Genomic DNA, 112,451 nt, shown 5'->3' with positions numbered 1-112,451 from the left:
CTTTGAGCGATGGCAAAGGCATGCGCGTTCTCCTCAGTGCGAATCCCATCATAGGGCCATCGGGCACCTGGAATAAACCGTCGGCGGCCGAGTCCTGTACACTGCACGGCCAAGACGCTCCCTGTCATCCGAGCCTGGATTACCCAGCAATGCACAAAGAAACCGAAATCAAACTGCGGGTCAGCCGCGAGACCCTCGCCGCCCTGCGCGAACACCCATTGCTGAAGAAGCGCAACAAGTCTGGCTGGCAGCAGCGCGAACTGCTGAACCAGTACTTCGACACCCCGGAGCGTGACCTGGCCGCCGCCAAAGTCGCGCTGCGCCTGCGCCGCGACGGTGAAGTGGTCATCCAGACTCTCAAGACCCGCGGTCAGAGCGTCGCCGGCCTGTCCCAGCGCAACGAACATGAGTGGCAACTGCCCAAGGCCAAGCTGGACCTGAAAAAGCTCGACGAACAATGCTGGCCAGCTGAGCTCGCTGAAGTCGACAAGAAGGCCATCAAAGCCCTGTTCACCACCGATTTTACTCGCGAATACGCGGAAATCGCCTGGGGCCGTGGCAAGGCAAAAGTTGTAATTGAGGCCGCCCTGGACCTGGGCACTGTGGTCGCTGGCAAGCACAAGGAAGAGATCTGCGAGCTGGAACTGGAACTGCGCGAAGGCGAGCCAGAAGCGTTGCTGGAGCTGGCCGCCGAGCTGGCTGCGAGCCTGCCACTGTTCCCCTGCGACATCAGTAAGGCCGAGCGCGGTTACCGCCTGCTCGACTCGGCCAGCTACGCGCTGAGCCTGCCAGTTGCCGAACTGAGCGCTGAAATGTCGCTGGACGACGCTTTCGCCGCCCTGGCCTGGCAATTGCTCGGTGCCAGCCAGCGTCTGGCCGAACAGTACCGTTTCAATGGCCACTGGCGCCTGCTGCAAGACTGGGTTCAGGCCCTGGCCGAACTGCGCGCCCTGGCCAGCAGCCTGGGCCAGGCTGCGCCGCGTACGACCACCGCTGCGTTGCGCAGCAGCCTCGATGCCCTGCTGGAAGATTGGCGCCCGCTAGTACTGGCCGGTAACGATGACGAAGACGTCCGCCGCGCCGCGCCCGAGCAATTCGCTGAAGAGCTGCTGGACACCCGCTGGGGCCAGTTCTCCCTGGACACCTCGCGCTGGCTGTTGGCTCGTGGCTGGACCGTAGAGCGCAACAAGCGCGGCGACCGTCAGGGTGCTGCACAACTGGCCAACTGGCTGAACGTGCTACTGGCCGACGAAGCCAAGGCCTTGAATCTGCCGCTGTACCATCGCCAACCGGAAGACCTGGCCGAACAACTGCCACGTATCGAACGCCTGCTGGCCTGGCTGCACCATGCCCGTCAGGTGCTGGAAAGCCCGGATCTGGACCGCCTGTTCGGTGAACTGAACAAGCTGCACGATCTGGCCAACCTGCCGATCAGCGACGAAGTGGAAGCAGAGGTTCGCACCGAGGTCCTTGAAGCCCGTGCCGATCAGGCCATGGCCGTATTCCAGAGCCGAGGCTGGAAGCACCTGCTGCGCAAGTAAGCTCTAACGCAGCACCGGCAGACTCGTCGTGGACTTGATTTCGGACAAGGCCACGATCGAGTTGACCTCCTGGATCCCCGGCACCATCGACAGCTTTTCGAAGAAGAAACGCTCGTACGCTTCGATGTCCGGGGTGACAATGCGCAGCAGAAAGTCCACCGCGCCCATCAGCACATAACACTCAAGCACTTCCGGGAAACCGCGAATCGCTTCAGTGAACTCGGTGAAGTTGGAGCGCCCGTGGGCATTGAGTTTGACCTCGGCGAAAATCTGCGTGTTCAGGCCAATCTTCTTGCGGTCGAGCAAAGTCACCTGGCCGCGAATCACCCCCTCTTCCTTCAAGCGCTGAATCCGTCGCCAGCACGGTGACTGGGAAAGCCCTACGCGCTCGGCAATCTGTGCACTGGACAGAGACGAATCTTCCTGTAACAGAGCCAGGATGCGACGGTCGTAGGCGTCCAATTCGCTTTGCATAGTAATTCCCCAATTGTACATTTGTGCGAATTGATCAATTCAAAAATTCGCCATATCAGCTGATCATAGAGAAAAAATACCCGCCTGCGCATGTGAAAATTTCTCGCACTGACCCCGGAGAATTCCATGAGCGCACTCGAACGCTTTGACAGCCCTTTTACCCCTCTGCGCGACGACGTCTGGGCTGCTGTCAGCGCCCATAGCTGCGTGTATTACCAACTGTCGGTCGAGGCCGAACCCGACAGCCTGTGTCGGCTGCTGAACCTGTTCGCCTTGCAGTTCCTCACCCCGCACAAAGTGCTCATGAACCAACACGGCGATATGCTCAACGTCGAGATCGAGATTGCCGGCCTGAGCTGGCATCGCGCCGAGCTCATTGCGCAAAAAATGCGCAATTTGATCTGTGTCAATGAGGTCAGCCTGCAGCTTGCCGAGCGCGCTGACTGAATTTGGCAACGCCTGGAAACGCATATCGGCCTTGCAATTGCCCACAGTCAACTACGCTTGTGATTGCCACCCCTTCAGGCAGCAAGGCAAGGACGCCATATGTCTGTCAGCACACAGGATCGCAGGCTGAGCCTGGACGGTCTCCTGACTGATTTACACAACGCGCGACTCATCACCCCGGACACAGCTCAGTCCCTAAAGGCCCAAGGTCTAAGCGCCGAAGTCCACCCTCTCGAACATATCGCCCGCCAACGCCTGCCTGACCCACGCCAACCCGGCCAGCACCTGAACCTGGAAATCCTGTGCCAATGGTTGGCTCAACATGCCGACCTGCCTTATCGGTACATCGATCCACTGCAGCTCGATCTTGCCGTCACCACCGAGCTGATGTCCGCAGCCTTTGCTCAACGTCACGGCATTCTGGCGATTGCGATCGATAGCCAAAGCGTCACCGTGGCCAGCGCCGAACCCTATGTCAGAGCATGGGAAAGCGATCTGGCCCAGGTGCTGCGTCGCCCGATCAAGCATGTGCTGGCCAGCCCCGTGCAGATTCGCCAGTTCAGCCAGACATTCTTTCACCTGGCCCGCTCGGTCAACGGTGCCAGTCGTCAGCCGTCAACCTCATCGTCACCTGGCAATTTCGAACATCTGCTCGAACTCGGCGGCAACAGCCAGCAACGGGGTGACGATGATGCTCATATCGTCACCATCGTCGATTGGCTGCTGCAATACGCTTTCGATCAACGCGCCAGCGATATCCATCTGGAGCCTCGACGAGACCAGGGCCATATGCGCTTTCGTATCGACGGCGTGCTGCACCCGGTGTATGAATTTCCGGCGCAGGTAACCCTGGCGATCATCAGTCGCCTGAAAACCCTCGGTGGCATGAACGTCGCGGAGAAACGTCGTCCCCAGGATGGCCGGATCAAGACCCGTCTGGAGGATGACAACGAGGTTGAGCTGCGCTTGTCGACCCTGCCCATCACCTTTGGCGAGAAACTGGTACTACGTATCTTCGACCCGCTCCTTGTGCAGCAGGACTTCACCCAACTTGGCCTTGATGGCGACGACCTCAGCCGTTGGCAGGCGCTGGTTGGCCAGCGTCACGGCCTGATCCTGGTCACCGGCCCCACCGGTTCCGGCAAGACCAGCACTCTGTACGCCACGCTCAAGTACCTGGCCACCCCGCAGGTCAACCTGTGCACCGTCGAAGACCCGATTGAGATGATCGAGCCCAGCTTCAATCAGCTGCAAGTGCACCCGGCGATAGACCTGGGCTTTGCCGAAGGCGCCCGCGCCCTGCTACGCCAGGACCCGGACATCATCATGATCGGTGAGATTCGCGACCTGGAAACCGCTCAGGTGGCCTTCCAGGCGGCGCTGACCGGCCACCTGGTGTTGTCCACCCTGCACAGCAACGATGCCTGCAGCGCCATCAACCGACTGCTTGAACTGGGTGTTGCAGCTCACTTGATCAAGGCTGGACTGATCGGGATCATGGCCCAGCGCCTGGTACGCACACTCTGCAATGCCTGCAAAGCTCCAGCCGTTATGGGTACAGCGGGCTATCAAGCCACAGGCTGTAATGAATGTCGGCACACCGGCTATCACGGGCGCACCGGTATCCATGAATTGCTGTGTCTGAACGAACGGCTGATCAGCCTGGTCCACAACGACACCGACCCGGCATTACTTCGTCGGAAAGCCATCGAGGAAGGCCTGCAAAGCTTGCAGCAGAGCGGTGCGCAAAAGGTAGCGAGAGGGCTGACCACAAACGCGGAAGTACTGAGGGTCGCAGCAGGGAACTAGACGCAGGCAAACCACTCCAAGCTGCCAGTTAATCAGTTGGAGTCCCCCCTCGATGCGTCTCAAATTTGCAGCTGCGACCCTTGCACTGCTCTCCCTGCCAATCGGTTCAGCCATGGCCGATACATTCTGGCGCAATGTCATCTCCTCCGGCGCGACCACCGCTTCGAGCTATCTGACGTCCAAGGATCACAAGCTGGTTGTCGCCACCCAGGACGATGCCAGCAGCTTTGTTGCCAGCCAAGGCGCTATCCGCGGGCCTTACCTGGAAGCCGCAATGCACAAAGTCCGGGCTGATAACCCCGGGCTTGAAGTGAGCGACATGGATCTGGCCAACGCGATTCTTGCCAAGAATGCCGTAGCGAGCCAGTAACGGTCGAACACTGTAGGAGCTGGCCTTGCCAGCGATGCAAACACCGCGCAACAGCTGACACTGCGCAGCTCCCATCGCCAGCAACGCTGGCTCCTACAGTCACCATTTACCGATAATCCTCCACCGGTACACAGGCACAGAACAGATTCCGGTCACCAAACACATTGTCCACGCGATTCACCGCCGGCCAATACTTGTGCAGGCGCGCATGCTCACTCGGTGCAACGCCCTGGGCAATGCTGTAGGGACGCTCCCAGATTCCCAAGACATCCGCCAAGGTATGCGGTGCATGTTTGAGCGGGTTGTCTTCCGCCGACCAGTTGCCATCCTGCACTTCACGAATCTCCGCACGAATACTCAGCATTGCCTCGACAAAGCGATCCAGCTCGGCTTTTGACTCACTCTCGGTCGGCTCGACCATCAACGTCCCCGGCACCGGAAACGACATGGTCGGCGCATGGAAACCATAATCCATCAGACGCTTGGCGACATCCTCCTCGGTTATCCCGGTTAGTGCTTTCAACGGCCGTAGATCAAGAATGCACTCATGGGCCACGCGCTCGTTACGCCCGCGGTACAACACCGGGAAGGCTGCGCCCAGTTGCTCGGCCAAGTAGTTGGCCGAAAGAATCGCCACTTCACTGGCATCGGCCAGTTGCGGGCCCATCATGGCGATATACATCCAACTGATCGGCAGAATGCTCGCACTTCCCCACGGCGCGGCGCTGACTGCGCTGTTCTGTGGATCTGGCCCGGGCACCGGGATCACCGGGTGGCTGGCCACGAAAGGCGCCAAGTGGGCCCGCACGCCAATCGGGCCCATTCCTGGCCCGCCACCGCCGTGCGGGATGCAGAACGTCTTGTGCAAGTTCATGTGCGAAACATCGGCGCCGATATCGGCGGGTCGGGTCAGGCCAACCTGGGCATTGAGATTGGCGCCGTCCATGTACACCTGGCCACCCTGTTTGTGGATAACCTCGCAGATCTCGCTGATGCCTTCTTCATACACCCCATGAGTCGAGGGGTAGGTCGCCATCAAACATGACAAGCGTTCTCCGGCGGCCTGGGCCTTGGCTTTGAGGTCGGCCAGATCAACGTTGCCCGCCTCATCACAATCTACGATCACCACCTGCATACCAGCCATCTGCGCCGACGCGGGGTTGGTGCCATGTGCCGACGATGGAATCAGACAAATATCGCGCTGACTCTGATGACGGCTGCGGTGATATTTGGCAATCGCCATCAACCCCGCGTACTCACCCTGGGCACCTGAGTTGGGCTGCATGCAGATAGCATCAAAGCCGGTGATCGCGCACAGCCAGGCTTCCAGCTCATCGATCATCGCCTTGTAGCCCTGCACTTGCGCAACAGGGGCAAAGGGGTGCAACAAGGCGAACCCTGGCCAGGTAATCGGGATCATCTCGCTTGTGGCATTGAGCTTCATGGTGCAGGAGCCCAACGGAATCATCGACTGGTTAAGCGCCAGGTCCTTGTGTTCCAGCTGCTTGAGGTAGCGCAGCATCTCGGTTTCGCTGTGGTGCAGGTTGAACACCGGATGGGTGAGAAAGGCCGAACGCCGCACCAGGGCTGCCGGAATGCCTTCGGGCAAGGCCTGGGCATCGAGGCTGGTGATGTCCAGGCCATGATCGGCACCGAGGAAAATATCGAACAAGCGCAGTACCGTGCTTTCGTCACAGGTTTCGTCGAGGCTGACACCCAACTGGCCCCGGCCGAGTATGCGTAAGTTGATTTGCGCAGCTTCAGCGCTTTCGATGATCGCCGTCTGGCTGCCACCCACTTCCAGCGTCAGGGTGTCGAAGAAGTGCTGGTTGAGGCGCTTGATACCTTTGCTCTCAAGGCCAGCGGCGAGAATGAAGGTCAGTGCATGCACCCGCTGGGCGATCCGCTGCAAGCCATGTGGCCCATGGTAAACCGCATAGAGCGCGGCGATGTTGGCCAGCAGTACCTGTGCAGTGCAGATGTTGGAGTTGGCTTTCTCGCGGCGGATATGTTGCTCGCGCGTTTGCAGGGCCATGCGCAGCGCCACGTTGCCGCGAGCATCTTTGGACACACCGATGATGCGTCCTGGCATCGCCCGCTTGAACGCATCACGACAGGCAAAGAAAGCCGCATGCGGGCCGCCGTAGCCCATCGGCACGCCAAAGCGCTGCGACGAACCCAAGGCCACATCGGCTCCCAACTCACCTGGCGGGGTTAGCATCAGCAGACTGAGCAGGTCGGCGGCCACACAGGCCAGGGCATGTTGCTTATGCAACTGCTCAACCATGGGCCGCAAGTCGCGAATCTCGCCATGGGTGTCGGGGTATTGCAGCAACGCGCCGAAGACCTGGTAGTTGGCCAAGTTATCCACCGCATCTACCACCAACTCGAAGCCAAAGCCCTCGGCGCGAGTCTGCAACACCGACAGGGTTTGTGGATGGCAGTGCTCATCGGCAAAGAACACATTGCTTTTCGACTTGGCCATACGCTTGGCCAAGGCCATGGCTTCGGCCGCTGCGGTGGCTTCATCGAGCAATGAAGCGTTGGCCAGGTCCAGCCCGGTGAGGTCGATGATCATTTGCTGGAAGTTGAGCAAGGCTTCCAGACGCCCCTGGGCAATTTCCGGCTGATACGGCGTGTAAGCGGTATACCAGCCTGGGTTTTCCAGGACGTTACGCAGGATGACGGTCGGCGTGATCGTGCCGTGGTAGCCCATGCCGATCAGGCTGGTCCACACCTGGTTTTGCTCGGCATAACCTCTGAGCTTGCTCAGGGCGGCCTGTTCGTCCAAGGCGGCAGGTAAGTCCAGCGGCCGGTTCAGGCGGATGCCCGGGGGGACGGTCTGTTCGATCAACTCACCACGACTGCCTAAACCCAGGGACTGCAGCATGGCCTGCTGCTCCGAGGCATCGGGGCCCAAGTGACGACGCAGGAACGGATTGGGGTCGTGCAGTTGGCTCAGGGACGGCGACTGGGACATAGCGGCTCTCTCTTCCTAGACCAAGCCCCGACCAACCGAGGCATATTGAGTCTAGGAAGAGATTGCCGCTTTGTGTGAAAACTATTCGCCGATGGCGGCTTTGTAGCCAGCGGCGTCCAGCAGCTTGTCCAGCTCAGCCTTGTCGCTTGGCTTAAGCTTGAAGATCCAGCTGCCATACGGATCGCTGTTCAGCGACTCAGGGCTGTCAGCCAGTGCTTCATTGACCGCGATCACTTCACCGCTGACCGGTGCATAGATGTCTGAAGCGGCCTTGACCGACTCAACCACACCGGCAGCATCGCCTGCGGCGAAGACTTTACCTACTTCCGCCAGCTCGACGAACACCACGTCACCCAGGGCTTCTTGGGCGTGGTCGCTGATACCGACAGTGATCGTGCCGTCGGTTTCCAACTTGGCCCACTCGTGGCTTTCAGCAAAACGCAGGTCGGCGGGGATATTGCTCATCTTGTTTTCCTCGATAGGGTAAGCGGTCAGCCCGCCAAAATTAGGTTCAGATCAGAATCTTGCCATGGCGCACGAAGGTCGGCTTGACCACCCGCACCGGGTACCACTTGCCGCGGATCTCCACCTCGGCACGATCGGCGGTTGCCATCGGCACCCGCGCCAGCGCAATGGATTTGCTCAGCGTAGGAGAGAAGCTACCACTGGTGATCTCCCCTTCGCCAATACCAGCGACGCGCACCACCTGGTGAGCACGCAAAACACCACGCTCTTCAAGTACTAAACCGACCAGTTTCTGCTCGACGCCCTGCTCGATTTCCGCCAGCAATCCGTTACGACCGATGAACTCCCGCTCAGCCGGCTCCCAGGCGACGCTCCAGCCCAAGTTCGAGGTCAGCGGGGTGTGATCCTCGTCGATATCCTGGCCATACAGGTTCATACCGGCCTCAAGGCGCAGCGTATCGCGTGCACCGAGGCCGCTTGGGGCGATCCCGGCACCGACCAGATCGTTGAAGAAGGCGGGCGCCTGCAGGGCGGGTAAAATGATTTCCAAGCCGTCTTCGCCGGTATAGCCGGTACGGGCAACAAACCAATCGCCTTCGGCTCGGCCTTCGAAGGGTTTGAGTTCGCGGATCAGGGTTGCTCGCGGAGCGCTTACCAACTCGGCGACCTTACTGCGCGCCTCAGGACCCTGGATAGCCAGGATGGCCAGCTCCGGACGCTCACTGAGTTCGATCTGGAACGCGCCTTTGTGGTCGTTCAGCCACTTCAGGTCCTTGTCACGGGTCGAAGCGTTAACCACCAGACGATAACCCTCATCGCAGCGGTAGACGATCATGTCGTCAACGACCCGGCCCTGCTCGTCCAGCATGGTGCTGTACAAGGCTTTGCCGGACTCAGCCAGACGATTGACGTCATTGGCCAGCAAACGCTGCAGCCAGGCACTGGCCTGGTCGCCATGAACATCGATTACGGTCATATGGGAAACATCGAACACCCCGCAGTCACGGCGCACCTGATGGTGCTCCTCGACCTGCGAGCCATAATGCAGGGGCATGTCCCAACCGCCAAAATCGACCATCTTGGCGCCTAGCGCCAGGTGCAGGTCATACAGAGGCGTACGCTGTCCCATGGGTTTCTCCTTCCGGGCGTGGCGAAGCTAACGGCTGTAGGTAACGTTGTAGCTACCCGGTCTGTAGGACCGGCCGCAGCGAATGCCGCGCATTGTAGCTGCAAGCTTGAAGGCTGGCACCCTCAGCGCGTTTGACCTACGTGCCGGGCTGAACGTCGAATCAGGCCGATGACTGGCAACAAGCCCACCAGAATCAGCGTCAAGGCAGGCAACGAAGCCCGTGCCCACTCCCCTTCGCTGGTCATCTCAAATACCCTGACGGCCAGGGTGTCCCAACCGAACGGGCGCATCAGCAAGGTCGCTGGCATCTCTTTGAGGACGTCGACAAACACCAGCAAGGCAGCGCTCAAGGCACCCGGCACCAGTAGCGGTAGATACACCTTGAAAAACAATCTTGGCCCACTGACGCCGAGGCTGCGCGAGGCTTCAGGTAGTGACGGGCGAATCCGCCCCAGACTATTTTCCAGCGGCCCATAGGCCACAGCAATGAAGCGCACCAGATAAGCCAGCAATAAGGCAAACAAACTGCCCAACAACAGCGGCCTACCGGCACCGCCGAGCCAAGTGGACAGTGGCACCACTAGCTGATTGTCGAGGTAACTGAAGGCCAGCATGATCGACACCGCCAATACCGAGCCAGGCAAGGCATAGCCCAAGTTGGCCAAGCCGACGCCAGCACGAATACCAGGGGTGGGAGCCTGCCTGCGGGCAAACGCCAAGACCATCGCAACACAGACAGTGATCAGCGCAGCCATGGCTCCCAGATAGAGCGTATGCAGGATCAGGCTGGTATAGCGCTCATCCAGATCGAAGCGCCCACGCGTCCAGAACCACACCAGCAATTGCAGCACCGGGATGACAAAGGCGCAGGCAAACACCAGCAAGCACCAACTGCTGGCCGCCAGCGCCTTGATGCCCCGTAGGTGGTACAACGCCTTGCCTCGTGGACGCTCATTGCTGCTACGCACCGCGCCACGGGCCCGGCGCTCACCGTACAGCACCAGCATCACCGCAAGTAGCAGCAAGCTGGCCAGTTGGGCAGCGCTCGATAGGCTGAAGAAGCCATACCAGGTCTTGTAGATCGCCGTGGTGAAGGTGTCGAAATTGAACACCGACACCGCGCCAAAATCGGCCAGAGTCTCCATCAGGGCCAACGCGATACCGGCACCGATGGCCGGGCGCGCCATCGGTAGCGCCACCCGCCAGAAGGCTTGCAGTGGCGAAAGGCCGAGCACCCTCGCCGCCTCCATAAGGCCTTTCCCCTGGGCCAGGAACGCGGTACGGGCAAGCAGGTAGACATAGGGGTAGAACACCAGCACCAGCACGATGATCACCCCACCGGTGGAGCGAACGCGCGGCAAACGCATGGGCCCGAATGCCTCACGCAGCAATGTTTGCACAGGGCCGGCAAAGTCCAGCAAGCCAACAAAGACAAACGCCAGCACATAGGCGGGGATGGCAAATGGCAGCATCAGTGCCCAGTCCAGCCAGCGTCGTCCGGGAAATTCACACAGGCTGGTGAGCCAGGCCAGGCTCACGCCCAGCACCGTAACGCCCACTCCAACCCCGACAATCAGGGTCAAGGTGTTGCCCAACAGGCGGCTCATCTGGGTATCGAGCAGGTGCGACCAGATCTGCATGTCGACCGACTGCCAGGACAACAGCAACACACTCAGCGGCAGCAGCACCAGAGCGGCGATGGTGAAAACCAGGGGATACCAGCGGCGTTGGGCGGGGTGAGCCAAAAGGAAATCTCTGTGGGAAAGATTGCGACCGCGTTGCGGTCGATCACGGGCATTGCCAGCCCCCACCGACAGGATGACGTCAATGTGGGCGCTGGCAATGCCCGCGATTGGAGCCCGCTAGGGCCCCACAAGGATAAAGCCTGGCGCTTAGTTCCAGCCAGCCCGATCCATCAGGCGAATTGCCTCAGCCTGACGCTTACCGGCAATTTCAACCGGGATGCTGTCAGCCTTGAACGAACCCCAGGCCGCCACTTCTTCCGATGGCGCCACTTTCGGGTTGGCCGGGAACTCCTGGTTTACGTCAGCGAACATTTTCTGTGCCTCTGGACCGGTCATCCACTCGACCAGCTTCTTCGCTGCTACAGGATGTGGCGCATATTTGGTCAGGCCAATACCCGACAGGTTGACGTGCACACCGCGATCGGCCTGGTTTGGCCAGAACAGCTTGACCGCCAGCTTCGGGTCTTCCTTGTGCAGGCGACCGTAGTAGTAGGTGTTGACGATACCGACGTCGCACTGACCCGCGTTGATTGCTTGCAGCAAAGCGGTGTCATCGGAGAACACGTCGGTGGACAGGTTATTGACCCAGCCCTTGATGATTTCCTCGGTTTTCTTCTCGCCGTGGGTTTCGATCAGGGTCGCGGTCAGCGATTGGTTGTAGACCTTTTTCGCCGTGCGCAGGCACAGACGGCCTTCCCAGTTTTTGTCAGCCAGGGCTTCGTAGGTACTCAACTCTTCAGGTTTGACCCGTTCGGTGGAGTAGGCGATGGTCCGCGCGCGCAGGCTGAGACCGGTCCAGTCATGGGACGAAGCGCGGTACTGAGCAGGAATGTTCTTGTCGATCACCTCAGACTTGATCGGCTGAAGGATGCCCATCTGCTCAGCCTGCCAAAGGTTACCGGCATCGACAGTAAGCAGCAGGTCGGCGGTGGCGTTCTGCCCTTCGGCCTTGATCCGCTGCATCAGCGGCGCTTCCTTGTCGGTGATGAACTTGATCTTCACCCCGGTCTCTTTAGTGTAAGCGTCGAACACCGGCTTGATCAGCTCGTCGATGCGCGAGGAATACACCACCACCTCGTCCGCCGCCTGGGCGGTGCCGCCCAACAGGGTCAGAGCCAGGGCGGCCAATACGTGCTTGCGTGGCAACATGGTGCAGTCCTCGGAGTTCAAATAGAGGCGCAAATGGTAGTTAATCCCATTTGCCTTCTCAACCGAACTCACTGGGGAGGCGTTACCAGATGTTACGGCGGCGTCAGGCCCGCGCCAATTCCGGCAAATCGCCGCTCAAGCCCAAGGCTTGACGGACGAACACCGCCTTGGCTTCAGGCAATTGCTCAACCCATTTCAGACCACTGTTGCGCAACCAGCGCAGCGGCAGCGGATCGGCCTGGAACAAGCGCTCGAAACCTTCCATAGCCGCCATCAGCGCCAGGTTGTGCGGCATGCGCCGCCGCTCAAAGCGGCTCAACACGCGCACATCTGCCTGCCGCTCACCGCGCTCGTAGGCATGCAGCAGTTCTTCGGCCAGTACTGCCGCGTCGAGAAAGCCGAGGTTCACCCCTTGCCCAGCCAACGGGTGAATGGTGTGCGCAGCGTCACCAATCAGCGCCAGGCCTTCGGCCACATAGCGCTTGGCATGGCGCTGGCGCAGCGGCACACAAAGTCGTGGGTCGGTCTCAAGCACGGCCCCTAAGCGGCCTTCAAAGGCGCGCTCGAGTTGTGCACAGAAATCCGCGTCGTCCAGCTTCATCAGGCGCTCGGACTGTTCAGGTGTTGTCGACCAGACGATCGAGCACCAATCTTGCTGGCCATCGCGCAGTAATGGCAGGAACGCCAGCGGCCCATCATCGGTAAAGCGTTGCCAGGCGGTCGCCTGATGCGGCTGAGCACAACGTACGCTGGTGACAATGGCGTGGTGAAGGTAATCCCACTCACGCGTCTCACACCCCGTCAGGCGCCGCACAGCAGAGTTCGCGCCGTCAGCGGCAATGACCAGTGGCGCACGCAAGGTGCGGCCATCGGCAAGGGTCAGCAACCACTCGTTACCGGAGCGACGCATCTGCTCCAGACGGGCGTTGGCCAACAGGCCGATCTCGCTGTCATGCAGGCGTTCCAGCAGGCCATCCTGCACCACCCGGTTCTCGACGATGTGTCCCAACACCTCGGCATGCACGCTGGCCGCCGAGAAATGGATCTGACCGGTGCCGCTACCGTCCCAGACACGCATGTCCGAGTAAGGGCTGATACGTCGCTGTTCAATCCCCGGCCAGGCACCCAGGCGTTCGAGAATGCGCTGGCTGGCCATCGACAGGGCACTGACCCGTGGCTCGAAGGCAGATTGCTCATCAAAGGGTTTGACCGACAGTGAACTGCCGTCGAGCAGGAGAATCTCCAGGCCACTGTGCTGCAAAGCCAGGGCCAGGGCGCTGCCGACCATACCGGCACCGACAATCAACAGATCTGCGCGCATTTCCATGCCTTAAGCCTGTCTCGCTTGCGGCTTGAGCCGCACGTAAAGGGTTTTGTCGACCTGCGCCACCAGCTCACCGGCAGCGTCACGGATATCGACCTGAAGTCGTGGCAGGTACTTCTTGCCGCCTGCGGTGTGCTCGCGAATCTCGGCAAGCAGCGCGTCATCAATACGCAGGTCGGCAAACACCGGGCCTTTGCCCGGTGCAATAAAATCGATACTGGCAGCCTTGTCCCAGACGATGTACTCGCGGCCCAGCAGCTCCATTAGCATCAGCATGTAGAACGGATCGACCATCGAATACAGGCTGCCGCCGAACTGGGTCTGGACATAGTTGCGATTGAACCAGTGCAGGCCCATGCGCACTTTCACCTGACGCAGGTCGGGGCTAATGCTTTGTACCCGAATGCCCGCGCCGATATACGGCGGATAGAGGTTCAGCATCCAGCGCAGCATGCGCGCACGCCGAGCCAGTTTGCGCGGGTCGCTCATACTCAGCTCCGTGGATCCGGACGGGTTCCCAGGCCCATGGCCTGGCGGGCGAACCAACGTTTGGCCGGGGGCACCAGGTCGAGCCCTAGCAACCCCAGGTTGCGCCCGGTGGCAATCAGCGGTTGCGCGCTGCCGAACAAGCGCGTGACGCGGTCGGAGAAGCCCACAGTCAGCTCCTGATCCAAGCGCTGGCGCTCGCGATAAGCCTGCAGCGTGGCAAAGTCACCAGGAACGGCAGGACCTGCCAGCAAGCCTTCGGCCAGTGCCTGCACGTCGCGCAGGGACAGGTTGAAGCCCTGGCCGGCAATCGGGTGCAGGCTATGAGCGGCATTGCCCAGAACCACCAGGTGCGCACGCACCTGCTCCTGAGCCTCGATCAGCGACAAAGGATACAAGTGCCGCGCGCCGACCTGGCGCAAGGCGCCCAAGCGGTAGCCAAACACACTCTGCAGCTCGCTGAGGAAGCTGCGCTCGTCCATTTCGGCCAAGCGTTTGGCGTCCATGCCGGCGCGGGTCCAGACTAACGCACAGCGGTTTTCCGGCAACGGCAGCAGCGCCATTGGCCCTTCGTCGGTGAAGCGCTCAAACGCTTGACCACAATGGGCTTCGCTCGGGGTGATATTGGCAATCAGCGCGCTCTGGTGGTACGGCCGCGAGCTGACATGGATACCCAGTTGCTCGCGCAGACCGGATCGACCACCATCGGCCAACACAGCCAGGTCGCATTCGACCTCGGTGTCGTCATTGAGCGTCAGCCGATAGCCGTCTTCCAGCGCCTGCATGGCTGTCACTTCTGCCGGGCAGCGCCAGCTCACCACCTCGGCATCCAGGCCTTGCCACAGACACTGGCCGAGCCAGGCGTTCTCCACCACGTACCCCAGGGCAGGTACGCCCTCTTCCAGTGCATCCAGACGCGTCGCACCAAAGCGGCCACGGTCGGACACCTGAATCTGGCGGATCGGTTCGGCGCGGCGGCTGATCGGTTGCCACAGACCCAGACGCTCATAAATCTGTCGGGTACCGAAGGACAAGGCCGAAGAGCGGGCGTCATAGCTCGGTTGATAGGTATCGCCCGGCGCAAACGGCTCAATCAGCAGAATTTTCCAGCCACGCGCCTTGGCACCGGCTTGCAGGGCAAGCGCCAGACTCGCGCCGACCAAGCCCCCGCCAATGATTGCCAGGTTGACCCGATTCATGCCGCAGCACTGCGCGCGGCAGCCATTAAGGCTTCAATTTCGGCCACCGTCTTGGGTACACCTGAGGTCAGGATTTCACAGCCCTGCTTAGTTACCACTACGTCATCCTCGATACGTATACCAATGCCGCGCCATTTTTTCGCGACGCTCTGGTTATCGGCACCGATGTAGATGCCAGGCTCCACTGTCAGGGCCATGCCCGGTTCCAGCTCGCGCCACTGACCACCGACCTTGTATTCACCGACATCATGCACATCCATGCCCAGCCAGTGTCCGGCACGGTGCATGTAGAAGGCCCGGTAGGCCTCGCTTTCGATCAATTCCTGCACATCACCTTTAAGCAGACCCAGCACGACCAGGCCTTCAGTGATCACCTGCACCGTCGCCTCATGGGCGTGGTTCCAGTGCTTGCCCGGGGCAATGACCGCAAATGCCGCCTCCTGCGCCTTGAGCACCAATTCGTAGATCGCCTTTTGCTCCGGCGAGAACCGCCCGCTGACCGGAAAGGTCCGGGTGATGTCGCTGGCGTAGCAGTCGATTTCGCAACCGGCGTCGATCAACACCAGGTCACCGTCCTTGAGCAGCGCGTCATTTTCCTGGTAATGCAGGATGCAGCCATTACGGCCGGCGGCGACGATCGAGCCATAGGCCGGCATCTTCGCCCCGCCCTTGCGGAACTCATAATCGAGCTCAGCCTCCAGGCTGTACTCGCGCAACCCCGCACGACAGGCTTGCATAGCCCTGACGTGCGCCCGGGCAGAAATCGCTGCGGCCTCGCGCATTACTTTCACTTCTGCCGCCGACTTATACAGGCGCATGTCGTGCAGCAGATGATCCAGGGCAACGAATTCGTTCGGTGGCTGGGCGCCAAGACGGGCCTTGGAGCGGATCACATTGATCCAGTCCATCAGGTGACGGTCGAATTCCGGGTTGCTGCCCATGGCCGAGTAGACCCGGTCACGGCCTTCGATCAGACCGGGCAGGATGTCGTCGATGTCCGTGATGGGAAAGGCATCATCCGCGCCAAAGTCGCGGATCGCGCCTTCCTGACCGGCGCGCAGACCATCCCAGAGCTCACGCTCGGGATTGCGCTCACGGCAGAACAGCACGTATTCGCCGTGCTCGCGACCGGGGATCAGGGCGATCACTGCTTCTGGCTCAGGGAAGCCACTCAGGTACTGGAAGTCACTGTCCTGGCGGTACACGTGCTCGACGTCACGGTTGCGAATGGCAACTGCGGCGGCGGGCAGGATGGCAATACTGTTGGGCTCCATCTGCGCCATAAGCGCCTTGCGTCGACGGGCGTATTCCGACTTGGGGATTTGGCTCATGGGCAGTGGGTCCCTGTGCAATCAGTGCAGCGAAGGTTTGGCTGCCGGCTCGACCGCCTTGGCCAGCTCGGTGTACAGCAGCAGCGGTGCGACGCGCAGGTACTCCATGACTTCCATATAGTCGCTTTCGCCGTCTTCGGATTCTTCCAGAGCGTCCTGAACCTGGGAAATGGCATCCAGATCCTGCAGGACTTCCTTGGCCTCGATGCTCAAGGTCAAGCCACCGGCGTTCAGACCAAAGCCATAGAGGAAGCCCTTGCACCACTCACCCAGGGCCGCGGCGCGTTCAGTCAGCGCGACGTCATCGCCCGGCAGCAACAGTACGACAGTGATATCGTCACCGGTGAGCTCACCCTTGACCATCTCTTGTAGACCGATCAAAGCGTTACGAACGTTGTCTGCCGGATCATTTTCCAGCAGGTGCGCGGCATCGGCCAACCAGGCTTCGGCATCAAAGCCGGCACCGGTGCAACTGCGTCCGAGCAACAGCCCGTGCAGTTCGGCAGGAGATACAGGATGCCCGTTGCTGCTGAGCAAGGTGGCGAAGGCGGTGTACGGCGAATTGGTATTGGGCATGGGCAACTAGGCGCCAGACGGCGCAATGACTAGAATGAAGACCTTGTATCCTAGCACCGGCAGGCGCGCCAAGACCATCGACGCGGCCAACTCGGAGCAGGCCGGAGCATAAATCGGGCAACCACCCGCCAGACCGAATCGAGTGGCAACCAATGCAAGAGAACGATCTGCAATCGCTGATGGGCCGATTCGAACTGCTGATTGAGCGAGTCGAGCAACTAAAACGGCAAAACGCACTCCTAATAGCTCAGGAAAAGTCCTGGCGCGAGGAGCGCGCCCACCTCATCGAAAAAAACGAAATCGCCCGGCGTAAGGTCGAATCGATGATTTTGCGACTCAAGGCCCTGGAGCAAGACTCATGAGTTCAAGCAATAGCGTCACCGTTCAGATCCTCGACAAAGAATATTCGATCATCTGTCCGCCTGAAGAGCGCAGCAACCTGGTCAGCGCGGCGCGCTACCTGGATGGCAAGATGCGCGAAATCCGCAGCAGCGGCAAAGTCATCGGTGCCGACCGGATCGCGGTGATGGCGGCGCTGAACATCACTCACGACTTGTTGCACAATCAGGAGCGCCCTGAAGCGCCAACCGGTGGCGCCAGCCGTGAACAGGTGCGTGACCTGCTGGAACGTGTCGATCAGGCCCTGGCCGACGATGCGGATACAAAAACCAGTTGAGTTTCAGTATACTGGCGCCACTCCCTGGAGTGCTTGCCAGTCGGTCATGTCCCTGAGCCGATACGCACAACCACGGGGGTTGCACGTTGGGGCCGGTGTGCATGTCCGCTTGACGGAAAGCCTGAACGCCTCCTGCAATCTCCACCTTGAACTTTCGGGTTCAAGGGCTACACCGACAGCGGTTCGTCGGGGAGCCTGAATTACCTTTGTTCGCCTCACACGCGAGCAATCGAGCTGTCGCCCTCGGCGCCAGCCCTCTCTGGGAACGCCCGTGCCATGACCGACACCGCGCCGCTCACCCGCCCCCAACTTCGCCGCCTGTTACGCGATGCCCGTCGCGCCCTGAGCCCGGCCGAGCAACGGCAGGCAGCGCGTGGTCTGTACCGGCAACTGGCCCAACATCCACTGTTTCGCCGCGCCAGGCACATCGCCCTCTATTTGCCCAATGATTGCGAGATCGACCCAGGCTTGTTGCTGCGCGAAGCTCAGCGACGTGGCAAGCGTACCTACTTACCGGTGCTGCAAGCATGGCCAAGAAGCAAAATGGTCTTTCAACGCATCGAGCACGGCGAAAAACTGCGCCCTAACCGCTTTCGCATCCCCGAGCCGCACATCAGCCTGGCGCGGCAACGGCCGATCTGGGCGCTGGACCTGATCTTGTTGCCATTGGTGGGATTCGACGAGGTAGGTGGCCGTCTGGGCATGGGCGGTGGATTTTACGATCGAAGCCTGGCCTATCAGGCCCGCCGCAAGGCGTGGAAAAAGCCTTTGCTGCTGGGGCTGGCACATGAATGTCAGAAAGTCGAGCGACTGGCCCAAGCCAGCTGGGACGTGCCGCTACAAGGAACGGTCTCGGACCGTAGCTGGTACCTGGCGCCTGACTAAGCGGCGCCAGCATAGCGATCAACGTTGTTGCGGATTGACCGGTATCTCGTAAGGAGCGTCGAGTTTGCGCTCCCACAGGCTTTGCGCATAACCGGTAGTGACAACACCCAAACCGAACAGAAATACCAGAATCCAGAGCAAGTCCGGTTTGCGATTCATCGATTGCCCCCCTCAGGCAAACTGATCACGTGTCAGCAACGTTTTTTATGGGTTGCAGCAGCGTCAAGCTTAAAATGGGCGCATTCTCCGACAACCTGCGTCGACACGCAAACCTTGACGCCAACCGACCGTCGGTTTCATGCAACAGGTTATTTCAAATTTCGCCAGGAGCAGCACCCATGGCCTATTGGCTGATGAAATCCGAACCCGATGAACTTTCGATCAAGGATCTGGCACGCTTGAAACAAGCACGCTGGGACGGTGTTCGTAACTACCAGGCACGTAATTTCCTGCGCACAATGGCAGTCGGTGACCAGTTTTTCTTCTATCACTCCAGCTGTCCCGAGCCCGGCATTGCCGGTATCGCCAAGATCAGCGCCGCCGCCTATCCCGACCCGACGGCCCTGGACCCGCAAAGCCATTACTTCGATGCCAAGGCCAATGCCGACAAGAACCCTTGGAGCGCCGTCGATGTTGCTCACGTAGAAACCTTCAGCAAGGTCTTGGGCCTGGGTTACCTCAAGCAACAGAGCGCCCTGGCCGAGCTGCCGCTGGTCCAGAAAGGCAGTCGTCTGTCGGTGATGCCGGTTACTGCCGAACAATGGGCGGCGGTACTCGCCTTACGCTGAACAGCGCAGGATTGCGGCCTGATTGACCAATGTCAACGCACCAGGATCAGTGCCACGTCACACTCTGACGTGAATGCAGCAGGAAGCAGACTGATGAGCCAAACTACCCCGAAACTGTTCGCTGGCGCCTTGATCGCCCTGCTTCTGGCTGCGGGCGGTCTGGGCTACTGGAAGTCCCTGCACGACCGCCTGCCCGACGGCCTGAGCATGGGCAACGGTCGTCTCGAAGCCACTGAAGTGCAGATCGCCAGCAAAATCCCCGGACGCCTGGCCGAAGTGTTGGTCGATGAAGGCGACAAGGTTACTCAGGGCCAACTTTTAGCCCGTATCGACACCCGCACCCTCGAAGCCCAGCGCAACCAGGCTGAGGCGGAAGTACTACGCGCCCAGGGAAACTACTCGGCCGCCCAGGCCAACGTGCAATTGCGCCAAAGCGAGCTGCTGCTGGCCAGCCAGGAGCTCAAGCGTGTGCGGGAAATTTTCCTGCGCCAATACGCCAGCCAACAATTGCTCGACCAACAGCAGGCACGTTATGACACGGCCAACTCTGCAGTCGTCGCCGCACGCGCTCAGCTGGCAGCCATCAAGGCCGCCATCGGCGCCGCTGAGGCTCAAGTCGCCCAACTCACCAGTGAAATCGACGACAGCAGCCTGCGGGCACCGATCAACGGCATCATTCAGCTACGCCTGGCCGAACCCGGTGAAGTGCTGGGCGCTGGCGGCCGGGTATTGATGCTGATCGACCCCAATGACCAGTACATGAACCTCTACCTGCCTGCGTCGACCAGCGGTCGTCTGACGGTCGGCGATCAGGCCCGGGTTGTACTCGACGCCCTGCCGGAAAAGGCTCTGTCGGCGAAAATTGCCTTCGTTGCCGCCAAGGCCCAGTTCACCCCGAAACAGGTGGAAACCCGTGACGAACGGCAAAAGCTGGTGTTCCGGGTCAAACTGCGCCTGACCGAGCCCAGCGCCGTGCCGCAAGCCAAGCCTGGCATGCCGGGCGCAGGCTATGTGCGCACCGCTGAAGTGGACTGGCCGGCCAACCTGCAATGAACGCGCTGGCGCTGCAGGCCGAGGGCATCAGCCACCGATATGGCAAGCTGGATGCGCTGCAGGACATCACCTTCAATCTGCCTGCAGGCACCCGCTGCGGCCTGATCGGCCCGGATGGTGCTGGCAAATCCAGCCTGCTCGGTCTGATTGCCGGAGTCAAAAAGCTGCAAAACGGTGAGCTCTCAGTGCTCGGCGGCTCGATCCGCAAGCGCCGCCACCGCAACAGCCTGTACCCGCGAATCGCCTTTATGCCTCAGGGGCTGGGCAATAACCTCTACCCCGAGTTGTCGATCCGCGAAAACATCCGTTTCTTCGCCACCCTGTTCGGCCTCAGCGCGGTGGAGTGTGAGCAGCGCATGCACAACCTGCTGCTGGCCACCGACCTCGCACGCTTTGCCGAGCGCCCTGCCGGCAAGTTGTCCGGCGGCATGAAGCAAAAACTCGGGTTGTGCTGCGCCCTGATCCACGAACCGGACTTGTTGATCCTCGACGAGCCGACCACGGGGGTAGACCCGCTGTCTCGCCGACGTTTCTGGGAACTCGTCGAGCAAGTCCGCCAAGAGCGACCGCAGCTGACCCTGTTGGTGGCCACAGCGTACATGGAAGAGGCCGAGCAGTTTGAGCACTGCCTGATGCTCGACCGTGGCAAGTTGATCGCCTGCGGGCTCAGCCAAGAGCTGGCCAGCGTTACCACCAGCGGCAAACTGGACGACGCCTTCACACACTATCAAGGCGACAGTGCACACGACACGCAGCCCCTGAAAATTCCTCCGCGCCCTGCCGGCGACACGACGATTGCCATCGAAGCCCATGAACTGACCCTGCGCTTCGGAGATTTCACCGCGGTGAACAAGGTCAGCTTTGCCATCGGTCGTGGTGAGATTTTCGGCTTTCTAGGCTCCAACGGCTGCGGCAAAACCACCACAATGAAAGTACTCACCGGCTTGATGCCGGCCAGCGAAGGCAGCGCCACCCTGCTGGGTCGGCCGGTGGACGCCAAAGACCTGGCCACGCGCAAGCGGGTCGGCTTCATGTCGCAGAGTTTTTCGTTGTATGGCGAGCTGAGCGTGCGCCAGAATCTGGAGCTACATGCCCGGCTGTTCGACTTGCCCAAGGCTGACAGCACACCGCGCATCGCCGAACTGATCGAACGCTTTGACCTCGGCGCGATCGCCGACCAGCAATCCGGCGCCCTGCCGCTGGGCCTGCGCCAACGCCTGTCATTGGCAGTGGCCGTACTGCACCGACCCGAAGTACTAATCCTCGACGAACCTACGTCAGGGGTCGACCCGGCTGCCCGCGATGACTTTTGGCGCTTGCTGATCGAACTGTCGCGGGATCAAGGGGTGACGATCTTCCTCTCTACCCACTTCATGAACGAGGCGCTGCGTTGCGACCGCATCTCCTTGATGCATGCGGGTAAGGTGCTGGCTTGCGACACACCCGCTGCGCTCCAGCAGCAGTTTGCCGGTGCCACCCTGGAAGACGCGTTCGTCACCTGCCTTGAGCAAGCCCAAGGCACGAGCGAAACGCCTGTCACTACAACGCAACTGGATGCGCCTGCCTCGACCGCGCCACTGGCGATGTCTCAGGGTTTCAGCATCCGGCGCCTGTTCGCCGTGGCTACCCGCGAAGGCAAAGAGTTGCTGCGCGACAAAGTTCGCCTGGCCTTTGCCTTGCTCGGCGCGGTGTTCATGATGGTGATCTTCGGCTACGGCATTTCGCTGGATGTGGAAAACCTCGCGTTCGCCGTCTACGACCAGGACCAGAGCCCACAAAGCAGGGCTTACCTTGAAGCCTTTCGCGGCTCACGCTATTTCGCCGAACAACCACCCATTCGCGACTCGACACAGTTGCATAAGCGCCTGCAGCGTTCAGAAATCAAATTGGCCCTGGAGATCCCGCCCGGGTTCGCTCGCGACCTGCACGCTGGACGCCAGCCAGTGGTGGCCGCCTGGCTCGACGGTGGCATGCCGTTTCGCGCCGAGACCAGCCGCAACTACGTCGAAGCCGTACACCAGGCCAACCTTGAGCAGTTTGCGGCGCTGAGCAGCCAGGCCCTTCCCGGACAAACACCGGTACGCCTGGAAACTCGCTTTCGCTACAACCAGGATGTGGTCAGCGTCAACGCCATCGGCCCGGGAGTCATGGCGCTGATCCTCGCTTTCATTCCCGCCATGCTCACCGCCCTGGGCATCGTCCGTGAGAAAGAGCTGGGTTCGATCACCAACTTTTATGCTACACCGCTGACCCGTCTGGAGTTCCTGCTCGGGAAACAGGCGCCATACCTGGCCATCAGCCTGGTCAACCTGGCACTGCTGGTGGCGATGAACCGCTGGCTATTCGGCGTACCCTTCAAGGGTAGCGCCCTGGCCTTGGCTTGTGGCGGTCTCCTGTACCTGCTCGCAACCACCAGCCTGGGCCTGCTGATCTCCGCCTTCACCCGGACCCAGATTGCCGCGATCCTCGGCACCATGATTATCACCAGCCTGCCGACCATCCAGTTCTCGGGGCTGATCGTGCCGCGCTCTTCACTCGATGGCTCGGCTGCGCTGATGGGGCAACTGTTCCCGGCGGGCTACTTTCTTGATATCGCCGTCGGCACCTTCACCAAGGCGCTGAGCCTGCGTGAGCTATGGCCGCAATGCCTGGCGCTGCTGGGATTTTTCCTCGGTTTCACAGGCCTGAGCCTGGCCATGCTGAAAAAGCAGGAGGTCTGATGCATCGCTTGGCACACACCCTGCGCCTGGGCCTGAAAGAACTGACCAGCCTGCGTCACGACAGCGTATTGCTGCTGTTTCTGCTGTATGCCTTCAGTGTGGCGATCTACATGCCGGCGGCCGGATCAATCATCGGCGTACACAACGCCAGTGTGGCGGTCATCGACGAAGACCACAGCATGGTTTCACGCAAGCTGGCCGAAGCCCTGCAGCCACCCGAGTTCCAGCCTGCCGTGCCACTCACCTACGATCAACTGGACCAGGCCATGGACAGTGGCCTGTATACGTTCGTGATCAATGTGCCGGTGAACTTTCAAAGCGACTTGCTGGCCGGACGTTCGCCGCAGCTGCAGGTCAATGTCGATGCCACGGCCATGAGTCAGGCGTTCATGGGCGCCGGCTACATTGGACGAATCTTCGAACGCGAGTTGCTCGACTATGCCAACCAGGGCTCTGCCGCAGCTAGCAGCCCGGCGCTGATCAGTCCACGGGCACTGTTCAACCCGAACCTGGAAGGCGGCTGGTTTCTGGCGGTGATCCAGATCGTCAACAATATTACCATCCTGGCCATTGTCCTCACCGGCACCGCGCTGCTGCGCGAGCGTGAACATGGCACTCTCGATCACCTGCTGGTGCTGCCACTGACAGCGCTGGAGATCATGCTGGCAAAAATCGGCAGCAATGCCCTGGTGGTGGTGCTGTGCACTTGGATATCGCTGGAGGTGGTGGTCAAAGGTGCCCTGGGCGTGCCACTGGCAGGCTCGCTGAGCCTGTTCCTGGCGGTTACTGCGCTTTACCTGTTTGCCAGTACTGCGCTGGGGATCTTTCTCGCCACATTGGCGCGCTCGACTCCGCAATTCGGCCTGCTGGCGATTCCGGTGATCATCCCCATGCTCTTGCTGTCCGGCGGCAGTACACCGCTAGACAGCATGCCGCAATGGCTGCAGTGGGTCATGCAGCTATCGCCTTCGACACACTTTGTCAGCCTCAGCGCTGCGATCCTGTTCCGCGACGCCGGCCTGACGGTAGTCTGGCCGGATCTTCTGGCGCTGGCCACCATTGGCCTGGCGTTCTTTACTATTGCCTTGCGACGCTTTCGCAGCAGCCTGACATCCTGATTACTGCACAATCAGGTTGTTGAACAACAGGTCATCAACCAGCGGCTTGCCTTCTTCGTTCTCCAACACCTGTTGGACCTGCTTCAGGGCTTCCTGACGCAGCTTTTCCTTGGCCTCGACGTTACTCATGCTCTCCAGGTTCTGCTGGGTAAACAGCGCCACCAGTTGATTGCGGATCAGCGGTTCGTGGTGCTTTACCGCCGTCGCCGCCGCATCGCTGTTGACCCGCAGAGCTACGTCGGCCTTGTACACACGCAACTTCGGGCCGCTATCCAGAGCATAGTTACCCACGAATGGCGGGGTCAGGGAAATGTAGGAGACCTTCGGTTCCCCTTCCTTGGCTTCTTCGGCCATGGCCGCCATCGGCAGCATCAGCGCCAGTACCATCAAGATCCACGCTTTCACGAATTCGCTCCTCAAACAATTGGCGCCAGCATACCCAGCGCACCGGTCAAACCCAAGCCCGGGCTTATGCCGGCCTATCAGGACGGGCCATGCTCGTTGACCCGGCACCTGACCCACCTACACTTATCGGCCACTACGCGCAAAGGAATAGTCCCGATGAAAGCAGTGTTGTGCAAAACCCTGGGCCCGGCTCAGGGCCTGGTCCTCGAAGAGGTCGCCAGCCCCGTAGCAAAGAAGAACGAGATTCTCCTGGATGTACATGCGGCCGGGGTCAACTTTCCCGATACGCTGATCATCGAGGGCAAATATCAGTTCCAGCCACCACTGCCCTTCTCTCCTGGTGGCGAAGCCGCCGGCATCGTCAGCGCGGTGGGTGAGAAGGTTACCCATCTCAAAGTCGGTGATCGGGTCATGGCCTTGACCGGCTGGGGGAGTTTCGCCGAACAGGTGGCGGTGCCGGCCTACAACGTGCTGCCGATTCCTGAGCACATGGACTTCACCCTTGCAGCCGCCTTTGGCATGACTTACGGCACCTCGATGCACGCCTTGCTGCAACGCGGCCAGCTCAAGGCCGGCGAAACCCTGCTGGTGCTGGGTGCGTCGGGCGGTGTCGGGTTGGCGGCGGTGGAAATCGGCAAGGCCATGGGCGCACGGGTGATTGCCGCTGCCAGCAGCGCCGAAAAACTCGCGGTGGCCGAGGCAGCTGGCGCCGATGAATTGATCAACTACAGCGAACATAGCCTCAAGGACGAGATCAAGCGTTTGACTGGCGGCACCGGTGCCGACGTAATTTACGACCCGGTTGGCGGCGACCTGTTCGACCAAGCGGTGCGTGGTATCGCCTGGAACGGCCGCCTGCTGGTGGTGGGTTTTGCCAGCGGACGCATCCCGGAGCTACCCGTAAACCTTGCGCTACTCAAAGGTGCTGCTGTGCTCGGTGTGTTCTGGGGCGCCTTTGCCCAGCGCCAGCCGGCTGACAACGCGGCGAACTTTCAGCAGCTGTTTGCCTGGTTCGCTGAAGGCAAGCTCAAGCCGCTGGTATCACAGACCTTTGCGCTGGCTGAAGCGGGTGCGGCCATTGATATGCTCGGTCAGCGCAAGGCCGTGGGCAAACTGGTGATCACCACCCGCTAAGATGCCTTCTGGTCCTGTAGCGTCTCAGCGCTGCTGGACCAGACGTTCACGTAAATACGCTGGCCAAACATCGACGAAGTCGACACCCGGGTAAGTTTTGCACTGTTTGATGATACGCGGCAGCGCCTTCTCAAAAGACTCGGTAGTCGCACGCGACTCCTTGTAGCTGATGGCCTCGTCGCCAGAAAAATTCGACATCATGCGAACGGACAACAGTGTAGTGTCCATATGCTCGAGCGACCTGCCCGGATCATTTTTGCGGTATTGCGCCACTTCTTCGTTGAACTGCTTGCAGCTCATCACAACCAGCCTGGCGCGGTCGTAGAGTGCCCACCACTCTTTTTTGTCATTGAGACGAAAATGCAAATCCGTACGCACTTCGAGCGTTGCGGGGTTCTCCTTTGATACGGTCCACGGCTGGAAACGCCATTGTTTGACCGCCTTAAGCGCGGCATTGGCAAATGCCGGATCACTGCTGTTCACAATCTTCACATCAGTGACGGTGCCATCGGCCTGGGCCTGAAAGCTGACTTTGACCGAACCGGTGATGGCCGCCTTACTCAACTCAGCCGGATAGATCGGAATGGTTTTCTCGACAAACTCCAGTTTGATATCGGCATGGGCAATACCTGCCACCATCACCAACAGCGCTGCAAACCACTTCATCCTTGATCCTTGCCTGTCCAATGAGTCTTGGGACGCGATAGTAGCGCGCCAGAGCCGTTCCGCACAGGGTAACAATTCTCATTACTGCCGTGAGAACATTCCTAGTCAGGAAAATGGCAGCGTCGCAAGCGAGCCTCAAGGTTGCGATCAGGCATGGCATGAGTACGCAAAGCATTGAGGGTTTGCTCGACATAATCACGGGTGCTGCCATAGCGTCCTTTGGCATTGGCGAAGATCTTACTGAGCAGATCATCCGACAGGTTACCCGCATAGCACGGCAAGTGCCGTTCCAGCACAAATCCCAAGGCCTGGACCTTGCTGCCATCATCAAGGCGACAGGTAAGCCAGTGGGGCCGATAAGCCGGGTAAGGCATCTCACGTTGCCACAGGGCCAACAGCGAGTCTTCCAGGCACTCCTGCGGCAAGCGATAGGCAAAGCCGCTGCAAGAGCCGCCACGGTCCAGACCAAAGACCAGCCCCGGACACTCTGGGGTACCCCGATGTTCGTGGGACCACAGGTACAGGCCGCGGTGGTAACCATGCACCCGGGCCCGCCGACGCTCTTCGGCATTGCACTCCGGCCGCCAGATCAGCGAGCCGTAGGCAAACAGCCAGACCGGGCCACCCTGGTGAAGGGACAGGGTGTGGTGAACCGAAAGTTGAAGTTGCTCGCGAGACAGTTGTTGTCCGAAGTCGAGCAACGGAGGATAGGCCACATTCAAAGATGCAGATTCAATTGCCGACATAGCTGCCGCCAGGATTCCTCGTGAACTACTGAAGTGAGTCACTGTAAACGAATACGCTACCCGCGTACTTACCGTACGGCAGTTCGCCTATTGAATATAAGCCTCAGCACACACCGGAGACCCCTAGGCTGGGGCTTTGCACCAACAACCGGGTGTTGTTTCAAGTGTAGCGAAAGTTATTTACGTTGCAGGCAATAATAATCGACTTATGCCGCGCAAGCACAACCTGGATTATTAAAGCGGGCACGCTATTGCAGCGTGCCTTATTCCGTCATTCAACCGCGCGGCGCATAAGCAAATACATCGGCGCGCATCTGGTGTGCGTCCATTCCCGCGTCAACCAGTGCATCGAGGGTGGCATAAATCATATTCGGCGAACCACTGGCATAAACGTGCACACCCGCCAGATCGTTCAAGTCCTCGCAGACCGCCTCATGCAGCATCCCGCAACGCCCTTCCCAACCACACAGGTCGCTGACCACCTTGTGCAGGTACAGGTTCGGCAATTGCTCCCACTCGGCCCAATGCTCGATCTGGTAGAAGTCTTCGGGAAGGCGCACGCCCCAATACAGGTGGACCGGATGCTTGAAGCCCTGGGCCCGGCAATGTTCGAGCAGGCTGTGCATTTGCGCCATGCCGGTGCCTGCGGCAATCAGCACCAGCGGACCGTCGGGCAACTCGGACAGATGCGTATCGCCGAAGGGCATCTCCAGCCGCGCCATACCGTTGCGCTGCAACTGCGCGATCAACTCCACTGCACTGTTCTCGCGAGCCAACACGTGCAGCTCAAGGTCGCGCCCGCTATGGGGAGCCGAAGCCAGGGAAAAAGCTGCCTTGTCGCCACTTTCGCGCTCGACCATCAGGTATTGCCCCGCATGGTAGCGCGGCGGTTTACCGGCTGGCGCACGCAGGCGTACGCGCCAGACGTCGCCACCGACCTCAACGCACTCGCTCAGCTGACAGGCCAGTGTCCGTACCGGCAACTCGCCCAAGGCGAGCACGCCATCCCACAACAATACACAGTCCTCCAGCGGCTCGGCGATGCAGGTGAACAGTTCGCCGTGATTACGCTCCTGTCCTTCCTGACGCACCCGTCCTTCAACCAGCAACGCAGCGCAGACATGGCAATTGCCATTGCGGCAGCTCTGTGGACAGTCGTAGCCCAAGCGCCGCGCCCCATCGAGAATCCGTTCCCCGGGGTTGAGCACCAACACCGCCCCGGACGGCTGCAAGGTTACCTGCATTTAGTCTATTCCCAACTGATTCCACAGCTCATCGATCCGCCGGGTGACAGCTTCATCCTTGACGATGACCCGTCCCCATTCGCGGGTGGTTTCCCCTGGCCACTTGTTCGTCGCATCCAGGCCCATCTTCGAACCCAGACCGGAAATGGGTGAGGCAAAGTCCAGGTAGTCGATCGGGGTGTTCTCAATCATCACCGTGTCGCGCTTGGGGTCCATGCGCGTGGTAATCGCCCAGATCACATCATTCCAGTCGCGGGCATTGATGTCGTCGTCTGTGACAATAACGAACTTGGTGTACATGAACTGTCGCAAAAACGACCAGACCCCGAGCATGACGCGCTTGGCGTGCCCCGGGTACTGCTTCTTCATGGTCACCACCGCCATGCGGTAGGAACAGCCTTCCGGCGGCAGGTAAAAGTCGGTGATCTCCGGGAACTGCTTTTGCAGGATCGGGACGAACACTTCGTTGAGCGCCACACCTAGAATCGCCGGCTCATCAGGTGGTCGGCCGGTGTAGGTACTGTGGTAGATCGGCTTTTGTCGGTGAGTGATGCGTTCTACGGTAAACACCGGGAAGCTGTCCACTTCATTGTAGTAGCCGGTATGGTCGCCATACGGGCCTTCTGGGGCCATCTCGCCGGGATGAATCACCCCTTCGAGGATGATTTCAGCAGTGGCTGGCACCTGCAGATCATTGCCGCGGCATTTGACCAGCTCGGTTCGATTGCCGCGCAACAGGCCAGCGAAAGCATACTCGGACAGCGTGTCCGGCACTGGGGTGACGGCGCCGAGAATGGTCGCCGGATCCGCACCCAAGGCCACCGAGACCGGGAATGGCTGCCCCGGGTGTTTCTCGCACCATTCACGATAGTCCAGGGCGCCGCCACGGTGGCTGAGCCAGCGCATGATGACCTTATTGCGGCCGATCACCTGCTGGCGATAGATCCCCAGGTTCTGGCGCTCCTTGTTCGGCCCGCGTGTCACCGTCAGGCCCCAGGTAATCAGCGGCGCAACGTCGCCCGGCCAGCAGTGCTGCACCGGCAGCATGCCCAGATCGACGTCGTCACCTTCGATGATCACTTCGTGGCAGGCCGCATCCTTGACCACTTTCGGCGCCATCGACACGACCTTCTTGAAGATCGGCAGCTTCGACCAGGCATCCTTGAGGCCCTTGGGCGGCTCAGGCTCCTTGAGGAACGCCAGCAGTTTGCCGATCTCACGCAGTTCGCTGACCGACTCGGCGCCCATGCCCATGGCCACCCGCTCCGGGGTCCCAAATAGGTTACCGAGCACTGGAATGTCGAAGCCGGTTGGCTTTTCGAACAGGAGCGCTGGGCCTTTGGCGCGCAGAGTGCGGTCGCAGACTTCAGTCATTTCCAGAACTGGAGAGATCGGAACCTGGATGCGCTTGAGTTCGCCGCGCTGTTCCAGGCCACGGATAAAGTCGCGCAAATCGCGATACTGCATGCAAAAGCCTCGTATTCGCCGAGCCGGTCGGGGGGAGCAAAGTGTAGCGCCTAACCCGGCCAGCCAGAATAGCCAAAGTACAGATAGCAAAAAGCCGGGTTGCCCCGGCTTTTGCACAGCGCAACCGCTTACTTGCGCTTCATCGACAAGAAGAACTCGTCGTTGGTCTTGGTCTGCTTGAGCTTGTCGATCAGGAACTCAATGGCCGCGACTTCATCCATCGGGTGCAGCAGCTTACGCAGGATCCACATGCGCTGCAGCTCGTCGTCGGCGGTCAACAGCTCTTCGCGACGGGTACCCGAACGGTTGATGTTGATGGCCGGGAACACACGCTTCTCGGCGATCTTGCGGTCCAGCGGCAGCTCCATGTTACCGGTACCCTTGAACTCTTCGTAGATCACTTCGTCCATCTTCGAGCCGGTTTCTACCAGCGCGGTGGCGATAATGGTCAGCGAGCCGCCTTCTTCGATGTTACGCGCAGCACCGAAGAAACGCTTTGGCTTCTCCAGGGCGTGAGCATCGACACCACCAGTGAGGACCTTGCCGGAGCTCGGGATCACGGTGTTGTAGGCACGGGCCAGACGGGTGATCGAGTCGAGCAGGATCACCACGTCTTTCTTGTGTTCAACCAGGCGCTTGGCCTTCTCGATAACCATTTCAGCAACCTGCACGTGGCGGGTTGGTGGCTCGTCGAAGGTCGAAGCAACCACTTCGCCGCGCACGGTGCGCTGCATTTCGGTCACTTCTTCCGGGCGCTCGTCGATCAGCAGGACGATCAGGTGGCACTCGGGGTTGTTACGGGTGATGTTGGCCGCGATGTTCTGCAGCATGATGGTCTTGCCCGCTTTTGGCGGAGCGACGATGAGGCCACGCTGGCCCTTGCCGATCGGGGCACACAGATCGATAACCCGGCCGGTGAGGTCTTCGGTGGAGCCGTTACCGGCTTCCATCTTCAGGCGCACATTAGGGAACAGCGGCGTCAGGTTTTCGAACAGAATTTTGTTCTTCGCGTTTTCCGGCCGGTCGAAGTTGATGGTGTCGACTTTCAGCAGGGCGAAGTATCGCTCGCCTTCTTTTGGCGGGCGGATCTTACCGACGATGGTATCGCCGGTACGCAGGTTGAAGCGACGGATCTGGCTAGGCGAGACATAGATGTCGTCAGGGCCGGCCAGGTAGGAGGCATCAGCCGAGCGCAGGAAGCCGAAGCCGTCCTGGAGAATCTCCAGCACACCGTCACCGGAGATTTCCTCGCCGCTTTTCGCATGCTTTTTCAACAGGGAGAAAATCACATCTTGCTTGCGCGAACGGGCCATATTTTCTATGCCCATCTGTTCGGCCATTTCGAGCAGATCGGTAATCGGCTTTTGCTTGAGTTCAGTCAGGTTCATAAGGGGAGTGACGTAATCATGTAAGAAGGGAGAATTAAGCTTCTGGCTTAATGAAGCCGCGCCGCAAAGAAGGCGACAGGATCGCGTACTGATTCGAATTAGGGATGCGTCGGCGACGGCGTGCAGAGGGCACCGAAAAATCAGTGCGAGGCCGAATGTAACACCTGCTTTTTCTGGCGTCTAGTCACCCGATAAAGAAAAGCCCCGGCGAATGCGGGGCTTTTTTCACTCAGATATTGGCGTCCAGGAAGGCTGCCAGCTGAGACTTGGACAGTGCGCCGACCTTGGTGGCCTCGACGTTGCCGTTCTTGAACAGCATCAGCGTCGGGATACCACGCACGCCGTGCTTGGCCGGAGTCTCCTGGTTATCGTCGATGTTCAGCTTGGCGACGGTCAGCTTGCCCTGGTAGGTGGTAGCGATGTCGTCCAGCACCGGAGCGATCATTTTGCAAGGGCCGCACCATTCAGCCCAGTAGTCAACCAGCACCGGGCCTTCAGCCTTCAGGACTTCGGCTTCGAAGGTGGCGTCAGTGACGTGTTTGATAAGATCGCTGCTCATGGAAGTCTCCAAGGTCGTAAGCAAAAAAAACGTGGCCCATCATAGCCGCACCGGCGAGTTACAGGAAGCCGCCGACGATTGAGTGTAACTATAGTTGTGCATGACCGCGCATATCACCGCTGTCACAGGAAAGTCATATTTCCTCAATCAACCTGCCCTATATCAAGCCTTGCTAAGCTGCGCGTTGGCGTCAGCCTTGGATCGTGGCAGGATTGCCGGGTTATCGACCGAGAAGCCATGATCATGCCGCAAACCACAGCCAAGAATCTGTCCTTGATTGCTGCCATCGACCTGGGCTCCAACAGCTTCCATATGGTTGTGGCCAAGGCCCACCATACCGAGATCCGCATTCTTGAGCGGCTTGGGGAAAAGGTGCAGCTAGCCGCCGGCATCAACGAAGAGCGCCAACTCAACGAAGAGTCGATGCAGCGCGGCCTGGACTGCCTCAAGCGCTTCGCCCAGCTGATCAGCGGCATGCCCGACGGCGCGGTGCGCATCGTTGGCACCAACGCCCTGCGTGAGGCACGTAACCGCGGCGAATTCATCCGCCGCGCCGAAGAAATTCTCGGCCATCCGGTGGAAGTCATTTCCGGTCGTGAGGAAGCCCGCCTGATTTACCTCGGCGTCTCCCACACCCTGGCCGACAACCCCGGCAAACGCCTGGTGGCGGATATCGGCGGCGGCAGCACCGAGTTCATCATCGGACAGCGCTTCGAGCCGCTGCTGCGCGAGAGCCTGCAGATGGGCTGCGTCAGCTACACCCAACGCTACTTCCGTGACGGCAAGATCACCCCGGCACGTTACGCCCAGGCCTACACCGCTGCGCGCCTGGAGCTGATGAGCATTGAAAACGCCCTGCACCGTCTGAGCTGGGACGAAGCCATCGGCTCTTCCGGGACCATCCGTGCCATTGGCCTGGCCCTCAAGTCCGGCGGCATGGGCAGTGGCGAGGTCAATGCCGAGGGCTTGGCCTGGCTCAAGCGCAAGTTGTTCAAACTGGGCGACACCGACAAGATCGACTTCGACGGGGTCAAACCGGACCGCCGGGCGATCTTCCCGGCCGGCCTGGCGATCATGGAAGCGATTTTCGATGCGCTGGAATTGCAGCGCATGGACCACTGCGACGGCGCCCTGCGTGAAGGCGTGCTGTTCGACTTGCTGGGACGTCATCACCATGAGGACGTGCGTGAGCGCACCCTGAGCTCGCTGATGGAGCGTTATCACGTCGACCAAGGTCAAGCTGCCCGGGTCGAGCGCAAAGCCCTGCACGCCTTTGATCAGGTGGCCAAGGCCTGGGATCTGGAAGACGGGATCTGGCGTGAGCTACTCGGCTGGGCGGCCAAGGTGCATGAAGTGGGCCTGGATATCGCCCACTACCACTACCACAAGCACGGTGCCTATCTGATCGAGCACTCGGACTTGTCGGGCTTCTCCCGCGAAGACCAACAGATGCTCGCGCTATTGGTGCGTGGTCACCGCCGCAATATTCCCAAAGACAAGTTTGCCGAGTTCGGCGAAGAAGGCACCAAGCTGATTCGCCTGTGCGTGCTGCTGCGCTTTGCGATCTTGTTCCATCACATTCGCGGCACCCAGCAAATGCCAACGGTTACCCTACACGCCGCTGGCGACAGCCTCGATGTCGAGTTTCCGGCGGGCTGGCTGGAGCAGAATCAGCTGACCCAGGCCGACTTCGGCCTGGAGGCTGAGTGGCTGACCCGGGTCGGCTTCGTCCTCAGCGTACGCTGAGCACCGGGTTGCTCAGGCGCTCGAGCAGAGCAGCCTGGGCACTGCGCGGGTTCTGGTTGCCGGTCGGCGTGCTGCGTACGTAGCGGCCGTCCGGCTGCAGGATCCAGGCGTGGGTGTTGTCGGTCAGGTACCCCTCCAGCTCCTTTTTCACTCGCAGGATCAACTTCTTGCCTTCAACCGGGAAGCAGGTCTCGACACGCTTGTCGAGGTTGCGCTCCATCCAGTCGGCACTGGAAAGGAACATCTGCTCTTCGCCGCCATTGAGGAAGTAGAACACCCGCGTGTGCTCGAGGAAGCGCCCGATGATCGAGCGCACCTGAATATTGTGCGACACCCCGGCAATGCCCGGACGCAGGCAGCACATGCCGCGCACCACCAGGTCGATACGCACCCCGGACTGGCTGGCCTTGTACAAGGCGCGGATGATTTTCGGATCGGTCAGCGAGTTGAATTTGGCGATGATGTGCGCAGGCTTGCCCTCAAGGGCAAACTGGGTTTCCCGCGCGATCATGTCGAGCATGCCCTTCTTCAGGGTAAACGGCGCGTGCAACAGCTTCTTCATACGCAAGGTCTTGCCCATGCCGATCAGCTGACTGAACAGCTTGCCGACGTCTTCGCACAAGGCATCGTCGGAGGTCAGCAGACTGTAGTCGGTGTACAGGCGAGCGTTGCCGGCGTGGTAGTTACCGGTACCCAGGTGCGCATAGCGCACGATTTCGCCAGCTTCGCGACGCAGGATCAGCATCATCTTGGCGTGGGTCTTGAAGCCGACCACACCGTAGATCACCACCGCACCTGCAGCCTGCAGACGGCTGGCCAGTTGCAAGTTGGATTCTTCGTCAAAGCGCGCACGCAACTCGATCACCGCAGTGACCTCTTTGCCGTTACGGGCGGCATCGACCAGCGCGTCGACGATCTCCGAGTTGGCACCACTGCGGTACAAGGTCTGGCGCACAGCCAGGACGTGCGGGTCCTTGGCGGCCTGGCGCAGCAGATCGACCACCGGGGTGAACGACTCGAAAGGGTGCATGAGCAGGATGTCCTGCTTGCCAACTACGCTGAAGATGTTCTCGGCGTTCTGCAGCAACTTGGGAATCGCTGGCGTGAACGGTGTGTATTGCAACTCGGGGTGGCTATCCAGACCGGTGATGCTGAACAGCCGGGTCAAGTTGACCGGGCCATTGACCTGGTACAGCTCGCTTTCGCTCAGGCTGAACTGCTTTAGCAGGTAGTCCGAGAGGTGTTTGGGGCAAGTGTCAGCCACTTCCAGGCGCACGGCATCGCCATAGCGGCGCGAGAACAGCTCCCCTCGCAGGGCCCGGGCGAGGTCTTCGACATCTTCGGAGTCCAGCGCCAGGTCGGCGTTACGGGTCAAACGGAACTGGTAGCAACCCTTGACCTTCATGCCCTGGAACAGGTCATCGGCGTGAGCGTGAATCATCGACGACAGGAACACATAGTTATCGCCCGGGCCGCCGACGTCTTCCGGCACCTTGATCACCCGTGGCAACAGACGTGGCGCCGGAATGATCGCCAGACCCGAATCACGGCCGAAAGCATCCACGCCTTCCAGCTCGACGATGAAGTTCAGGCTCTTGTTCACCAGCAACGGGAACGGGTGCGTTGGATCGAGACCGATCGGGGTGATGATCGGGGCGATCTCGTCGCGGAAGAAGCGCCGTACCCAGGTCTTTAGCTTGGTATTCCAGTGGCGGCGACGGATGAAGCGGATCTGATGTTTTTCCAGCTCTGGCAACAGTACATCGTTGAGGATCGCATACTGACGATCAACTTCGCTGTGCACCACTTCACTGATCCGCGCCAATGCCTGGTGCGGCTGCAGGCCGTCAGCGCCAGCCTGCTCACGGGCAAAGGTGATCTGCTTCTTCAGGCCCGCCACACGAATTTCGAAGAACTCATCCAGGTTGCTGGAAAAGATCAGCAGGAACTTCAACCGCTCCAGCAAGGGGTAGCTCTCGTCCAGCGCCTGTTCCAGTACGCGGATATTGAACTGCAGCTGCGACAACTCGCGGTGAATGTACAGGCTGCTGTCATCCAGGCCTGGGACAGCGATGACCGGTGCAGCCGGCGCCGGAGCAGGCGCAGGCGCCTCGACCTCGGCCACAGGCTCAGGCACCGCAGCAGGCTCCGGCGGCGTTTCGAGCATTTGCTCCGGCACGGGCTGGACTTGCTTCATATCGACATCACTGTGTACTTCGTTATTCATCTGGCGTTCCTGAAGGGCGTTACTGCCCTCTCATCAATTGAGCAGCGCGAACAGCGAAATAGGTCAGGATGCCATCAGCTCCTGCCCGTTTGAAGGCGGTAAGGGATTCCAAAATCACTCCCTCACTCAGCCAGCCGTTCTGGATCGCGGCCATGTGCATGGCATATTCACCACTGACTTGATAGACAAAGGTCGGGACCTTGAATTCATCCTTGACCCGATAAAGGATATCCAGATACGGCATACCTGGCTTGACCATGACCATGTCAGCGCCTTCAGCCAGGTCGGCAGCCACCTCATGCAGGGCTTCTTGGCTATTAGCTGGGTCCATCTGGTACGAGGCTTTGTTGGCCTTACCCAGGTTCAGCGCCGAGCCGACCGCGTCGCGGAAGGGACCGTAGTAAGCACTGGCGTACTTGGCTGAATAAGCCATGATACGCACGTTGACGTGACCCGCCAGCTCCAGCGCTTCACGAATGGCCTGGATACGGCCGTCCATCATGTCCGAAGGGGCTACCACTTGAGCGCCGGCTTCGGCGTGAGACAGGGCCTGACGCACCAGGGCATCGACGGTGATGTCGTTCTGTACGTAGCCTTCCTCGTCGAGGATACCGTCCTGGCCGTGGGTGGTGAACGGGTCGAGGGCAACGTCGGTGATCACACCCAGCTCCGGGAAACGTTCACGCAGGGCGCGGGTGGCGCGCTGAGCAATGCCGTCCGGGTTCCAGGCTTCGGCGCCGTCGAGGGATTTTTTCTCGGTTGGCGTCACCGGGAACAAAGCCAGGGCCGGAATGCCCAGGCTCACCCACGCTTGCGCAGCTTCCAGCAGCAGGTCGATGCTCAGACGCTCGACGCCTGGCATCGAGGCGACTTCTTCACGGCGGTTTTCGCCATCCAGGACAAATACCGGCAGAATCAGGTCATCGACGGTCAGGACGTTTTCACGCACCAGACGACGGGAAAAATCGTCACGACGGTTGCGACGCAGACGGGTGGCAGGAAACAAACGGTTAGCGGGGGTAAAGCTCACGGCAGACTCCTGAGCCCGCGCAGGCGGGCGAGCGCGACAGTTATAAGCGGCCATTATGACGCCTGAATGACAGCCAGGGACAACCCTGCGACTTGAGGACGCAGCCATTGTCCTTGTAGGAAATGTTAACGTCGAGACACATTTGGATACTTTCCCCCAAGGCCACGAAGGGTTAGGCTGCGCGTTCATTTCGCCAGCACCCAGAAAATGCTCCAACAATTCCTTCAGGATTTCGGCTACTTTGCCCTTTTTCTCGGCACGTTTTTCGAAGGTGAGACCATTCTGGTTCTCGCCGGCTTCCTTGCGTTCCGCGGATACATGGATATCAATCTGGTGGTCCTGGTGGCCTTCTTCGGCAGCTATGCCGGCGACCAGTTGTGGTACTTCATGGGGCGTAAGCACGGGCGCAAGTTGCTGGCCCGCAAACCACGCTGGCAGATGATGGGCGACCGCGCGCTGGAGCACATTCGCCGCCATCCGGATATCTGGGTGCTGAGCTTTCGCTTCGTCTATGGCCTGCGCACAGTCATGCCAGTCGCCATTGGCTTGTCCGGCTACCCGCCGCGTCGTTACTTGTTGCTCAACGGCATCGGGGCGGCGGTCTGGGCCCTGGCCTTGGGCACCGCCGCTTATCACTTTGGCGCCATTCTCGAAGGCATGCTCGGCAACGTGAAGAAGTACGAGCTATGGGTGCTCGGTGGCCTGCTGGCCTTCGGTGGTTGCCTGTGGTTGCGGCGTCGCATCAAGGCCGCGCGTATCGCCCGCGAGGAAGCGGCAGCCATACAGGCCGAGCAAGCTGAGCAGGCTGTAGCCAACCAACGCGATCCAAACCAAGGCAGTGACCGGCCATAAACCGCTCATCCCGGCCAGGACCATGGCCGGGACATTCAACCCCAGCCGCACCAGCTCAAGCTTGAAGGCCCAGGGGCGATTCTCCAGCACTGTGCCAAACACAAACAAGCTGAACGCCATCACCCCCCAACCAAGCAGCAACGCTGCACCCGACAACTGTTCAGCGTGCTCCATCAGGTAGCTGCCAAGCGCCACGTACAGCGCAAACTGCAGCACTACATAGACTTGCTGTGGCCAGCCCAGCGGCACCTCGAACTTGCGAAAGCGGCTCAGGTCCTGCTTGGCCTGTGGGAAGCGCCGAGCAACATCCACTGGCCGCCAGCCGGTGGGCATGAACCAGATCCGCAGCTTGTCCCTCCAACGTTCAGCATGGCGGGCATCGTGCCAGAGCTGGGCGTAGAACTGCAGATTGGCCCATAACGGATTCCAGCTGGCCAATGGCGTAGTCACGCCGAAAATCACCGGTTCGTTGTCGTCCTCTTGCTGAAAAGTGCCGAACAGGCGATCCCAAACAATGAACACTCCACCGTAGTTGCGATCCAAGTACAAGGGATTCTGTGCATGGTGTACGCGATGATTGGACGGTGTAATGAACAGCCATTCGAACCAACCCAGCTTGGGGATGTGCCGGGTGTGTACCCAGAACTGATAGAGCAGGTTCAACGCTGCCACCGTGATGAATACCAGCGGCGGCACACCCAGCAGCGCCAACGGCAAGTAGAAGATCCACGACAGGAGGAAACCGCTGCTGGTCTGGCGCAAGGCCGTCGACAGGTTGTATTCCTCACTCTGGTGATGCACCGAATGCGCCGCCCAGAGAATATTGCGCTCGTGGCCGAAGCGGTGCAGCCAGTAGTAGCAGAAATCGTACAAAACAAAGGCCAGAACCCAGACCCACAGCGTGTCACCGGGCAACTTGAACAGCGCCAGATGCTCCCAGACCACGCCATAAGTAACCAGGCCAACACCCTTGGTCAGCAGACCCGTGGTAGTCGACAGCACCCCGGTACTGAGGCTGTTGACCGTATCGGCCAGACGGTAAGTACGCATGCCCCGCAAGCGGTCGGCAATCAATTCGACCACAATCAGGACAATGAAAAACGGTACCGCCAACAGGATCAGATCCATGGGTTATCCATCTCCAGGCTATTGCACAAGATTAGGCCTGGTTCAGCGCAAACCCTATGGCGACATCTGCCAATTTAGAGGACATTTAACGCCTCGACTCGGGAGTAGTGAGCATGACCCAAAAAAAAGTAGCAGTAATTCTTTCCGGCTGTGGCGTCTATGACGGCGCCGAAATCCACGAAAGCGTAATTACCCTGCTGCGCCTCGACCAGCGCGGCGCCAAGGTGCAGTGCTTTGCGCCGAACATTGCGCAGATGCATGTGCTCAACCACCTGACGGGTGAAGAGATGCCCGAATCGCGCAATGTCCTGGTGGAGTCGGCACGCATCGCCCGTGGTGATATCAAGGACCTGCGCGAAGCGCACGCCAAGGATTTCGATGCGTTGATCGTACCGGGTGGCTTTGGCGCGGCCAAAAACCTCTCCAACTTCGCCGTTGAAGGCACAGGCTGCACGGTTAACCCAGATGTACTGGCCTTGGCCGAAGCTTTCGCCGAAGCCGGCAAGCCGGTTGGCCTGATCTGCATCTCGCCAGCCCTGGCGGCAAAGATTTATGGCCCTGGCGTGGTTTGCACCATCGGCAACGACGCCGACACCAGTGCAGCCATCGTCAAGATGGGTGCCACCCATGAAGAGTGCGATGTCCATGACATCGTCGAAGATACCCAGCGCAAACTGGTCAGCACACCAGCCTATATGTTGGCCAAGTCAATCAGCGAAGCGGCGGGCGGCATCTACAAGCTGGTCGACCGCGTGCTGGAACTGACTCACGAAAGCGACAAATAACCCCCATCAACATGGAAACTGACGCGCCAGCCGCGTCAGTATGCGGTCCAGGGAGTTGGCAAAAGCCTGCTTCTCGCGATCGCCATAGGGTGCTTGTCCACCACCGACCTGCCCCTGCTCGCGCAGGTCGGTGAACAAGTTGCGCACAGCCAGACGCTCGCCCATGTTGCGCTCATCAAACTCGCGCCCACGTGGATCAAGGCAGGCAACGCCGTTCTTGACCAGCCTGTCGGCCAACGGCACATCACTGCAAATCACCAACTCACCCGGCACGGCATGCTCGACCAGGTAGTCGTCGGCAGCATCCGGACCACTCGGCACGACGATCAGCTTCACGCAGGCGAATGCTGGCTTGATCTGGCTCTGCCCAGCCACCAGCACCACTTCCAGCTGACGCTTGAGGGCAAATTTGACCACCTGATCCTTGGCCGCCTTGGGGCAGGCATCGGCATCGATCCAGATACGCATGGGTTAACTATCCACAAAAAACCAAACAGGCGAACAGTATCTGCGCTTCAGGGCTGCTTTGCACCGAACGCAGACCGGCGCCCACAACGATCAGCCAGCTGACACTCGACGCCTTTGCGCCAGGTAACTACGCCCGTACAACACGCAGATCGCCGCCAGCGCTACTGCCTGCGCAGCCAACGAGTAGGCATCGGCGTGAATACCCAACCAGTCGAACTCGAAGAACGGCACTGGCCGCGTACCGAACACCCCGGCTTCCTGCAAGGCTTTGACGCCGTGGCCGGCAAACACCACCGACAAGGCGCACAGCAAGGCGGCGTTGATGCTGAAGAACAACGCCAGCGGCAGCTTCGCCGAACCGCGCAAGATCACCCACGCCAACCCCACCAGCAACACCAGCGCTGTGGCACCACCGGCAAGCACCGCTTGATGTCCTGCAGGGCCGGCCTGCAGCCACAGGGTTTCATAGAACAGAATCACCTCGAACAGCTCGCGATAAACCGAGAAGAACGCCAGCAAGGCAAAGCCGAAGCGCCCGCCACCGCTGACCAGGCTGCTCTTGATGTAGTTCTGCCAGGCCGCCGCGTGCCGCCGATCGTGCATCCACACGCCCAGCCACAGCACCATGACGCTGGCGAACAACGCCGTGCAGCCTTCAAGCAGTTCGCGTTGTGCGCCTCCGACGTCGATGACATAGGCCGCCAGGGCCCAGGTGGCAAAACCTGCCACCAGTGCCAGAGCCCAGCCGATGTTGACACTGCGCACTGCTGACTGCTGCCCAGTGTTGCGCAGAAACGCGAGAATTGCCGCCAGCACCAGGATCGCTTCCAGACCTTCACGCAGCAGAATCAACAAGCCGGAGATGTAGCTCAATGACCAGCTCAGGCTATCGCCACCGAGCAACCCTGCGGCCTCCTTGAGCTTGGCCTTGGCGGCGTCCAGACGCTGACTCACCTGCTCAAGCGGCAAGCCGTCCTGCAACGACTGCCGGTAGGCCATCAACGATTTTTCCGTGTCTTTGCGCACGTTGGCATCGACGTTATCCAGCGAACTTTCAACTAACTCGAAGCCTTCCAGGTAGGCTGCAACCGACAAGTCATAGGCCTGCTCAGGATCGCCCGCCTGGTAGGCTGCCAGGCTCTTATCCAGCGTTGTTGCGGTGTAATCGAGCAACTGTGCCGGCCCCCGCTGGACCTGCGGAGGCTGGGCACGCTGGGCGCGGAACAGCGCTGCGGCCTCCGGCCCTTGCGCCGCTTCAACGTCCAACGGCGTCTGACGCGCCAGGTCTGCGAGGTTGTAGCGGGTATCGCCTTTCGCCTGGGCCGGATCAGCGCTGAAGCTGGCGATATAAGTGGCCAGGTCCCAGCGCTGACGCTCGTCGAGCTGGTCGGCAAAGGATGGCATGTCCGTGCCCTCGATACCTTGGCCCAAGGTGTTGTAGAGGTCGAACAGGCTCAGGCGAGCAAGGCGTTCGCTGCTACGCAGATTGGCCGGCGGCGGCTCGAGACCGACACCCGCCGGACCGTCACCGGCACCGCTGTCGCCATGACAGACTGAGCAATGCTGGGCATACAGCGGCGCACCGCGAGCAGGATCCGGGGTGATAATGGGCGCCTGGCTGACTTCATAAGCCACTGCCAGCTGCGCACCCAGCTGGCGGGCCTGACGAGCGACGCTGGCCCCGTCCTGGCGCTGATTGATTGCCTGACGCAGGTTCAGCACCCCCTGCTCCAACACTTGGCGCTCAGCGTGCGCTGGCAAGCCACTGATCAGGCCTTGCAGAACATCGGTGAATTCCAACTGCTCGCGGTACTCACCGTCATCCACCACCTTGCCCGCCTCGACCGTCGCCGGGTAATCAGCGCCGATGTAGTCGAGCAGGTGCAAAGCTTTCGCGGCGTCTTCGCCAGGGTCGGCCAACAGCGCAGTACTGCTCAGGGCCAGCAGCGGCCAGAGTAGCCAGGCGAGCAAGCGGGAACGGGGAATCATGAGCCAATCTCAAATAACAATGCGAGGTATTGCATTGTTCACTTCCATTGGCCATCGCTCAAGGTTTAGCAGGCAATCTCAGTAAAATTTAGTGACAAATTCATCTTCGGCGCCGCCAAAACAGCAAAGGCGACCTGAAGGAAGGTCGCCTTCTTCAATGCGCTGCCTGAAGTTGATTTTGTTGGGGTTGGCGGAGCCTGCCCCCAACATTCACACCGGCGTGCGGCGAATCGTTGCCAGCAGGGTCGCAGCGCCGAGAAACAACCCGGCAAAAGTCCGGTTCATTCGCCGCTGCTGCTTGGGCGTGCGCAACAAACGCAGCACACGGGCAGCGAGTCCGGTATAGCCAGCCATGACCAGCAAGTCGACGGTAATCATGGTTGCAGTAATGATCAGGTACTGCGGCAGCAGTGGCTCATGCGGGTTAATGAACTGCGGCAGGACCGCGAGCATGAAGACCAGCGCCTTGGGGTTGCTGACGTTGACCAGAAAACCGCGGAACACCAGGCTCAGCGGCTTGCCGATGGGCCGTACGGCAGACTCGTCGCTGAGGTTAGCTGGCAGCGCGCGCCACTGTTTGACGGCCAGGTAGACCAGGTAGGCAACGCCGAACCACTTGATGATCTGAAATGCAGTAGCGGAAGCTGCCAGCACCGCGCCAACGCCTGCGGCAATGATCGCGATCTGCAGCACCAGACCCAGTTGCAGGCCCAGAGCGTTCCAGTAGCCGCGCCAGAAGCCATACTGCAGGCCACAAGACATCGAGGCAATGGCCCCGGCGCCCGGTGACAGACTGATCACCCAGCAAGCGGCAAAAAATGCCAACCACGTTTCTAACGACATCGCGCACCTCGACCCTGGCTTGTCACAAAGTTCTAAGCTAGTGCGCTGATGAAAAAATAACCACGTTTTTTTAGTGCCGCCGATCAATTCCCTGCGCTTTTGTCTTCGCCCACCAGCGGCACCACTTCAGTACCGCGCCAGCGTCGCACCGATTTCTGGAAGAACTGGCTATTGGGCACCTGGACCAGCGCGCCACCGGTTTCCGGTAACTCGATCAAGGTGGTGAACAGCAAGTTGATGGCCACCACCCTGCCCTTCACGCCAGGCTTGTCGATGGTTTCCACCAGCTCGACCACATCGCCGATACGAAACGGCCCAACGGTGAAGATCAGCACCGCACAGAGCAAGTTCGACAACACGCTCCACATGGCGAAGAAGGCGACCGCCGCCACCGCAACGAAGCCGGACAAGGCCGTCCACAGCACCGTAGCAGACACCCCTAGGCGCTCGAGGACGAACACCAGGGCACTGCCCATGATCAGCCAGCGCAGGCCGCCGCGCACCGGCATCATCAGCTCCGGCGGTAACGGGTAGCGTTCACCTAGACGTTTCAGACAGCGCCCAACCAGACGCTGGAGGACAAAGGCGGCGCAGAGAATCAGAAGTATCTGCAGGCCCAGCCAGAATGGTGCAATCCATTCCGGCGGCACCGGCAACTGCAATGACGCCATCAAGACAACGCCTCCAGCTCCGCCTGCATGGTCTCCAACTGCTCGAGGGCGGCTATCCAGGCTTCTTCCAGTTCGGCTTCACGGACCTTGAGCTTGGCCTGCTGGGCCAGCAGGTCGCGCAGTTCATCCTTGCGTGCTGCCTCATAGACCGCGCTGTCGCCCAGGCTGGCGTCAACCTTCGCCAGTTGCTCATGCAGGCTGCCCAGCTCACGCTCAAGCTTGTCGGCTTCGCGTTTGTGTGGGGCCAGTTGCTGACGCAACGCGGCCGCCGCCTGACGTTGAGCTTTCTTGTCGGTCTTGTCGGCATTGACCGGCGCAGTACTCACCGGCGCATTGCGCTGACGGTACTCAACCAGCCAACGGGTGTAATCGTCGAGATCACCATCAAAGGTCTCGACCTTGCCGTCAGCCACCAGCAAGAAGTCATCGGTGGTGCTCTTGAGCAGGTGACGGTCGTGTGACACCACCAGTACCGCACCACTGAACTCCTGCAAGGCCATGGTCAACGCCAGGCGCATTTCCAGGTCCAGGTGGTTGGTCGGTTCGTCGAGCAGCAGCAGGTTCGGTCGTTCCCAGGCGATCAGCGCCAGCGCCAAGCGAGCCTTTTCGCCACCGGAAAAATTCAGCACCGGCTCATCGATACGCCCGCCACGGAAGTCAAAGCCACCAAGAAAGTCGCGCAGTGTTTGCTCACGCTCGGTGGGCGCCAGGCGCTGTAGGTGCAGCAAGGGGCTGGCTTTGTTATCCAGCGAGTCGAGCTGGTGTTGGGCGAAGTAACCAACGGAGAGGTTTTCACCGCGTACCAGGCGCCCGCCGAGCGGCTCCAGCTCACCGGCGAGGTTCTTGATCAGGGTCGATTTACCTGCGCCGTTAGGGCCAAGCAAACCGATCCGCGCACCCGGAGTCAGCTGCAGCTTGACCTTCTCCAGAATGGTCTTGTCACCATAGCCAAGGCGGCCTTCAGACAGGTCAAGCAACGGGCTGGAGATTTTCTCCGACTCGCGGAAAGTAAAGTCGAACGGCGAGTCGACATGCGCCGCCGACAACTCTTCCATGCGCTCCAGGGCCTTGATCCGGCTCTGGGCTTGACGCGCCTTGGTGGCCTGGGCCTTGAACCGGGCGATGTACTTTTCCATGTGCGCACGTTGGGCCTGCTGCTTCTCATAGGCCTGTTGCTGCTGCGCCAGACGCTCGGCACGCGTGCGTTCGAACGCGGTGTAGCCACCGCGGTAGAGGGTCAACTTGCACTGCTCGACATGGGCCACATGATCGACCACCGCGTCGAGGAAATCGCGGTCGTGGGAAATCAGCAACAGCGTGCCCGGGTAACCCTTGAGCCAGTCTTCCAGCCAGAGGATCGCATCCAGGTCCAAGTGGTTGGTTGGTTCGTCGAGCAACAGCAGGTCGGACGGGCACATCAGCGCCTGAGCCAGGTTCAGTCGCATCCGCCAGCCACCAGAGAAGTCACCAACACGGCGGTCCATCTGCTCGTTGGTGAAGCCCAGACCGGCTAGCAGCTTGCGTGCCCGGGCATCGGCAGTGTAACCGTCAGCGCTGTCGAGTTCGATATGCAGACGTGCCAGTGCAGTACCGTCATGGGCCGCTTCGGCTGCAGCAAGATCCGCCTGAACCTTGCGCAGGCGGACATCACCATCAAGTACATAATCGACAGCCAGCCGATCGAGCGTGTCGACCTCCTGGCGCATGTGCGCGATACGCCAGTCGGCCGGTAGCAGACAGTCGCCCGAGTCAGGCGTCAGCTCACCGCGCAACAAGGCAAACAGGCTGGATTTACCGGCGCCATTGGCACCGATGAGGCCGGCCTTGTGACCGGCGTGCAGGGTCAACTCAGCGCCTTCTAGCAGGCGCTGGGGACCACGCTGTAAAGTGAGGTTCGATAGTCTGATCATAATGGCCGCGGAGTCTACCAGCTTCGTCGGCAACTGGCGCGAGTGGGACCATGCACACCGACCTGTGGAATTTTGCCCTGAATCTTTACGCCCGCCCAGGCGTCGAGGCGGCTTGCCTGCAATGGCAGGATCAAGGTGGCGATGTCTGCCTGCTGCTCTGCGCGGCCTGGCTCAATGCACGCGGTGTAACAGCGAGCCAAGAACGGCTGCAAGCACTACGCGAGTTGGCCACTTGCTGGCAGACCGAGGTGATCAAACCGCTACGCAGTTTGCGCCAACAATGGCGCGACGCAGCCATGCAAGACCCACAACTGGCGAGTTTACGTGAGCGAGTGAAAGGGCTGGAGCTGGAGGCAGAGCGCGTTTTACTGGAGCGTTTGCAGGGAGCCTGTGAAGGCTGGGCAGCAACGGGGGAGTCGGCGGGTGACTGGCTGCACTACCTGGCACCAGCGAATGCCGGTGTGCAACACGACGCGCGGCATACGTTGCGCGCCGTGATGCAGTCGACTCAGGAGGCCGAGGATGGCGTCTGAGTTGGCGTTACCGAGGATGCAGGTGCAGTCGACGTGGTGCTCACCGGTGCAGTAACTGCCGGAGCAGACGTTGCAGCGGCTGATGTCGGCGCAACGGCTGGCTTGGCCACAACGGGCTGCGCGGAGGGTTTGGCAGCAGGCTTGGCAGGCGCTTTCGCAGCAGGTTTGGCCGCCGATTTAGCTGGTGCTTTTGCAGCAGGCCTGACTGGCGCTTTCGCTGCTACAGGCTTGGCTGCTGGTTTAGCTGGAGCTTTCACCGCTGCGGGTTTAGCTGCTGGTTTGGCTGGTGCTTTCGCCGCAACAGGTTTGGCTGCTGGTTTGGTTGCAGGCTTAGCTGCAGCAGTCCTGGCGACGGGCTTGGCTGCAGGCTTGGCAGCAGCAGTCCTGGCGGCGGGCTTGGCAGCTGGCTTGGCTGCTGGTTTGGCCGCAGCAACCTTGGCAGGTGCTTTTGCAGCAACGGGTTTAGCCGCCGCGGTTCTGGCGGCTGGCTTAGCGGGCGCTTTCGCGGTGGCTGGTTTGGCGGCGCTGCGTGCAGGCGCTTTTGCTGCGGGCTTGGCAGCGGCTTTAGCAGCCGGTTTAGCAGCGGCTTTGGCCGGAGCTTTGGCGGCTGGCTTGGCCGCCACAGGCGCAGGTTTGGCAGCACGCAGCGTCAGGGCCTTGGCTGCAGCTTCCTTGACCTTGCCAACACCCTGGGCCAGTTTCAGGCTTTCCTGGGCATCACGCTTGAGCTGCAAAATGTAGGTGCGCGTCTGCGACTGGCGCTCTTTGAGCGAGTCGAGCAACTCCTCGAGTTCAGCTGCTGAGGACTTGGCCTTGGCCTGTGCTTTGGCTTTTCCGGACTTAGCGGCATCCTGCAATTTAAGACGCGACTTGTGCAGTTTTTCTTGTGCCTTGCCACGTTGTTTTTCCAACTTGGCGAGCAGTTTTTCAGCATCAGCCAGCGCTTGCGAGCAGGCATTTTCCAAATGATCGAGCAGACTGCCCGAGAGTTGCTGGAGCAGGTGTAACGGCGTACTTACTGGCTTCTTATTGGCCGACATGGCTTACCTCCTGGCTGACGAGAGTGCGGCTCATACTATGCTTCTGCTGCTACCGCCGCTAGGGCATGTTGACAGTATTGAAGGCGCCGCGTTGCATGCCTGGGCAAAGTTGTTATCGCTGCAGCTGGAATCAAGTGTAGATGCTGTTCAATGTGTTGCTGATATTTACACAAAGTGGCGGGCCAAGGCTGGCATACTTTACTTCCGCTGAAGCAGGAGTGAGCCCGTGTCGCGCTATCTAGTATTTGCTCTTTTTCTACTGCCACCAGCGCTCATTGCAGCGCCTGCCAATACCTCTCAGAAAGACCATGATCTGGCCTACAGCATAGGCGCCAGCCTCGGTGAACGGTTGCGTACAGACGTTCCCGAGCTGCAACTGGAAGCGTTGCTCGAAGGGCTGCGCCAGGCCTATCAGAACAAGCCTTTAGCCCTGAGCAAAGAGCGCATGGCAGCGCTACTGAGTGAACATGAAACACACGCCAACGAGGCGGATCTACAGGCACGAAGCGAGCAGTTGCTGAGTGCGGAAAAACGTTTCATGGCAACCGAACGAGCACGTCCAGGTGTGCGCGAATTAGCCGCAGGCATTCTGGTAACCGAACAGGCAAAAGGCACTGGCGCCACACCTGCGGCAAAGGGAAAAGTGCAGGTTCGCTATGTCGGCAAGTTGCCTGACGGCACAGTTTTCGATCAGAACCAACACGCGCAATGGTTCAGTCTCGAGAGTGTGATCGAAGGATGGCAAATAGCATTGCCTGAGATGGCCAGCGGATCGAAGTGGCGCCTGGTGATTCCGTCAGCCCAGGCGTATGGCGCCGAAGGCGCGGGCGACCTGATTGCGCCCTTTACGCCGTTGGTGTTTGAGATCGAGCTACTCGACGTGGCCAACTGAAACGTTGGCGCACCGATCAAGCCTGCACTTCAGCCTCTTCGCTGTGCGCGTTGTGCAGTACTTCGATCAGGCAGTCTTCAAGCTCAAAGCGTTCATGAAGCAGGCTGCCCAACTCGTTGAGCTTTTTCGCGAAACGCTCTGGATCGTTGCAATCGCCTTTGTCGCAATGATCGTTGAAAGCCGAGGCAATCTCGGTAATCGCATCAATACGCGGGCTGATCTGTGTGGCCAGTTCCAGGCCGCGGGTGTCGCCAAAGGCTTTGGCTTCGCTGACTAGTTGCTCGCTCACTTCAAAATGCCAGGCCGATACATAATCGATCAGCACCGCACAGAAGTCGCGGTTCTTGTCCTTGTCGGCGAAAGCCGGCTTGGCATCGCGTAACTCACGGAAAGCCGTCACCAGCTCTGCACGCTCGTCCAACCAGCGGTCAATGAGCTTGTGAACCCCACCCCAGCGTTCCTGAGCATTCTGACAACTATCTAGCATGGCGATCTCTTCCCTTCTGGGTAATGCCCCTGCCCCCGCTCGCAAGAGTGCAAGCAAAGGTAACGTCAGCAGGGCAGCATCGAGCAGCTGTGTTTTCGGTATGCGTGCAGGGAGATTATTCCCGTGCGCCCTAGGCTTCAAGGTACGCAGGCGACAAAGTTCATACAAGTGTTTAATCCCACTTGCTGTTGCCGCCGGTCGTTTGCACTCGCAACCACTCGCTTCAGTTTTTTACTCGACAGCTGATCACCGAACGCCCGTGGACCAACAGGCGAAAGACCAGGAGTGCGGCCAACAGCACAAACGACAGCAAGCTCCATTCAGGAATCGTCAGATCGAGAAAACTCCAGTTGATCGGTACGCAATCAGGGCTGCCAAACACCATGATTTTAAGCAACTGGCTCAGGGGCAGGTTCTCGATGAAGTAGCTCAAGGCGGGTTCGCAGCCAATGTTCACCGGCGGCGTGCTCTGCAACCACACATGCCTGGCCGCGAGCAGCCCTCCAGCTGTTGCGCAGCACAGCGCCAGCGCCGCATAAATGCGTGTGCCGAGGTATCCCGGGGCTTGCACCACGGCGCACAGGCAGCTCAACACATAACCCGCCAACAACAGCCGCTGGCTGTAGCACAGCGGACACGGCTGCAACGCCATACCCCACTCAAGATAGAACGCAGCAGCGAGCATCAGCACCGAGACCAGCAACGCCGGAAGGAACATAGAACGCAAGCGGGCCAACGACATGGTAGTTCCGGAATCGACAAAGACAGGCTTTAACGGTAGAGGAAAGCCGCGCCTTGTTTCAAGGCACTACATTTAGGATAAGTCGTTGAACAGCAAAGGAATATTCGTAAAGTCAGCCAGATATAGCCTCAGCTATCGAGAGGCCTCGCCGCAAGATCGCGTAGGAGTTTTCGTCAGAACCTTGGGCTTGCGGTTTTGCGCAAGCCCAAGGGTAGCTCAAGCTCGAACAGCCTCAGGCAGCGGCAATGCCAGCAGACGCTCATCCAGCAGGCCTAGCCCCTCCTGGAACAACTGATTGCTGCGCTCGGTATCCCCCAACCCAGCCAACAGTCGCGCCAGTTCAGCACAGGCCTCGGGATTGCGCTGCAGGCGCAAGCTGCTTTCCAGGTAATCGCGGGCTTTGCCCCACAAGCGGTTTTGCAGACTCAGCCGGCCCAAGGTGAGCAACAGGCTTGGATCATCGCTATGCTGCTTCAACCAGCCTTCGGCGGTTTGCAACTGGCGGGCCAGATCGGCTCCGCGCACCAGGCCATAAAGTCGTGCCAAGTGACTTTCGTACTGACGCTTGATCGCCGTGCGCAGGACCTCTTCGGCCTCGCTCTCAGCGCCCAGCTGGCGTAGCTGTTCAGCGTAGGCCAGCACCAACTGCGGCTCCTGACGCTGGGCGGCAGTGAGCTGTTGCCAGGCCCGCTCCAGAGACTGACGGGCACTCTGTTCTTCGCCTTCACGGCTGGCGGCCAGGCTCAGGTTTTCACCCCAGGCACGACGCTCCAGTTCCGCCAGCTCAGCTGCGGGCAATACCTTATCCTTGCGCAGCTCCGGCAACATGCGGATCAGAGCTGACCAGTCACCACGTTCGCGGTACAGCCGTTGCAACAAGCGCAGCACCTGCGCGTTATGCGGATGACGCTCCTGCATGGCCTGCAAGGTAACCAAGGCCGCATCGCTTTCACCCTGATCCATCTGCATCTGAGCATGGCTCAAGGCAATGGCCAGTTCCGCTTGCGGCTGGCGCTCCAGTGCTCGCTCCAGCAGGTTGTCACGGTCTTCGATACGGCCCAGTTCGTTAGCCGCCCGCGCCGCACCCAGGTAGTACAGCAACGGTTGACGCTCGGCTTCGGCGGCGCGTTGCAGGTGGCGCTGGGCGCTGGCCCAACGCCCTTCGGCGAGATCCAGTTGCCCTTGCTCAATGGCCAGCCGTGTACGTCGGCTGCGGTTACGCCGCGACCACGGATTGACCACGCCGCTGGACGTCAGCACCAGGCTGACCAGATAACGCACCAACAGTACCGTCAGGATGATACCTGCCAATACCGCCAGCGCCGCCCAAAGACCCGATTGATAACGAAAACTGCCATAGGAAATCAGCACATAACCGCTGTGTTTGGCGATCGCGATCCCGAGCGCGGCAGCAGCGGCAATGGCCACCACCGCCAACAGGTAGACGCGTTTCATGGCTTGGCCTCCTCGGCGGGCAGGTGCCGACGCTCAAGGTATGCCTGAACCGCACCGAGGCTGTCCGCCAGGTCCGGAACTACCACAGACACCGGTTCTTCGGCCAAGGCATTGAGGCTGTCGAGCATCGCCTTGCTCTGCGGGTTATCCGCATTGAAATTGGCCAGCAGCACACTGCGGGCATCGTCCAGCGCCTGGGTGTAGACCTTCGCTTCACCATTGAGCGCTGCCCACTGGGCCTGCTGGAGGGTCAGGCTGAGGGCCAGGCGCAGTTGGTTGAGCGACTGCCCGGCGAGCAATGGTCGAACGTTCTCATCGGCATTGAAGTCGATCTGGAAGTACTTGGACAACTCCGCCCACCACTGCGACCAGCGACTGGCGCCATCGCCATCGGCGGTCAAGGCGCCCAGGGCATCGGCATTGCTGTCGAACTCCGGTGACACAGCACTGAGTTGCTGCACCAACTCACGCTGGGCCGCCAGTTTCAAGAACAACCCGGTACGGTCCGGTTGCTGAACACTGTTGAGGGTGGCCAGGCTTTTGGCCAATTGCTCACGGGCGGCGAAGGCTCCCGGATCGCTTTGCTCACGCAAGATATCATCGGCACCCTGGACCAGCGCACGAGCGCTGACGATGTCTTGCAAGGCAGACAAGCGCAGGCTGGCCAAACGCAGCAAATGCTCGGCCTCAGCCAGACGCCAATCCTTGCGGCTGGCACCAAGAACGGTTTCCAGGCGCTGGCTCAGGCGCTGTTGATCACCCTGCAGCTGCGCCACCAGACGGCGGCGGTCTTCCAGCTCGCTGGCAGCCGGCAAGGCCGCCAACTGCGTCGACATCTGCTGCTCACGTAATTGCAGTGCCTGGGTCTTTTCGCCTAGGGACTGCAGGTACTGGCCCTGGCCTTGTTCAGCACCCTGAAGCTGGCGCACTTGCCAAACGCCCCAGCCACCGACGGCAACGCCCGCGGCACCGAGCAACAAGGCCAGGATGGCCAGGCCATTGGTCGAACGTTTTTCCGGCTTGGCGGCGGAGGGTTCAGACGCTTCTGGCGTCGCTTGCAAGTCATCGTTGGGCAAGACAGTTTCGCTCACGTATCCATCCTTTGCATTGGGCTCGTCGCCAATCAGCTTAGCGCTTCAGAGAGCAGGTGCAGGCAATTGCTGCAGTGCCGTCAACAATGCCGCGGCACTGGCACCGCGACAATCCACTACATTCTGCGCCCCGGCATCCCGGGCTTGCGCGGCAACTCGCGGGCTAGGCACAAACAGCGGCAGCTGGGCCAGCTGCGACCATTGATCCCCGGCCAGTTGCCGCAAGTGTTCAAATCCCTGCCCACTGCTGACCACCAGGCCATTCAGGCGTTCCCCGACAACACGCGCAGACAAAGCACCGTGCGGGTAGGTTGGCAGATTGCGGCGGTAGAGTTGCAGATAATCGACACTAGCACCTTGCTCGGCGAGACGCTCGGCGAGCATTTCGCGACCGCCTTCGCCACGCATGATCAATACCCGTGGCGCCGGCCCGGCAATGGCTTGATGCAGCGCGGGTAGTTGCAGCAGTGCTTCGCTGTCATCACCCGCCGCTGGATAGCTGACCAGACAGCCATGGGCCTGGAGAATCTGCGCAGAGGCAGCCCCCACGGTAAACCAGGCCTGCGGCGGCAGCTGTGGCCAAAAACGGGAAAGTTCTGCCAACCCAAGTCGCGCAGCCGGTTTGCTCACCACAATAATCGCCGCGTAACTATCAAGCGTACGCAACAGGCCAAGTTGCGGCTCATCCAGGCTCAGCGCCTCGATTTCCAGCAACGGCAGGCTGCTGCTGGCAACGCCTTGTTCGGCCAACACCTGGGCCAGCGCAGTGCATTCTTGCGCTGGCCGAGTCAGGAGCAGGCGCCAACTGCTCACGGGTGACCGGCCTCGCCATAAACGGCCTTGAGAATTTCTTCGGCGCCTTGTTCGAGCAGGTCCTGAGCAACCTCCACGCCCAAGGCCTCAGCAGCGATACGCGGGGCACGGGCTTGAGCAGTCAGCAGTTTGCCGCCGCTCGGCTCCCCGACCAGGCCACGCAACCACAGTTGATCGCCTTCGAGCACGGCATAACAGGCGATTGGCACCTGACAACCGCCATTGAGGTGCTTGTTCAACGCACGCTCAGCCGTTACCCGGTCGGCGGTGTCCTGGTGGTGCAGCGGCGCCAGCAAGGCATGGATCTGGTGGTCGGCACTGCGGCACTCGATGCCCACCGCGCCCTGGCCACCGGCAGGCAAGCTGTCGTCGACACTGATGGCGCAGGTGATGCGATCTTCGAAACCAAGACGGATCAAACCGGCAGCGGCGAGGATGATCGCATCGTATTCACCAGCATCAAGCTTGGCCAGGCGGGTATTGACGTTGCCCCGCAGGAAACGAATTTCCAGATCAGGGCGGCGGGTCAGCAGTTGGGCCTGGCGGCGCAGGCTGGAGGTACCCACGATGCTGCCAGCAGGCAACTCATCGAGGCTTTTGAAGGTATTGGAAACAAAGGCGTCACGCGGGTCTTCGCGCTCGCAAATGCAATACAGGCCGAGCCCCTCGGGAAAGTCCATGGGCACGTCTTTCATCGAATGCACAGCGATGTCAGCCTGGTTTTCCAGCAATGCGGTTTCCAGTTCCTTGACGAACAAACCCTTGCCACCAATCTTCGACAACGGCGAATCGAGCAGCTTGTCGCCGCGACTGACCATCGGAACCAAGGTAACCAGCAGACCAGGGTGAGCCTGCTGCAGACGAGCTTTGACGTATTCGGCCTGCCACAGGGCAAGGGCACTTTTACGCGTGGCAATGCGGATTTCACGAGTGGACATGGATCGATCCGTACAAAGATAGATGTAACGGATGATAACAGCTCAATCCGACCCGCTTGCAGATCTATGTCATAGGAGAAATAACCTTCCCTGGTAAGAATATTCTCCGAGCTCGGCCTAAAGCTGCTGCATCATCTTGCGTACACCAGCCACATGGCGACGGCTGACAATCAGCGCATCACCATTGAGCCCCTTGAGAAACAGCTGAAAATGCCCCAGCGGCGTGCGTTGCAAACGCTCGATACGATTGCGCGCGACCAGCGCATTGCGGTGAATACGCACGAAGCGATCACCAAACTCGTCCTCCAGTGCCTTGAGTGGCTCATCCAAGAGCACCTCGCCGGCCTCGTGGCGCAAGGTCACATACTTGTGGTCGGCGATGAAGTAAATCACTTGATCCAGGGGAATCAGCTCGATGCCTTTGCGGGTCCGCGCACTGATATGGCTACGCGGCCCACTGCCGCTCTCAGCAGCCGGCCGCGTCAGCGCCGCCAACTGCACCCGGTTGGGACGCTCTGCCTTCCTCAACGCTTCACGCAGAGGTTCGGCCTCTACCGGCTTGAGAACGTAACCCAGCGTACTGTCCGTGAAGGACTCCACCGTGAATTCGTCAGCACCGGTACAGAACACCACGGCCGGCGGGGCTTCGCGCTCACACAGGCGAGCGGCGACCTGGAGTCCATCCAGGCCCGGCATGCGGATGTCGAGCAGGACCACCTCAGGTTTGAGGCTGTCAATCAGGGCTAGAGCCTCTTCGCCATTGGTGGCGCTGGGCTCCAGTACTGTGTAGCCAGCCAGGTCGCCAAGTAGTCGGCTCAGGCGTTCCCGGGCTTGGGGTTCGTCATCAACGATCAGGACATTCATATAGCGCTGGATTCCTGCGTGAGTCTCGCACAAGGGTAGCGTAGACGGGTGAGGTGACTACCGTCACGGCGATCCACGCTCAGACTCGCACGATGGCTAAAGATTCACTGGTTCGGCAGGAAACATGCCGATCCTCTGTCCAACTGTAGACGGTTGCCGGAACGCTGCCGTTCAATCGATAAATATCCTGTTGTGAGCGTGCTGTCGCGTGTCTCTTGCGCGACATATTCACGCACTTGCGCCGACCGCTGTCCTACGGCACGGACCCCAACCCTGTTATCATCGACACCACTTTTCCGTTCACGCCTTCAACGAGTGAATCCATGAGCACCGACAAGACCAATCAGTCCTGGGGCGGCCGCTTCAGTGAGCCCGTCGACGCCTTCGTCGCCCGTTTCACCGCCTCCGTCAATTTTGACCAGCGCCTGTACCGCCACGACATCATGGGTTCGATCGCCCACGCCACCATGCTGGCGAAGGTCGGCGTGCTCAGTGACGCCGAACGCGACACCATCATCGATGGCCTGAAGACCATCCAGGGCGAAATCGAAGCCGGTAACTTCGACTGGCGCGTCGACCTTGAAGACGTGCACATGAACATCGAAGCACGCCTGACCGACCGCATCGGCATCACCGGTAAAAAACTGCACACCGGCCGCAGCCGCAACGATCAGGTCGCCACCGATATTCGCCTGTGGCTGCGCGACGAGATCGACCTGATCCTGGCCGAGATCACTCGCCTGCAGAAAGGCCTGCTGGAGCAAGCCGAGCGCGAAGCCGAGACCATCATGCCCGGTTTCACCCACCTGCAGACCGCCCAGCCGGTGACGTTCGGTCACCACCTGCTGGCCTGGTTCGAAATGCTCAGCCGCGACTACGAGCGTCTGGTCGACTGCCGCAAGCGCACCAACCGCATGCCTCTGGGCAGCGCCGCACTGGCGGGTACCACCTACCCGATTGATCGCGAACTGACCTGCAAACTGCTGGGTTTTGAAGCGGTGGGCGGTAACTCGCTGGACGGCGTCTCCGACCGCGATTTCGCCATCGAATTCTGTGCAGCGGCCAGCGTGGCGATGATGCACCTGTCGCGCTTCTCCGAAGAACTGGTGCTGTGGACCAGCGCCCAGTTCCAGTTCATCGACCTGCCCGACCGCTTCTGCACCGGCAGCTCGATCATGCCGCAAAAGAAAAACCCGGACGTTCCGGAGCTGGTGCGCGGTAAGACTGGTCGTGTGTTCGGCGCCCTCACCGGCCTGCTGACCCTGATGAAAGGCCAGCCACTGGCTTACAACAAGGACAACCAGGAAGACAAAGAGCCACTGTTCGACGCCGCCGACACTCTGCGCGACTCGCTGCGGGCCTTTGCTGACATGATTCCGGCGATCAAGCCACGTCATGCGATCATGCGCGAAGCTGCTCTGCGCGGCTTCTCCACCGCCACCGACCTGGCTGATTACCTGGTGCGTCGTGGCCTGCCGTTCCGTGACTGCCACGAGATCGTCGGCCATGCGGTCAAATACGGTGTCGATAGCGGCAAGGACCTGGCTGAAATGAGCCTGGAGGAACTGCGCCGCTTCAGCGACCAGATCGAACAAGATGTGTTCGCTGTGCTGACCCTTGAAGGTTCGGTCAACGCCCGCAACCACATCGGCGGCACGGCACCAGCCCAGGTGCGCGCTGCCGTTGCGCGCGGCCAGGCCCTGCTGGCCAGCCGCTAAGTCGTATATGCACAGGCTCGTCGGCGTCCTGCCGCGAGCCTGCTGCGCTATCCGTTAGCGCTTGCCGCTACGCACCATTTCGAGGAATGCAGGCATCTGCGCTTCCTTGTCAGCGTTGATTTTCACCACGTTGGGATTTTCCTTGAACTGCTTGAGCAGCGCCTTGGCCTGGGGGAAATCTGCCAGCAAGTCCATGTCGAAAACATCTTTGCCCACTGCGCCCGCCAGATCGAGGCTGAAGCAGAACAGCATGTCAGCGATGGTCATCTCGCTGCCGGCAACATAGGGTGCGAACGAGCCGTTGCGCTTGAGCGTCTCGACCCCCGCCAGCAACTCGACCTTGGCTTTGTCCTTGATAGCCGAATCGACCTTCATGCCGAAGAAGGCTTCGGGGTAGCAGGCGCGGGCAGGCAACTCGATGTATAGCTCGATTTCTTTGGCCAGCTCGCGCACCTTGGCCTGGGCAAAAGCATCAGCCGGGAGCAACGCTTTACCAGGCTGGGTCTGCTCGATGTACTCGAGGATCAGGTTGGTCTCACTGAGATAGCCCTGTTCAGTCTCCAGCACCGGCACCTTGCCGCGGGGGCTGACTTTCAACGCTTCCGGGCTCTGGCCGCCGAAGAACAACACCTCCTCGAAGGCAATGCCCTTTTCCAGCAGCGCCAGTTTGACCATGTTGTAGTAGTTGCTGACTGCAAATCCATGAAGCTTGAGCATGAAACAGCCTCCAGGCCGTAAAGGGGTTGGCCCGAGAGTTATAGACCCAAGTGCAGGACACTGACCAGCATCATACTGATGGTCGATAGCAAGGCATTGGCGCTTGGCTCGTGGCAAACTGAGCATCCCCTCAAGAGGAGATCGCCCATGAGCGAGCCAACCGATATCGACAGCGACGAAGAAGAATTCGCCGAGTCGACCCTGATCGAAGCGATCGAAAACCAGATCGAAAGCGACAACCCGCCTGCCGCCAAAGCCATTTTCAACAAACTGACCCTGGTCGGTTACGAACGCGAAGACATCCTCAACCTCATGGCCCACGTATTGGCCTATGAGATTGACGCGATGCTCGAAGAAGACCGCGCATTCAATACACAATGGTACGAAACCGCTTTGCGCGCCCTGCCCGAGCTGCCGCCGGAAAAGGACTGAAGCAAAGCAGGATTTCCCTGACTACACTGCAAAACCAGGCACCGGCGACGGTGCTGCCCTCCTTGTCTGGAAGTCGGAGTCTCTATGTCGTTTACCCCCGAACTGATTGCCGAGCTGGAAGTCCTTGCCCTGTTCAACCTGGATAGCAGCCAGGAAGGCATCAAGGTCCATAACACTGCCTCCAAAGAGCTCATTGCCGCAGCCCAACGCCTGTACGACAAACAACTGACCGACCAGCCTGATGGCGGTTATCTGACCAGCCTGGGGCATGATGCTGCCGAGCACGCGCAGCAGCTGCTGACCATCCTGAACGTCGCCCAGCCGGCCTGATACTAATGTGTGGGAGCGGATGAATCCGCTCCCATTGCGTTGGTAAAATGGCGTCAAAATTCATATAACGCTTAAACTCGCCATTGCTTCCCCACGCCGGTTGTAGCTCGCAATGAACCACCCCCACGAAATTCGCCCCGACCTCGACCAGGGCATTGACCGCAAGGTTCTCAGCCAGTTGCGTCAACGTTTTTTGACCCTCAACCAAGGGCGACTAACGCGGGCCATGGAGGGGTTTTCCAGCCGTCAGCAACTGGTCCTGACCCTGTTGCCGCTGTTTTTCCATGTCAACCATCCACTGTTGCCCGGTTATGTCTCGGGAACCACGCCAGCCGGCGTAACAGGCTTTGAGCCGGACGCACAGTTACTGGCCGAAGCCCAGCGCCTGACCCGCTCGTTCTCTTACAAGGCACGTCGTGGCAATCCGCCACAACCGATTCACGGCCTCTACCTGATGGGCAGCCTGGGGACGCTGGCACAGGCCGAGCAGAGTGATATGGATGTCTGGGTCTGCCATGCGGCAGATCTGAGTGACGGCGAACTGGCAGAACTGCGCAAAAAATGTCTGCTGCTGGAAAGCTGGGCCGCCAGTCAGGGCGCCGAGGCCCATTTGTTTCTGATCGAGCCCGAGAGCTTCGTTCAAGGTGAACGTGACAGCCAGCTCAGTTCCGACGACTGTGGTACCACCCAGCACTATCTACTGCTCGACGAGTTCTATCGCACCGCTATCTGGCTAGCCGGGCGCACGCCGCTTTGGTGGCTGGTGCCAGTCTATGAAGAACAGCGCTATTGCCAATACATCGAAACCCTTCTGTCCAAGCGTTTCGTACGCCCTGAAGACCACCTCGACCTTGGTCATCTGGCGCATATTCCTCCGGGTGAATTTGTCGGGGCCGGGCTCTGGCAGTTGTTCAAGGGCATCGAGTCACCCTACAAGTCAGTGCTCAAGCTGTTGCTGACAGAGGTGTATGCCAGCGAACACCCGCAAGTGCAGTGCCTGAGCCTGCAGTTCAAACAGGCGGTGTTTGCCAATCACCTCGACCTTGACGAGCTGGACCCGTACATGATGGTCTACCGGCGCATCGAGCAGTACCTGCAAGGGCGCGGTGAACACCAGCGTCTGGAGCTGGTACGTCGCAGTCTGTACCTGAAAGTGAACAAAAAACTCAGCGGTCTGCCCCGACAGCGCAGCGCCAGCTGGCAGCGCGCTCTGCTACAGCGACTGAGTCAGGAATGGGGCTGGGACGAGCGCCAACTGGCGCTACTCGACAGCCGTAGCCAGTGGAAAGTCCGCCAGGTAGTGGTGGAACGCCGAGAGCTGGTGGCCGAGCTGAACTACAGCTACCGCTTCCTATGCCAGTTTGCCCGCAGCCAGAACGCCACCAGCCGCATTGGCCAGCGCGACCTCAGCGTCCTAGGCCGGCGCTTGTATGCCGCGTTCGAGCGCCGCGCCGGCAAGGTTGAGTTCATCAATCCGGGTATTGCCCCGGACCTGGCCGAAGACACCCTGACCCTGGTCCAGTCCCCGAATCGCAAAGAGCCGGGGCAAACCCACTGGGGTCTGTACAACGGCAATCTGGGCGTTCACGAGTGGGAGCATTTCGCCCCGATCAAGCGTTGCCGCGAACTGCTTGAGCTGCTGACCTGGGCCCACCGCAACGGCGTGATCGACAGCAGTACACGTCTGGCCTTGCACCCAGGCAGCAGTGACCTGAGTGAATACGAGCTGTTCAACCTGCTTGGCAGCCTGCAACAGAGCATTGCCCTGCCCTTGCCGACGGTTAGCGAGCAACGCTTGCTACAGCAGAGTGTGGCGGACGAAATCCTCTTGCTGGTCAACGTCGGCATCGACCCGCTGCAGCATCATCGTGACCTGAACATCCTGATGACAACCGAACGCACCGACTCGCTGAGCTACGCCGGGGTACGCGAGAACCTGGTGCTGACCCTGGACCAGGTCACTCTCAACAGCTGGAACGAGGTTCAGGTCCACCGTTACGATGGCGAGCATGCCTTGTTGCGCTGCCTGCGCGACTACCTCAACAGCTTGGGGAGCTCCAGCCACCGGCCACGCCTGCGCGTACGCTGCTTTTGCCACAACCGGGCCCAAGCCATCGCCCAGCGGGTCGAGGACGTCTTCATCACCGTCCAGGCGCTGCTCGCCGAGAACCTCAATTATCGCTACCTGTTGCAGGTTCAGCAGCACAACCATGTGCTGGAACTACAGGCAGGCGCGGTGAACCTGGTCACCCTGGATGATCAGGACGCAGTGTTGCACTACCTCGGCGAAGAGCGCAGTGACTACAGCCCCCTGCACCTGGACGCCAACGCCCTGCAAGAACTCGACCTGGCTCAGCTTCTGCCGTTGGGCCAGCCGCAGAGCATCCAGTTGTTCTACCGCGTGCAGGACGCCTGGGCGGACATCTACGTACTGGATGAGTACAACGCACTCTGGCTGCAGCGCCTGCCGTTCCACGATGAAAGCAGCCTGCTACTGCCACTGCAGCGCTTCTTGCAATCGATCGTGTTTCGTCGGGAGGCACGCCTGCCGCTGGACAGCCTGCAGGCCCAAGGCTCACTGGATGTGCTTTATTACCAATTATTGCCATCAGGCACGGGCAAGGTCCGCCAGATCGAAGCGCGCCAGGTCCAGGTTAAGACCATCGACAGACCTTACTATGAAGTGCAGGCCATTTTGCAGGCAGGCGCCAGCGACGACCTGCAGGTCACGCTGTACTGCAATCAGCGGGAGTTTTCCGAACTTGAGCATGGCGACCAGCTTTACACCGTGGTCGCCCGCGAGATCATCGAGCAGCGCCGTGGGGCCGAACACTACCGTTGTTACATCACCGACCTGGACCTGTCCGGTGTGCTGGCTGACGGTCTGGGCTCGAGCATTCTCTATCTGCGCTACAAGAGTGAGTTGGAGCGCGCGCTCAACGAGGCCCTGGCGCAGGCTTGAGGCTCAAAGGTCGAAGTCGCCGGCCGCTTCTGGCTGGTACTCGACTTCCAGCAACTTGAGCTTGAGGGTCTTGCCGCCTGGAGCTGGCCAGTCAATCTGCTCGCCTACCGACAGGCCCAACAGCGCGCTACCGATCGGCGCGAGGATCGAGATCTTGCCTGCGTCAGCGTTGGCATCCTTCGGGTAGACCAAAGTCAGGTGGTAGTCCTTGCCGCTGGCTTCTTCGCGGCAATGAACCCGGGAGTTCATGGTCACGACACCGGCCGGAACTTCCTCGTGACCGACCTGATCGGCGCGGTCCAGCTCGTCCTGCAAGGCGAGCACACCCGGCGACTCTTGCGTCTTTTCATCGAGGCTGTCGATCAGACGCTCGAGACGCTGTACGTCCAATCGGGTGACGATAATGGAAGGCTTGGTGCTCATGATCCAGTCTGGCTCCTTTTTTTGAGCGATATAAAGCAAAACCCCGCCCAAGGGCGGGGTTTGCAGGAATTCGGCACTGCCGAAGCAAGATCGACACTACCACAGCCAAGTAAATACACAATACCTGAAGGGTTTACGCCGATCCGGCCAGTTGTCGACGCGCCAGTGCCTCCTGGCAAATCAGCCGACGCCGGTCATCATCGGCTGAACGCCACTGGCGAATGTCTTCGACATGGCGGAAACAGCCGATACAAACTTTGTGCTCATCTAACCGACAGGTGCTGATGCACGGCGACGGCACGGCCGGGCTGACATTGCTGTAGAGCGGCTTGGCCGGCTTAGGTGCACTGCTCATCTCAGATCTCTTCGAAATCGAGTTTCTCGCCGACTCGCTCCCAGACAATACGCTCAAGCATCTCACTGAGCAGCTCTTCAGTTTTTTCGCAGGTCCACTTGCCGCTCTGCTCATCGTAATCGAAGTGAAAACCACCGGACTTGTCGGCCAGCCACAACTGGCGCAGCGGCTCCTGGCGACTGAAGATCAGTTGGCTACCGTTGTCGAACTTGATGGTCAGGACGCCTGCCGAGTTCTCCATATCCAGATCCAGGTCCGTGTCATCGAACAGGTCTTCCAATGCCTGTTGGGTCGCGTCGACCAGGTCGTGAAAACGCGCTTCGGTCAAACTCATTGCAAGAACCTCAAAAATGTCTGCACACACGCAAACCGGGCAAGATACGAGCGCCGCGCGCCGAATGCAAAGGATAACGCCCCGCGCCAAGCCCGGCAGCCCCCCCGCCCGACGGCGGGCCGCCTGCATAGGCAAGGCGGCAGGCGCTCGGTATACTCGGGCGCAATACTGCTTATTTCAAAGGATTACGCCATGAAGCGCCTGATCTCCTCCCTCGCGGCGCTCGTCGCGATTGCCTGCCTTGTTTCCGCCTGCGGCCAGAAGGGCCCGCTGTACCTGCCAGACGAGAGCAAAGACGGTCAAAAGTCGCAATCGCACAAGCACCAGTAAGGGTAACCCATGGACGCTTTCAACTACCGCGACGGTGAGCTGTTCGCGGAAGGCGTGGCCCTGTCGGCCATCGCCGAAAAATTCGGCACGCCCACCTACGTGTACTCACGCGCCCACATCGAGGCCCAGTACCGTAGCTACGCTGATGCCCTGCAGGGTGTTTCGCACCTGGTCTGCTTTGCTGTCAAAGCCAACTCCAACCTCGGTGTGCTGAATGTGTTGGCTCGCCTGGGCGCGGGTTTCGACATCGTTTCCGGTGGTGAGCTGGAACGTGTCTTGGCTGCGGGTGGCCGTGCCGATCGCGTGGTGTTCTCCGGTGTCGGCAAGACCCGCGAAGACATGCGTCGTGCCCTGGAAGTCGGTGTGCACTGCTTCAACGTCGAGTCCACCGATGAGCTCGAACGCCTGCAAGTGGTTGCCGCCGAGATGGGCCTGCGTGCGCCGATTTCGCTACGGGTCAACCCGGATGTCGACGCCGGCACCCACCCGTACATTTCCACCGGCCTGAAAGAGAACAAATTCGGCATCGCCATCGCCGATGCTGAAGAGGTCTACATCCGCGCCGCCCAGTTGCCGAACCTGGAAGTGGTCGGGGTCGACTGCCACATCGGTTCGCAGCTGACCACCCTGGAGCCGTTCCTCGACGCCCTCGACCGCCTGCTGGCGCTGATCGACCGCCTCGGCGACTGTGGCATCCACCTGCGTCACCTGGACCTGGGTGGCGGTGTTGGCGTGCGTTACCGTGACGAAGAGCCGCCGCTGGCTGGCGATTACATCAAGGCCATCCGCGAGCGCCTTGGCGACCGCGACCTGGCCCTGGTGTTCGAACCGGGCCGCTACATCGTGGCCAACGCTGGCGTCCTGCTGAGCCGCGTTGAATACCTCAAGCACACCGAGCATAAAGACTTCGCCATCGTTGACGCGGCGATGAACGACCTGATTCGTCCGGCCCTGTACCAGGCCTGGATGAACGTCACCGCGGTGCAGCCGCGCGCTGGCGAAGGCCGCACTTACGACGTGGTCGGCCCGATCTGCGAAACCGGCGACTTCCTGGCCAAAGAGCGTACGCTCAACCTGGCCGAAGGCGATCTGCTGGCGGTGCATTCGGCGGGCGCCTATGGTTTTGTCATGAGCTCGAACTACAACACCCGTGGCCGCTGCGCTGAAATTCTGGTCGATGGCGACCAGGCCTTCGAAGTGCGCCGCCGCGAAACCGTAGCCGAGTTGTTCGCCGGCGAAAGCCTGCTGCCGGAGTAAACCCATGCTGCTGCGTTTTACCAAAATGCATGGGCTGGGCAATGACTTCATGGTCCTGGACCTGGTCAGCCAGCATGCGCATATCCTGCCCAAGCACGCCAAGCAATGGGGGGACCGTCATACCGGTGTCGGTTTCGATCAGTTGCTGATTGTCGAAGCGCCGAGCAATCCGGAAGTGGATTTCCGCTATCGGATCTTCAACGCCGACGGCTCCGAGGTCGAGCAGTGCGGCAACGGTGCGCGCTGCTTTGCCCGCTTTGTGCTGGACAAGCGCCTGACCGCGAAAAAGCGAATCCGCGTCGAAACCAAGGGCGGCATCATTGAGCTGGATGTGCGCAACGACGGGCAAATCAGCGTCGACATGGGTCCGCCACGGCTGGTCCCAGCTGAGATTCCCTTCGATGCGCCGGCCCAAGCCCTGAGTTACCCGCTGGAAGTGGCTGGGCAGAAAGTCGAGCTGGCCGCCGTGTCGATGGGCAACCCCCACGCAGTGCTGCGCGTCAACGACATCAATAATGCTCCGGTTCACCAGCTCGGCCCGCAGATCGAACATCACCCGCGCTTCCCGCAGCGGGTCAACGTCGGTTTCATCCAGGTCATCGATCGTCACCGCGCCCAACTACGTGTCTGGGAGCGTGGAGCCGGGGAAACCCAGGCCTGCGGTACCGGTGCCTGCGCTGCTGCCGTGGCCGCGATCAGCCAAGGCTGGATGGACTCGCCGCTGCTGATCGACCTTCCCGGTGGGCGCCTGTCCATCGAGTGGGGTGGTCCGGGCACGCCAGTACTGATGACCGGCCCAGCCGTTCGTGTGTTTGAAGGACAGGTTCGACTATGAGTGAGTATCGACCATGAGCGATCAGCCCCAGGCGCCCGCCGCACAGCCCACCGACCTTAGCGCCGAGGGCTCAACGCCCGCCTTCGGGGCTGAGGCCGTGGTTGCCTACTTGCGCGACAACCCGAAGTTCTTCGCCGAGCACGATGAACTGCTCAGTGAGCTGCACATCCCCCACCAGCGCGGCGATAGCGTCTCGCTGGTGGAGCGCCAACTCAAGTTGCTGCGCGACCGCAACATCGAGATGCGTCATCGCCTCTCGCAGTTGATGGACGTAGCGCGTGACAACGACCGCCTGTTCGACAAAACTCGTCGACTGATTCTCGACCTGCTCGATGCCGACAGCCTGGAAGCAGTGGTCATGGCCGTCGAAGACAGCCTGCGTCAGGAGTTCAAGGTGCCCTTCGTCAGCCTGATCCTGTTCGGTGACACCGCCGCGCCGGTCGGCCGTTGGGTCAACAGCGCCGACGCCCAGCAAGCCATTGGTGGCCTGCTGTGCAGCGGCAAGACCGTTAGCGGCAACCTGCGCGATCATGAATTGGACTTTTTGTTCGGTGAAGAACAGCGCAAGGAGGTCGGCTCAACGGCTGTCGCCACCCTCAATCACCAAGGCCTGCATGGCGTCCTGGCCATCGCCAGCCGTGATCCGCAGCACTACAAGAGCAGCGTCGGCACCCTGTTCCTCAGTTATATCGCCGAAGTGCTTGGCCGCGTGGTGCCTCGCTTTACCCAGACCTTGCGCCCGGTGCGCTGATGGAACGCCAGCTGCAGGCTTTCAGCGCGCACCTGCGCAACGAACGCCAGGTGTCCGAGCATACTCAGCTGGCTTACCGTCGCGACCTCGATAATGTCCTGGCCTACTGCGCCAAGGGCGGTATCAACAGCTGGAATGCCCTGCAAATCCAGCACCTGCGCCAGTTCATTGCCCGACAACATCATCAGGGTCAATCTTCGCGCAGCCTGGCGCGCCTGCTTTCAGCCGTGCGCGGCTTCTACCGCTACCTCAATCGTGAAGGTATCTGCAGCCACGACCCGGCCAACGGCCTGTCCGCGCCCAAGGGCGAACGACGCCTGCCCAAGACCCTCGACACCGACCGTGCCCTGCAACTGCTCGAAGGCGCAGTAGAAGACGAATTTCTCGCCCGACGCGACCAGGCCATGCTCGAGCTGTTTTACTCCTCGGGGCTGCGACTGTCGGAGTTGACCAGCCTCAACCTCGAACAATTGGACTTGCCCGCTGGCCTGGTTCAGGTTCACGGTAAAGGCAGCAAGACCCGCGTATTACCGGTCGGCCGCAAAGCCCGCGAAGCCCTTGAACAATGGCTGCCCCTGCGCAGCGGCAGCGGTCCGCAAGATGGCGCGGTATTCGTCAGCCAACAAGGACGGCGTCTGGGCCCACGTGCCATTCAACTGCGCGTGCAGGCCGCTGGAGCCCGGGAGCTGGGGCAGAACCTGCACCCGCACATGTTGCGACACTCCTTCGCCAGCCACCTGCTGGAATCCTCCCAGGACCTGCGCGCCGTACAGGAGATGCTCGGCCATGCCGACATCGCTACCACACAGATCTACACTCACCTTGATTTCCAGCATCTGGCCGCCGTCTATGACAGCGCCCACCCCCGGGCCAAACGCAGTAAGGGCAGCGATTCATGAGTATCGAACTGATCACCTTTGATCTTGACGACACCCTGTGGGATACCGCTCCGGTGATTGTCAGCGCCGAAGCCATCCTGCGTGACTGGCTGGCCGCCAATGCACCCGACCTTGGCGCCGTACCGGTAGAGCATCTGTACGCCATCCGCGAGCGCCTGGTACACGCCGAGCCAGGGCTCAAGCACCGCATCAGCGCCTTGCGCCGCCGCGTGTTGTTCCATGCCCTGGAAGATGTTGGCTACAGCGAAAACAAAGCCCGCGAGCTGGCCAACGAAGGCTTTGAGGTGTTTCTCCACGCCCGACACCAGATCGATATCTTCCCAGAGGTGCAACCGGTGCTGGAAATCCTCCGCCGCCATTACACCCTTGGCGTGGTCACCAACGGCAATGCCGATGTACGCCGCCTGGGGCTGGCCGACTATTTCAAGTTTGCCTTGTGCGCCGAAGATATCGGCATTGGCAAACCTGACCCGCAACCCTTCCTCGAAGCCTTGCGCCAGGGCCAGGTTGAAGCTCACGCCGCTGTGCATATTGGCGATCACCCTGGTGATGACATCGCCGGGGCCCAGCGGGCCGGCCTGCGGGCAATCTGGTTCAACCCACAGGGTAAGGCCTGGGAAGCCGAGAGTCGTCCTGATGCTGAGATCCAGCGCCTCTCGCAACTGCCTGAGCTGCTTAATAGCTGGCGATGAACGCCCACAAAAAAGCCCGCAGCGACGGCGGGCTTTCTTGCTGACGAAACCACTCAGATAGGGCGGCTACCGTACTTGTTGTCCGGCTTCTTGGGCGGATCGGCGACCACATTGGCCTCCACTTCCTGCACCTTGCCACCACGGGAGAGAAACTCTTCCATGGCCTTGGCCAGCGCATCACGTTCCTTCTGCTTGGCTTCCATGCTCGGCATATCGTCTACCGAGACGGCTGCCGACTTGGCCTTGCCTTTGGCAGCAGGCACCGGGCTGTCATCACCACTGTCGTCAGCTACATCATCAGCTGCCGCTTCGAGGCCTTCATCACCTTCGTCTTCGTCGCCTACTTCGAGGTCGTCAGTTTCCAGATCGTCGTCGCTCATGTTCTACCTCATGACTTGCGAAAAGCAGATTAGTTATAGACCAGCAGCGCCACAAATCGACAGCTACCGGAAAAATTCACAGGGTCGCGGGTTTGCCGCCACCTCAGGCGCGCGCCATGGCATCTGGCGTACGCCGTGCAGGCCCTACGCTTGGCAGGACCTGACGAAATTAAAGAGCCGCCGACAGTGAACCCGTCGGCCTACCCTGGCATGATCGGCCTGCTCATTGGCAAGCCTAGCAAAGGGTAACGAAGTTTGCGGACAGCTTGTCAGCTCCCTTCGGCGCGCATTCTAGCGTGCTCAGAGAAAAAGCAAAGTGCCTAACTATCACTCTGTGCTGTAAGTTTTCTGCCTTCGTGAAGCCGCTCGAAAAAGCAACGGCAAAAGCGCGCGAAGAAACCGTTTGCGTTGCCGGAATCCGACAAATTGCAGGCAAAAAAATGCCCGGCGAGCCGGGCAAGTTTTTTTCGAGGCGTTACAGGTTGTAGCCGCGCTCGTTGTGTTGCGCCAGGTCGAGACCAACCGACTCTTCTTCTTCGTTAACCCGCAGGCCCATCACCAGGTCCAGCACTTTGAGAATCACGTAGGTGACGATCGCGGTGTAGATCACGGTAAAGCCGACGCCTTTGGCCTGAATCCAGACTTGTGCGCCGATGTCTTCGACGGCCCCAAAGCCGCCCAGTGCAGGAGCGGCGAACACGCCGGTCAGAATCGCGCCGACGATACCGCCGATGCCATGCACCCCGAAGGCATCCAGGGAGTCGTCGTAGCCGAGCTTGCGCTTGAGGCTGGTGGCGCAGAAGTAGCAAATCACACCGGCGACCAGACCAATCACCAGGGCGCCCATCGGGCCGACGGTGCCAGCAGCCGGGGTAATGGCGACCAGGCCAGCGACCACACCTGAAGCGATGCCCAGGGCACTTGGCTTACCGTGGGTCAGCCATTCAGCGAACATCCAGCCCAAGGCGGCGGCGGCGGTAGCGATTTGGGTCACCAGCATGGCCATGCCCGCAGTACCGTTGGCAGCCGCCGCGGAACCGGCGTTGAAACCGAACCAACCGATCCACAGCATAGCCGCGCCCATCAGGGTGTAGCCGAGGTTGTGTGGAGCCATTGGTGTGGTCGGAAAGCCCTTGCGCTTGCCCAGTACCAGGCACGCCACCAGGCCGGCGATACCGGCGTTGATGTGCACCACGGTGCCGCCAGCGAAGTCCAGCACGCCCCAGTCCCACATCAGGCCGCCGTTGCCGCTCCAGACCATGTGCGCAATCGGTGCATAGACCAAGGTGAACCAGATGGCCATGAAGATCAGCATCGCCGAGAACTTCATACGCTCGGCAAAGGCACCGACGATCAGCGCCGGGGTGATGATCGCAAAGGTCATCTGGAAGGTAATGAATACGGCCTCAGGGAACAGGGCCGTCGAAGAGGTCAGGCTCGCTGGGGTCACACCGGCGAGGAACGCCTTGGACAAACCGCCAACGAAGGAATTGAAGTTGACTACACCTTGCTCCATGCCGGTGGTATCGAATGCCAGGCTATAGCCGTACACCACCCACAAAACGCTGATCAAACCGGTGATCGCGAAGCACTGCATCATCACCGACAGCACGTTCTTGGAACGCACCATACCGCCGTAAAACAGGGCCAGACCGGGGATGGTCATGAACAGCACCAAGGCGGTGGCAGTCAACATCCAGGCGGTGTCGCCGGAGTTGAGTACCGGGGCTGCCTCCTCTGCCATGGCCAGGCCAGGCATTACGAGGGACAAAAGGGCTCCTAGCCCTGCGAATTGACGCAGAGTCATATTGTTATCTCCTGGGGCGTTGGGGTTTGGTGAGGCTTTTTTTAGATCGCGTCGGTATCGGTTTCGCCGGTACGGATGCGAATCGCCTGTTCCAGATTGACCACGAAAATCTTCCCGTCACCGATCTTGCCGGTGTTGGCAGCTTTGGTGATCGCTTCGATGACCCGGTCCAGATCCTTGTCGTCGATGGCGACGTCGATCTTCACCTTGGGCAGGAAATCAACCACATATTCAGCGCCGCGATACAGCTCGGTGTGGCCCTTCTGCCGACCGAAGCCTTTGACTTCAGTGACAGTAATACCCTGCACGCCGATTTCAGACAGCGACTCGCGCACGTCGTCCAACTTGAACGGCTTGATGATGGCAGTGACTAGCTTCATGAAACTCTCTCCCGAATTGGTGGACTTGCCCCAGGAAAACAAACCCGACTCAAGTCTAAGCGCAGCGCCTGGCTTTGTAACGCGTCGTTGACGGTGACTGCATCAGTGCATGGGTCATAAGGGTCTTAGCAGAAACCTTGCCAGATCCGCTAAATCGTCCAATTACAGACACTTGCGTTGGCCTGTGGTGATTGGCCAGGCGCCAGCAACGTTTCGCTGCACGATTATGGTGCGCGCCGATTCGGGGTCATGCGCAAAAAGCGTGCAGCATTAGGCGGGCAAAGCTGCGTGCTACACTGGCGCCCCATTTGGATACAGCGGATAGCCGAACATGCTCGCGCCCAAAGCCTTTCTCGATGCCCTGAGCGACCAAGCCTCGCGCCTGTTCAGCGGCGACACCTCGCAACCTCGCGCCGAACTCGAAAGCCAATTCAAGGCCCTGCTGCAAAGCGGTTTCAGCAAACTGGAACTGGTCAGCCGGGAAGAATTCGATAGTCAGATGGTGGTGTTGGCCCGCACCCGTGCGCGCCTTGAAGCACTGGAAGCCAAAGTTGGCGAAATGGAAGCGCGCCTGAACCCGCCTGCGGCTGAATAGATACCGTAGCCGCCGCCAGGCTGCGGCTACACCAGTGCATCTTCAGCACTGATACCGGCACAGACGCTGAACAGTGGCGGATGCTCGGGACAGCTGGTGACCGCCCGCTCAATGGTTTCGACAAAGGGCGGATCAGGAACAGGCTTTTTCATCAGGCAACTCCCATGGAGCGCCCACCGTTCGCTGCTAAACGAATAGGGTGGCAGCTATACGCGGGTTAGCAGACCGAGCATAGGAACCGGTGCACCCGAAGGTGCCCCACGTACAGCCGCCATTGACCAGGCGGGGAAACCCGCACCTGGGATATGGTGCTTTGCTTATGCCTGGACTGCTAAATCCGGTCGTTGAATCGTCAACGACAGTCGCAGGGTAGGCATGCACCTGGGCAGGTGCAGTAGAGCAGCGGCGCCGGAAGCATGAATCAGAAGCGTCTGACAGAAAACAGCTACAACTGGACATGTATCGGCTCCCTGCACATGCCATCGCTGACAAGCTGGTCGCCTTTCCCGCTGAAAAGATCAGACTCACTCTTCTGCCCTCTCCCCCTCCCCGCCCCACTATCCTTACAGAGCCGCAGGACGCGGTTTCGTCTAGATCATGGAGCGTTCATGTCCCTCGCCCTTGTCCACAGCCGTGCCCAAGTCGGTGTCTCAGCCCCTGCCGTCAATGTTGAAGCGCATCTGGCCAACGGTTTGCCGGCGCTAACCCTGGTCGGCTTGCCAGAAGCCACGGTCAAAGAAAGCAAAGACCGCGTGCGCAGCGCGATCCTTAATTCCGGCCTGGAATTTCCTGCCCGGCGTATCACCCTTAATCTCGCGCCCGCCGATTTGCCCAAGGACGGCGGCCGCTTCGATCTAGCGATTGCCTTAGGCATTCTTGCCGCCAATGGGCAGTTTCCGAGCGCTGCCCTTAATGAGTTGGAATGCCTCGGCGAACTCGCCCTGTCCGGGGCCATACGGCCGGTGCAAGGTGTACTGCCCGCAGCCTTGGCAGCACGCGCCGCCGGGCGCGCGTTGGTAATCCCACAAGAAAATGCGGAGGAAGCCTGCCTGGCCTCAGGGTTGGTGGTGTTTGCAGTCGGGCACCTGCTGGAATTGGTGGCCCACCTCAACGGACAGACGCCACTCAATCCCTACGCGGCTAATGGTTTGCTGCTGCACGTTCGCCCCTACCCGGACCTGAATGAAGTTCAGGGCCAGCAAGCAGCCAAGCGTGCCCTACTGGTCGCCGCCGCGGGTGCACACAATTTGCTCTTCAGCGGCCCGCCGGGTACCGGTAAAACCTTGCTCGCCAGCCGTCTGCCCGGCCTGTTGCCGCCACTCGATGAGCGCGAAGCACTGGAAGTGGCAGCCATTCAATCAGTCGCCAGTCATGTGCCGCTGAGTAGCTGGCCACAGCGACCGTTCAGACACCCTCACCACTCGGCGTCCGGCGCGGCGCTGGTGGGTGGCGGCAGCCGACCGCAACCTGGCGAGATTACCCTCGCCCATCATGGCGTGCTGTTTCTGGATGAGTTGCCGGAGTTCGAACGGCGGGTGCTGGAGGTGTTGCGCGAGCCACTGGAGTCAGGCGAGATCGTTATCGCTCGGGCCAAAGACAAAATCCGCTTCCCGGCACGCTTTCAACTGGTCGCCGCGATGAATCCCTGCCCCTGTGGATATCTGGGTGATCCCACCGGGCGCTGTCGCTGTGGCAGTGATCAGATTCAGCGTTATCGCAACAAGCTCTCTGGCCCTTTGCTCGACCGCATCGACCTGCACCTGACTGTCGCTCGCGAAGCCACGGCGTTGTCGCCGGCTGCCAGCGAGGGCGAGAGCAGCGCCACTATTGCAGCGCAGGTCGCCGTTGCCCGTGATATCCAGCACCAGCGTCAGGGATGCGCCAATGCCTTTATCGACTTGCCGGGGCTACGCCAGTATTGCGGACTGTCCAGCGCCGACCAGCAGTGGCTGGAAAGTGCCTGCGAGCGCCTTACGCTGTCGCTGCGTGCAGCACATCGGCTGTTGAAGGTGGCCCGGACGCTGGCCGATCTTGAAAACGCCGAACAGATTGACCGGAGCCACCTTGGCGAGGCACTGCAGTACCGACCGACAACTTCGACGTGAATTATTTCAATCTTGAAATATATAAAGCCCACTATTTTATGAAGCCAACAGAGCAATAGCAAGAACACTTCGTCGACTTGCTTCATTTAATGTGACCCTTATAATAGCGGGGAATTTCACAACGCGCGTATTGCTTGATGATCCACCAATTTCGACTAAAGAATAGCGCTCTTGTGGAGTTTATTCCTGAACACTGCAAGATTATTATCAACAAAATACCCGGCGCACCCGAGGAACTAACACTTGCCCGCGCCGAGTCGCGGATACTCGAACTCTTGCTGATGGAACCTGGAGCGATCTGCTCCCGTGAGGCCATCCTTGAGTTTGCCTGGGATGATCGGGTGGTCTCCGCCGGTAGCCTCAACCAGTCAATCTTCATGCTCAGAAACATACTGGGCGACGGCAAAGATCACGAAATAGTGATCACCGTGCCGCGACGCGGCTATCGGTTCAACAGCGACTTTCTGGTCGCGCTCCCCGAGGTTGCGGATGATCCCGTTGAGGAGCCACCGCCTGCTCGCGCTCCCAGCACGACGATACCTGCAAACCTGCCTGACACCAGGCACGGCATTGGTGCGGCGGTCTGGCTGGGCTATCTGACGGCGGCAATTGTCACTCTATTCACCCTTTGGCATATATACAGCTGGTACAAGCCAACCACTGAAATGCACATGACAACAATTGAGCAAGGTGAACTTACAATTTCCGCAGTGGGTAAAAGCGAGCTTGAGGTTAACAAACTTAAAGCCGACTTTTTAAATGCAGGCTTGCCCGATCAAAATTTGAAAGGCCAGGTTTTTATTAGCCGTACAGGTCCGCGTATAAACTTATCATGCATCAGGGAAACAGGCGAGGCTTACAATCTCGAGTATCAGTTTCAAGATGAGCGCTTCATCAGCATGTTAAGAAAATGCGTCACCGGTGAAAAATGAATAACTTACGAGCTACTTGGTATCACTGGTTGGTTATCGCTTCAGTTATTTTAGCGTGCCTCGTGGTACTGTTCATGACACTACCCCGCCCGTATATAAACAGCCAGCCTTATCGATCCGTCGGGCACCATTTTATGGGGCACGAACTTCTGGATTTCAAAGAAGGGTTTACGATCAGTGAACCTAGCGCCGTTCTGAGTGTTCTCGAGCGTCTGGGCGATAAAGAGCGACATGTCGCGGTGGGCACCTCGCTGGTTGATGTTTCGAGGTGGCGAATTAAAATCAAGGTTGAAGATGTTAAAGCCAGCAGCCAGGAGGAGCTGTTCGACGTCAGCCGCAATTCTGAGCTGCTTTTTGCTCGGCAGTATTTCCGTATCGGCTCCATCCTCAATCTGGCCGTCATCCCTACCGACAGCCACTCGCTGTGCTATTACATCCTCGAACTTGATCGCTTGCGCTGTATGAATGATTGAGCCCTTGCCGCGCCTTGGCTGGCGCGGCTAGCAGGTCATAAATAACGATTTTTGATTCCTGTTTTCCTCGCTCTAGGCCCAGAGTGGGGATAGATCGGTCACATCAAAGTGACATCAACAGGAATCTCCATGCCCGTTAAAAATCTTGCCATTCTATTGCTCACCATGAGCCTGTTCGGTTGTTCGATGGCTCCCACCATCGACACTGCAATAACGGCTGAACAACAGAAGTCCAACGACACGTTACACATCATCGAGAACGACGACGCTACCATGGCCTGGAAAAAATCCAGCGCACCGTTGTCGAAAGACCATGACAAGGCAATATTTATTAACTTGCCGAAAACTATTACTTTCGACAGTACCGACCCTCGACTTGCCAATTATTCAACTGACGCAAACAAACTCCGAGTGCACTTCCGCAATGCGCTGGAAAAACAACTGACTGCCGGTGGTTATCAGCTAGTAGATGGGCCCACTGCCGGGGCACTTTCACTGCAAGTATCGATTGCCGATATCGAGCGCACGCCACGTGATCCCAATGTCACCGAATACATCCCCATCGGCATGCTGGTTGGCCTCTCCCTGCATGCTACCGGTGTGCGCGATGAAACCCTCTATCTGTTCTTCCAGAGCGAGGTCAGCGACAGCCTGACCGGTGAAACCCTTGGCCGCGCCATCGACCGGGCCAGTGGCAGAAACATCGATCAGGACAAAGGCCCTGTCGTCGAGGACATTTATCCCGCCATGGACTCCGCGGCGCAGCTGATTCGCGAACGCTTGGACAGAGAGTTCCAGCCGAAGGTTTCGACCTGAGCCCGCCAATCCTCCCTATTAACCAAAAACACATTGGACGTAAGATGAAATTCGCAAAACAGTTTGTAGCCGCTCTGGTTGTATTCAGCTCTGTAAGCGCCATGGCAGATGATCGTGGCCTCTATCTTGGAGGTGGTGTAACCAAAGTGGAAACTGATGAGCACCAACTCAGTGACGACGATAACGCTTACAAGGCGTTCGTCGGCTACCGACTGAACCCTTACCTGGCGGTGGAAGGCGCCTGGGTAGACTTGGGCAACTTCAGCGGCAAGGACGGCGACTTCGAAGGCCACTCGCTACAGGCCACAGCCCACTTCGGCGTACCGATTGGTCAGCGCATTCGTCTGTTCGCCAGTGCTGGTGTGCATGCCTGGGACGCCGACAATGACATCGCAGGCGATAGCAGCGACCTGGACATGACCTACGGCCTTGGTGTCGAGATGGATGTATTTCGCAACATTGGGGTGCGCCTGGAGCAGGAAGTCCTGCAGGTCGGCGATATCGACCTGGACCAGACCAGCGCCAGCGTCTACCTGATGTTCTGATCCCGCCAGTGCGCGGTGAGCTGTGACGCTAGTAAGAGCCTGTAGTAATTACCGCCAACCTGCTCTTTACTAGCAACAGCCCACCGCCGCGAGATCGGAATGTTTGCATTCATCCAGAGTTACCCCTTGCTGATCGGCGTTAGCCTGATCGCACTCGACCTGCTGCTCTGGCAAATGCTTGCGATTGAGCGGCGTGCCTGGCGTATCGGCCTGCGCCTTGGTGTGTTCCTGTTGTTTACCGGGGTGCTGATCAGTGCTGGCATCAGCCCACTGCAGCCGGCGCCCTGGGCAGATGATGTGGCGCGCAATCTGCTGGCCACGGTACTGGGCATCGCTTGGTGGCTGTTCGCTGCGCGCACCATTACCGTGGCCATCGGGGTAATCCTGGTGGCGCGCAGCAGCCATACCGGGCGACTGTTGCAGGATGTGCTGGGGGCGGTGATCTTCCTCGTTGCCATCGTTGCCGCAGCCGCCTATGTGCTGCAGTTACCGGTCAAAGGCCTGCTGGCCACCTCCGGGGTAATGGCAATCGTCATCGGTTTGGCGCTGCAAAGCACCCTCAGTGACGTGTTCTCGGGGATCGTCCTCAACACCACCCGCCCCTACCAGATCGGCGACTCGATCAGCATCGACGGCACCGAAGGCAAGGTGATCGACATCGACTGGCGGGCAACGCGACTACTGACCGGCAACGGTAGCTTGGCGGTGATTCCCAACTCGGTGGCGGCCAAGGCCAAGCTACTCAATTTCAGCCAGCCCAACGATGTCCACGGTGTCTCCATTACCGTAGTGGTGCCGGCCAAAGTACGCCCCCGCCGCGTGCTCGATGCCCTGGAAAAAACCCTGCAAGGCACTCGTCTGCTGTTGGCCGCGCCCAAGCCCAAAGTCACGATCAAAAGCTCATCGCTGGAATCGGTCGAGTATGAAGCCAGTGGCTTCGTCAGTTCCATGAGCCAGAAGACCGAGGTTCGCAACCAAATGTTTGACCTCGCCCACCGCCACCTGGAGGCCACCGGCGTAGTGTGGAACGCCGATACACCGTCCTCGCTGGGCTGGAGTCGTCAACGTGCGTTGCTAGAGGATGTACGAATCTTCCGCTCGCTGAGCAGTGACGAGAAAGACAACCTCAGTCAGCGCATGACCACAGTGGAGTACTTGGCCGACCAGGTCATCCTGGGTGTTGGCGACAGCTCTGACTACTTGCTGGTCATCGGCACCGGCGTGGTCTCGGCGTCGATCCGTGATGGCGACAAGCTGATCGAAGCCGGGCGCATGGGCCCGGGCGAAGTACTCGCGGCTGAAGGCCTGCTCGACGAAGAGCAGTCGATTGCTGAGTTCCGTAGCCTGACCAGTTGCCTGTTGTATCGCATCGACAAGGACAACGTGCGCAGTTGCCTGGAAGAACGCCAAGAAGTCAAAACGGCGCTGACCAAGCTGCAACGTATCCGTCAGCAAACCAACCTGTCATTGCTGGAACAGAAACCGGCAGCCATCAAGAAAGGCGGCTTTCTTAGCTGGCTGCACAAGTCGTAAGCGCTACAGCACTACGCGCAAGCACTGCCCGGCGTGATACAGCGAAAAACCGGTTTCGTAGAAGCCGGTACGCAGCGCTGGGGCCGATACCGGTTTCATTACCGAGAACGGAATCGGCAGAGCATCCGGGTTGTCCTCCAGCAGGAACTGGGCAAAAGCTTTACCGATCACCGTGCCGGTGGTATTGCCGCGGCCGTTGTAACCGGTTACTGCCACCAGGCCTGGCGCCGGCTCGAACAGGCGCATCAGGTGGTCGGGGGTAAAGTCGATGCAGCCGGTCCAGTGCATTTCCCACTCAACCTTGCCCAACTGCGGGAAGTAGTGGTTCTGAATGCGATCAGCCCAGCTGCGGATGAACCAGCTCGGCTTGTTGTCGACCCGCCCCAGGCTGCCAAGCAGCAGGCGGCCTTCATCGTCGCGACGAATGCTGCTCAGCACTGTGCGTGTGTCCCACGAGCCCTGACCATGCTTGAGCACGTTGTCAGCAGCTGCGCCATGCAACGGCGCGGAGGCGACCTGATAGTAGTAACCACGGAAGAAGTGCTTCTGCAGAGTGGTCCAATCACCTTCGGTGTAGGCGCCGGTAGAAATCACCACCTTGTCGGCACTGACCGCACCGTTGGCGGTTTTCACTCGCCAGCTGTGGCCTTCGCGCGCCAGGCCTTCGACAGCAGATTGCTGGAAAATCTGCCCACCCAAACGGGTGACGGCAGCAGCCAAGCCTTGGGTGTAGGCCATGGGGTTGATGGTGCCAGCGCGGCGATCGAGCAGCGCAGCGGAAATCTTGTCGGTACCGCAGTATTCCTCGCAGCGCGCTCCGGTAAGCAGTTCGACGTCGGCACCGCGCCGAGTCCACTGTTGATGGCGGGCTTCGAGATCGGCAACGCCCGTGGCGTTGTGGGCCATGTGCAGGGTGCCGGTGTTGTGTGCCTGGCAGTCGATGCCCAAGCGCTTGATGGTGGCGAAGACTTCGGCCGGCGCTTCGCCAAGCACCGTGTTCAGGCGGCTACCTTGCTGCTGGCCGAGGGTCGCTTCGACATCATCGGGACGAATCCAAGTACCGGCGTTGACCAGGCCGACGTTGCGCCCAGAACCGCCGTGGCCGATTTTCCAAGCCTCCAGCAGGATCACTGACTTGCCCTGTTCGAGCAGGTGCAGCGCTGCGCTCAATCCGGTAATACCGCCGCCGATGACACAGACGTCGGCCTTGAGTTCGCTGGCCAGCTTATCGACCGGCGCAGCGAGCTTGGTGACGTGTTCCCACAGACATTGTTGACGCAGCTCTGGCATGGCCGGCTTCCTCATTATTCTTATTCGGTGGTGCGCCTATCGTCGGCAAAGCCGGCTCCTGCACGGAGCTGGCCTTGTCAGCGATAACGCCAACGCAGTGATCAGTCGAACACAATCCCCTGCGCCAGCGGCAGTTCACGGGAATAGTTCACCGTATTGGTTTGCCGACGCATGTAGGCTTTCCAGGCGTCGGAGCCCGACTCACGGCCACCACCGGTTTCTTTCTCGCCACCAAACGCACCGCCGATCTCGGCACCGCTGGTGCCAATGTTGACGTTGGCGATACCACAGTCGCTGCCCGAGGCGCTCTGGAAGCGCTCGGCTTCACGCAGGTCAGTGGTGAAGATGCACGAGGACAGGCCTTGCGGCACTTCGTTGTTCAGGCGCAGGGCCTCTTCGAAGTCGTCATAGGTCAACACGTAGAGAATCGGGGCGAAGGTTTCATGACGCACCACCGCACTCTGCGCGGGCATCTCGGCGATGGCCGGAGACACGTAGTAAGCGTTTGGATACTGTTCCGCCAACTGCCGCTCACCACCGAACACCTGACCCCCTTCGTCACGAGCACGCGCCAGGGCGTCTTGCATGGCGCTGAAGGAAAGCGTGTCGATCAGCGGACCGACCAGGTTGTCTTTGCGCGGGTCACCGATACGCACCTTGGCGTACGCAGCTTTGACCCGTGCCACGACTTCGTCCTTGATCGAACGGTGCACAATCAGGCGACGCAGGGTGGTGCAACGCTGACCAGCCGTACCAACGGCGCTGAACAGGATGCCGCGCACGGCCAGGTCCAGATCGGCGCTCGGTGCCAGGATCATGGCATTGTTGCCACCAAGCTCGAGGATGCTGCGACCAAAGCGGGCAGCAACGCGAGGGCCAACTTCACGCCCCATGCGGGTACTGCCAGTGGCACTGACCAGCGGCACGCGCGGGTCATCAACCAAGGCCTCACCGGCTTCGCGATCACCGATGATCAGTTGGCTCAGGCCTTCGGGTGCGTCACCGAAGGCTTTCACGGCTTTGTCAAACAGCGCCTGGCAAGCCAGGGCGGTCAGCGGCGTCTTCTCCGAGGGCTTCCAGACTACGGCGTTACCGCAGACCAGCGCCAGCGAGGTGTTCCAGGCCCAGACCGCGACAGGGAAGTTGAAGGCGCTGATGACGCCGACCACGCCCAGCGGATGCCAGGTTTCACGCATGTGGTGACCTGGGCGCTCGGAGGCGATGGTCAGGCCGTACAACTGGCGCGACAGGCCCACGGCGAAGTCGCAGATGTCGATCATTTCCTGCACTTCACCCAGGCCTTCCTGAGTGATCTTGCCGGCTTCGACAGACACCAGTTCACCCAAGGCGGCCTTGTTTTCGCGCAGCACTTCGCCAAACAGGCGAATCAGCTCACCGCGACGCGGCGCCGGGACAGTGCGCCAGGCTTGAAAGGCTTGTTCGGCCTTATCGATCTTGGCCACGACCTGAGCTTTGCTCTCCAGGTGCACCGAGGCAATCGCGCTGCCGTCGATAGGGGTGTGAACGGGATGGTTGCCGTGGGTGTAGGCACTGGCCGGGACACCGAGGCGGTCAAGCAGTCCATCAACCATTTTCTTCTCCTGCATGCGATGAGTGGTTGAATTAGTGATCCGGATCAGTATTAATCCGATCACTCTGGTGCAACAAACGACCTTTATTCTGCATATCATTCCGCCAGGTAATGATCTACCCGCTTAGAGACCGCTATGTCCAAACGTCTGGTGCCATCGATGGCCGCTCTGCAGTGTTTCGAGGCTGCCGCCCGGCACCTGAGCTTCACCCGCGCCGCCGAAGAGCTGCACCTGACCCAGAGCGCGGTGAGTAAACAAGTCGCGCAACTGGAGGAGATGCTTCGCCATCACCTGTTCCTGCGCATCCGTCGGCGTTTGCAACTGACACCAGCAGGCGCGTTGTACCTGGCCGAGGTCAACAAGATCCTTACCCAGGTCGATATGTCCAGCCGCTACATCCTCTCGTACGGCGAGCAAACCGAAGTATTGAAGGTAGCCACTCAACCGAGTTTTGGCGTGCGTTGGCTGATTCCGCACCTCAAAGGCTTCGGCAAGCGCCACCCGAATATCCACCTGGATATCCGCAATGAGATGGAGCCCTTCGCCTTGCTGCAGGGTAAGGCCGACGTGGTGTTCTTCTTCGGCCAGGGCACCTGGCCTGGCGCAACGTGCGTCGAACTGTTCGGTGAAGAAGTGCTGCCGGTCTGCGCACCAGAGCTGTTGCAAGGCCGCACTCTGCACGACGCCAGCGAGCTGTCCGAGTTGGTCCTGCTGCAAAGCACTTCGCGCCCAGAGGCCTGGCATGAGTGGTTCCTCGAACAAGGTTTGCATTCTGCCCACAGCTACCACGGGCCGCGCTTCGACACCTTCTATATGAGCCTCAGTGCGGCCCAGTCCGGTTGCGGTGTAGCGCTGGTGCCGCGCTACCTGGTGGCGCAAGAGCTGGCGGAAGGCAAATTGGTTGTGCCCTGGCAGCACAGCATGCGCAGCAATGGTTCGCATTTTCTGGCGTTTGCCGAGCACGCGGCGGAAGTTCCCAAGGTGCGTGCCTTGGTCGACTGGATCGCTGCCGAGGTGGCAACGGAAGGTTAAGAATTAACGGAATGACTCATCGACTTTTTTTCGCTTGCGAGAGAAGTACATTCCTCGCTTTCATGTAGGGGTACCCACTTCACCAGGAAGCTTTCGATGCCCGCTCAAGATTTCGTCAGCCCGGACAGCATTCGCGCGCAGTTCTCTGCCGCCATGTCGCTCATGTACAAAGAGGAAGTGCCGCTCTACGGCACCCTGTTGTCGCTGGTGAGCGAAGTCAACCAGCAGGTCATGACCCAACAGCCGGAAGTAGCCCAGGCCTTGCGCTGGACCGGCGAGATCGAGCGCTTGGATCAGGAGCGGCACGGCGCCATCCGCGTCGGCACTGGCGAGGAGCTGGCGACCATCGCTCGCCTGTTCGCCGTCATGGGCATGCAACCTGTGGGTTACTACGACCTCAGCTCAGCGGGCGTACCAGTGCACTCCACCGCCTTTCGCGCCGTGCACGAACAATCCCTGCATGTCAGTCCGTTCCGGGTCTTTACCTCGCTGTTGCGCCTGGAGCTGATCGACAACCCGGCGTTGCGTGAACTGTCCCGGCAGATCCTGAGCAAGCGGCAGATCTTCACCCCGCGCGCTCTGGAGCTGATTCAACAGCTCGAGCGGGAGGGTGGCCTGAATGCCGAGGATGCCAACACCTTTGTTGACGAAGCCCTGCACACCTTCCGTTGGCACCATGACGCCACGGTGACCGCCGAGCAGTATCAGCAACTGCACGACCAGCACCGGCTGATCGCCGACGTGGTGGCATTCAAAGGCCCTCACATCAACCACCTGACCCCACGTACCCTGGACATCGATTCCATCCAGTTGGGCATGCCAGCCAAGGGTATTCCACCCAAGGCTGTGATCGAAGGCCCACCACCGCGGCGCTGCCCGATTCTGCTGCGTCAAACCAGCTTCAAGGCGCTGCAGGAACAGGTCGCGTTCAGCGGTCAACACGGTGACGCTGACGGCAGTCACACCGCACGCTTCGGCGAGATCGAGCAACGTGGCGCTGCGCTGACGCCCAAGGGGCGCCAGCTGTACGACCGACTGCTCGACGCGGCGCGCGAGGCACTGGGAGGCGTACCGGCCGAAGTCAACGCCGAGCGCTATATGGACCTGCTCAAGAGCAGCTTCCAGGCCTTCCCGGATGACCTGGCGCAGATGCGTGAGCAAGGGCTGGCGTACTTTCGCTACTTTGCCACCGAGCGCGGCATGGCCGCACGCGGCGACGCAGGGCGTCCCACTTCGCTGGATGGCTTGATCGACGCTGGCCACGTGCATTTCGAAGCGTTGGTGTATGAGGACTTCCTGCCAGTTAGTGCGGCAGGGATCTTCCAGTCCAACCTGGGTGATGATGCGCAGAGTGAATATGGCAGCAATGCCAATCGCGATGCTTTTGAGCAGGCGCTGGGCAAATCAGTGCAGGATGAGCTGGAGCTTTATGCGCAGAGCCAGCAGCGATCGCTGCAGACGTGCGCCAAGGCGTTGGACCTGCCAAACCTGTGACGAGGCCAGGGCCGCTACGCGGCCCATCGCCGGCAAGGCCGGCTCCTACACGTTGTTGGCGATGGGTGCGGTAGCCGCGCCGAAGATTTCCACCTTCGGCAAGTCCATTGCATCCGCCTCCCCCTGCAGGAAATCACTCAAGCGCCGCAGCCGCTCACCACCCGGCCGAGTCTTCGGCCACACCAGGTAGTAATCCATACCGCTCGCCACAGCAGCCGGCCAAGGCAAACTCAATCGCCCCTGGGCGACGTCTTCAGCCACCATCAACAAATCGCCCATCGACACACCATAGCCCCGCGCAGCGGCGATCATGCCCAGTTCCAGCGTATCGAACACCTGCCCGCCCTTGAGTGAAACCTTGTCGGTCAGGCCCATGCGTGCCAACCAACTGCGCCAGTCGCGCTTGTCTGGCGTCGGGTGCAACAACTCGACACCGGCCAGGCGTCGGGCATCCCAAGGGCCTTCATTGAGCAGTTCAGGTGCGCCTACCGGGATCAGCAGCTCGGAAAACAATCGGACCACCTCCCAGTCCGGCGGAAAGTGCCCATCGCCAAGCAGTACGGCGCAATCGAAGGGTTCATGGTTGAAGTCGACGTGGTCGACATCCATCCAGGCGCTGGTCAGTTGCACCTCGTTGCCCGGCTGCAAATGACGAAAACGACTGAGCCGTGCCAGCAACCAGCGCATGGTCAAGGTAGAAGGCGCTTTCATGCGCAGGATGTCGTCTTCGCTGCGCAGCGTGTTACAGGCGCGCTCCAATGCAGCAAAGCCTTCACGCACGCCGGGCAACAATAACCGGGCAGCTTCACTCAGTTGCAGACTACGGCCATTGCGTACGAACAATCGGCAAGCAAAGTGTTCTTCCAGAGTACGAATGTGTCGGCTGACTGCACTTTGGGTAATCGATAACTCATCCCCGGCACGGGTGAACGAGCTGTGCCGAGCAGCGGCTTCGAAAGCTCGTAATGCGTAGAGAGGCGGCAAACGACGCGACATGGAAAAACGTCCAGGCAAACCGAGAGGTAGTCAGCCAAATCATACTCGCATGAGTTTTAATCATGCCAATGATCGTTTTTATCCTTTTGTGGATAGCCGTCAAAAAGCCCAGAATTAAAGACTTTCCCTCACCTCGCGTCAGAAAAGGACGATCCCATGCAGGCCGCACCCACTCATGAACTCAAGGCACTGTTGCGCCTGGCCGGTCCGCTGATCGCCTCGCAACTGGCCCACATGCTGATGGTGCTGACCGACACGCTGATGATGGCCCGCATCAGTCCCCAGGCCTTGGCCGGCGGCGGCCTGGGTGCGGCCAGCTATTCGTTCGTGTCGATTTTCTGCCTGGGAGTGATCGCGGCTGTCGGCACGCTGGTGGCGATTCGCAAGGGAGCTGGCGATATCGCTGGCGCCACTCGCCTGACCCAAGCGGGGCTATGGCTGGCCTGGGCAATGGCACTGGGCGCAGCGCTGGCACTGTGGAACCTGGAGCCGGTGCTATTGCTGCTTGGCCAGAGCCCGAACAACGTCGAGTCGGCTGCCCAGTTCCTGCTCCTGCTGCCCCTTGCCCTGCCCGGCTACCTGAGTTTCATGGCCCTGCGCGGCTTTACCAGCGCCATCGGCCGCTCGACTCCGGTGATGGTCATCAGCCTGGTCGGTACCGTGGCCAACTTCCTGCTCAACTATGCGCTGATCGAAGGCATGTTCGGTCTGCCCAGGCTGGGTCTGGTCGGTATTGGCCTGGTGACCGCCATCGTTGCCAACTGCATGGCGGTGGCCATGGCCTTGTACATTCGCTGGCACCCGGCCTATACCCCCTACCCGATTCGTAAGGGCCTGAGCCGGCCCTCGTGGCCAGCCTTGGCTGAGCTGTGGCGTCTGGGTCTGCCGATTGGCGGTACCTATACGGTGGAAGTTGGCCTGTTCGCCTTTGCTGCGCTGTGCATGGGCGTGCTGGGCAGCACCGAACTTGCAGCCCACCAGATTGCCCTGCAGATCGTTTCGACCGCATTCATGATCCCGGCTGGCCTGTCCTATGCCGTCACCATGCGTGTCGGGCTCTATTACGGTGCTGACAACCTGCTTGGCGCACGGCATGCCGGACGGGTCGGAATCGGCTTCGGCGCGGCGATGATGCTGGGTTTTTCCATCCTGTTCTGGCTGATGCCGGACCCACTGGTTGGGCTGTTCCTCGACCACGGTGATCCGGCCTTTGCTGACATCATCCAGCTAGCCGTAAGCCTGTTGATGGTCGCCGCCTGGTTCGAGCTGTTCGATGGCGTGCAAACAATTGCCATGGGTTCGATCCGCGGGCTGAAGGATGCCAAGACCACGTTCCTGGTCGGGCTGTTCTGCTACTGGGTCATTGGTGCGCCAGCGGCCTGGTTGCTGGCGTTCACTCTCGGCATGGGCGCGGTTGGCGTATGGTGGGGGCTGGCATCGGGCCTGGCTTGCGCGGCGATTACCCTGACGTTGGCGTTTGAGTGGCGGATGAAGCGATTGTTAGGGCAATCCAACGGTGCGAACAGGGCTGCCACTACAGCGGCCTAAGATGCTGTGGGAGTGGATTCATCCGCTCCCACAGGAGCTACAAAGCCATTGACTGCTGCGCCGAACCACTCAGCAGAAATTCCATCAACTCATCAATCGGTAACGGCCGGCTGATCAAGTAACCCTGAACCTGATCACAGTTAAAACTGCGCAAAAGGTCCATCTGCTCTGGGGTTTCCACCCCTTCAGCCACTACCTGCAGGTTGAGGTTATGGGCCAGGTTGATCATGGCGTGGACCAGCTTGCGGTTCTCTTCGCGCTGCTCCATGCCGCCAACGAAGCTGCGATCGACCTTGAGCAGGGTGATCGGCAGGCTGTTGAGGTGGACGAAAGACGAGAAGCCGGTGCCGAAATCGTCGAGGGAAAAACGCACGCCCAAGCGGCCCAAGGCATCCATGGTCTGCTGCACCAGGTCATTGCGGCGCATCACCGCCGTCTCGGTAAGCTCGAACTCCAACCAACGCGCATCGACACCGTGTTCGATAATCAACCGGCTCAAGGTGGCCAACAGCTGACTGTCCTGGAACTGACGAAATGACAGGTTCACCGCCATATGCAGCGGCGCCAGCCCCTGCTCACGTAGCACCTGCATGTCGCGCAGGGCACGGGAAATCACCCAGTATCCCAATGGCACAATCAAGCCGCTTTGCTCGGCCAGCGGCACGAACTCGCTGGGTGGCAACAAGCCCCGCTCAGCATGACGCCAACGCACCAACGCTTCCAGGCCGACAATCTGGCCGTCGGCCAGGTTCAACCGCGGCTGGTAATGCAGTTCCAGTTCATCGCGACGCAGGGCGCGGCGCAGCTCGCTTTCCAGATCGGCAAGGCTGCGGGCGTTACGGTTGATCAGCTCGTTGAAAATATGAAAGGTGCAGCCTTGAGTACCCTTGGCCTGTTGCATGGCAATGTGTGCATGCCACATCAACGGGTCGGCGCCACCCAGGGCACGGGCATGGGCAATGCCCAGACTGCAGCCAAGCAACAAGCTCTCGCCGTCGACCCAGTAGGGTTCGGCCAGGACCTCGGTAATCCGTTCAGCCATCCATTCGGCGCGTTGTGGCTCGCGCCGCGTATCGATCAGTAAGGCGAACTCATCACTACCCAGGCGAGCAACCTGATCACCGGCCTCAAGCTGGCTTTTCAGGCGCCCGACCACCTGCAGGATCAGGCGGTCGCCGGCCTGATGGCCCAAGGCATCGTTGGCCCGACGAAAGTTGTCCAGGTCGAGGTGACCAAGGGCCACGCCTCGCCCATCGTTATCAGCCAGGCGCGCGGCCAGCAGGGTGTGGAAGCCCTGACGATTGGCAATGCCGGTCAACGGATCCTGTTCAGCCAAGCGCTGCAGGGTCGACTCCAACACACCTCGCTCACGCACATGACGCAGGCTGCGGCGCAGGGTATCGGTGCTGAGTTGATCCAGTATCAGCCAGTCGCTGACACCCGGTGGCGGCAGCGACGGCTCATGCTCGAGCAACAGCACCAGCGGCAACACGCAACGCCCGGGGGCGGGCTGCAGTTTCGAGGTAGCCAGCACCAGTGCATTGCGATCAGTGGCGAACAGGCTGTCGACAGCGTCCCAGCTCGGTGCGGTGAGCATCACTACCGTGCCCGCCAGCGGCGTCAGGCAATCGCGCAAGGCTGCAGCCCATTCGGGTTCATCAGCCAGCAAGAGCAGACGCAAGGGTTCGGCAGGCGTGGACAAGCTGGCTCCTTAGGACGTGGACACCGTCAAATGACAATGGGCAGCGAGAGGCTAATCCTAAACCACAAATGAAAATGATTTTCACTTAAAGTCGTGCCATTCCATTGCCGACATCCCGCAGGTTTCGCCACGCATCCTGCGGGAAAGTAACCAAAGCGGCAAATTTAGATCGCGTGGTACGTCACACTGTCAGACGGTCGCGGCAGAATCTTTCCACCCCTGCTAAAATGCGCGGCTATTTTTCAGGCGACCCCGGTTTTCCTCATGTCCCGACTCAATCCCCGGCAACAAGAAGCCGTGAACTACGTCGGCGGCCCTCTTTTGGTGCTCGCCGGTGCCGGTTCCGGCAAAACCAGCGTAATCACCCGCAAGATCGCGCATCTGATCCAGAATTGCGGCATCCGTGCGCAATACATCGTGGCCATGACCTTCACCAACAAGGCCGCGCGGGAGATGAAAGAACGGGTCGGCACCTTGCTGCGCAAAGGCGAAGGCCGCGGCCTGACCGTGTCGACCTTCCACAACCTGGGCCTGAACATCATCCGCAAGGAGCATCAACGGCTGGGCTACAAGCCGGGCTTCTCGATCTTTGACGAAACCGACGTCAAAGCGCTGATGACCGACATCATGCAGAAGGAATACTCGGGCGACGACGGCGTCGATGAGATCAAGAACATGATCGGTGCCTGGAAAAACGACCTGATCCTGCCGCCTGAGGCGCTGGAAAAGGCGCGCAACCCCAAGGAACAGACCGCTGCCGTCGTCTACGCCCACTACCAGCGCACGCTCAAAGCATTCAACGCGGTGGACTTCGACGACCTGATTCTGCTGCCGGTAAAGTTGTTCGAGGAACACAGCGATATCCTCGAAAAGTGGCAGCACAAGGTGCGTTACCTGCTGGTCGACGAATATCAAGACACCAACGCCAGCCAGTACCTGCTGGTGAAAATGCTGATCGGCACGCGCAACCAGTTCACCGTGGTCGGTGACGACGACCAGTCGATCTACGCCTGGCGTGGCGCGCGGCCAGAAAACCTGATGCTGCTCAAAGACGACTATCCGTCGCTGAAGGTGGTGATGCTCGAGCAGAACTACCGCTCCACCAGCCGCATCCTGCGCTGTGCCAACGTACTGATCTCGAACAACCCGCATGCCTTCGAGAAACAGCTGTGGAGTGAGATGGGTCATGGCGACGAAATCCGCGTGATCCGCTGCAAGAACGAGGAAGCCGAGGCCGAGCGAGTGGCCATGGAAATTCTCAGTCTGCACCTGCGCACCGACCGCCCGTATAGCGACTTCGCGATTCTTTACCGCGGTAACTACCAGGCCAAACTGATCGAACTGAAGCTGCAGCACCATCAGGTGCCGTACCGTCTGTCGGGCGGCAACAGCTTCTTCGGTCGCCAGGAAGTCAAAGACTTGATGGCCTACTTCCGCTTGCTGGTAAACCCGGACGACGATAACGCCTACCTGCGGGTGATCAATGTGCCGCGTCGGGAAATCGGCTCGACCACCCTGGAAAAGCTTGGTAACTACGCCACCGAGCGCAAGATCTCGATGTACGCCGCCAGCGAGGAGCTGGGCCTGGGTGAGCATCTGGACAGCCGTTTTACCGACCGCCTGCAGCGTTTCAAGCACTGGATGGACAAGGTCCGTGAGCAAGTCGCTCTGGAAGACCCGATCGCCGCCCTGCGCAGCATGGTCATGGACATCGACTACGAGAACTGGATTCGCACCAACAGCTCCAGCGACAAAGCTGCGGATTTTCGCATGGGCAACGTCTGGTTCCTGATCGAGGCGTTGAAAAACACCCTCGAAAAGGACGAAGAAGGCGAGATGACCATCGAGGAAGCCATCGGCAAACTGGTGCTGCGTGACATGCTTGAACGCCAGCAGGAAGAGGAAGACGGTGCCGAGGGTGTGCAGATGATGACCCTGCATGCGTCCAAAGGCCTGGAATTCCCCTACGTATTCATCATGGGCATGGAGGAAGAGATTCTTCCCCACCGTTCCAGTATCGAAGCAGACACCATCGAAGAAGAACGGCGCCTTGCCTACGTGGGTATCACCCGTGCCCGGCAGACGTTGGCCTTCACCTTTGCAGCCAAGCGCAAGCAGTATGGCGAGATCATCGATTGTTCGCCGAGCCGCTTCCTCGACGAGCTGCCCGACGATGACCTGGCTTGGGAAGGCCTGGACGATGCGCCGACGGAAGTGAAGGCCGCGCGCGGCAATAATGCATTGGCCGATATCCGCGCAATGCTCAAACGTTAGATAATCAACCTTTGCTGCGGCGTACTGCCGTGGCCACTCTTGCTACATCGAGGAATTACCACAGTGGAAGCACTGCACCAGAAGATTCGCGAAGAAGGCATCGTGCTTTCCGATCAGGTTCTCAAAGTCGATGCGTTTCTTAACCATCAGATCGACCCTGCGCTGATGCAACTGATTGGCGACGAATTCGCCCGTCTGTTCGCCGACTCCGGCGTCACTAAGATCGTCACCATCGAAGCCTCGGGCATCGCCCCGGCGGTGATGACTGGCCTGAAGCTCGGCGTGCCGGTTATTTTCGCCCGCAAGCACCAGTCGCTGACGCTGACTGAGAACCTGCTGACCGCCTCGGTGTACTCCTTCACTAAGCAGACCGAAAACACCGTGGCGATCTCCCCGCGCCACCTCAACAGCAGCGACCGCGTGCTGGTGATCGACGATTTCCTGGCCAATGGCAAAGCCTCCCAGGCGCTGATCTCGATTATCAAACAAGCTGGCGCCACCGTTGCCGGCTTGGGTATCGTCATCGAGAAGTCGTTCCAGGGCGGCCGTGCCGAGCTGGACAGCCAGGGCTATCGCGTTGAGTCGCTGGCTCGGGTCAAGTCGCTCAAAGATGGCGTGGTTACTTTCATCGAGTAAACCGCCGCGGCCTCATCGCCGACAAGGCCGGCTCCCACACGCCCTGTAGGAGCCGGCCTTGCCGGCGAATGGCCTTCAAGCGACCCGCGTAGCCCGCAACCCCGCCAGCAATAACCGCTGATACAGCTCCTCTTTCAGCCCCTGCGGCTGCGCCAAGCCCATCCGCGCCAATTGCGCTGAATAAGCCTCAGGCGCTGGTGCGTCCAACGCTGCCTTGCCCAACTCCAACACCTCGCTCAACTTGAACTTGCTCTTGAGCCAGTTCAGCGCCCGTAACAAATCACGCTCCTCAGGCGTGAAGTCACTGCCCAATGGATATTCGGGAAATAGCCGGGTGTGTCCGCCCCGCAAGCGCTCCAGCCGTTGTGGGGTGTTATCGGTAAAGCGTGCAGGCAGGGAAAAAGCGGACGGTAATTTGCCGGCCTTCTGCGCCTGCTCGATCAACCCTGGCTGAAACCGTGAATCACTGATGGCCAGCAACCGCGCGATCACTTCTGCGTCGGTTTGCCCGCGCAGATCGGCGATACCGTACTCGGTCACGACGATGTCGCGCAGGTGCCGGGGAATAGTGCAGTGGCCGTAGCTCCAGAGCAGATTGGAGCTGACCTCCCCACCCGCTTCACGCCAGCTGCGCAGCAGTAGAATCGAGCGCCCGCCCTCCAAGGCATGCCCTTGGGCGACGAAGTTGTATTGCCCTCCGACACCACTGAGCACCCGGCCATCCTCCAGTTGGTCAGCAACGCCGGCGCCCATTAGGGTCATGGTGAACACCGTGTTAATGAAACGCGCATCACGGCGCTGCACACGTTTGAGCGCTTCCTCGCCATACAGTTCGTTGATGTAACTGATCGCGCGCATATCGATGCGTCGGCGGCTTTCGAGGGGCATTTCCCGCAAGCGCTGGTAGAACGCTTGCGGGCCCAGGAAGAAGCCACCATGCACCAACACTTCCGCCGGTTGCTGTGCATCAGCATGCACTGGACGACGGATGATCCCCGCGTCCATAAGCGCCAGCAGGCCGTTGACGAACATCTCGCTACAGCCATACAGGCCCAGGGCAAAAGGCTCGATACCACCTTCGCGGGTAATCAGCGACTGCCAAGGTTGTAGATCCATGTCGGTGAGCAAGGCCTGATAGGCCTCGCTATCGGCCTGTCGGGCCAGCAGCGCGGCACTCAAGGCATCGCCCATGGCACCAATGCCAATCTGCAAGGTGCCGCCGTCGCGCACCAACGTACTGGCGTGCAAGCCGATTAAGTGGTCCTGTGTGGTAACTGGCATGTTTGGCGTCGAGAACAGACGCCTGTGTTCCACGGCATCAATCAGTACATCAAAATCCTGCCGAGGCAACTCGGAGCTACCTGGCATGTAGGGTAATTCGGCATGCACTTGGCCTAACAACAGGATGGTTTCCCCTGCCGCACGCCGCCGCGCGATCATCGGCAACAGGTCGAGAGTGATGTCCGGGTTGCAACTCAGGCTCAGGTGGTCCGGGCGCTGCAGATCGGCCGCGACCAGTTGGGCCACCAGGTTCAGCCCTTTGGCATTGATATCCCGCGCAGCATGGCTGTAGTTGCTGCTAACGTAGTCTTGCTGGGCCGTGGCACTGTGTAACAGGCTGCCAGGCTGCATAAAAAACTGCTCGACGCGAATATTGTCCGGCAGGCAGTCCTTGCGCAGGTCGCTCAGGTACTCAAGCTCTTCATAGTCGGCAAACACTCGCTCGACAAAGGGCTCAAGAAAGCGCCGCTGCAAGCCGTCACCCAGATCAGGGCGGCCCAGACTCAGGGCGGTATAGATCGTCAGTTGCCGCTCGGGCAATTGACGAATGCGCGCATATAGCGCGTTGACGAAGGCGTTGGGCTTGCCCAGGCCCAGTGGCAAGCCCATGTGGATATGCGCTGGCAATCGTGCCAGCACTTCATCTACAGCCTTTTCAATCGAATAGCTGTGCGCCATCTGCGCCTCCCGGTCATCCTTGCAGGTTCGACCGAGCATGGCCCGAGTTTGCTCCCCAGGCCAGCGCTAAAAAGCACAAAGCCCGCACGTGGCGGGCTTTGTTGGCGAAGTGCAGCCTTACAGGCCGGACATCTTCTTGATGGCGCCCATGAGGTCGTCATCCGAGCAATCGGCACAGGTGCCTTTAGGCGGCATGGCGTTGAGGCCCGTGATTGCCTTGGCCAGGATTCCGTCCAGACCACCCTGGTGGTCGGCACGCTCTTTCCAGGCAGCAGTGTCGCCGATCTTCGGCGCTCCGAGCAGGCCAGTGCTGTGGCAAGCATTGCAGTGCTTGGCGATGATTTCATCCGGGGTCTTGGCACCGCCGCCACCTGCGGAGGCAGCAACTTCCATTCCCTTGCATTCCTGACCTTGTACACACACCTGGCCGACCGGTTCCAGTCGCTTGGCGATGTCATCGTTGGTCGCAGCTTGTGCGCTGACTGCCCAAAGGGCCAATACGGCAGCTGGTACGGCCAGCATTTTCTTGATTAGATTCACACGTACACCCTCATGGTGGCTAGTCACGCCCGCGGCCACGGTTTCGCAGGCGGCGCAAGTATAACGGGAACCCTGCCATACCGAAACAACCCTAGTGTCCAAAGGGTCTTAGCCGCGACAATCCGTCGCGTGCCGTGCGCCTTAGAAGTTAGCCGGGGTCGCCGCACTGATCAGCCGGGCCGGCTCATCGTACGGATTACGGAAACGGTGCGGCTTGGTACTTTCAAAATAGTAGCTGTCGCCCGCTTCGAGGATAAAAGTTTCCAGCCCCACCACCAATTCCAGGCGACCTTCGAGGAGGATGCCGGTCTCTTCACCGTCATGGGTGAGCATCTCTTCGCCGGTGTCGGCACCCGGCGGATAGACTTCGTTGAGAAACGCGATGGCCCGGCTCGGGTGCGCCTTGCCAACCAGTTTCATGGTCACCGCACCATCGGAGATGTCGATCAGCTCATGGGCTTTGTAAACGATTTGCGTGGGGTTTTCCGGCTGCAGTTCTTCCGAGAAGAACTCCACCATGGACATCGGAATACCGCCCAGCACTTTACGCAACGAGCTGATTGAAGGGCTGACGCTGTTCTTCTCGATCATCGAGATTGTGCTATTGGTGACGCCCGCACGTTTGGCGAGTTCACGCTGAGACAGGCCCTTGAGCTTGCGAATGGCTTGCAGTCGTTCACCGACGTCCAATGCTGGAGCCCTCCTAAACGAACGAGTGGGGTCGAAATTGAACGTTATCATCGCAACAGCGTTCAGTATTTACAACACTTCGACCCGCAGCCTGTCCGCTTTGGCGCCTCAATCGCCGATATAGTCCAGCGGCACGCGCTTGAGGTTGCAGAAGATCTGGTACGGGATCATCCCCGCCTGCTGCGCCACGTCGCTGGCCAGGACATTCTTGCCCCACAGTTCGACCGGACTGCCAACACCAGCGTCTGGCACATCAGTCAGATCAATGCAGAGCATGTCCATAGACACCCGGCCGATCAATTGACTGCGCTTGCCCGCCACCATCACCGGAGTGCCGGTCGGCGCCTGGCGTGGGTAGCCGTCGGCATAGCCCATGGCGACTACACCGACCCGGGTCGGACGCGCGCTGATGAATTTGGCCCCGTACCCCACCGGCTCACCAGCGGGTAGCTCGCGTACGCTGATGACCCGAGATTGCAGGGTCATCACTGGCTGCAGACGCGCGGCCTCAGCCTGCGGCACTTCGAACGGCGTCGAGCCGTAGAGCATGATGCCTGGGCGCACCCAGTCGCTGGGAATGTTCGGCCAACCCAATACTGCGGGCGAATTGCGCAAGCTGACTTCGGCCGTCAAGCCCTTACTAGCGGACTGAAACAGCGCAACCTGGTCGCTGCTGGCATTGCTGTCGAGCTCGTCTGCGCGGGCAAAGTGGCTCATCAGCACGATGCGGCTGACCTTGCCACTGGCCAGCAGGCGCTGGTAGGCCGTCTGATAATCCTTATGATGCAAACCAACCCGGTGCATACCGCTGTCGAGCTTGAGCCAGACCGTGATCGGCTGGCTCATCCGCGCTTGTTCAATCGCTTCCAGTTGCCACAGCGAATGCACCACGCACCACAGATCGTGCTGGGCGATCAGCTCCAGTTCGCTGGCTTCGAAAAAGCCTTCGAGCAGCAATACCGGTGCTTTGATCCCGGCCGCACGCAACTCCAGTGCTTCCTCGATGCAGGCTACGGCAAAACCATCGGCCTGTTGCTCAAGTGCCAGGGCACAACGCACGGCACCATGACCATAGGCATCGGCCTTGATCACCGCCAGAGCCTTGGCACCAGACAGTTCGCGGGCCAGTTGATAGTTGTGACGCAGGGCTTGGAGGTCGATCAGGGCACGGGCAGGACGCATGACGGCAGCCTTCTGGGCAGTCTGGTGAGAGTAAAAAACCCGGCGCTCGAGGGCAACTGGTGGGCCGCCAGCGGCACCGGGTGAGGGATTGCGATTACGGCAGGGCAGCCACTACCGACAGTTCGACGAGAATTTCCGGCTCGCACAGCTTGGCTTCAACTGTGGCGCGGGCAGGCGCGACGCCTTTTGGCAGCCAGGCATCCCAGACATTGTTCATGCCCTGGAAGTGCGCATCGATGTCCTTCAGGTAGATGGTCACCGAGAGCAAACGGCTCTTATCGGTGCCCGCCAGATCCAATAGACGCTCGATGTTGGCCAGGGTTTCACGGGTCTGCTGCTCAATCCCGGCATTCATGTCGTCACCCACCTGGCCCGCCAGATAGACGGTGCCGTTGTGAGTAACGATTTGGCTCATACGCTCATTGGTGAGCTGGCGCTGGACTGACATGTTTTGCAGGCTCCTGGTGTTTTCCGTAACGAGAGATATCGAGACCTTCAGCACTGATCTGCGGCTTTTTGCGCGCGATCAGATCGGCCAGCAAGCGGCCGGAACCGCAGGCCATGGTCCAGCCCAGTGTACCGTGACCGGTGTTGAGGAACAGGTTACGGAACGGCGTGGCACCGACGATCGGCGTGCCATCCGGAGTGGTCGGACGCAGGCCGGTCCAGAAACTGGCCTGGCTCAGGTCACCGCCGCGCGGATAAAGATCGTTAACGATCATCTCCAGGGTTTCGCGTCGACGCGGGTTCAGCGAAAGGTCAAAACCGGCAATCTCAGCCATACCGCCAACGCGGATACGGTTGTCGAAACGGGTGATCGCGACCTTGTAGGTCTCGTCGAGAATGGTTGAGGTTGGCGCCATGGCCGGATCGGTGATCGGCACCGTCAGCGAGTAACCTTTGAGCGGATAGACCGGGGCCTTGATGCCCAGAGGCTTGAGCAATTGCGGCGAGTAGCTGCCCAACGCCAGTACATAGCGGTCGGCAGTTTCCAGCTTGCCATCGATCCACACACCATTGATGCGGTCACCGGCGTAGTCCAGGCGCTGAATGTCCTGACCGAAGCGGAATTCGACACCGAGCTTTACCGCCATTCCCGCCAGACGGGTGGTGAACAGCTGGCAGTCGCCGGTCTGGTCGTTCGGCAGACGCAGGGCACCCGCGAGAATATCAGTGACATTGGCCAGGGCTGGCTCGACGCGGGCAATGCCTTCGCGGTCGAGGACTTCATATGGCACACCGGATTGCTCAAGAACGGCGATGTCCTTGGCGGCGTTGTCCAGTTGTGCCTGGGTGCGGAACAGCTGGGTGGTGCCCAAGGTACGGCCTTCGTAGGCGATGCCGGTTTCGGCACGCAGCTCGTCGAGGCAGTCACGGCTGTACTCGGACAGGCGGACCATACGCTCCTTGTTCACGGCATAGCGGTTGGCGGTGCAGTTGCGCAGCATCTGCGCCATCCACAGGTACTGGTCGATATCGGCGGTGGCCTTGATCGCCAGTGGGGCATGGCGCTCGAGTAGCCACTTGATGGCCTTGAGCGGCACGCCTGGCGCAGCCCAGGGCGAGGCGTAGCCTGGCGAGACTTGGCCGGCGTTGGCAAAGCTGGTTTCCATGGCGACAGCCGGTTGACGGTCGACCACGACGACTTCAAAACCCTGCCGTGCCAGATAGTAGGCACTGGCGGTTCCGATCACACCGCTACCAAGTACCAGAACTCGCATGTTGATTACCCTCGACGCAGCGTACCGCTGACATTTGTTGTTAATGGCATAGATGCGCGCAGTATAGGAAGGTATGACCAGTGCTTTTCACTGTATAAAAGCCTATATTTGGCGAGAATTCTCGGCAAGGTTGGCTTTTACGGAGGGGCATCCACTATGAGAACCCAGCACCAAAGCAAACGTGAACTGGATAAGATCGACCGCAACATCCTGCGGATCCTGCAGGCAGATGGGCGTATTTCGTTTACTGAACTGGGCGAGAAGGTCGGCTTGTCGACTACGCCGTGCACCGAGCGGGTACGGCGTCTGGAACGCGAAGGGATCATCATGGGCTACAACGCCCGCCTCAACCCGCAGCACCTCAAAGGCAGTCTGCTGGTATTCGTTGAGATCAGCCTGGACTACAAGTCCGGCGACACCTTCGAGGAGTTCCGCCGTGCGGTGCTGAAGCTGCCCCACGTGCTGGAGTGCCACCTGGTCTCGGGCGACTTCGACTACCTGGTCAAAGCACGAATCTCGGAGATGGCGTCCTACCGCAAGTTGCTCGGCGACATTCTGCTGAAGCTGCCGCATGTACGTGAATCGAAGAGCTATATCGTCATGGAAGAGGTAAAAGAAAGCCTCAACCTGCCGATTCCGGACTGAGCCTCAGACCAGCACCTGGCGAGTGCTGGCAATGTATTGGTGCACCAGCTTCTCGGCCTGAGGATCGATCATTTCGGCCGGGCCGCGACCGTTGGGGCATGGCAGGCGTGGAGTGGTGCCGAACAGCCGGCAGATCAGCGGTCGTTCCTCATACACCGTGCAGCCGTTGGGCCCCAGGTGCACACAGTTCAGCTCAGCCAGGGCGGCCTCTTGCTCGGCAGCGGTTTTGCGTGGCAGGCGGGCCATCTCCTCGGTTGAGGTGGTCACCGGCCCACAGCAGTCATGGCAACCGGGTACGCACTCGAAAGACGGGATCTGATCACGCAGGAAGCGGATCTTGTGGCTGTTGCAACTCATGGCGGCCTGCGGTGGAGAAAGGGAATGACGCTATTTTGCGCCATAGTTGCCCACCGCCGAAAGTGCAGCTTATCCTGCGTCAATTTTTCCAAACACTTACAAACAGGACTCATCAATGAGCGCCTCTGTTCAGCCAGTCGCTTCGCACACCGCTTCTTACTACGCCGCCACCAGCGTACCGCAGCCGGACTACCCGTCGCTGCAGGGCGATTTGAGCTGTGATGTCTGTGTTGTCGGCGGCGGCTTTTCCGGGCTGAACACGGCAATTGAGCTGGCCGAGCGCGGTCTCAACGTGATCCTCCTCGAGGCGCGCAAAATCGGCTGGGGCGCCAGCGGGCGCAACGGTGGCCAACTGATTCGCGGCGTTGGCCACGGCCTTGAACAGTTCACCCCGCTGCTGGGCAGTGACGGTGTGCGCGAACTGAAACTGATGGGGCTGGAAGCGGTCGATATCGTCCGCCAGCGCATTGAACGTCACGCCATCGACTGCGACCTGACCTGGGGTTACTGCGATCTGGCCAACAAGCCAAAGGATTTGCAGGGCTTCGTGGAGGATGCTGAAGAGCTGCGCAACCTGGGCTACCGCCATGAGTTACGCCTGGTACAGCCCGAGCAGATGCGTACCGTAGTTGGGTCGGACCGTTATGTCGGCGGCCTGATCGACATGGGCTCGGGGCATTTGCATCCGCTAAATCTGGCGTTGGGTGAGGCTGCCGTGGCCACCAAGCTCGGGGTCCGCCTGTTCGAGCAATCGGCGGTCACCCGCATCGACTATGGCACACAGGTGCGGGTGCATACCGCTCAGGGTGCAGTGCAGGCCAGCACCCTGGTGCTTGGCTGCAATGCCTACCTGAATGACCTGAACAGCGAACTGGGTGGCAAGGTACTGCCCGCTGGCAGCTATATCATCGCCACCGAACCGTTGAGCGAAGCACAAGCGCACGAGCTGCTGCCGCAGAATATGGCGGTTTGCGACCAACGCGTGGCCCTGGATTACTACCGCCTTTCCGCTGACCGCCGCCTGCTGTTTGGTGGCGCCTGCCATTACTCCGGTCGCGATCCCCAGGATATCGCCGCGTACATGCGGCCGAAAATGCTCAAGGTATTTCCACAACTGGCCGACGTGCGCATCGACTACCAATGGGGCGGCATGATCGGTATCGGCGCCAACCGCCTGCCGCAGATTGGTCGTCTACCGAACCAGCCGAATGTGTACTTTGCCCAGGCTTATGCCGGCCATGGGCTCAACACCACTCACCTGGCGGGCAAGTTGCTGGGCGAGGCCATCAGTGGCCAGCACAGTGGTCGTTTCGACCTGTTCGCCAAGGTGCCGCACATCACCTTCCCAGGCGGCAAGCACCTGCGTTCACCGCTGCTGGCGCTGGGTATGCTTTGGCATCGCCTGAAAGAGCTGGTCTAGGACGGACGTCAGGGCCTCTTGCCGGCGAACCGATCTCGGCCACGCCAACAGGGCTTGAACCCTTCCTCTCGCGCCTGCTCAGGCGTAAGACCGACATCACGCAGTTGTTCGGGTGTCAGCTCCAGCAGTGCGCGACGGCTGTGCCAGCGGTGCGCCATCAGCGCCCAGCGCCCGAGCCCAGCCGGCACACTAAACAGCTGCAGACGCTGCTCTGGGCTTAGTTCTTCAGCGTGCAACTTAAGCCGCACATCGCTCATACCGCTCATGGTTTACGTCCTCCAGGGTTGGATAACCGTAGGAGAAGCTTGCGCGTTTGAGCAAAAGCATTACAGATTCAAAACCCCGCTATTATTTCCATACAGAATTGGCAGTTTTCGTACTGAATGCTGTATTTTCCCCTCATCTGTATTGGCAGCCAGCCAAAGACTGTTGCGGGAGTATGCCCATGACCCTCTACGTCAACCTTGCCGAGCTGCTCAGCGCCCGTATCGAACAAGGCCTGTACCGCCCTGGCGACCGTCTGCCGTCGGTACGCGCCTTGAGCGTGGAACACGGCGTTAGCTTGAGCACCGTGCAGCAGGCTTATCGCCTGCTGGAAGACAACGGCCTGGCCGCCCCACGCCCCAAATCCGGCTACTTCGTGCCCACCGATCGCAGCCTCCCCGCCCTGCCCGCCGTCAGCCGCCCGGCCCAGCGCCCGGTGGAAATCTCCCAGTGGGAACAGGTCATCGAGCTGATCCGCAGTGTGCCCAGCAAAGACGTTGTGCAGTTGGGTCGCGGTATGCCCGACATCGACAGCCCGACACTCAAGCCCCTGCTGCGCAGTCTGGCCCAGCTCAGCCGGCGCCAGGACATGCCTGGCCTGTATTACGACACCATCTCCGGCACCCAGGCCCTGCGCGAGCAGATCGCCCGCTTGATGCTCGACTCCGGCTGTACGGTAAGCCCCGCTGACCTGGTGGTGACCACCGGTTGTCACGAAGCCCTGTCGGCCAGCATCCGCGCGGTATGTCAGCACGGCGATATCGTCGCGGTGGACTCACCCAGCTTTCATGGCGCCATGCAGACCCTCAAGGGCCTAGGCATGAAAGCCCTGGAGATTCCCACCGACCCGATCACCGGCATCAGTCTCGAAGCCCTGGAACTGGCGCTGGAACAATGGCCGATCAAGCTCATCCAGATCACTCCGAACTGCAACAACCCGCTCGGCTATATCATGCCCGAGGCGCGTAAGAAGGCCTTGCTGAACCTGGCGCAGCGGTATGACGTGGCGATCCTCGAAGACGATGTGTATGGCGACCTCGCCTACACCTACCCACGCCCGCGGACCATCAAGTCGTTCGACGAGGACGGCCGGGTGCTGCTGTGCAGCTCGTTCTCGAAAACCCTGGCGCCAGGCCTGCGCATCGGCTGGGTCGCACCTGGGCGCTATCTGGAGCGGGTGCTGCACATGAAGTACATCAGTACCGGCTGCACCGCGACCCAGCCGCAACTGGCGATAGCCGACTTCATTGAAGGCGGCCACTACCAGCCACACCTGCGGCGCATGCGCAGCCAGTACCAGCGCGCACGCGACCAGATGAGTGATTGGGTCACCCGCTACTTTCCACCAGGGACCCGCGCCAGCCGGCCGCAGGGGGGCTTCATGCTCTGGATAGAACTACCTGAAAGTTTCGATACTCTGCGCCTGAATCGGGCTTTACTTGGGCAAGGCGTTCAAATTGCTGTGGGCAGTATTTTTTCCGCCTCGGGCAAGTACCGTAACTGCCTGCGAATGAATTTCGCCGCCCGCCCTACTGCCGAGATCGAGGCGGCAGTACGCAAAGTGGGCGAAACCGCCATTCGTCTACTGGCCGAAGCCGACAGCGCCGGGTAACTTTCCGCCGCCGCTTGCGGTCGATATCCATAAGCCCCTGTCGTGAAGGACCCACTGCATTGAGAAGCCTGCGCACGCTGCCCCTGCTGCTGTCGCTGACCCTCGGCCTGAGCGGATGTGCCAGTGTCGGTCAGCCACGCGAGGTCAGCCAGACCCTGCCGGCCAATGATTCCGCTTTCGGACGTTCGGTGCTGCGCCAAGCGTCCGCCTACGAAGGACGCTCGGGCTTTCGCTTGCTGCCCAACAGCAATGAAGCCTTTCGCGCGCGCGCCGAGCTGATCCGCAACGCCCAGTCGAGCATCGACCTGCAGTACTACATTGTCCATGACGGCCTCAGCACCCGCGCCCTGGTCCACGAGCTGTTACTGGCGGCCGATCGCGGTGTGCGCGTACGCATCCTGCTCGATGACACCACCAGCGACGGCCTCGATGTGGAGATGGCCACCCTCGCCGTCCATCCCAATGTCCACATCCGCGTGTTCAACCCGCTGCAGCTGGGGCGCAGTACCGGGGTGACGCGCGCGGTGGGACGACTGTTCAACCTCAACCTGCAACACCGGCGCATGCACAACAAGTTGTGGCTGGTGGACAACAGTATGGCCATCGTCGGCGGTCGTAATCTGGGCGATGAGTACTTCGATGCCGAACCCAACCTGAATTTCACCGACATCGACCTGCTCGGCGTCGGCCCGGTCGCCGAACAACTGGGGCACAGTTTTGACCAGTACTGGAACAGCGCCCTGAGTCGACCGATCAGTGATTTCCTGTTGGTCGATCCCGATGCCAATGACCTGCGTGCCAGCCGTCAGCGCCTGGAGGACTATCTGAGCAAAGCACAGGTCGAACGCAAGGCGCTGTACGATCGATTGATGGCCTACAAGACCCGCCCGCGCCTGGACATCTGGCGCAACGAACTGATCTGGGCACACAACCAGGCGCTGTGGGATGCGCCGAGCAAGGTCCTGGCCCGCGACGAGCCAGACCCGCAATTGTTGATGACCCAGCAACTGGCCCCGGAAATGAATGGTGTGCGCCATGAGCTGATCATGATCTCGGCCTACTTCGTGCCTGGCGAAACCGGCCTGCTCTACCTGACCAGCCGGGCTGATGCCGGGGTTTCGGTCAAACTGCTGACCAACTCCCTGGAAGCCACTGACGTTCCTGCGGTGCACGGCGGCTATGCGCCGTATCGCCGAGCGTTGCTGGAACATGACGTGAAGCTGTACGAGCTGCGCCGCCAACCCGGTGATCCCAGCTCGAACCGGGCACTGCGCATCTACGGCAGTTCCGACTCAAGCCTGCACAGCAAGGCAATCATCTTCGACCGGCGCAAAACCTTTATCGGCTCGTTCAACTTCGACCCGCGCTCGGTGCTGTGGAATACCGAAGTCGGGGTCATGGTCGACAGCCCGGAACTGGCCGAATACACCCGAGAGCTGGCCGTTCAGGGTATGGCTCCGGCATTGAGTTACCAACCGCAACTGGTCGACGGCAAAATGGTCTGGGTTACTGAAGACAATCACCGCCTGCACTCCTTGACCACCGAGCCCGGTGGCCTGTGGCGGCGCTTCAATGCCTGGATCAGCAAGGCCGTGGGTCTGGAACGGATGCTCTAGACCGGAGCGGGTTCGAAGGCATTCGGTCGTCGTGCCAGCAGCACCAGGCCGGCAGCGCCAGCGGCCATCAGCAACGGCAATGCATGCCCGCTGACCCACTGGCTTCCGGCACCTGCAGCCAACGGCCCGATCAGGCAACCAATACCCCAAAGCTGCGCCACGTGGGCATTGGCACGCACCAGGGCATCATCCCGGTAACGCTCACCGATCAACACCAGCGACAAGGTGAACAAACCACCGGCACTGGCACCGAACAACACCCACAGTGGCCAGATCGCCCAGGTTTGCAACATCAATGGAATGGCCAGACTCGACAGCAGCAGGGTTATCGCGCAGCCGCTGAACAGGGTGCGGCGCGACATGCGATCAGCCAGGGCACCAATCGGCAGTTGTAGCAGCGCATCGCCCACCACCACCGTGCTGACCATGAACAGGGCGACCTCAGTGGTGAAGCCTTGCTGCAGGCAATACACCGGCAACAGCGTCAAAATCATCGCTTCAAATGAAGCAAACAGGGCAATCGCCCAGGCAATCACCGGCAAGCGCCGACAAAAACCGATCAAATCGAACAACGTCACGCTGCAAGCTTGCGCACTCGGCGCTCCGCCCCGGCCCAGCAGCACCAGCGGTGCTAGCAACAACAGGCCCGCACCAATCCAGAAGCCCACGTCATCTTCCGAACCCAGCAAACCGAGCAATAACGGCCCAGCCAACTGGCTCAAGGCATAACTGCTGCCATACAGGGCCACCAGTCGTCCGCGCCATTGCTCGACCACCAACTGGTTGATCCAGCTTTCGCCGAGGATAAAGACGATGGTCAGGATCATCCCGATCAGCAGGCGCAGCACCAGCCATATGGGGTAGCTGGGCAACAGCGCCAACAGGCCAATGGACAGGGCTCCTGCCCACAGGCACAAGCGCATCAATGCAGGGGTGCCGAAACGGGCGGCGAGGCGGCTGGAAATACTGGCGCCGACCAGCACGCCGATAGCTGGCATTGCGGCCATCACACCGATCGCGAAGCTGCCGTAGCCCCAGCCCTCCAGGCGCAAGGACACCAGCGGCATACTCACCCCCAGCGCTAGACCGACACTGAGCACCGCGCTCAGCACGGCGAAATAGGTACCCCAACGCATTGCAGCCTCCCAGGCCTTTTTGTCGTTGTGCAGAAACAACACAGCCGGACCTGCGCTGAGCAAGGTCCGGCTGCGGACAGGATCGCGCGGTAGCGGTTACAGCTTGATCCAGGTCGCCTTCAGCTCGGTGTACTTGTCCAGCGCGTGCAAGGACTTGTCACGACCGTTGCCCGACTGCTTGAAGCCACCGAACGGTGCAGTCATGTCGCCACCGTCGTACTGGTTGACCCAAACGCTACCGGCACGCAGTGCCTTGGCGGTCAGGTGAGCCTTGGAGATATCGGCAGTCCACACACCCGCGGCGAGGCCGTACGGGGTGTCGTTGGCGATGTTGATCGCTTCTTCGACGGTATCGAAGGTGATCACCGACAGTACTGGGCCAAAGATCTCTTCCTGAGCGATGCGCATGGCATTGCTGACGCCGTCAAAAATGGTCGGCTCGACGTAGGTACCACCGGTTTCTTCGAGGATACGCTTGCCACCGACCAACAGCTTGGCGCCGTCACTGTGGCCTGCTTCGATGTACGACAGCACGGTATTCATCTGCTGGCTATCAACCAGTGCACCGACTGTGGTAGCCGGGTCCAGCGGATTGCCAGGTGTCCAGGCCTTGAGGGCTTCGAGTACCAGTGGCAGGAACTTGTCCTTGATCGAGCGCTCGACCAACAGACGTGAACCTGCGGTGCAGACTTCGCCCTGGTTGAAGGCAATGGCGCTAGCGGCAGCTTCGGCAGCGGCGTTGAGGTCCGGAGCGTCGGCGAAGACGATGTTCGGGCTCTTGCCACCGGCTTCCAGCCAGACACGCTTCATGTTCGATTCGCCCGCGTAGATCATCAACTGTTTGGCGATCTTGGTCGAGCCGGTGAACACCAGAGTGTCGACATCCATGTGCAGGGCCAGAGCCTTGCCGACGGTGTGACCGTAACCTGGCAACACGTTGAGCACGCCTGCGGGAATACCGGCTTCGATGGCCAGCTGGGCGATGCGGATCGCAGTCAGCGGCGATTTTTCTGAAGGCTTGAGTACCACCGAGTTACCGGTAGCCAAAGCCGGCCCGAGCTTCCAGCAGGCCATCAGCAGCGGGAAGTTCCACGGAACGATGGCGGCAACCACACCCACTGGTTCGCGAGTAACCAGGCCCAACTGATCGTGTGGGGTTGCAGCGACTTCGTCGTAGATCTTGTCGATCGCTTCGCCGTTCCAGCTCAGGGCCTGAGCGGCCCCTGGCACGTCAATGTTCAGCGAATCGTTGATCGGCTTACCCATGTCCAGGGTTTCCAGCAGCGCCAGCTCTTCGACATTGTCTTTGAGCAGGGCGGCGAAACGGATCATGGTGGCCTTGCGCTTGGCCGGGGCCAGGCGCGACCAGACACCGGAGGCGAAAGTAGCACGGGCGTTTTCCACGGCGCGCTGGGCATCGGCCAGGTCACAGCTGGCGACCTGTGCCAGCAGACGGCCGTCGACCGGGCTGAGGCATTCGAACGTCGCGCCGGAAACGGCGGCGGTGTATTCACCATTGATGAAAGCGCGGCCTTCGATCTTCAGTTGTTGGGCACGCTGTTCCCAATCCGCACGAGTCAGGGTGGTCATACGAAACTCCTCCTCTTGTTAAGGTGCAGTGCCGCACGAGGGGTCACAGGCACTGTCAAAAATTCTGGCTGGGCGAGCTACGCACACAGGCACCTGCCACCCTAAACCACTGACGACCTAATTATCAATATATTTGACATAATTGCACCAAACGCCTACTGATGTTCATTTTATTAAACAAACAAGAGAGCCAGCCATGCGTATTGACCAGATCATCGACTTCGCTCAGGTACTCACCGAAGCCGAACGCTATCGTCCAGCAGCCGAAAAAATTCTCAAGGGCGACCCTGAGCAGGCCGTCTACAACCATTATTCCAGCCCATGCGGTCAGTTTGCTGCGGGCGTCTGGGAAGGCGAAGTGGGTCAATGGACCGTCAATTACACTGAACACGAATACTGTGAAATCGTGCAGGGCGTTTCGGTGCTACGTGATGACGAGGGTGGCGCCAAAACCCTGCGTGCTGGTGATCGCTTCGTGATCCCGGCGGGCTTCAAGGGTACCTGGGAAGTGCTGGAGCCATGCCGCAAGATTTACGTGATGTTCGAGCAGAAATAACAGCGCCCATAAAAAAAGGGCCCGTATCGTGAGATACGGGCCCTTTTTTCGGTAGCCGGATCAATTACTTGATCTTGGCTTCCTTGTAGATCACGTGCTTGCGAACAACCGGATCGAATTTTTTGATTTCGATTTTGTCCGGAGTGGTGCGCTTGTTCTTGTCGGTGGTGTAGAAGTGGCCGGTATTAGCGGTCGACACCAGACGGATCAATTCACGCATGATTCTCTCCCTTAGACCTTAGCGCCGTTACGGCGAATGTCGACCAGAACGGCATCGATGCCGCGCTTGTCGATGATGCGCATGCCTTTGGCAGATACGCGCAGACGCACGAAACGCTTCTCGGACTCGACCCAGAAGCGATGATGCTGCAGGTTCGGCAGGAAACGACGACGGGTTTTGTTGTTTGCGTGGGAAATGTTATTCCCGGTTACCGGACCCTTACCGGTAACTTGACAGACTCTCGACATGCCTCAGCCCTCTAAAACCACATGCCCAACCCGGCATGGGTTGGCCGCTTAATCTCTCAGTCTTTGGCGCTAAGCGCCGTGTTTCTTCAGGGTCTTATCGACTCGGTCAGCAGATGCGACGAGTCGAGCCCCTAGAAAAGAGCGCTGCTTTATACCAGAAAGACCAGAGCACAACAACAGAAGATGTGCTTTGACTCGCTGTGCGACACGCCGGAGCAGCATAACGACTGGCTCGGCAAGGTGTCGACCGCTCGTCGCACGATTGGCAAAAAAGGATATGGTTATTTCCGCCCTGGCGCACTAGGGTAGGACTTTTCCAGACTGCACTGGCAGATGGGCCATCGATCAGCCAAGGAACCCCCATGCGCGTTGCTACTTTATCCCTGTTGTTCGCCACCCTGCTCGGCCCGGTGCTTGCCCAGGCGGCCGCCTTGAGTGTGTGCACCGAGGCCAGCCCCGAAGGCTTCGATGTGGTTCAGTACAACTCGCTGACCACCACCAATGCCTCAGCCGACGTTCTGATGAATCGCCTGGTGGAGTTCGATGCCGGTAAAGGTCAGGTAGTGCCAAGCCTGGCAGAAAGCTGGACGGTTTCGCCCGATGGTCTGATTTATGAGTTCAGGTTGCGCCCTGAGGTGAAATTCCATAGCACCGGCTATTTCAAGCCGAGCCGTGCGCTGAACGCCGATGACGTCTTGTTTAGCTTCCAGCGCATGCTCTACCCCGCACATTCCTGGCACAAAATTGCCCAAAGCGGCTTTCCCCACGCCCAGTCCCTGCAGTTGCCCAGCCTGATCAAACAGATCGATGCCGTTGACCCGCTGACCGTACGTTTCACCCTCAATCACGCGGATGCGACCTTCCTGTCGACCTTGAGCATGGGCTTCGCCTCGATCTATTCGGCTGAGTACGCTGAGCAATTGCTCAAGGCTGGTACGCCGGAGAAGCTCAACAGCCAGCCGATCGGCACCGGGCCGTTTGTCTTCAACCGTTTCCAGAAAGACGCAGTGATCCGTTACCGTGCCAACCCGGACTACTTTGCCGGCAAGCCGGTTGTCGATCCGTTGATTTTCGCCATTACCCCCGATGCCAACGTGCGCCTGCAAAAGCTCAAACGCAACGAATGCCAGATCGCCCTGTCGCCCAAGCCGCTGGATATTGCGGCGGCCAGCACCGATCCGGCCCTGAAGGTGGAAAAGACCGAAGCGTTCATGACCGCGTTCGTTGCCATCAACAGCCAGCATGCGCCGCTGGACAAGCCAGAAGTACGCCAGGCCATCAACCTGGCCTTCGACAAGGCCAGCTACCTCAAAGCGGTGTTCGAGAACACCGCCGTCGCTGCCAATGGCCCCTACCCGCCTAACACCTGGAGCTATGCCAAGGACCTGCCGGGTTACCCCACTGACCTGGACAAGGCCCGGACACTGCTAGCCAAAGCAGGCCTGAAAGATGGCTTCAGCACTACGATCTGGACCCGTCCACAAGGCAGCCTGCTCAACCCCAACCCGAGCCTCGGCGCACAGTTGCTGCAGGCTGACCTGGCCAAGGTCGGCATCAAGGCCGAAATCCGTGTGATCGAGTGGGGCGAGCTGATTCGCCGCGCCAAGGCTGGCGAGCATGATTTGCTGTTCATGGGCTGGGCCGGTGACAACGGTGATCCGGACAACTTCCTCAGCCCGCAATTCGCCTGTGCGGCGGTAAAGTCCGGGACCAACTTCGCCCGCTACTGCGACCAGCGTCTGGACCAGTTGATCAGCGCTGGCAAGACCACCACCGACCAGAGCGTGCGCAGCCGCCTGTATCAGCAGGCCCAGGCGTTGATCCAGCAGCAGGCACTATGGCTGCCACTGGCACACCCGACCGCTGCAGCGCTGGTCCGTCAGAACGTGGAAGGCTACCAAGTCAGCCCGTTCGGTCGCCAGGACTTCGCCAAGGTCAGCTCGACGCGCTGATCCAACCATGCTCGACCATCGATAGCGGTTCACCCTCACCGACGATGACATGGTCGAGCAGACGCACATCAACCAGCGCCAGCGCTTCCTTGATGCGTTTGGTCAGGTGCAGGTCGGCCTGACTCGGTTCTGACACTCCAGAGGGGTGGTTGTGACAATTATGGTATATGTTCGGAAACGTTGCAGAGGTGGAGCTAGTGATGCCTGACGTGCCTTGCTGCGAAATCCGAATGATCCGGACTGCTTTCAGCGGACTCAGGCCGTACCTGCTCGTGGAGGGGGTCCCGGTGATCTTAGCAAATCTATGGGCCGAGGATTTGCTTCACAAATCACGTCTCAACACCGTCGAAAACTACCTACGTGACGTTGCGATCGCCTATGAGTGGGCTCTTACCCGAGGCTCCCCCCTGGAGCGAAAACTTGAGCGCTTGGCCGTCTTCAGCTCAACGGAGCTGACATCGCTGGCTGAACGCCTCTGCTCGACCAAGCGCGGTGCGGGAGCGAGCCAATCAACATGTACGCGACGGCTCGAAGCCATAAAGTCATTCATAGATTTCTCCTTTGAGCATTACGTAGAGCTCAACCGGCTGAGCCTTCTGGAGCAAATCCAAGCGGAAAAAAACAAAAATAAAAATCTACGAAACCTTAAAAAAAAAGTCATCAAGATCGCGCAACAATCAGAACCATCGCTACCTGCTACCCCGCTCGACTCAGGCGAGCAAGCTCTACTCATGGACGTCCTAAGTCCCGGCAACTCGAAAAACCCCTTTAACAGCGCTCAAACACAAGCCCGTAATTACTGCCTTTTTTTGGTCATGCTTGAAACACTTGCCAGGCGTGGCGAGGCAGTCCTCATAGAATTAGACGACGTTGATCTAGGGCCCACTCCTACAATCCGCATCAAGCGTCCAAGCGATATTAACAGGGAGCGGAGAAAAGACGGGGCGAGCCTTAAGACACGCGGACGGATAGTTCCCATCTCCGCGTCGCTGGCTGCAGTTCTGGACGGCTACATATCTGATCATCGCGCGAAGCTGCTCAAACCGAAGCGGCCTTGCACTGCGCTCTTCGTCAGCTCCCGTGATGGTCGACGACTGTCTGCTCGAACCGTAAACACGATTCTTCGAATCGTCGCAGCCAGCCTCAACCTACTTAACTTCTCAACCCGGATTCACCCGCACGGACTGAGATCGACGGGTACAAATATAGCCCGGAAAAAAATTGAAAATAGTGGTGTTCCAGGCATCAATGTAAAGGATGCCCTAGCGTATTTGGGAGGTTGGAGTCCGAACGGCGAAAGCGTCCAGAACTATTCCCGACAAGCAATATCGGACCGCCTCGGAGAAATCCTCAGAAAATCCGAAAGTAGAAAATTGCGAGAGAATAGCGATGAGTAGCCTTTCACCAATTGAGTTGACTGCTGAAATCGAGAGTCGCCTCGGCATCGAGGCTGAGGCCTTCCCTTTCACGGTGCAGTCCACTTTCGGTCAGACCATAAAAGTTCGCAACGATACTGCATGGCTTGAAAAGCTAACAATCGAAAAAATTGGGTGCGCTCCGATAAATATTGCCTGGTGTCACCCGCTACACGACAATTTTTTTGTTGAGTGGCTCCTCAGAGGATGGTTCATAGATCGAATCCAAACCCATATTGACCTTAGACCGTTGATCGTCGTTCAGCGAATTTTAGCTCCCCATCAGTTTCCGGGCGTTGATGCAGAGGCCATTGGAGATCGACTATCGTCTTTTGCTGTGCGCGAATGTATCCGCCTAAAAACATCCGGCCGCAACGATGAGTTAGTTGCCCTCCGCGTATTCTATCGATGGTGCTTGGACGAGGACGTTTCAGGATTCACTGAGTATGATAGCTTGGAGCTATCGCAACTCACCGTAAAAGCATTTAATAACAAACACCTGGTCACGATGCGAGACGATGACTTCGGTCCCTTTACTCGGGCACAACTCACGCACATTGAAATGCAAATTTCCATCAGTGAGTATGTAACCCATGCACAGCGCACGCTTTTTCTCCTTTGTCGCGATTGGGGCATTCGCCCAATACAGCTAGCTCTCATGCAGGTCACAGACTTTGGCGTTGATGAGAGCGGCCCTTTTGTTAGAGTACCAAGCGTGAAAGGGATTCGACGCTCAAGGCTCAGGAGGCATCCGAGTAACTTGGTGAAACGCTACATTTCCAAAGATACGGCGGAAGCTGTGGAGCAACAGTGTGCGTTAGCTAAGCACCAATGCAGAGCTGCATCCGGGGAAATTGAGAGGTTATGCGTCAAGCATGGCATCAGCAGCCCCGAACTACCCATTCCACTGTTTCCTGCAGCCTATAGATCTGAGATCCGTCTCCTTCGATTCCTAACGAATCCCAAATTAACGCCATTCACTCTACACCAAGACAATCACCGGTTGAGCTTTGAGTTAACATCGCTCACCTGGTCGCTCAAGCTGGTTGATCCGCACAAAAGTTCTCACGAAACAGCGCCCTTCATGCGAATATCCGCGTACCGACTTCGCCGAACTAAAGGAACCTCTATGGTTCTTTCTGGAGCATCTCCCGAAGAAGTAGCGGAAGCTTTAGATCATATAAATCTAAATTCCATAAAACATTATTTTCGCTACAACCTAGAACTCCAAGAGTTTATCAATACAACTCACATGGCGAGTCCCGAAATCAATGCGGCAGTTCAGATGTGGTGCGGAAAACTTATGGAGGAAACTGCTGACAGGTCTGCATTAGCAGCTATAAACAGCTTAGGCCTATGCAGCTCGACCGAGCCATGTCCTTTCCATCCTACTGTGACGTGCTATGCATGCCCCAAATTCAGGCCCAGCCGTCATGCTGATCATGAAGCGGCTCTAGCTGACATCACTAGATTCCAGCAGATGCTGGAGAGCACGTCTACGGGCGCCATGGCCCAGCAAGTCGAAGCAGCAATACATGGCGCCAAGGCTGTCATAATCGCCGTGAAGGAGCTAGGCAATTGAGCATATGCCTGGAGGTTCTGGAAGAGCGCTACCAACTTGCTCACCAACAGTTTGTCGACCTCAAATCAAGCGGTATAGTTGCCGGAGATTTTGAGGATAAAGTATGGCAATACAGATCAAGTAATATTCCGTTCACATCACTCGGTTCTGTGCAAAAACGAAACGAAGATCGGCCCGCTCTTCCGACGGTGACGGGGAAGCTTGCTCGCTGTTTTATAGTTAAAGAAATGCTCAGACGGCCGTCAGCGGCGCTGATCATCGGACGCATGGCAGCGATCAGACACCTCTCAGCCGCTATGGCTAGCCATAACGTTGAATGGAACAACATAACGCGTAAACTCTTCGACAGCACCGTGGACGCCATTAGACAAGTTCACTCGGAGTCTACAGTTTATCATCGAGCGAATGCCCTGAAGGCTTTTCTAGATTTTCTCAACAACTTTAGCATAACCAACGGTGGGGCACCGCTTCGATTCCTTGACCGGTTCATCAAGTGGAAAACCGGAGTACCTAACCCGATCCACAGCGCACTAGAACTCACGTCACAAGAATTCAAAAACCGAGAAGAAACCCTATTCTCTCCATATTTACACCAAGGAATAGCGCAAGCTAGGTGGCTTATCAAAAATAATCCAGATCTTGAACCAACCCCTGGCTTCGACAGAGTTCGTCTGGAAGCAATTTGCTTCGGCATGGCGCTTGGTTTGAGGGTTGGTGAGATCACGAACTTGCCGGCGAATTGCCTCTTCCAAGACCGTAATACTCACACAACGTTCGTACGGGTCCCTGTTGAAAAAAACCTCATACCCGCTGCCGTGCCAGTTGCAGACTTATGGAGCACCCCACTCACGCTAGCTTATGAGTATTTGCTGGCGGTCTGTCAGGATGCTAGAGAACGAGCTCTTGATATCGAGGAAAATGGTTTTTCCTTTGTAGAGAAAACACTCGCAGCCCACCGAGATAAACATCCTCTAGAGCCCGGGGCTGTAGATCAGATCACATCACTGAACCTACCGGTAGAGCACCATTATTTTGTGGAGGAAATATCCGAGTGTTTTCCGATATCCAGTAAAGAGCTTTGCAGTGGCGGGCGATTTTACAGCTGCGGCGTTGAAATCCCCAGAATAACGGCAGCACGCTTTGCGGTCTGGATAGAAGAACGAATGCGTAAATGGGACTGGTCAGACTATCTTAACAAGTACAAGAAAAATTGCTACAGTGTTTCGGTGCTTGATATCGGAATTCACACCAACTCTTCGAAATCGTCAGTAAACAAAAGCAAGTGGTTTATTGATCCCCTGCGCATCTTTCTTAAGGGAATGGTCCAAAGCGGGCTTTTCAAGCCTGGCACCAAGCCCTCATACGTTCAGCTCTTCGATATCAAAAGAGAGTGGGCTCGTATTAGAGAGATCATGCTATCTAGAAGAGGGGCCGGAGCCGGAGTGCCATCTCTGGTCATAGATATCCGACTGTTCAAGCGGGCTCTAGAAAAAAAGTACCGTTTCCACTTGCAGCGCCATTTTGACGAACAGTTTGTAATGCCCGATGATGGCAAGGAAGCGCCTTACCATGCAAAACACACGGCCAATGGCTACCCTAACAAACTGAGCGACAACCTGATAGTTATTTGGGAAAACCAATTCAACTCCGTATCTGAGAAAGGCATCATCCCGCGCCCCCTTTTCAGAGCCGACCTTTATAATTACCTCTCTTCAAACTCCTCAAAGAGTACAATTTTTCAACGCCTTGACCTGAGAGACCGAGACGGACAGATATTTTCCGTCACGCCTCATCAGATCCGCCGCTGGGTTACCACCGCAATTCTTCGCGCCGGCCCATCTGAAGCAGCTGTAGACCTTTGGATGGGTCGCACTCCACGCCAGAGCCGTCAGTATGACTATCGTACCGCTAAAGAACGAGCAGAATATGTAAGATCGCTATACTTGACCGATGATCCTCCCCAAGACTTTTTGGGCAAACTGGTCATCCGATGGCGGGAGGAGTCAATCGCTGATGACCTAATCGAAGCAATGATCATCGAGAAGTTAAGCATTCTTAATCTAACGCCCTGGGGCGGATGCTCGCGTGAACTCTACATTAGCCCGTGTGATAGGGGCCTCATGTGTATCAGAGGCTTCGGCACGGAGGCCGGATGCAAATCATTTCATCTGAACCCTGATGATCTGGAGGCCAGGGCCGCTATTGAGACCTTACTCAGTGAATATGAGCGAATTTTGAAGATCATTTTTGACAACCGTACGGATATCACAGCGAGCATTAAGTCTGAACTCGATAGCACCCATGTATTCGATCAGCATGTTTTGTTTGTGTCCGATATGGTTTCTAGCTGCAAGGCAGCCTTAGACGCTTACTCAAAATTTAAGCAGGCCTCCTCATGAAGCAGGAAAAAAAATGGAAGGAACAAGCGAGGTCTATTCTCGCTGAGTATAAAAAGGGCCATGGTCAGGGACTGCTGACACAAAATAGCCTTGCCCAGCAAGTCGCTGTTAGTCGCCAGACACTATGGAGAGATGAGGAAATCCGGTCATTATATTCGGCCACCCAGGCCCACCTTAAAGATGCCAAAAAGTTCGGGCGCAAAAATAGCAGTGCCAGGATTTTTGCTCTCGAAGCGCAGCTGGAAGAAGCGCGGGCGGAGAACAATCGATTGATTCAGTCGATCATCAAAGCCGCTCAACTCATGACAGAAGACGCGATTGATCCAAGACGGTACTTCGAGGATGCCACAACCTGACACCCCTTTTATTTTCGTCGGTAAAGCTATCTGAAAGAACAATGGCGCAGGCAATCGGTGCTATTGGGCTGGCAATAGTGTCGGCCGTTCTGAACGGTGTAGCACCTGTGCAAGCCATCCTCGCTCTCATGAATAGCCTCCAGGGGCTCCATTGACCATCCACCGCTGCCATTCATACGAAAGGGTTTTTACACACTCTGGGCCAAAAGTGTTCATCGAATGTTCACTGATTCAGGAGCGATTCGCACAGCGTGGCACTCATCGTAATACCACGCTGTTGTCTCCCCTCAGATAGTCCCGCTCACAAAGCATTCATTTCAGCAATATCACGCACCACCTGATCTGCAGAGTGGTCGAACATCGCCTGCTCCGTAAGCGCTCCATGAACCCCACATTCCAAGCGCTTATCTGATGCTCGATGCTGTGCTCCCGATTCTCTCAGGAGCCC

General features: G+C 59.5%; 108 protein-coding genes, 1 other RNA gene and 3 pseudogenes (1 of these 112 running past the window's edge). 50 read left to right on the top strand and 62 right to left on the bottom strand.

The genetic code is table 11. The features are described from left to right. A protein-coding gene (argE, locus tag ACQRAX_RS08860) for an acetylornithine deacetylase (protein ID WP_412040042.1) crosses the window boundary here: on the bottom strand, positions 1-22 show its start. 1,136 nt of this gene lie to the left of the window's left edge; only the first 22 of its 1,158 coding nucleotides appear in the window; it begins with the start codon at positions 20-22; its stop codon lies off the left edge, out of view. Between the two features lie 127 nt (positions 23-149). On the opposite strand from argE, the gene ACQRAX_RS08855 reads away from it, so the two are divergent. Further along, positions 150-1,541, top strand: a complete 1,392-nt coding sequence (locus ACQRAX_RS08855) for an inorganic triphosphatase (RefSeq protein ID WP_412040043.1) — start codon at positions 150-152, stop codon at positions 1,539-1,541. A gap of 3 nt (positions 1,542-1,544) precedes the next feature. Here the strand turns inward: ACQRAX_RS08855 and ACQRAX_RS08850 are convergent, their stop codons facing one another. After that, on the bottom strand, positions 1,545-2,015 hold the full coding sequence (locus tag ACQRAX_RS08850; protein ID WP_412040044.1) for an Lrp/AsnC family transcriptional regulator: 471 nt from the start codon (positions 2,013-2,015) through the stop codon (positions 1,545-1,547). Positions 2,016-2,141: 126 nt separating this feature from the next. Between ACQRAX_RS08850 and ACQRAX_RS08845 the strand changes: the two genes are divergently transcribed. From ACQRAX_RS08845 to ACQRAX_RS08835, 3 genes are all read left to right on the top strand, one after another. Beyond that, positions 2,142-2,462, top strand: coding sequence for a hypothetical protein (locus tag ACQRAX_RS08845; RefSeq protein ID WP_412040045.1), 321 nt, complete (start codon positions 2,142-2,144; stop codon positions 2,460-2,462). 99 nt (positions 2,463-2,561) lie between these two features. Beyond that, positions 2,562-4,271 (top strand): GspE/PulE family protein, encoded by a 1,710-nt coding sequence (locus ACQRAX_RS08840; protein ID WP_412040046.1) that lies wholly within the window; start codon positions 2,562-2,564, stop codon positions 4,269-4,271. Between the two features lie 52 nt (positions 4,272-4,323). Then, on the top strand, positions 4,324-4,641 hold the full coding sequence (locus tag ACQRAX_RS08835; protein ID WP_412040047.1) for a DUF2388 domain-containing protein: 318 nt from the start codon (positions 4,324-4,326) through the stop codon (positions 4,639-4,641). Between the two features lie 106 nt (positions 4,642-4,747). Here ACQRAX_RS08835 and gcvP read toward each other — a convergent pair whose 3' ends face one another. From gcvP to ACQRAX_RS08785, 10 genes are all read right to left on the bottom strand, one after another. Further along, positions 4,748-7,621: an aminomethyl-transferring glycine dehydrogenase gene (gene gcvP / locus ACQRAX_RS08830; protein ID WP_412040048.1), complete on the bottom strand. Its 2,874-nt coding sequence runs from the start codon at positions 7,619-7,621 to the stop codon at positions 4,748-4,750. Between the two features lie 81 nt (positions 7,622-7,702). Continuing rightward, on the bottom strand, positions 7,703-8,086 hold the full coding sequence (gene gcvH, locus ACQRAX_RS08825) for a glycine cleavage system protein GcvH (protein ID WP_412040049.1): 384 nt from the start codon (positions 8,084-8,086) through the stop codon (positions 7,703-7,705). 46 nt (positions 8,087-8,132) lie between these two features. Beyond that, complete coding sequence (gene gcvT, locus ACQRAX_RS08820) at positions 8,133-9,215, bottom strand: glycine cleavage system aminomethyltransferase GcvT (protein WP_412040050.1); 1,083 nt, start codon at positions 9,213-9,215, stop codon at positions 8,133-8,135. 122 nt (positions 9,216-9,337) lie between these two features. Further along, a complete protein-coding gene (locus ACQRAX_RS08815) occupies positions 9,338-10,960 on the bottom strand; it encodes an ABC transporter permease (protein WP_412040051.1) in 1,623 nt (540 codons plus the stop codon). A 147-nt stretch (positions 10,961-11,107) separates the two neighbouring features. After that, positions 11,108-12,109, bottom strand: coding sequence for an extracellular solute-binding protein (locus tag ACQRAX_RS08810; protein WP_412040052.1), 1,002 nt, complete (start codon positions 12,107-12,109; stop codon positions 11,108-11,110). 103 nt (positions 12,110-12,212) lie between these two features. After that, positions 12,213-13,430: a 2-octaprenyl-3-methyl-6-methoxy-1,4-benzoquinol hydroxylase gene (locus tag ACQRAX_RS08805; RefSeq protein WP_412040138.1), complete on the bottom strand. Its 1,218-nt coding sequence runs from the start codon at positions 13,428-13,430 to the stop codon at positions 12,213-12,215. A 9-nt stretch (positions 13,431-13,439) separates the two neighbouring features. Then, positions 13,440-13,922: a DUF4442 domain-containing protein gene (locus ACQRAX_RS08800; RefSeq protein WP_412040053.1), complete on the bottom strand. Its 483-nt coding sequence runs from the start codon at positions 13,920-13,922 to the stop codon at positions 13,440-13,442. A gap of 2 nt (positions 13,923-13,924) precedes the next feature. Continuing rightward, complete coding sequence (ubiH, locus tag ACQRAX_RS08795; RefSeq protein ID WP_412040054.1) at positions 13,925-15,118, bottom strand: 2-octaprenyl-6-methoxyphenyl hydroxylase; 1,194 nt, start codon at positions 15,116-15,118, stop codon at positions 13,925-13,927. Then, entirely contained in the window at positions 15,115-16,449 is a 1,335-nt protein-coding gene (gene pepP, locus ACQRAX_RS08790; RefSeq protein ID WP_412040055.1) for a Xaa-Pro aminopeptidase, read from the bottom strand. Before pepP ends, ubiH begins: the two co-directional genes overlap by 4 nt. A gap of 21 nt (positions 16,450-16,470) precedes the next feature. Next, the gene (locus tag ACQRAX_RS08785; RefSeq protein WP_412040056.1) at positions 16,471-17,025 is read right to left on the bottom strand and encodes a YecA family protein; all 555 of its coding nucleotides are present in this window, start codon (positions 17,023-17,025) and stop codon (positions 16,471-16,473) included. A 152-nt stretch (positions 17,026-17,177) separates the two neighbouring features. On the opposite strand from ACQRAX_RS08785, the gene ACQRAX_RS08780 reads away from it, so the two are divergent. The 4 genes from ACQRAX_RS08780 (at position 17,178) to ACQRAX_RS08765 (ending at position 18,586) form a co-directional block, all read left to right on the top strand. Beyond that, positions 17,178-17,387 (top strand): TIGR02449 family protein, encoded by a 210-nt coding sequence (locus ACQRAX_RS08780; protein ID WP_412040057.1) that lies wholly within the window; start codon positions 17,178-17,180, stop codon positions 17,385-17,387. Continuing rightward, the gene (locus ACQRAX_RS08775; protein ID WP_412040058.1) at positions 17,384-17,701 is read left to right on the top strand and encodes a cell division protein ZapA; all 318 of its coding nucleotides are present in this window, start codon (positions 17,384-17,386) and stop codon (positions 17,699-17,701) included. Before ACQRAX_RS08780 ends, ACQRAX_RS08775 begins: the two co-directional genes overlap by 4 nt. Before the next feature lie 18 nt (positions 17,702-17,719). Next, positions 17,720-17,898: non-coding RNA, 6S RNA (ssrS, locus tag ACQRAX_RS08770), on the top strand. A 79-nt stretch (positions 17,899-17,977) separates the two neighbouring features. After that, positions 17,978-18,586: a 5-formyltetrahydrofolate cyclo-ligase gene (locus tag ACQRAX_RS08765; protein ID WP_412040059.1), complete on the top strand. Its 609-nt coding sequence runs from the start codon at positions 17,978-17,980 to the stop codon at positions 18,584-18,586. An 18-nt stretch (positions 18,587-18,604) separates the two neighbouring features. Here ACQRAX_RS08765 and ACQRAX_RS08760 read toward each other — a convergent pair whose 3' ends face one another. Further along, on the bottom strand, positions 18,605-18,745 hold the full coding sequence (locus ACQRAX_RS08760; protein WP_203479019.1) for a hypothetical protein: 141 nt from the start codon (positions 18,743-18,745) through the stop codon (positions 18,605-18,607). Positions 18,746-18,924: 179 nt separating this feature from the next. On the opposite strand from ACQRAX_RS08760, the gene ACQRAX_RS08755 reads away from it, so the two are divergent. From ACQRAX_RS08755 to ACQRAX_RS08740, 4 genes are all read left to right on the top strand, one after another. Further along, a complete protein-coding gene (locus ACQRAX_RS08755; protein WP_412040060.1) occupies positions 18,925-19,374 on the top strand; it encodes an EVE domain-containing protein in 450 nt (149 codons plus the stop codon). A gap of 93 nt (positions 19,375-19,467) precedes the next feature. Next, entirely contained in the window at positions 19,468-20,427 is a 960-nt protein-coding gene (locus ACQRAX_RS08750; RefSeq protein ID WP_412040061.1) for an HlyD family secretion protein, read from the top strand. Further along, positions 20,424-23,147 carry a ribosome-associated ATPase/putative transporter RbbA gene (gene rbbA / locus ACQRAX_RS08745; protein ID WP_412040062.1) on the top strand — a complete coding sequence of 908 codons (2,724 nt, stop codon included), beginning with the start codon at positions 20,424-20,426 and terminating at the stop codon, positions 23,145-23,147. The genes ACQRAX_RS08750 and rbbA overlap by 4 nt, the downstream gene beginning before the upstream one ends. Further along, a complete protein-coding gene (locus ACQRAX_RS08740) occupies positions 23,147-24,265 on the top strand; it encodes an ABC transporter permease (protein ID WP_412040063.1) in 1,119 nt (372 codons plus the stop codon). The genes rbbA and ACQRAX_RS08740 overlap by 1 nt, the downstream gene beginning before the upstream one ends. On the opposite strand, the gene ACQRAX_RS08735 is transcribed toward ACQRAX_RS08740, so the two are convergent. Next, complete coding sequence (locus ACQRAX_RS08735; protein WP_412040064.1) at positions 24,266-24,670, bottom strand: flagellar basal body-associated protein FliL; 405 nt, start codon at positions 24,668-24,670, stop codon at positions 24,266-24,268. It lies immediately after the preceding gene. Between the two features lie 156 nt (positions 24,671-24,826). Between ACQRAX_RS08735 and ACQRAX_RS08730 the strand changes: the two genes are divergently transcribed. Next, a complete protein-coding gene (locus tag ACQRAX_RS08730; protein WP_412040065.1) occupies positions 24,827-25,804 on the top strand; it encodes an NADPH:quinone oxidoreductase family protein in 978 nt (325 codons plus the stop codon). Positions 25,805-25,828: 24 nt separating this feature from the next. On the opposite strand, the gene ACQRAX_RS08725 is transcribed toward ACQRAX_RS08730, so the two are convergent. The 6 genes from ACQRAX_RS08725 to trxA all read right to left on the bottom strand — a co-directional run bounded on the left by ACQRAX_RS08725 (position 25,829) and on the right by trxA (position 31,874). Next, the gene (locus ACQRAX_RS08725) at positions 25,829-26,470 is read right to left on the bottom strand and encodes an energy transducer TonB (protein ID WP_412040066.1); all 642 of its coding nucleotides are present in this window, start codon (positions 26,468-26,470) and stop codon (positions 25,829-25,831) included. A 101-nt stretch (positions 26,471-26,571) separates the two neighbouring features. Further along, positions 26,572-27,216: a gamma-glutamylcyclotransferase gene (locus tag ACQRAX_RS08720; RefSeq protein WP_412040067.1), complete on the bottom strand. Its 645-nt coding sequence runs from the start codon at positions 27,214-27,216 to the stop codon at positions 26,572-26,574. A gap of 275 nt (positions 27,217-27,491) precedes the next feature. Next, positions 27,492-28,460 (bottom strand): CDP-6-deoxy-delta-3,4-glucoseen reductase, encoded by a 969-nt coding sequence (locus ACQRAX_RS08715; RefSeq protein ID WP_412040068.1) that lies wholly within the window; start codon positions 28,458-28,460, stop codon positions 27,492-27,494. After that, positions 28,461-29,927 (bottom strand): 4-hydroxy-3-polyprenylbenzoate decarboxylase, encoded by a 1,467-nt coding sequence (gene ubiD, locus ACQRAX_RS08710; RefSeq protein WP_412040069.1) that lies wholly within the window; start codon positions 29,925-29,927, stop codon positions 28,461-28,463. Positions 29,928-30,055: 128 nt separating this feature from the next. Then, positions 30,056-31,315, bottom strand: coding sequence for a transcription termination factor Rho (gene rho / locus ACQRAX_RS08705; RefSeq protein WP_065758020.1), 1,260 nt, complete (start codon positions 31,313-31,315; stop codon positions 30,056-30,058). 229 nt (positions 31,316-31,544) lie between these two features. Beyond that, positions 31,545-31,874, bottom strand: coding sequence for a thioredoxin TrxA (trxA, locus tag ACQRAX_RS08700; protein ID WP_273891336.1), 330 nt, complete (start codon positions 31,872-31,874; stop codon positions 31,545-31,547). Between the two features lie 243 nt (positions 31,875-32,117). Here trxA and ppx point away from each other — a divergent pair, with 243 nt between their 5' ends. Next, entirely contained in the window at positions 32,118-33,620 is a 1,503-nt protein-coding gene (gene ppx / locus ACQRAX_RS08695) for an exopolyphosphatase (RefSeq protein WP_412040070.1), read from the top strand. Here the strand turns inward: ppx and ppk1 are convergent. Both ppk1 and hemB read right to left on the bottom strand, forming a co-directional pair. Beyond that, positions 33,607-35,787, bottom strand: a complete 2,181-nt coding sequence (gene ppk1, locus ACQRAX_RS08690; protein WP_412040139.1) for a polyphosphate kinase 1 — start codon at positions 35,785-35,787, stop codon at positions 33,607-33,609. The two genes, ppx and ppk1, sit on opposite strands and share 14 nt — an antisense overlap. Positions 35,788-35,866: 79 nt before the next feature. After that, the gene (gene hemB, locus ACQRAX_RS08685) at positions 35,867-36,877 is read right to left on the bottom strand and encodes a porphobilinogen synthase (RefSeq protein WP_412040071.1); all 1,011 of its coding nucleotides are present in this window, start codon (positions 36,875-36,877) and stop codon (positions 35,867-35,869) included. Positions 36,878-37,084: 207 nt separating this feature from the next. On the opposite strand from hemB, the gene ACQRAX_RS08680 reads away from it, so the two are divergent. Beyond that, positions 37,085-37,729: a DedA family protein gene (locus ACQRAX_RS08680; RefSeq protein WP_412040072.1), complete on the top strand. Its 645-nt coding sequence runs from the start codon at positions 37,085-37,087 to the stop codon at positions 37,727-37,729. A 501-nt stretch (positions 37,730-38,230) separates the two neighbouring features. On the opposite strand, the pseudogene ACQRAX_RS08675 reads toward ACQRAX_RS08680, so the two are convergent. Next, a pseudogene (locus ACQRAX_RS08675) lies at positions 38,231-38,779 on the bottom strand (sterol desaturase family protein); the annotation flags it as partial. Positions 38,780-38,970: 191 nt separating this feature from the next. Here ACQRAX_RS08675 and elbB point away from each other — a divergent pair. Beyond that, positions 38,971-39,642, top strand: a complete 672-nt coding sequence (gene elbB / locus ACQRAX_RS08670; protein ID WP_412040073.1) for an isoprenoid biosynthesis glyoxalase ElbB — start codon at positions 38,971-38,973, stop codon at positions 39,640-39,642. A gap of 6 nt (positions 39,643-39,648) precedes the next feature. Here the strand turns inward: elbB and ACQRAX_RS08665 are convergent, their stop codons facing one another. From ACQRAX_RS08665 to ACQRAX_RS08645, 5 genes are all read right to left on the bottom strand, one after another. Then, positions 39,649-40,110: a YaiI/YqxD family protein gene (locus ACQRAX_RS08665; RefSeq protein ID WP_412040074.1), complete on the bottom strand. Its 462-nt coding sequence runs from the start codon at positions 40,108-40,110 to the stop codon at positions 39,649-39,651. 90 nt (positions 40,111-40,200) lie between these two features. Continuing rightward, the gene (locus ACQRAX_RS08660) at positions 40,201-42,099 is read right to left on the bottom strand and encodes an FTR1 family protein (RefSeq protein WP_412040075.1); all 1,899 of its coding nucleotides are present in this window, start codon (positions 42,097-42,099) and stop codon (positions 40,201-40,203) included. Between the two features lie 210 nt (positions 42,100-42,309). Then, positions 42,310-42,942 (bottom strand): LysE family transporter, encoded by a 633-nt coding sequence (locus ACQRAX_RS08655; RefSeq protein WP_412040076.1) that lies wholly within the window; start codon positions 42,940-42,942, stop codon positions 42,310-42,312. 83 nt (positions 42,943-43,025) lie between these two features. After that, complete coding sequence (locus tag ACQRAX_RS08650; protein ID WP_412040077.1) at positions 43,026-43,613, bottom strand: mechanosensitive ion channel domain-containing protein; 588 nt, start codon at positions 43,611-43,613, stop codon at positions 43,026-43,028. Beyond that, complete coding sequence (locus ACQRAX_RS08645; protein ID WP_412040078.1) at positions 43,613-45,523, bottom strand: ATP-binding cassette domain-containing protein; 1,911 nt, start codon at positions 45,521-45,523, stop codon at positions 43,613-43,615. The genes ACQRAX_RS08650 and ACQRAX_RS08645 overlap by 1 nt, the downstream gene beginning before the upstream one ends. A 50-nt stretch (positions 45,524-45,573) precedes the next feature. On the opposite strand from ACQRAX_RS08645, the gene ACQRAX_RS08640 reads away from it, so the two are divergent. Next, the gene (locus ACQRAX_RS08640; protein WP_412040079.1) at positions 45,574-46,056 is read left to right on the top strand and encodes a TIGR02444 family protein; all 483 of its coding nucleotides are present in this window, start codon (positions 45,574-45,576) and stop codon (positions 46,054-46,056) included. Here the strand turns inward: ACQRAX_RS08640 and ACQRAX_RS08635 are convergent. Next, positions 46,032-47,096, bottom strand: coding sequence for an AlgP family protein (locus ACQRAX_RS08635; protein ID WP_412040080.1), 1,065 nt, complete (start codon positions 47,094-47,096; stop codon positions 46,032-46,034). The genes ACQRAX_RS08640 and ACQRAX_RS08635 overlap by 25 nt on opposite strands. 226 nt (positions 47,097-47,322) lie before the next feature. On the opposite strand from ACQRAX_RS08635, the gene ACQRAX_RS08630 reads away from it, so the two are divergent. Continuing rightward, positions 47,323-47,988, top strand: coding sequence for an FKBP-type peptidyl-prolyl cis-trans isomerase (locus tag ACQRAX_RS08630; RefSeq protein ID WP_412040081.1), 666 nt, complete (start codon positions 47,323-47,325; stop codon positions 47,986-47,988). A gap of 16 nt (positions 47,989-48,004) precedes the next feature. On the opposite strand, the gene rsd is transcribed toward ACQRAX_RS08630, so the two are convergent. The 8 genes and pseudogenes from rsd to ACQRAX_RS08590 form a co-directional block, all read right to left on the bottom strand. Beyond that, complete coding sequence (rsd, locus tag ACQRAX_RS08625) at positions 48,005-48,475, bottom strand: sigma D regulator (RefSeq protein ID WP_412040082.1); 471 nt, start codon at positions 48,473-48,475, stop codon at positions 48,005-48,007. Between the two features lie 223 nt (positions 48,476-48,698). Further along, positions 48,699-49,217 carry a disulfide bond formation protein B gene (locus ACQRAX_RS08620; RefSeq protein ID WP_412040083.1) on the bottom strand — a complete coding sequence of 173 codons (519 nt, stop codon included), beginning with the start codon at positions 49,215-49,217 and terminating at the stop codon, positions 48,699-48,701. 216 nt (positions 49,218-49,433) lie between these two features. Further along, positions 49,434-50,672, bottom strand: coding sequence for a heme biosynthesis protein HemY (locus ACQRAX_RS08615; protein WP_412040084.1), 1,239 nt, complete (start codon positions 50,670-50,672; stop codon positions 49,434-49,436). Beyond that, positions 50,669-51,763: a uroporphyrinogen-III C-methyltransferase gene (locus tag ACQRAX_RS08610; protein ID WP_412040085.1), complete on the bottom strand. Its 1,095-nt coding sequence runs from the start codon at positions 51,761-51,763 to the stop codon at positions 50,669-50,671. The genes ACQRAX_RS08615 and ACQRAX_RS08610 overlap by 4 nt, the downstream gene beginning before the upstream one ends. A gap of 45 nt (positions 51,764-51,808) precedes the next feature. Further along, positions 51,809-52,576 (bottom strand): uroporphyrinogen-III synthase, encoded by a 768-nt coding sequence (locus ACQRAX_RS08605; protein WP_412040086.1) that lies wholly within the window; start codon positions 52,574-52,576, stop codon positions 51,809-51,811. Continuing rightward, positions 52,573-53,514, bottom strand: coding sequence for a hydroxymethylbilane synthase (gene hemC, locus ACQRAX_RS08600; protein WP_412040087.1), 942 nt, complete (start codon positions 53,512-53,514; stop codon positions 52,573-52,575). The genes ACQRAX_RS08605 and hemC overlap by 4 nt, the downstream gene beginning before the upstream one ends. A gap of 117 nt (positions 53,515-53,631) precedes the next feature. Beyond that, entirely contained in the window at positions 53,632-54,378 is a 747-nt protein-coding gene (locus tag ACQRAX_RS08595) for a LytR/AlgR family response regulator transcription factor (protein ID WP_412040088.1), read from the bottom strand. Then, positions 54,375-54,482: pseudogene (locus ACQRAX_RS08590) on the bottom strand (sensor histidine kinase); the annotation flags it as partial. The pseudogene ACQRAX_RS08590 and the gene ACQRAX_RS08595, both read right to left, overlap by 4 nt. A 219-nt stretch (positions 54,483-54,701) precedes the next feature. On the opposite strand from ACQRAX_RS08590, the gene argH reads away from it, so the two are divergent. Continuing rightward, a complete protein-coding gene (gene argH / locus ACQRAX_RS08585) occupies positions 54,702-56,096 on the top strand; it encodes an argininosuccinate lyase (RefSeq protein WP_412040089.1) in 1,395 nt (464 codons plus the stop codon). A gap of 54 nt (positions 56,097-56,150) precedes the next feature. On the opposite strand, the gene ACQRAX_RS08580 is transcribed toward argH, so the two are convergent. Next, positions 56,151-56,813 carry a glutathione S-transferase family protein gene (locus ACQRAX_RS08580; protein WP_412040090.1) on the bottom strand — a complete coding sequence of 221 codons (663 nt, stop codon included), beginning with the start codon at positions 56,811-56,813 and terminating at the stop codon, positions 56,151-56,153. 147 nt (positions 56,814-56,960) lie between these two features. On the opposite strand from ACQRAX_RS08580, the gene ACQRAX_RS08575 reads away from it, so the two are divergent. The 3 genes from ACQRAX_RS08575 (at position 56,961) to ACQRAX_RS08565 (ending at position 60,537) form a co-directional block, all read left to right on the top strand. Then, complete coding sequence (locus tag ACQRAX_RS08575; protein WP_412040091.1) at positions 56,961-57,245, top strand: hypothetical protein; 285 nt, start codon at positions 56,961-56,963, stop codon at positions 57,243-57,245. An 84-nt stretch (positions 57,246-57,329) separates the two neighbouring features. Further along, on the top strand, positions 57,330-57,575 hold the full coding sequence (locus tag ACQRAX_RS08570) for a TIGR02647 family protein (RefSeq protein ID WP_038615787.1): 246 nt from the start codon (positions 57,330-57,332) through the stop codon (positions 57,573-57,575). A 112-nt stretch (positions 57,576-57,687) separates the two neighbouring features. Beyond that, a complete protein-coding gene (locus ACQRAX_RS08565) occupies positions 57,688-60,537 on the top strand; it encodes a class I adenylate cyclase (protein WP_412040092.1) in 2,850 nt (949 codons plus the stop codon). Positions 60,538-60,540: 3 nt separating this feature from the next. Here ACQRAX_RS08565 and rnk read toward each other — a convergent pair whose 3' ends face one another. From rnk to cyaY, 3 genes are all read right to left on the bottom strand, one after another. Then, positions 60,541-60,960, bottom strand: coding sequence for a nucleoside diphosphate kinase regulator (rnk, locus tag ACQRAX_RS08560; RefSeq protein WP_412040093.1), 420 nt, complete (start codon positions 60,958-60,960; stop codon positions 60,541-60,543). Positions 60,961-61,093: 133 nt separating this feature from the next. After that, positions 61,094-61,315: a DUF1289 domain-containing protein gene (locus ACQRAX_RS08555; protein WP_412040094.1), complete on the bottom strand. Its 222-nt coding sequence runs from the start codon at positions 61,313-61,315 to the stop codon at positions 61,094-61,096. 1 nt (position 61,316) lies between these two features. Beyond that, complete coding sequence (gene cyaY, locus ACQRAX_RS08550) at positions 61,317-61,649, bottom strand: iron donor protein CyaY (RefSeq protein ID WP_412040095.1); 333 nt, start codon at positions 61,647-61,649, stop codon at positions 61,317-61,319. A gap of 192 nt (positions 61,650-61,841) precedes the next feature. Between cyaY and lptM the strand changes: the two genes are divergently transcribed. From lptM to ACQRAX_RS08520, 6 genes are read left to right on the top strand one after another with little or no spacing between them, the layout of a single operon-like run. Beyond that, positions 61,842-61,979, top strand: a complete 138-nt coding sequence (lptM, locus tag ACQRAX_RS08545) for an LPS translocon maturation chaperone LptM (protein ID WP_045181439.1) — start codon at positions 61,842-61,844, stop codon at positions 61,977-61,979. A gap of 9 nt (positions 61,980-61,988) precedes the next feature. After that, complete coding sequence (gene lysA / locus ACQRAX_RS08540) at positions 61,989-63,236, top strand: diaminopimelate decarboxylase (protein WP_045181437.1); 1,248 nt, start codon at positions 61,989-61,991, stop codon at positions 63,234-63,236. A 4-nt stretch (positions 63,237-63,240) separates the two neighbouring features. Further along, positions 63,241-64,071 carry a diaminopimelate epimerase gene (gene dapF / locus ACQRAX_RS08535; protein WP_412040096.1) on the top strand — a complete coding sequence of 277 codons (831 nt, stop codon included), beginning with the start codon at positions 63,241-63,243 and terminating at the stop codon, positions 64,069-64,071. Positions 64,072-64,084: 13 nt separating this feature from the next. After that, complete coding sequence (locus ACQRAX_RS08530; RefSeq protein ID WP_412040097.1) at positions 64,085-64,822, top strand: DUF484 family protein; 738 nt, start codon at positions 64,085-64,087, stop codon at positions 64,820-64,822. Further along, on the top strand, positions 64,822-65,721 hold the full coding sequence (gene xerC / locus ACQRAX_RS08525) for a tyrosine recombinase XerC (RefSeq protein WP_412040098.1): 900 nt from the start codon (positions 64,822-64,824) through the stop codon (positions 65,719-65,721). Before ACQRAX_RS08530 ends, xerC begins: the two co-directional genes overlap by 1 nt. Continuing rightward, a complete protein-coding gene (locus ACQRAX_RS08520) occupies positions 65,718-66,413 on the top strand; it encodes an HAD family hydrolase (protein ID WP_412040099.1) in 696 nt (231 codons plus the stop codon). The genes xerC and ACQRAX_RS08520 overlap by 4 nt, the downstream gene beginning before the upstream one ends. 53 nt (positions 66,414-66,466) lie before the next feature. Here the strand turns inward: ACQRAX_RS08520 and sutA are convergent, their stop codons facing one another. The 3 genes from sutA to glnK form a co-directional block, all read right to left on the bottom strand. Further along, positions 66,467-66,793 (bottom strand): transcriptional regulator SutA, encoded by a 327-nt coding sequence (sutA, locus tag ACQRAX_RS08515; RefSeq protein WP_412040100.1) that lies wholly within the window; start codon positions 66,791-66,793, stop codon positions 66,467-66,469. A 475-nt stretch (positions 66,794-67,268) separates the two neighbouring features. Next, positions 67,269-68,600 carry an ammonium transporter gene (locus ACQRAX_RS08510; protein ID WP_412040101.1) on the bottom strand — a complete coding sequence of 444 codons (1,332 nt, stop codon included), beginning with the start codon at positions 68,598-68,600 and terminating at the stop codon, positions 67,269-67,271. Positions 68,601-68,641: 41 nt separating this feature from the next. Further along, the gene (gene glnK / locus ACQRAX_RS08505) at positions 68,642-68,980 is read right to left on the bottom strand and encodes a P-II family nitrogen regulator (RefSeq protein WP_002555808.1); all 339 of its coding nucleotides are present in this window, start codon (positions 68,978-68,980) and stop codon (positions 68,642-68,644) included. Between the two features lie 331 nt (positions 68,981-69,311). On the opposite strand from glnK, the gene ACQRAX_RS08500 reads away from it, so the two are divergent. Next, a complete protein-coding gene (locus tag ACQRAX_RS08500; RefSeq protein WP_045181405.1) occupies positions 69,312-69,575 on the top strand; it encodes an accessory factor UbiK family protein in 264 nt (87 codons plus the stop codon). Positions 69,576-69,601: 26 nt separating this feature from the next. Here the strand turns inward: ACQRAX_RS08500 and ACQRAX_RS08495 are convergent, their stop codons facing one another. Further along, the gene (locus ACQRAX_RS08495; RefSeq protein WP_412040102.1) at positions 69,602-69,727 is read right to left on the bottom strand and encodes a hypothetical protein; all 126 of its coding nucleotides are present in this window, start codon (positions 69,725-69,727) and stop codon (positions 69,602-69,604) included. Between the two features lie 456 nt (positions 69,728-70,183). Between ACQRAX_RS08495 and ACQRAX_RS08490 the strand changes: the two genes are divergently transcribed. The 6 genes from ACQRAX_RS08490 (at position 70,184) to ACQRAX_RS08465 (ending at position 75,979) form a co-directional block, all read left to right on the top strand. Further along, complete coding sequence (locus ACQRAX_RS08490) at positions 70,184-71,680, top strand: YifB family Mg chelatase-like AAA ATPase (RefSeq protein ID WP_412040103.1); 1,497 nt, start codon at positions 70,184-70,186, stop codon at positions 71,678-71,680. A gap of 173 nt (positions 71,681-71,853) precedes the next feature. Beyond that, positions 71,854-72,612, top strand: a complete 759-nt coding sequence (locus ACQRAX_RS08485; protein WP_256205195.1) for a winged helix-turn-helix domain-containing protein — start codon at positions 71,854-71,856, stop codon at positions 72,610-72,612. A 74-nt stretch (positions 72,613-72,686) separates the two neighbouring features. Next, positions 72,687-73,085 (top strand): hypothetical protein, encoded by a 399-nt coding sequence (locus ACQRAX_RS08480; protein WP_231353358.1) that lies wholly within the window; start codon positions 72,687-72,689, stop codon positions 73,083-73,085. A 129-nt stretch (positions 73,086-73,214) separates the two neighbouring features. After that, positions 73,215-73,901, top strand: coding sequence for a DUF3313 domain-containing protein (locus tag ACQRAX_RS08475; RefSeq protein WP_412040104.1), 687 nt, complete (start codon positions 73,215-73,217; stop codon positions 73,899-73,901). A gap of 44 nt (positions 73,902-73,945) precedes the next feature. Next, positions 73,946-74,446 carry a porin family protein gene (locus ACQRAX_RS08470; protein WP_412040105.1) on the top strand — a complete coding sequence of 167 codons (501 nt, stop codon included), beginning with the start codon at positions 73,946-73,948 and terminating at the stop codon, positions 74,444-74,446. A gap of 99 nt (positions 74,447-74,545) precedes the next feature. Next, entirely contained in the window at positions 74,546-75,979 is a 1,434-nt protein-coding gene (locus tag ACQRAX_RS08465) for a mechanosensitive ion channel domain-containing protein (protein WP_412040106.1), read from the top strand. A 3-nt stretch (positions 75,980-75,982) separates the two neighbouring features. Here ACQRAX_RS08465 and amaA read toward each other — a convergent pair whose 3' ends face one another. Together amaA and amaB are read right to left on the bottom strand one after the other, a co-directional pair. Continuing rightward, the gene (gene amaA / locus ACQRAX_RS08460) at positions 75,983-77,269 is read right to left on the bottom strand and encodes an L-pipecolate oxidase (RefSeq protein ID WP_412040107.1); all 1,287 of its coding nucleotides are present in this window, start codon (positions 77,267-77,269) and stop codon (positions 75,983-75,985) included. A gap of 101 nt (positions 77,270-77,370) precedes the next feature. Continuing rightward, on the bottom strand, positions 77,371-78,861 hold the full coding sequence (amaB, locus tag ACQRAX_RS08455) for an L-piperidine-6-carboxylate dehydrogenase (protein WP_412040108.1): 1,491 nt from the start codon (positions 78,859-78,861) through the stop codon (positions 77,371-77,373). 135 nt (positions 78,862-78,996) lie between these two features. Here amaB and ACQRAX_RS08450 point away from each other — a divergent pair, with 135 nt between their 5' ends. Together ACQRAX_RS08450 and hglS are read left to right on the top strand one after the other, a co-directional pair. Further along, on the top strand, positions 78,997-79,893 hold the full coding sequence (locus tag ACQRAX_RS08450) for a LysR family transcriptional regulator (protein WP_412040109.1): 897 nt from the start codon (positions 78,997-78,999) through the stop codon (positions 79,891-79,893). Between the two features lie 96 nt (positions 79,894-79,989). Then, complete coding sequence (gene hglS / locus ACQRAX_RS08445; protein ID WP_412040110.1) at positions 79,990-81,387, top strand: 2-oxoadipate dioxygenase/decarboxylase HglS; 1,398 nt, start codon at positions 79,990-79,992, stop codon at positions 81,385-81,387. A 45-nt stretch (positions 81,388-81,432) separates the two neighbouring features. Here the strand turns inward: hglS and ACQRAX_RS08440 are convergent, their stop codons facing one another. Next, positions 81,433-82,383 carry a LysR substrate-binding domain-containing protein gene (locus ACQRAX_RS08440; protein ID WP_412040111.1) on the bottom strand — a complete coding sequence of 317 codons (951 nt, stop codon included), beginning with the start codon at positions 82,381-82,383 and terminating at the stop codon, positions 81,433-81,435. Positions 82,384-82,539: 156 nt separating this feature from the next. Between ACQRAX_RS08440 and ACQRAX_RS08435 the strand changes: the two genes are divergently transcribed. Beyond that, positions 82,540-83,931, top strand: a complete 1,392-nt coding sequence (locus ACQRAX_RS08435; RefSeq protein ID WP_412040112.1) for a NorM family multidrug efflux MATE transporter — start codon at positions 82,540-82,542, stop codon at positions 83,929-83,931. A 37-nt stretch (positions 83,932-83,968) separates the two neighbouring features. On the opposite strand, the gene ACQRAX_RS08430 is transcribed toward ACQRAX_RS08435, so the two are convergent. Continuing rightward, positions 83,969-85,633 (bottom strand): putative bifunctional diguanylate cyclase/phosphodiesterase, encoded by a 1,665-nt coding sequence (locus ACQRAX_RS08430; RefSeq protein WP_412040113.1) that lies wholly within the window; start codon positions 85,631-85,633, stop codon positions 83,969-83,971. A 264-nt stretch (positions 85,634-85,897) separates the two neighbouring features. On the opposite strand from ACQRAX_RS08430, the gene rep reads away from it, so the two are divergent. Further along, positions 85,898-87,907, top strand: coding sequence for a DNA helicase Rep (gene rep / locus ACQRAX_RS08425; protein WP_412040114.1), 2,010 nt, complete (start codon positions 85,898-85,900; stop codon positions 87,905-87,907). 63 nt (positions 87,908-87,970) lie between these two features. Then, positions 87,971-88,543 (top strand): xanthine phosphoribosyltransferase, encoded by a 573-nt coding sequence (locus ACQRAX_RS08420; protein WP_274116868.1) that lies wholly within the window; start codon positions 87,971-87,973, stop codon positions 88,541-88,543. Positions 88,544-88,618: 75 nt separating this feature from the next. Here ACQRAX_RS08420 and ACQRAX_RS08415 read toward each other — a convergent pair whose 3' ends face one another. The 6 genes from ACQRAX_RS08415 to dadA form a co-directional block, all read right to left on the bottom strand. Then, entirely contained in the window at positions 88,619-90,502 is a 1,884-nt protein-coding gene (locus ACQRAX_RS08415; protein ID WP_412040140.1) for an acetyl-CoA hydrolase/transferase C-terminal domain-containing protein, read from the bottom strand. A gap of 117 nt (positions 90,503-90,619) precedes the next feature. Continuing rightward, complete coding sequence (locus tag ACQRAX_RS08410) at positions 90,620-91,024, bottom strand: c-type cytochrome (protein WP_101293193.1); 405 nt, start codon at positions 91,022-91,024, stop codon at positions 90,620-90,622. A 159-nt stretch (positions 91,025-91,183) separates the two neighbouring features. Then, positions 91,184-91,732 carry a cupin domain-containing protein gene (locus ACQRAX_RS08405; protein WP_028942437.1) on the bottom strand — a complete coding sequence of 183 codons (549 nt, stop codon included), beginning with the start codon at positions 91,730-91,732 and terminating at the stop codon, positions 91,184-91,186. 108 nt (positions 91,733-91,840) lie between these two features. Continuing rightward, positions 91,841-92,914 carry an alanine racemase gene (gene alr, locus ACQRAX_RS08400; protein WP_412040115.1) on the bottom strand — a complete coding sequence of 358 codons (1,074 nt, stop codon included), beginning with the start codon at positions 92,912-92,914 and terminating at the stop codon, positions 91,841-91,843. Between the two features lie 94 nt (positions 92,915-93,008). Beyond that, positions 93,009-93,362, bottom strand: coding sequence for a RidA family protein (locus ACQRAX_RS08395; RefSeq protein ID WP_412040116.1), 354 nt, complete (start codon positions 93,360-93,362; stop codon positions 93,009-93,011). Continuing rightward, positions 93,334-94,635, bottom strand: coding sequence for a D-amino acid dehydrogenase (gene dadA, locus ACQRAX_RS08390; protein WP_412040117.1), 1,302 nt, complete (start codon positions 94,633-94,635; stop codon positions 93,334-93,336). The genes ACQRAX_RS08395 and dadA overlap by 29 nt, the downstream gene beginning before the upstream one ends. A 156-nt stretch (positions 94,636-94,791) precedes the next feature. Between dadA and dadR the strand changes: the two genes are divergently transcribed. Beyond that, positions 94,792-95,280 carry a transcriptional regulator DadR gene (gene dadR / locus ACQRAX_RS08385; protein WP_008366790.1) on the top strand — a complete coding sequence of 163 codons (489 nt, stop codon included), beginning with the start codon at positions 94,792-94,794 and terminating at the stop codon, positions 95,278-95,280. Between the two features lie 3 nt (positions 95,281-95,283). Here the strand turns inward: dadR and ACQRAX_RS08380 are convergent, their stop codons facing one another. Beyond that, positions 95,284-95,637: a YkgJ family cysteine cluster protein gene (locus ACQRAX_RS08380; RefSeq protein ID WP_412040118.1), complete on the bottom strand. Its 354-nt coding sequence runs from the start codon at positions 95,635-95,637 to the stop codon at positions 95,284-95,286. 115 nt (positions 95,638-95,752) lie between these two features. On the opposite strand from ACQRAX_RS08380, the gene ACQRAX_RS08375 reads away from it, so the two are divergent. Continuing rightward, positions 95,753-97,057 (top strand): NAD(P)/FAD-dependent oxidoreductase, encoded by a 1,305-nt coding sequence (locus ACQRAX_RS08375; protein WP_412040119.1) that lies wholly within the window; start codon positions 95,753-95,755, stop codon positions 97,055-97,057. 8 nt (positions 97,058-97,065) lie between these two features. Here ACQRAX_RS08375 and ACQRAX_RS08370 read toward each other — a convergent pair whose 3' ends face one another. Further along, positions 97,066-97,323 (bottom strand): DUF1127 domain-containing protein, encoded by a 258-nt coding sequence (locus ACQRAX_RS08370; protein ID WP_412040120.1) that lies wholly within the window; start codon positions 97,321-97,323, stop codon positions 97,066-97,068. Positions 97,324-97,502: 179 nt separating this feature from the next. Here ACQRAX_RS08370 and ACQRAX_RS08365 point away from each other — a divergent pair, with 179 nt between their 5' ends. Together ACQRAX_RS08365 and ACQRAX_RS08360 are read left to right on the top strand one after the other, a co-directional pair. Then, positions 97,503-98,933 carry a PLP-dependent aminotransferase family protein gene (locus ACQRAX_RS08365; RefSeq protein ID WP_412040121.1) on the top strand — a complete coding sequence of 477 codons (1,431 nt, stop codon included), beginning with the start codon at positions 97,503-97,505 and terminating at the stop codon, positions 98,931-98,933. Between the two features lie 59 nt (positions 98,934-98,992). Then, the gene (locus ACQRAX_RS08360) at positions 98,993-100,549 is read left to right on the top strand and encodes a phospholipase D family protein (protein WP_412040122.1); all 1,557 of its coding nucleotides are present in this window, start codon (positions 98,993-98,995) and stop codon (positions 100,547-100,549) included. Here ACQRAX_RS08360 and ACQRAX_RS08355 read toward each other — a convergent pair. After that, the gene (locus tag ACQRAX_RS08355) at positions 100,546-101,685 is read right to left on the bottom strand and encodes an MFS transporter (protein WP_412040123.1); all 1,140 of its coding nucleotides are present in this window, start codon (positions 101,683-101,685) and stop codon (positions 100,546-100,548) included. The genes ACQRAX_RS08360 and ACQRAX_RS08355 overlap by 4 nt on opposite strands. Positions 101,686-101,781: 96 nt before the next feature. Further along, positions 101,782-103,275, bottom strand: coding sequence for an aldehyde dehydrogenase (locus ACQRAX_RS08350; RefSeq protein ID WP_412040124.1), 1,494 nt, complete (start codon positions 103,273-103,275; stop codon positions 101,782-101,784). A gap of 196 nt (positions 103,276-103,471) precedes the next feature. Here ACQRAX_RS08350 and ACQRAX_RS08345 point away from each other — a divergent pair, with 196 nt between their 5' ends. Further along, positions 103,472-103,831, top strand: a complete 360-nt coding sequence (locus ACQRAX_RS08345; RefSeq protein ID WP_412040125.1) for a cupin domain-containing protein — start codon at positions 103,472-103,474, stop codon at positions 103,829-103,831. A 64-nt stretch (positions 103,832-103,895) separates the two neighbouring features. Here the strand turns inward: ACQRAX_RS08345 and rpmG are convergent, their stop codons facing one another. Then, positions 103,896-104,051 (bottom strand): 50S ribosomal protein L33, encoded by a 156-nt coding sequence (gene rpmG, locus ACQRAX_RS08340; protein WP_010225867.1) that lies wholly within the window; start codon positions 104,049-104,051, stop codon positions 103,896-103,898. 11 nt (positions 104,052-104,062) lie between these two features. Continuing rightward, positions 104,063-104,299 (bottom strand): 50S ribosomal protein L28, encoded by a 237-nt coding sequence (gene rpmB / locus ACQRAX_RS08335; protein ID WP_010225868.1) that lies wholly within the window; start codon positions 104,297-104,299, stop codon positions 104,063-104,065. Between the two features lie 362 nt (positions 104,300-104,661). Between rpmB and ACQRAX_RS08330 the strand changes: the two genes are divergently transcribed. Beyond that, a complete protein-coding gene (locus tag ACQRAX_RS08330; RefSeq protein ID WP_412040126.1) occupies positions 104,662-106,251 on the top strand; it encodes an ABC transporter substrate-binding protein in 1,590 nt (529 codons plus the stop codon). Here the strand turns inward: ACQRAX_RS08330 and ACQRAX_RS08325 are convergent. Further along, a pseudogene (locus ACQRAX_RS08325) lies at positions 106,235-106,405 on the bottom strand (JAB domain-containing protein); the annotation flags it as partial. The gene ACQRAX_RS08330 and the pseudogene ACQRAX_RS08325 overlap by 17 nt on opposite strands. Before the next feature lie 46 nt (positions 106,406-106,451). Here ACQRAX_RS08325 and ACQRAX_RS08320 point away from each other — a divergent pair. The 4 genes from ACQRAX_RS08320 to ACQRAX_RS08305 are packed head-to-tail and all read left to right on the top strand — an operon-like array spanning position 106,452 to position 112,003. Beyond that, complete coding sequence (locus ACQRAX_RS08320; RefSeq protein WP_412040127.1) at positions 106,452-107,648, top strand: tyrosine-type recombinase/integrase; 1,197 nt, start codon at positions 106,452-106,454, stop codon at positions 107,646-107,648. Next, entirely contained in the window at positions 107,641-109,248 is a 1,608-nt protein-coding gene (locus tag ACQRAX_RS08315) for a site-specific integrase (protein WP_412040128.1), read from the top strand. The genes ACQRAX_RS08320 and ACQRAX_RS08315 overlap by 8 nt, the downstream gene beginning before the upstream one ends. After that, positions 109,245-111,647 carry a hypothetical protein gene (locus ACQRAX_RS08310; protein WP_412040129.1) on the top strand — a complete coding sequence of 801 codons (2,403 nt, stop codon included), beginning with the start codon at positions 109,245-109,247 and terminating at the stop codon, positions 111,645-111,647. The genes ACQRAX_RS08315 and ACQRAX_RS08310 overlap by 4 nt, the downstream gene beginning before the upstream one ends. Then, positions 111,644-112,003 (top strand): hypothetical protein, encoded by a 360-nt coding sequence (locus tag ACQRAX_RS08305; protein ID WP_412040130.1) that lies wholly within the window; start codon positions 111,644-111,646, stop codon positions 112,001-112,003. Before ACQRAX_RS08310 ends, ACQRAX_RS08305 begins: the two co-directional genes overlap by 4 nt. Positions 112,004-112,451: the final 448 nt, after the last annotated feature.

The sequence above is a fragment of the Pseudomonas sp. UM16 genome (assembly GCF_050312595.1).
In the GTDB taxonomy this organism is placed as follows: Bacteria; Pseudomonadota; Gammaproteobacteria; order Pseudomonadales; family Pseudomonadaceae; genus Aquipseudomonas.
Note: the sequence above shows the minus strand (reverse complement) of the source record. Positions and strands in the feature narration are given on the sequence as shown.

What these genes read in the sequence shown, in the direction of transcription:
- ACQRAX_RS08725 (WP_412040066.1), bottom strand. Translation starts at nt 26,470, where the DNA reads ATGAAGTGGTTTGCAGCGCTGTTGGTGATGGTGGCAGGTATTGCCCAT.
- ACQRAX_RS08490 (WP_412040103.1), top strand. Translation starts at nt 70,184, where the DNA reads ATGTCCCTCGCCCTTGTCCACAGCCGTGCCCAAGTCGGTGTCTCAGCC.
- ACQRAX_RS08350 (WP_412040124.1), bottom strand. Translation starts at nt 103,275, where the DNA reads ATGACCACCCTGACTCGTGCGGATTGGGAACAGCGTGCCCAACAACTG.
- ACQRAX_RS08580 (WP_412040090.1), bottom strand. Translation starts at nt 56,813, where the DNA reads ATGCTCAAGCTTCATGGATTTGCAGTCAGCAACTACTACAACATGGTC.
- ACQRAX_RS08510 (WP_412040101.1), bottom strand. Translation starts at nt 68,600, where the DNA reads ATGACTCTGCGTCAATTCGCAGGGCTAGGAGCCCTTTTGTCCCTCGTA.
- ACQRAX_RS08305 (WP_412040130.1), top strand. Translation starts at nt 111,644, where the DNA reads ATGAAGCAGGAAAAAAAATGGAAGGAACAAGCGAGGTCTATTCTCGCT.
- ACQRAX_RS08345 (WP_412040125.1), top strand. Translation starts at nt 103,472, where the DNA reads ATGCGTATTGACCAGATCATCGACTTCGCTCAGGTACTCACCGAAGCC.
- sutA (WP_412040100.1), bottom strand. Translation starts at nt 66,793, where the DNA reads ATGAGCGACGACGATCTGGAAACTGACGACCTCGAAGTAGGCGACGAA.
- ACQRAX_RS08565 (WP_412040092.1), top strand. Translation starts at nt 57,688, where the DNA reads ATGAACCACCCCCACGAAATTCGCCCCGACCTCGACCAGGGCATTGAC.
- ACQRAX_RS08680 (WP_412040072.1), top strand. Translation starts at nt 37,085, where the DNA reads ATGCTCCAACAATTCCTTCAGGATTTCGGCTACTTTGCCCTTTTTCTC.
- ACQRAX_RS08575 (WP_412040091.1), top strand. Translation starts at nt 56,961, where the DNA reads ATGAGCGAGCCAACCGATATCGACAGCGACGAAGAAGAATTCGCCGAG.
- ACQRAX_RS08660 (WP_412040075.1), bottom strand. Translation starts at nt 42,099, where the DNA reads ATGATTCCCCGTTCCCGCTTGCTCGCCTGGCTACTCTGGCCGCTGCTG.
- ACQRAX_RS08835 (WP_412040047.1), top strand. Translation starts at nt 4,324, where the DNA reads ATGCGTCTCAAATTTGCAGCTGCGACCCTTGCACTGCTCTCCCTGCCA.
- ACQRAX_RS08755 (WP_412040060.1), top strand. Translation starts at nt 18,925, where the DNA reads ATGGCCTATTGGCTGATGAAATCCGAACCCGATGAACTTTCGATCAAG.
- ppk1 (WP_412040139.1), bottom strand. Translation starts at nt 35,787, where the DNA reads ATGCTCGAAACGCCGCCGGAGCCTGCTGCGGTGCCTGAGCCTGTGGCC.
- ACQRAX_RS08620 (WP_412040083.1), bottom strand. Translation starts at nt 49,217, where the DNA reads ATGTCGTTGGCCCGCTTGCGTTCTATGTTCCTTCCGGCGTTGCTGGTC.
- ACQRAX_RS08380 (WP_412040118.1), bottom strand. Translation starts at nt 95,637, where the DNA reads ATGAGTTGCAACAGCCACAAGATCCGCTTCCTGCGTGATCAGATCCCG.
- ACQRAX_RS08395 (WP_412040116.1), bottom strand. Translation starts at nt 93,362, where the DNA reads ATGTCAGTCCAGCGCCAGCTCACCAATGAGCGTATGAGCCAAATCGTT.
- ACQRAX_RS08500 (WP_045181405.1), top strand. Translation starts at nt 69,312, where the DNA reads ATGCTCGCGCCCAAAGCCTTTCTCGATGCCCTGAGCGACCAAGCCTCG.
- rnk (WP_412040093.1), bottom strand. Translation starts at nt 60,960, where the DNA reads ATGAGCACCAAGCCTTCCATTATCGTCACCCGATTGGACGTACAGCGT.
- ACQRAX_RS08845 (WP_412040045.1), top strand. Translation starts at nt 2,142, where the DNA reads ATGAGCGCACTCGAACGCTTTGACAGCCCTTTTACCCCTCTGCGCGAC.
- trxA (WP_273891336.1), bottom strand. Translation starts at nt 31,874, where the DNA reads ATGAGCAGCGATCTTATCAAACACGTCACTGACGCCACCTTCGAAGCC.
- ACQRAX_RS08665 (WP_412040074.1), bottom strand. Translation starts at nt 40,110, where the DNA reads ATGCGTATCTGGATCGATGCCGATGCCTGCCCCAAGGCGGCCAAGGAT.
- rpmG (WP_010225867.1), bottom strand. Translation starts at nt 104,051, where the DNA reads ATGCGTGAATTGATCCGTCTGGTGTCGACCGCTAATACCGGCCACTTC.
- ACQRAX_RS08370 (WP_412040120.1), bottom strand. Translation starts at nt 97,323, where the DNA reads ATGAGCGGTATGAGCGATGTGCGGCTTAAGTTGCACGCTGAAGAACTA.
- ACQRAX_RS08655 (WP_412040076.1), bottom strand. Translation starts at nt 42,942, where the DNA reads ATGTCGTTAGAAACGTGGTTGGCATTTTTTGCCGCTTGCTGGGTGATC.
- gcvP (WP_412040048.1), bottom strand. Translation starts at nt 7,621, where the DNA reads ATGTCCCAGTCGCCGTCCCTGAGCCAACTGCACGACCCCAATCCGTTC.
- ACQRAX_RS08355 (WP_412040123.1), bottom strand. Translation starts at nt 101,685, where the DNA reads ATGCGTTGGGGTACCTATTTCGCCGTGCTGAGCGCGGTGCTCAGTGTC.
- elbB (WP_412040073.1), top strand. Translation starts at nt 38,971, where the DNA reads ATGACCCAAAAAAAAGTAGCAGTAATTCTTTCCGGCTGTGGCGTCTAT.
- gcvT (WP_412040050.1), bottom strand. Translation starts at nt 9,215, where the DNA reads ATGGGACAGCGTACGCCTCTGTATGACCTGCACCTGGCGCTAGGCGCC.
- ACQRAX_RS08465 (WP_412040106.1), top strand. Translation starts at nt 74,546, where the DNA reads ATGTTTGCATTCATCCAGAGTTACCCCTTGCTGATCGGCGTTAGCCTG.
- ubiD (WP_412040069.1), bottom strand. Translation starts at nt 29,927, where the DNA reads ATGCAGTATCGCGATTTGCGCGACTTTATCCGTGGCCTGGAACAGCGC.
- rho (WP_065758020.1), bottom strand. Translation starts at nt 31,315, where the DNA reads ATGAACCTGACTGAACTCAAGCAAAAGCCGATTACCGATCTGCTCGAA.
- ACQRAX_RS08650 (WP_412040077.1), bottom strand. Translation starts at nt 43,613, where the DNA reads ATGGCGTCATTGCAGTTGCCGGTGCCGCCGGAATGGATTGCACCATTC.
- ACQRAX_RS08740 (WP_412040063.1), top strand. Translation starts at nt 23,147, where the DNA reads ATGCATCGCTTGGCACACACCCTGCGCCTGGGCCTGAAAGAACTGACC.
- amaA (WP_412040107.1), bottom strand. Translation starts at nt 77,269, where the DNA reads ATGCCAGAGCTGCGTCAACAATGTCTGTGGGAACACGTCACCAAGCTC.
- dadR (WP_008366790.1), top strand. Translation starts at nt 94,792, where the DNA reads ATGAGAACCCAGCACCAAAGCAAACGTGAACTGGATAAGATCGACCGC.
- ACQRAX_RS08730 (WP_412040065.1), top strand. Translation starts at nt 24,827, where the DNA reads ATGAAAGCAGTGTTGTGCAAAACCCTGGGCCCGGCTCAGGGCCTGGTC.
- glnK (WP_002555808.1), bottom strand. Translation starts at nt 68,980, where the DNA reads ATGAAGCTAGTCACTGCCATCATCAAGCCGTTCAAGTTGGACGACGTG.
- rep (WP_412040114.1), top strand. Translation starts at nt 85,898, where the DNA reads ATGTCCCGACTCAATCCCCGGCAACAAGAAGCCGTGAACTACGTCGGC.
- ACQRAX_RS08570 (WP_038615787.1), top strand. Translation starts at nt 57,330, where the DNA reads ATGTCGTTTACCCCCGAACTGATTGCCGAGCTGGAAGTCCTTGCCCTG.
- ACQRAX_RS08480 (WP_231353358.1), top strand. Translation starts at nt 72,687, where the DNA reads ATGACACTACCCCGCCCGTATATAAACAGCCAGCCTTATCGATCCGTC.
- ACQRAX_RS08315 (WP_412040128.1), top strand. Translation starts at nt 107,641, where the DNA reads ATGAGTAGCCTTTCACCAATTGAGTTGACTGCTGAAATCGAGAGTCGC.
- ACQRAX_RS08530 (WP_412040097.1), top strand. Translation starts at nt 64,085, where the DNA reads ATGAGCGATCAGCCCCAGGCGCCCGCCGCACAGCCCACCGACCTTAGC.
- argH (WP_412040089.1), top strand. Translation starts at nt 54,702, where the DNA reads ATGAGCACCGACAAGACCAATCAGTCCTGGGGCGGCCGCTTCAGTGAG.
- ppx (WP_412040070.1), top strand. Translation starts at nt 32,118, where the DNA reads ATGCCGCAAACCACAGCCAAGAATCTGTCCTTGATTGCTGCCATCGAC.
- ACQRAX_RS08615 (WP_412040084.1), bottom strand. Translation starts at nt 50,672, where the DNA reads ATGAAACGCGTCTACCTGTTGGCGGTGGTGGCCATTGCCGCTGCTGCC.
- lysA (WP_045181437.1), top strand. Translation starts at nt 61,989, where the DNA reads ATGGACGCTTTCAACTACCGCGACGGTGAGCTGTTCGCGGAAGGCGTG.
- ACQRAX_RS08780 (WP_412040057.1), top strand. Translation starts at nt 17,178, where the DNA reads ATGCAAGAGAACGATCTGCAATCGCTGATGGGCCGATTCGAACTGCTG.
- alr (WP_412040115.1), bottom strand. Translation starts at nt 92,914, where the DNA reads ATGCGTCCTGCCCGTGCCCTGATCGACCTCCAAGCCCTGCGTCACAAC.
- cyaY (WP_412040095.1), bottom strand. Translation starts at nt 61,649, where the DNA reads ATGAGTTTGACCGAAGCGCGTTTTCACGACCTGGTCGACGCGACCCAA.
- ACQRAX_RS08640 (WP_412040079.1), top strand. Translation starts at nt 45,574, where the DNA reads ATGCACACCGACCTGTGGAATTTTGCCCTGAATCTTTACGCCCGCCCA.
- ACQRAX_RS08850 (WP_412040044.1), bottom strand. Translation starts at nt 2,015, where the DNA reads ATGCAAAGCGAATTGGACGCCTACGACCGTCGCATCCTGGCTCTGTTA.
- ubiH (WP_412040054.1), bottom strand. Translation starts at nt 15,118, where the DNA reads ATGAATCGGGTCAACCTGGCAATCATTGGCGGGGGCTTGGTCGGCGCG.
- ACQRAX_RS08855 (WP_412040043.1), top strand. Translation starts at nt 150, where the DNA reads ATGCACAAAGAAACCGAAATCAAACTGCGGGTCAGCCGCGAGACCCTC.
- gcvH (WP_412040049.1), bottom strand. Translation starts at nt 8,086, where the DNA reads ATGAGCAATATCCCCGCCGACCTGCGTTTTGCTGAAAGCCACGAGTGG.
- ACQRAX_RS08365 (WP_412040121.1), top strand. Translation starts at nt 97,503, where the DNA reads ATGACCCTCTACGTCAACCTTGCCGAGCTGCTCAGCGCCCGTATCGAA.
- lptM (WP_045181439.1), top strand. Translation starts at nt 61,842, where the DNA reads ATGAAGCGCCTGATCTCCTCCCTCGCGGCGCTCGTCGCGATTGCCTGC.
- ACQRAX_RS08440 (WP_412040111.1), bottom strand. Translation starts at nt 82,383, where the DNA reads ATGTCGCGTCGTTTGCCGCCTCTCTACGCATTACGAGCTTTCGAAGCC.
- dapF (WP_412040096.1), top strand. Translation starts at nt 63,241, where the DNA reads ATGCTGCTGCGTTTTACCAAAATGCATGGGCTGGGCAATGACTTCATG.
- ACQRAX_RS08720 (WP_412040067.1), bottom strand. Translation starts at nt 27,216, where the DNA reads ATGTCGGCAATTGAATCTGCATCTTTGAATGTGGCCTATCCTCCGTTG.
- ACQRAX_RS08715 (WP_412040068.1), bottom strand. Translation starts at nt 28,460, where the DNA reads ATGCAGGTAACCTTGCAGCCGTCCGGGGCGGTGTTGGTGCTCAACCCC.
- ACQRAX_RS08760 (WP_203479019.1), bottom strand. Translation starts at nt 18,745, where the DNA reads ATGAATCGCAAACCGGACTTGCTCTGGATTCTGGTATTTCTGTTCGGT.
- ACQRAX_RS08595 (WP_412040088.1), bottom strand. Translation starts at nt 54,378, where the DNA reads ATGAATGTCCTGATCGTTGATGACGAACCCCAAGCCCGGGAACGCCTG.
- ACQRAX_RS08800 (WP_412040053.1), bottom strand. Translation starts at nt 13,922, where the DNA reads ATGAGCGACCCGCGCAAACTGGCTCGGCGTGCGCGCATGCTGCGCTGG.
- ACQRAX_RS08635 (WP_412040080.1), bottom strand. Translation starts at nt 47,096, where the DNA reads ATGTCGGCCAATAAGAAGCCAGTAAGTACGCCGTTACACCTGCTCCAG.
- ACQRAX_RS08805 (WP_412040138.1), bottom strand. Translation starts at nt 13,430, where the DNA reads ATGCGCGCAGATCTGTTGATTGTCGGTGCCGGTATGGTCGGCAGCGCC.
- ACQRAX_RS08435 (WP_412040112.1), top strand. Translation starts at nt 82,540, where the DNA reads ATGCAGGCCGCACCCACTCATGAACTCAAGGCACTGTTGCGCCTGGCC.
- amaB (WP_412040108.1), bottom strand. Translation starts at nt 78,861, where the DNA reads ATGGTTGATGGACTGCTTGACCGCCTCGGTGTCCCGGCCAGTGCCTAC.
- ACQRAX_RS08495 (WP_412040102.1), bottom strand. Translation starts at nt 69,727, where the DNA reads ATGAAAAAGCCTGTTCCTGATCCGCCCTTTGTCGAAACCATTGAGCGG.
- ACQRAX_RS08810 (WP_412040052.1), bottom strand. Translation starts at nt 12,109, where the DNA reads ATGTTGCCACGCAAGCACGTATTGGCCGCCCTGGCTCTGACCCTGTTG.
- ACQRAX_RS08555 (WP_412040094.1), bottom strand. Translation starts at nt 61,315, where the DNA reads ATGAGCAGTGCACCTAAGCCGGCCAAGCCGCTCTACAGCAATGTCAGC.
- ACQRAX_RS08645 (WP_412040078.1), bottom strand. Translation starts at nt 45,523, where the DNA reads ATGATCAGACTATCGAACCTCACTTTACAGCGTGGTCCCCAGCGCCTG.
- rpmB (WP_010225868.1), bottom strand. Translation starts at nt 104,299, where the DNA reads ATGTCGAGAGTCTGTCAAGTTACCGGTAAGGGTCCGGTAACCGGGAAT.
- ACQRAX_RS08750 (WP_412040061.1), top strand. Translation starts at nt 19,468, where the DNA reads ATGAGCCAAACTACCCCGAAACTGTTCGCTGGCGCCTTGATCGCCCTG.
- hemC (WP_412040087.1), bottom strand. Translation starts at nt 53,514, where the DNA reads ATGTCCACTCGTGAAATCCGCATTGCCACGCGTAAAAGTGCCCTTGCC.
- ACQRAX_RS08520 (WP_412040099.1), top strand. Translation starts at nt 65,718, where the DNA reads ATGAGTATCGAACTGATCACCTTTGATCTTGACGACACCCTGTGGGAT.
- rsd (WP_412040082.1), bottom strand. Translation starts at nt 48,475, where the DNA reads ATGCTAGATAGTTGTCAGAATGCTCAGGAACGCTGGGGTGGGGTTCAC.
- pepP (WP_412040055.1), bottom strand. Translation starts at nt 16,449, where the DNA reads ATGAGCCAAATCCCCAAGTCGGAATACGCCCGTCGACGCAAGGCGCTT.
- ACQRAX_RS08450 (WP_412040109.1), top strand. Translation starts at nt 78,997, where the DNA reads ATGTCCAAACGTCTGGTGCCATCGATGGCCGCTCTGCAGTGTTTCGAG.
- ACQRAX_RS08320 (WP_412040127.1), top strand. Translation starts at nt 106,452, where the DNA reads ATGCCTGACGTGCCTTGCTGCGAAATCCGAATGATCCGGACTGCTTTC.
- ACQRAX_RS08410 (WP_101293193.1), bottom strand. Translation starts at nt 91,024, where the DNA reads ATGCTGGCCGTACCAGCTGCCGTATTGGCCCTTTGGGCAGTCAGCGCA.
- ACQRAX_RS08375 (WP_412040119.1), top strand. Translation starts at nt 95,753, where the DNA reads ATGAGCGCCTCTGTTCAGCCAGTCGCTTCGCACACCGCTTCTTACTAC.
- ACQRAX_RS08840 (WP_412040046.1), top strand. Translation starts at nt 2,562, where the DNA reads ATGTCTGTCAGCACACAGGATCGCAGGCTGAGCCTGGACGGTCTCCTG.
- ACQRAX_RS08470 (WP_412040105.1), top strand. Translation starts at nt 73,946, where the DNA reads ATGAAATTCGCAAAACAGTTTGTAGCCGCTCTGGTTGTATTCAGCTCT.
- xerC (WP_412040098.1), top strand. Translation starts at nt 64,822, where the DNA reads ATGGAACGCCAGCTGCAGGCTTTCAGCGCGCACCTGCGCAACGAACGC.
- ACQRAX_RS08415 (WP_412040140.1), bottom strand. Translation starts at nt 90,502, where the DNA reads ATGGCGCACAGCTATTCGATTGAAAAGGCTGTAGATGAAGTGCTGGCA.
- ACQRAX_RS08775 (WP_412040058.1), top strand. Translation starts at nt 17,384, where the DNA reads ATGAGTTCAAGCAATAGCGTCACCGTTCAGATCCTCGACAAAGAATAT.
- ACQRAX_RS08330 (WP_412040126.1), top strand. Translation starts at nt 104,662, where the DNA reads ATGCGCGTTGCTACTTTATCCCTGTTGTTCGCCACCCTGCTCGGCCCG.
- ACQRAX_RS08475 (WP_412040104.1), top strand. Translation starts at nt 73,215, where the DNA reads ATGCCCGTTAAAAATCTTGCCATTCTATTGCTCACCATGAGCCTGTTC.
- rbbA (WP_412040062.1), top strand. Translation starts at nt 20,424, where the DNA reads ATGAACGCGCTGGCGCTGCAGGCCGAGGGCATCAGCCACCGATATGGC.
- dadA (WP_412040117.1), bottom strand. Translation starts at nt 94,635, where the DNA reads ATGCGAGTTCTGGTACTTGGTAGCGGTGTGATCGGAACCGCCAGTGCC.
- ACQRAX_RS08785 (WP_412040056.1), bottom strand. Translation starts at nt 17,025, where the DNA reads ATGCCCAATACCAATTCGCCGTACACCGCCTTCGCCACCTTGCTCAGC.
- ACQRAX_RS08765 (WP_412040059.1), top strand. Translation starts at nt 17,978, where the DNA reads ATGACCGACACCGCGCCGCTCACCCGCCCCCAACTTCGCCGCCTGTTA.
- hglS (WP_412040110.1), top strand. Translation starts at nt 79,990, where the DNA reads ATGCCCGCTCAAGATTTCGTCAGCCCGGACAGCATTCGCGCGCAGTTC.